The following is a 115,063-nucleotide window of genomic DNA, read 5'->3' as shown; positions in this document are numbered from 1 at the left end:
CGAGACGTCGGGGTTCCAGGACATCGACAGCCGGTTGTCGTCGCCGGAATAGTTGAAGTAGTTGAAACGCCGGACCTTGTACGGGCAGTTGTTGGAGCAGAAGCGGGTGCCGACACAGCGGTTGTAGACCATCACGTTCAGCCCGTCGGCGTCATGCATGGTGGCGGCGACCGGGCAGACCACCTCGCAGGGCGCATTCTCGCAATGCATGCAGGTCATCGGCTGGAAAAGGGTCTGATCCGGAGCCTCCGCCTTGCCCTCATACCAGGTGTCGATGCGGATCCAGTGCATCTGGCGATTCCGCAGCACCTCCTCCTTGCCGACCACCGCGATGTTGTTCTCGCCCTGGCAGGCAGCGGTACAGGCGTTGCAGCCGATGCAGGCATTCAGGTTGATCGCCATGCCCCAGGCGTTCCGCGGATATTCGTAATCCGGATAGAGCGACTGTTCCGGTTCCTTGCACTTGGCGAAACCCGGATCCCGGCGGAACTCGTCCAGCGTGGCGTGGCGAACCACGTCGGGGGAGTCGATCATCTGGTGGTGTTGGGTGGCGGCCAAGCGGAGGCTTTCCCCCGTCTTGCGCAGTTCCACTCCCGGCAACTGCCACGGATTGCCCAGGGTCCGCAGCCGGAAGGCGTCGAATCCGACATCGCGACCGACCCGGCCGACGATCCGGCGCCCGAAGCCGAAGGGCAGGGTGATGCAGTCCGGGGCATGGCCGGGAAGCAGCCAGACCGGCGCCCGAAGCCGACCGTTGGCGGTATTCACTTCCACCACATCCTCGTTCTTGAGGTCCAGCCGCTGCGCGGTCGCCGGTGCGATCAGCAGGGCATTGTCCCAGGTCAGGGTGGTGAAGGGCCGCGGCAGTTCCTGTAGCCAGCCGAGATTGGCGTAGCGCCCGTCGCGCAGCCACGGGTCCGGCCGGAACAGGGCGGTCAGCGTGCCCTTTGGCTGTGCCGGCGCCGGGGGCAGGCGGTCCGCCAAGCCGGGCAACAGCGAAACGGAAGCCGGCGGAGCGGCACTGTCCGGTACCACGCCCATGCGCAGGGCCTCTGCCCACAGACCCTCCGCATTGCCCTTGCTTTGGAAGAGTTCCATCCAGCTCTGCCGGACGATGGCGTAACCGTCGGGCCGCGTCTCTCCGTCGAGGACCGCCAGCAGTTCCTGCGGCGACCAGCCGCCCCACAGCGGCCTGACCTGCGGCTGCTGGATGGTGACCGTGCCGTCGAAGGCCCGTGCATCGCCCCAGCGCTCCAGTTCATGCGCCTCCGGCACATGCCATGTGCAGAGCATGGCTGTCTCGTCCACCGCGGCGCCGAGATGAACGGACAGCGGCACCTTTCCCAACGCGCCGGCAAAGTCGAGGTCGGCGGGCGCGGTGAAAACCGGGTTGGCGTCCAGGATCAGCAGCGTGTCGACCTTGCCGGCCGCCATATCGGCGACTAACCCTCCGACCGATTGGGCATGGTCGACCGGATCGGCTTCCACCGGCTCGATGCGACTGACCGTCTGTCCGGGTGCGCCCACAGCATCGTTGATGGCGTGCACCAGCGCATGGACGGCAGGCGGCTGTGCCGGCCCGGCATGGACCAACGCCGCGCCAATGTTGGCGGACAGGTCGCGGGCGGCGGCAGCCAGCCAGCCGGGAGCACCCTGCCGCCACTCCGCCGGCCCGGCGCCAAGCTCGGCGGCCAGCGCACGCACCACCGCCTCCACCTCGTCCGGACGAACCGCGAAACGGTGGTCGGCGCGGGCACCGGCAAGGGTGGGCGAGCTTTCCACCGCATAGAGGCGGCTCATCTCCTCCGGCTGTCCGTCCTCCGCCGCACGGCGGCGGCGGGCGAAGTCGCGGGCGTAGCGCAGGTGCCCAGGCGCGCTGTCGAGGAAATCACTCTCCACCGCTAGGATCACCTTTGCCCTGTCGAGGTGCAGCACGGTATCCACCGGCCGGCCGTAGGCCAGAACCGCCCCGGCCCGCACCATATCACGCCCGTCGGCCTCCCAACGGTGCCACTGCATCGCCGGAAAACGCTGCTTCAGCGCCCCGATCTGCCGGGCCAGCGTGGGGGAGGTGACGGTGCCGGTCAGCAGACGCAGCCCGCCGCCGCCAAGCGCCGCCAGAGCGGGCAGGCGGTCGACCAGCGCCTTGACCATCCCGTTGGTGCTCGCCGTCCGGCCGGCTTTCAGCACGGTCCGTGAGCGGTCGGGATCGTACAGATCGAGGATGCTGGCCTGAACGATCGGATCGAGAGCGCCCAGACTGGCGGGATGGTCGGGATTGCCCTCCAGCTGGACCGGGCGCCCCATCTGATGGATCGCCAGCACGCCGTCGGCATAGCCGCCACGGGTGACCGCCGTGGCGAAATGGCGGGCGACGCCGGGCACCAGCCCGGCCGGCATCGTCACATAGGGGATTGCCGTCTCCGACGCCTCTCCCGGTCCGCAGCCCGACAGCCCGGCCAGGGCGAAGGAGGCGCCCATCAGTTCCAGCAGCCGGCGGCGACCGACCCGCGCGTCGGCCAAATCCGGCAGGCCGGGAAACTCGGCGCGCAGCATCTCCAGCACGGACGGTTCCCGCGACAGCTCATCCAGGCTGCGCCACAGCGCCCGGCCGCTCTTCCCGGTCAGCCGGTCTTCGATGTGCCGGGCCAGCTCCTCCCGCCCCAATTCCTCCCGAGCCGTCATCGGTGGCACACCGAGCAGTCGGACAGGGTTTCGGGATGGATGTGATAGCGGGCCATCAGCTGTTCGCCGGATGGGGTTGTTGCGGTCCGTTTCCAGTCGGTGTCGAAGACCGCCTCCTTCGGGCGCAGGTTCGGGGCCGGATCGCGATGGCAGTCGAGGCACCAGCTCATCCGCAGGCTCGCTCCCTTCCAGGTCAGGGGCATGCTGTCCACCGGCCCGTGGCAGGTGGTGCAGGCCACACCCTTGGCGACATGGATGCTGTGGTTGAAGAAGACGTAGTCGGGCAGCGCATTGACCCGGTTCCAGCGGATCGGCGTTCCGGTGGCAAGGCTCTGGCGCACGGGGGCCAGCAGCTCCGCATTGGTCCAGATCTGCGAATGGCAGGTCATGCAGGTGTGGGTCGGCGGCAGGCCGGCATTCGCCGATACCTCCACCGACGTATGGCAATAACGGCAGTCCAGTCCCAGCCCGCCGACATGATGTTCGTGGCTGAAGGGCACCGGCTGCGGCTGCACGATGCCGACCCGCGTTGCATAGGTGGTGTTGGGAAAGAACCAAGCGCCGCCGACCAGCGTGACCAGTCCCGCCAGCAGGGTGTAGAGCACCAGTTTGGTCAGGATGTTGGCGGTGGGACTGAAGACACCCGGCACGTCTCAGGACCCCCGTCACGCCGCCGGAGCGGCCGATTGGAGGGGGCGGCGTCGATCCATGACTTGCGTCTCCCTGACTTGTCCGCCCCGGCAGACGCAAAGCTGCACGGGTCGGTCGTCGGCGGGATTCAGGCGGAGCCCGAACCCGGTGCGGCGGACGTTGGTGGGGGTGGCCATCTGCGTGTCACCCCATCGCTACAAGCACCCGTTCACCGTCAGGTTCCATGCCGTGGTCGGGCTAGCCCGACTGCCCCCGCCGTTCCGCACCAATCGGACAGTTTTCCGAAGCGCAGTGGACAGCGCGGATCGACGATCCTTTCGGTAAGGGGGACTGGCCGGAAGATCGGGACATAGGCGCCTTCCGGTGACCGCTGCGCTGTGTCGCAGGTGCCGCCTCTTCCCCCGCGATGCCGTCCGGCGCTAAAGCCATGCTTTCCAGGCTTCGTCCGGCAGACCGGGGGCGGACCGCCTTCTGTTGCGACGGATCGATGACCCGTGTTTCGTGCGACTGCGATGTTCTGGTGGTGGGCGGCGGCAACGCGGCGCTCTGCGCCGCAATCGCGGCCCGCCGGGCCGGTGCATCTGTCCTGCTGCTGGAGGCCGCATCCAAGTCGCTGCGCGGAGGGAACGCCCGCCACTCCCGCAACATGCGGGTCATGCACGGCGCACCGACACCGTGGGTGCGGGGGTGCTATCCGGCCGACGATTACCATGCCGACCTGCAACGGATGGCCGGGGCTGCCGTAAATTCCGTAGATGACGGGCTGGCACGCCTGTTCATCGACGCCAGTGCCGACATCGTCGATTGGCTGGTCGGCAACGGCGTGCGGTTTCACCGCGGCACCGACGAGGTCCTGCCCTATTCCCGCAAGACCGCCTTCTTCCTGGGCGGGGGGAAAGCCCTGATCAATGCGCTCTACGCCACGGCGGAAGCGCTGGGCGTCGTCGTCCGCTACGGCAGCGCCGTGCGCGCCCTGCATCGGCGGGACGGGCCACCGGCCGTCATCGTCGGCGATGCGGGCATCGCCGTCCGGGCAAGAGCGCTCGTCGTCGCCTCCGGCGGGTTCCAGGCCGATCTCGGCTGGCTGCGGCAGCAATGGGGTGGGGCTGCCGGTGAATTCACGATCCGCGGCACCCCGCATGCGACGGGCGTCCCGCTGAAGGCACTGCTGGAGGACGGGGCGGACCCGGTGGGGGCGGCGGACCGCTGCCATATGGTGGCGGTGGATGGCCGCGCTCCGCCGTTCGACGGCGGCATCGTCACGCGGCTGGATGGGCTTCCCCATGGCATCGTCGTGGACCGGGACGGCCGGCGTTTCGCCGACGAAGGTGCGGTCGTCGGGCCATCGCGCTACACGGCCTGGGGCGAACTGGTGGCCCGCTGCCCCGGTGCCGTCGCCTTTTCGGTCTTCGATTCCGCCATTGCCGAGCGGTTCCGGCCCTCCATTTTCCCGGCGATCCAGGCGGACAGCGTCGGCGGGCTGGCCTCGGCTCTGGGCATCGGCCCGCCGGCGCTGGGATCCACGGTGGCGGCCTTCAATGCCGCCCTCAATGCCACGGTCGCCGGTGGCGGCACGACGGCGGGCGTCCATCCGCCGAAAACCCGGCTGGCCGCGCCGATCACGGTTCCGCCCTTCGGCGCCTACCCGGTTCGGGCCGGTGTCACCTCCACCTGCCTTGGGGTGCGGGTCGACGGACGGGCACGTGTGCTGCGGCCGGACGGGACGGCCATCGACGGAGTCCATGCCGCCGGAGTCATCATGGCGCCCAACATCCTGGGAACGGGCTATCTGGCGGGGAGCGCCATGACCATCGGCGCCGTGTTCGGCCGCATCGCCGGTCGGGAGGCCGCAGCTCATGCCCTGCGCTGACGATACGCAGCGGATTGCGGCGGAGGCCCGCCGGGCGCTGGACATCTGCAACGCCTGCCAGTTCTGCGACGGCTACTGCGCCGTCTTCCCTGCGCTCAAATCGCGGCGATTGGTGTCGGCGCAGGATCTGACCTTCCTGTCCAACCTCTGCCACAACTGCCGGTCCTGCTATCATGCCTGCCAATACGCGCCGCCCCACGCCTTCGACCTCAACCTGCCGAAAAGCCTGAGTCTGGTCCGGCAGCAGTCCTACCGCGACCATGTCTGGCCCCCGCTGCTCAGGGGACGATTGCCCCATGTGGGCTGGCCCGCGGTTGCCGTCATGGCTTCCATCGTCCTGTCGGCGGTCGCCCTCGTGGTCGTTCCGGCCCTGCTGTTGGTTCCGCCGGAGATGCTCTTTGGGCGACAGTCGGGCCCCGGCGCCTTCTACCGGCTGGTGCCGTGGCGGGTTATCGCCGGTGTCGCCGGGGTGGTGATGCTGTGGTCGCTGCTCGCCATCGGCTTCAGCGTCGCATCCTTCTGGCGCGGCATGGGACCGGCGCCGGCCGGCGCGCCGCGGTTGCCGGCGCTGCGCGATGCCCTGTCCGACGCCGCCACCTTGCGCAATCTCGGCGGCGGCGGGGTCGGCTGCAACGACCGGGATGAAGGCTTTTCCCAGGCGCGTCGCCGCTTTCATCATGCGCTGTTCTATGGGGTGACGCTTTGCTTCGCCTCGACCTGCGTGGCGACCGTTTATGACCATCTGCTGGGATGGCCGGCGCCTTATCCGCTGACAAGCCTGCCGGTCCTGTTCGGCAGCCTTGGCGGGGTCGGCATGGTGATCGGCACGGCAGGGCTGGCTTCATTAAAGCTGCACGCCGATCCCGCACCCGTGGCGGCGAGCCTGACCGGTGCTGATTGTTCCCTGCTGGCGCTGCTGTTTCTGGTGGCGGTCAGCGGCCTGGGGCTGCTGGCTCTGCGCGAGACGGCGGCGATGGGACCGCTGCTGCTGGTCCATTTGGGCCTCGTCCTCGGCTGGTTCGCGACGCTGCCCTACAGCAAGTCCCTGCACGCGCCCTTCCGCTTCGCCGCCCTGTTGCGCGCCGCGATGGAGCGGCGGGGCAGGGGCTGATTTGCCACTGCCCCCCCGTCCCGACAGACGGTCACTCCTGTCCCAATTCCCCATCGACCCGGCGCCACAGCCCAAGCGGGTTGCCGTCGCGCAGGGCTTCCGGAAGCAGGTCGGCCGGGATGTCCTGGTAGCAGACCGGGCGGAGGAAACGGCGGATCGCCAGCGTGCCGACCGAGGTGCTGCGCGGGTCGGAGGTCGCCGGGAACGGGCCGCCATGCACCATCGCGTGGCAGACCTCCACCCCCGTCGGCCAGCCGTTCGCCAGGATGCGCCCGGCCTTGCGCTCCAGCGTCGGGATCAGCCCGGCCACCGCCGCCTTGTCCGCCCCATCCATCTGCAAGGTCGCCGTCAGCTGGCCTTCCAGCCTTTCCGCCACCGCCGTCATCGCCGCCACGTCCGGGCAGCGGATCAGCAGCGAGGCGGCGCCGAACACCTCCTCCTGCAACTCAGGATCGGCCAGGAAGGCGTCCGCCGTCGTGGTGAAGAAAGCCGCCTGCGCCTGGTTCGGCCCGCTGCACGCCAAGCCACGCGCCAGCGTCGCCACCTCGCCGCTGTCGGCCAGCTTGGCGACACCGCTGTCGAAGGCGGCATGGATGCCCGGCGTCAGCATGGTCGAGGCGGCGCTGCCGCCGAGGGCCTCCACCGCCGCGGCGACGAAGCGGTCGAGGTCCGGCCCGTCCACCGCCAGCAGGATGCCGGGGTTGGTGCAGAACTGCCCGGCCCCCATGGTCAGCGACGCCACAAACGCCTTGCCCAATGCCTCGGCCTTCGATGCTAGCGCCGCCGGCATCAGGAAGACCGGGTTGATGCTGCTCATCTCGGCATAGACCGGGATCGGTTCCGGCCGCCTGGCCGCCACCCCCATCAGTGCCAGCCCGCCGCGGCGCGAGCCGGTGAAGCCCACCGCCTTGATGCGCGGATCGGCGACCAGCGCCGTGCCGATCTCGTTGCCGGTGCCGAACAGCAGGGAGAAGACCCCCTCCGGCAGGCCGCAGGATGCCACCGCCGCCTGGATGGCGCGGCCGACCAGTTCCGAGGTGCCGGGATGGGCGCCGTGGCCCTTGACCACCACCGGGCAGCCGGCGGCGAAGGCGGACGCGGTGTCGCCGCCGGCCACCGAGAAGGCGAGCGGGAAGTTGGAGGCGCCGAACACCGCAACCGGCCCCAGCGCGATGTGGCGCTGGCGGATGTCGGCACGCGGCAGCGGGGTGCGCGCCGGCATGGCCGGGTCGATCCGGGCCTCAACCCAGCTTCCCTCCCGCACCACCTGGGCGAACAGGCGGAGCTGGCCGACGGTGCGGCCACGCTCGCCCTCCAGCCGGGCGCGCGGCAGGCCGCTCTCGGCCATGGCACGGGCGATCAGCGCGTCGCCGATGTCGAGGATGTTCTGGGCGACCGTTTCCAGGAAAGCGGCGCGCTGCTCCAGGCCGGTCTCGCGGAAGGCGTCGAAGGCGGCCCATGCCAGCGCGCAGGCGCGCTCGACCTCGGCGGCACCGCCGCCACCGAAGGCGGGATCCAGCGCCTCGCCGGTGGCGGGGTCGACGGCGCGGAATTCGCCCTGGCCGCCGCGGTGGGCCTTGGCGCCGATCAGCATCTCGCCGGTGATGGTCATCTTGGGGTCTCCTTCAAAGGCGGAACGCCAGGGGAGGGGCGTCCGCCGACAAGAGCGGCCGGACATTTGTTGGAGAGGCGATCTATCATGACATCAGTCATCATACAAGTGGGGTGGTGCTGAGTGGCCCCCAATGTGTCGCCTTCCCACGGGCCGGCAGGCCGGCTTGTCTATTGTCGTATAGGTTTTGTGGGTGTTAACTCTGGACATGGAGTGGTGACGGGCGGTCCGTCCCGGAACCGGGTTTGGGTGAGGATGGTGATGACAGCGCGCAGGCGCCGGGACCCGCTGGCGAAGCAACTGGTGGATGCCCTGGCCGAACGGATCTCCAGCGGACAATTCAAGAGTGGCGACCGGCTGCCGAGCGAACAAGACCTGATCGACGAATTCGGTGTCAGCCGCACCGTGGTGCGCGAGGCGATCGCCAACTTGAAGGCGGTCGGCATGGTTTCCACCCGGCAGGGGTTGGGGGCCTTCGTCCTGCGCGACGCCGCGATCCTGCCCTTCCGCATCGAGGAATCGACGCTGGAGGCGGTGAACGAGGCGATCTCGGTGCTGGAGGTCCGCATCAGCCTGGAATCGGAAGCGGCCTATCTCGCCGCCATCCGCCGCGACGACGCCCAACTGGCCCGCATGCGCGAGGCGCTGGACACGATGACGGCGGCGGTGGAGGCGGGCGAGGATGCCATCGACGCCGATCTGGCCTTTCACAGCGCCATCGCCGCGGCGACCGGAAACAAGCATTTCCTGGCCCTGTTCTCGTATCTCGGATCGCTGCTGATCCCGCGCGCCCGCGTGCGTTACGGCCATCTGGAAGGCGATTCCCGCCGTCAATACCTGCGGCGGATCAACGACGAACACCAGACCATCTATTCCGCCATCGAGCGCCAGGACCCGGAGGGCGCCCGTGCCGCCATCCGCCTGCATCTGAATGGCAGCCGCGACCGGCTGCGCGCCGGCGGCGACTTCAAGGCAACCGCCGCGACGGGCTGAACGTCCGCCCGTTCCGGGTTTGCGGGATCAGGGGACGCTGCCGGACCACCGGCCGCGTCCCTTTTGCTTTGTGGACCGGCTTTCGCCATGTCGGGATTGGTGGGGAGGCGGATTGCCTTTGTCCGCATCAAACCACTTGTATGATGACTGATATGATGGTAATCGTCCTGTCATCCGATGACGACGGTGTCGGACGGATCGCCGCGAACCCGGCCCGGATCCTCTGAACAGGCCATCGTCCAAAAACCATCATGCCCGCAGCTTTTCCTCTGCGGATCGTGTCTCCACCGTTTTCCAAGGATGCTCCCGATGGAACCGCAAGCCCTGAAGGCCGTCGTCAGCGAAGGTCTCCTGTCGTTCCCGCTGACCGATTTTACCGCCGACGGCACCTTCGAGCCGGGTGGCTATGCCCGCCGCCTGGAATGGCTGAAGCCCTACGGCGCGTCGGCCCTGTTCGCCGCCGGCGGCACCGGCGAGCTGTTCTCGCTGACGCCCGACGAGCACAGGAGCATCGTGTCGCTGGCCGTCGAGGTCTGCGGCAAGGAGGTGCCGATCATTGCCGGCGTCGGCTATTCCACCCGCATCGCGGTGGAGATGGCGCAGGCGGCCGAGAAGGCCGGGGCTGCCGGCATCCTGGTGCTGCCGCATTACCTGACGGAAGCCGACCAGGAGGGCGTCGCCGCCCATGTCGAGGCGATCTGCAAGTCGGTCGGCATCGGCGTCATCATCTACAACCGCGCCACCTGCAAGCTGGGCGCCGACCGGTTGGCGACGCTGGCGGAGCGCTGCCCCAACCTGATCGGCTTCAAAGACGGGCTGGGCGACATCGAGCTGATGACGACCATCCGTCGCAAAATGGGCGACCGCTTCAGCTATCTGGGCGGCCTGCCGACCGCTGAGGTCTACGCCGCGGCCTATCGCGCCATCGGCGTTCCGGTCTATTCGTCGGCTGTCTTCAACTTCATCCCGCGCACGGCGATGGAGTTCTATAAGGCGGTCGCCGCCGGCGACACCGCCACCACCGACCGGCTGCTCGACCAGTTCTTCCTGCCCTATCTGGCGATCCGCAACCGCAAGGCCGGCTATGCCGTCAGCATCGTCAAGGCGGGCGCCGCCATCGTTGGCCGTCCCGCCGGCCCGGTGCGCGCGCCGCTGATCGACTGCACCCCCGCCGAGGTCGAGGAACTGCGTGCCCTGATCGAGGCGCTGGGACCCCAGTAAGTCCCGGCCGATAGGCCAGGGCCAATCAAACGACGGCCAATCAAACCACGGCGAAACGCCAAAGCCGGACGGGCAGGCGCCGGGCTTCAGTTCCCGACGCCGGACACAAGGTGCAGCCAGAAAGCCGGATTCGCAGAGCGGGTCCGGCAACGGACTGCCGCGTCTGCCCGCCCTCATGGCTTGAGGGAGGAAATCTCATGACGATCGAGAGCACCGCCGCCACCACCCGTTCCGAACCCGGCGCCTATGCCGCGGCAGCCGCCGTAAATCAAAGCGCCGCCGGCCAGACCGCCAAGCGGACCAACGTCCGCTATCTCATCCTCGCGATGCTGTTCCTCGTCACGGTCATCAATTACGCCGACCGGGCGACCCTCTCCATCACCGGTCCGGTGATCTCGAAGGAGCTGGGAATCAGCGCCGCCGAGATGGGCTTCATCTTCTCCGCCTTCGGCTGGGCCTATGTGCTGGGCCAGCTGCCGGGCGGCTGGCTGCTCGACCGCTACGGGTCGAAGATCGTCTATGCGCTCAGCATCTTCATCTGGTCGGTCTTCACCCTGATGCAGGGCAGCATCGGCTTCCTGGCCGGAGGGACGGCGGTCGCCATGCTGTTCGCGCTGCGCTTCGCCGTCGGTCTGGCGGAGGCGCCGTCCTTCCCCGGCAACAGCCGCGTCGTCGCTGCGTGGTTCCCCGGCCAGGAACGGGCGACCGCGTCGGCCATCTTCAACTCCGCCCAGTATTTCGCGACCGTGATCTTTGCGCCGCTGATGGGCTGGCTGACCCATTCCTTCGGCTGGCACTGGGTGTTCGGTGTGATGGGCGGCCTCGGCATCGTCATGGCCAGCGTGTGGATGAAGACCGTCTACGCGCCGAAGGACCATCCCCGCATCAATCAGGCGGAGCTGGACCACATCGCGGCCGGCGGCGGCCTGATCAACATGGACGACGGCCAGAAGAAAGCGGCTTCGGCCGAGAGCGGAGCGAAGTGGGATTACATCCGCCAGCTCTTCGCCAGCCGCATGATGGTCGGCATCTTCCTCGGCCAGTTCTGCATCAACGCCATCACCTACTTCTTCATCACGTGGTTCCCGGTCTATCTGGTCCAGGCCCGCGGCATGTCGATCCTGAACGCCGGCTTCATCGCCTCGATCCCGGCGATCTGCGGCTTCGTCGGCGGCATCCTGGGCGGCGTGATGTCGGACGCCATGCTGCGCCGGGGCTATTCCCTGACCGCGGCGCGGAAGACGCCGATCGTGCTGGGCATGCTGATGTCGATGGCGATGATCGCCTGCAACTACACCGACCTTCAGTGGGTCGTGGTGTCGCTGATGGCGTTGGCCTTCTTCGGCAAGGGCATCGGCGCTCTCGGCTGGGCCGTGATGTCGGACTGCGCGCCAAAGGAGATCACCGGGCTCAGCGGCGGCGTGTTCAACATGTGCGGCAACCTGTCGTCGATCTCGACGCCGATCGTCATCGGCTACATCATCCAGAGCTCCGGCTCCTTCAACGGCGCCCTGGTCTTCGTCGGCGCCAACGCCCTGATCGCGGCGGTCAGCTATCTCGTCGTCGTCGGCGAGATCAAGCGGATGGAACTGAAGAAGTAACGACCGGCGGGGTGGGGTTCCCGCCCCCTGTCCAATTCCACGTCGAACGGTTCGGCAAAGGGTCTTCCCCCATGTATATCGGCGAACAGCTCATCAACCCCACCGACAAGCGCCTGCGCCTGTCCGCCCAGCTCGGCGCCCGGGGCATCGTCATCGACAGCCGGCCGAACGCGCCGGTGATGGCCGGCGACGACGTCGAGGCCGGGCTGTGGGACGGCCGCAAGGTCGCCGACCAGCGCAAGTGGGTGGAGGGCCATGGCCTGACGCTGGACTGTCTGGCGCTGGACGTCGGCTCCATCCTGCTCGACAGCCTGCGGGAGCCGGAGAAGGCGGCGGCCACCGCGGAGCGGCTGCGCCATAACATCCGCGCCGCCGCCGACGGCGGGGTCGACACGGTGAAATACACGGTCGCCATGGTCGGCATCACCCGCACCGGCGTGGTCGACGGCCGCGGCGGCATGAAGTGCAGCACTTTCCGCGCCGACGAGTACAAGGTGGAGAACGACGCCCGCTTCTCCTACTGGGGCACCGTGCTGCCGGAGGACGAGACGGGGACCAAGCCGTCGCCGCTGGCCGCCCGGGGGACCGCCGAGACCTGCGGGCAGGTGATGGCGAGCGAGGCCGGCGGCGTCAGCGAGGCCGACGGCTGGCGCGCCATCGAATATCTGGTCGAGGCCATCCTGCCGACCGCCGAGAAGGCCGGCGTCAAGCTGGCCTGCCACCCGCACGACCCGGCCTATCCGCCGGGGGGCCTGAACGGCGTCCACCATGTGCTGGGCTCGCTCGACGGGCTTCGCCGCTTCATCAACCTTGCGCCGGAGAGCAAGTCGCTCGGCTTCAACTTCTGCCAGGGCACCATCGCCGAGATGTCGCGCAATCCGACCGAGACGGTGCTGGAGGCGATCCGCGAGTTCGGCCCGCAGAATCGTATCTTCATGGTCCATTTCCGCAACATCAAGGGCGGCTATCTCGACTTCCGCGAGGCGATGCCGGACGAGGGGTCGGTCGACATGGCGGCCTGCATCCGCGCCTACCGCGAGGTCGGGTACCAGGGCATCCTCTGCCCCGACCATGTGCCCTTCTCCGAGGTCGATCCCGACCGCGAGCGCTTCTTCGCCTTCGCGCTCGGCTATACCCAGGCGCTGCTGCAAGCCGCCTGATCCGTCCTTTTCCCGCTTTCGAGACACCGCATCATGGCCACTCAGATGTCGTCGCCCAAAGTCACCGAAATGCTGGTCGTGCCGGTCGCCGGTCAGGACAGCATGCTGCTGAACCTGTCGGGCGCCCATGCGCCCCACTTCACCCGCAACGTGGTGATCCTGAAGGACAGCGCCGGCCATACCGGCGTCGGCGAGGTGCCGGGCGGCGAGCGGATCCGCCAGACGCTGGAGGATGCCCGCGCCCTGGTGGTCGGCCAGCCGGTCGGCGCCTGGAACGCCGTCCTCAACAGCGTGCGCCGTGGCTTCGCCGACCGCGATTCCGGCGGGCGCGGTTTGCAGACCTTCGATCTGCGCATCACCATCCATGCGGTGACGGCGCTGGAGGCTGCGCTGCTCGACCTGCTGGGCCAGTTCCTGGAGGTGCCGGTGGCGGCCTTGCTGGGAGAAGGCCAGCAGCGCGACGCGGTGGAGATGCTGGGTTACCTGTTCTATGTCGGCGACCGCAACAGGACCGATCTGGGCTACCGCGCCGAGCCGGACGCCGGGAATGACTGGTTCCGCCTGCGCAACGAGGTGGCGCTGACCCCCGACGCGGTGGTGCGGCTGGCCGAGGCCGTCCATGACCGCTACGGTTTCAACGACTTCAAGCTGAAGGGCGGCGTGCTGCGCGGCGAGGAGGAGATCGAGGCGGTGACGGCGCTGGCCAAGCGCTTCCCCCAGGCCCGCGTCACGCTCGATCCCAACGGCGCGTGGTCGCTGGAGGAGGCGATCCGGCTGTGCAAGGGGAAGGGCGACGTTCTGGCCTATGCCGAGGACCCCTGCGGCGCCGAGCAGGGCTTCTCCGGGCGCGAGGCGATGGCGGAGTTCCGCCGAGCCACCGGCCTGCCGACCGCCACCAACATGATCGCCACCGACTGGCGCCAGATGGGACACGCCATTCAGCTTCAGTCGGTCGACATCCCGCTGGCCGACCCGCATTTCTGGACCATGCAGGGCAGCGTCCGCGTCGCCCAGATGTGCCACGAGTGGGGGCTGACCTGGGGCTCGCACTCCAACAACCATTTCGACATCTCGCTGGCGATGTTCACCCATGTCGCCGCGGCGGCGCCGGGCCGGATCACCGCCATCGACACCCACTGGATCTGGCAGGACGGCCAGCGCCTGACGAAGGAGCCGTTCCGGATCGAGGGCGGTCTGGTCGCCGTGCCGCAGAAGCCGGGGCTGGGCGTCGAGATCGACATGGACGAGCTGGTGAAGGCGCACGACCTCTACAAGCGGCACGGGCTGGGCGCGCGCGACGACGCCACGGCGATGCAGTACCTGATCCCCGGCTGGACGTTCGACAACAAGCGGCCGTGCCTGGTGCGGTGAAGCTGCTCCGCAACGCCTCAAACCCGACCAAACAGTCAGGGCAAGCCATGACCCAGAAGCCTCTCTACATCCTGGTCCATCCCGAGGACAACGTCGCCATCGTGGTGAATTCCGGCGGGTTGCCGCCGGGGACGGAGTTCGAGTGCGGGCTGGTCCTGACCGACTTCGTGCCGCAGGGGCACAAGGTGGCGCTGGCCGATTTGGAAGAGGGCGGGGCGATCGTCCGCTACGGGCAGGTGATCGGCACCGCTGCCCGACCGGTCCGCCGCGGCGCCTGGATCGAGGAATCGCTGGTCCGCCTGCCGCAGGCGCCGGATCTGGACACGTTGCCGCTGGCGACCGCCGTGCCGCCCGACGCTCCGACGCTGGAGGGCTACACGTTCGAGGGCTACCGTAATCCCGACGGGACGGTCGGCACCAAGAATGTGCTTGGCATCAGCATCAGCGTGCAGTGCGTCGCCGGGGTGATGGATTTCGCCATCGAGCGGATCAAGAAGGAACTGCTGCCGAAATACCCCAACGTCGATGATGTTGTCGCCCTCAACCACACCTACGGCTGCGGCGTGGCGATCAACGCGCCGGGCGCGGCGGTGCCGATCCGCACCCTGCAGAACCTCGCCCGCAACCCCAACCTGGGCGGGGCGGTGATGGTGGTCGGGCTCGGCTGCGAGAAGCTCCAGCCGGAACGGCTGCTGCCGGCCGGGGTCGAGCCGAGCGTCGTCACCTTGCAGGACGAGCGTCACCAGGGGTTCGGCGACATGGTCGCCTCCATCCTGGAGATGGCCGACCGCCGGCTGGCCCAGCTCAACGAGCGGCGGCGCGAGACCTGCCCGGCGTCGGACCTCGTCGTCGGGCTGCAATGCGGCGGCAGCGACGCCTTTTCCGGCGTGACCGCCAACCCGGCGCTGGGCTATGCCGCCGACCTGCTGGTGCGGGCCGGGGCGACGGTCATGTTCTCCGAAGTGACGGAGGTGCGCGACGCCATCCATCTGCTGACGCCGCGCGCCGTCGACGAGGAGACCGGCCGGGCGCTGATCCGCGAGATGCGTTGGTATGACGATTATCTGGAGACCGGTTCGGCCGACCGCAGCGCCAACCCGACCCCCGGCAACAAGAAGGGCGGCCTCGCCAACGTGGTGGAGAAGGCGCTGGGCTCCATTGCCAAATCGGGCACCAGCCCGATTGCCGGCGTGCTGTCGCCGGGCGAGCGGGCGACGCGCAAGGGGCTGCTCTATGCCGCCACGCCGGCCAGCGACTTCATCTGCGGCACGCTGCAACTGGCGTCGGGCTGCAACATCGAGGTGTTCACCACGGGGCGCGGCACCCCCTACGGCCTGGCCATGGCGCCGGTGATCAAGGTGGCGACGCGGACCGAACTGGCCTCGCGCTGGCACGACCTGATCGACGTCGATGCCGGCCGCATCGCCACCGGGGAAGCCACCATCGAGGATGTGGGCTGGGAGCTGTTCCGCCTGATCCTGGAGGTGGCGAGCGGCCGCAAGCAGACCTGGGCCGACCATTGGGGGCTGCGCAACGCACTGACCCTGTTCAACCCGGCGCCGGTGACCTGACCGGCGGCCCAACCCCAAGCCCCCGCCGCGGAGATGACCGGAGCAACCGGCGCCCGCGGTGGGAGGATATATCCACACAAGGGAGGATACCATGGGACGCCGCACCGGCATTGCGCTGGCGATGCTGCTGACTTCCGCTGCCTTTGTCGCAGCCGTACCTGCGCAGGCCGACAGCTTTGCTTATGTGTCGAACGCCGCCAGCAACGACATCAGCGTCTTCCGGCTGGACGGCAACAGCGGTGCCATGACCCCGGTGGGGACGGTGCCCTTTGTCGGGGTGGACAAGCCCGGCTCCTCCACCCCCCTGGCGCTCAGCCCCGACCGGCGCTTCCTCTATGCCGGCGTGCGCTCGCAGCCCTATCAGGTTCAGATCTTCGCCATCGACGCGGCGACCGGCAAGCTGAACCATCTCGGCAGCGGCCCGCTGGCCGACAGCATGGCGAACATCGTCACCGACCGCAGCGGCAAGTACCTGTTCAGCGCGTCCTACGGCGGCGACAAAGTGGCGGTGAACCCGATCGGGCCGGACGGCAAGGTTGGACCGCCGCAGCAGGTGGTGGCGACCGGCAAGAATGCCCATTCCATCCAGCCGTCGCCCGACAACCGATTCGCCTTCGCCACCAACCTGGGATCCGACCGGCTGGTGCAGTTCCGCTTCGACGCGGCCACCGGAAGCCTGAGCGACAACGATCCGCCGTCGGTGGCGTTGCCGGCGAAATCCGGTCCGCGCCACATCGTCTTCCATCCCGACGGCCGTCACCTCTATCTGGTGGACGAGCTGGACGTCGCCGTCGCGGTGTTCGCCTACGACCCCGCGACCGGCAGGCTGACGGAGACGCAGCGCCTGCCGTCCCTGCCGGCCGATTTCAAGGGCGAGCCCTGGGCCGCCGACATCCACACGACGCCGGACGGCCGCTTCATCTACATCTCCGAACGGCGGACCAGCACCATCCGCTCCTTCCGGATCGACCCGGAAAGCGGCCAGCTGACCCCGCTTGCCAGCGTGGCGACGGAGGAGCAGCCGCGCGGTTTCAACATCGATCCGACCGGCCGGTTCCTGGCGGCGGTGGGCGAGAGGTCGGACGGCATGACCGTCTACCGCATCGACGGCGGCAGCGGCGCGCTGACCCCGCTCGCCCGCTATCCGGCCGGCAAGCAGCCGAACTGGGTGGAGTTCGTCGCCGTACCGTAAGACGCCGGCCTTGCGGGCCGGTCAGCCGGCCCGCACCTGCGCCAGGAAGCGGCCGACCTCGCCGCGCAGGCTTTCGGTCCGCATCGACAATTCCCGCACATTCTCCAGCACTTCGTAGGCGACCGTGCCGTTCCGCCCGGCGGCCTCGTTCACGCCGCCGATACTGGACGACACCTCATGGCTGCCCCGGGCCGCCTGCTGGATGTTGCGGCTGATCTCGCGGGTCGCGGCCCCCTGCTGCTCGACCGCCGAGGCGATGGAGGTGGCGACGTCGTTGACCCGGCCGATGACTTGCGCGACGCCCCGGATCTCGCGCACGGCCTGGGCGGTCTCGCCCTGGATGCCGGCGACCTGGGCGGCGATCTCCTCGGTGGCCTGGGCGGTCTGGTTGGCGAGCGCCTTGACCTCGGTCGCCACCACGGCGAAGCCGCGCCCCGCCTCGCCGGCACGGGCCGCCTCGATGGTGGCGTTGAGCGCCAGCAGGTTGGTCTGGCTGGCGATGGAGTTGATCAGACCGACCACAGCGCCGATCCGCTCCACCGCGCCGGTCAGCCCCTCGACCTTGCCGTTGGCCCGCTCGGCGCTCTCGACCGCCTCGCGGGCGATCTCAGCCGACGAGCCGACCTGCCGGCTGATCTCGTTGATCGAGCTGGTCAGCTCCTCCGTCGCCGCGGCGACGGTCTGGACGTTGGCGGAGGTCTGTTCGGTCGCCGCGGTGACGGAGCCGGCCAGCCTGCCGGTCTCGTCGGCGGCGCGCGTCATGTCCTGGGCGCGCCGTTCGATGGCGTCCGCCTCGCCGGCGACGTCGTGGATCAGGTTGCCGACGGTCTGTTCGAAATGGCTGGCGAGCGTCGTCATCGCCTCCCGCTTCTCGGCCGCGGCGCGATCCGCCTGCTCAACCTGGCTGGCTTCCAGGCTTGCCTTGGCCTGGGCATTCTCCTTGAACACCTGAAGCGCCTGCGCCATGCCGCCGATCTCGTTGCGCCGCGCCGCCTCCGGGAAGGTAACGCCCAGGTCGCCGGCGGCGAGCGCCGTCATCTTGTCGCGCAGCCGGTGCAGCGAGCGCACGATGTCGCGGTTGACCAGGAAGGCGATCAGCACCAGCGCGGCGATCAGCGCGGCGGTGGCGGCGCCCGTCCTGGTCAGGAATTCGTGGTAGGCGGCGTCGATGTCGTCGGTGTAGACGCCGGAACCGACGATCAGGCCGAGCGGCTGGTAGCGCTGCACGTAGTTGGTCTTCAGCAGCGGGACGTCGGACCCCAGCTTCGGCCAGACATAATGGATGATGGCGTTGTCCTGCCGGCGCAGCGTGTCGACGATCTCGCGGACGAAATACTTGCCGGCCTTGTCCTGGAGCCCCATGCGGTCGGTGCCGACCGCCTTGTGGTTGGAGGGGTTGGCGACGGCGATGCCGTTGAGATCGTAGGCGAACAGATAGTCGGCGCCGTCATGGTAGGACATCGCATGCACCGCGTTGCGGAAGCGCGCCAGCGCCTGCTCGCGCGGCAGGGTTCCCGCCTCGACCTCGGCATTCAGCCCCTTCGCCATGCCCACCGCCATCTCCACCGCCGAGCGGATGGTATCGATGCGGTCGTCGATCATGCGCTGGTGGGCGAAGCTGCTGCTGATGGCGATCACCACGGCCGGAGCCAGGATGGACAGGGCGACCAGTGCGGTCAGCTTCGCCCGGATCGTCAGATTTTCCAGGAGTCTCATGGGTGCCTTCATGTCGCGCGCGTCAGGGGGCGGCAACTGATATACTACGAAAGAGAAGGGTGGGTGAAATCGGATTGGCTGATTTCAGTAATATACTGACGCTATCCAGTTAAAAAATTATTCCAGCCACGTTACCGCTTCGCGGCGGCCTCCATGTTGGAGAAGTGGGCGAGCGTCGGGCCGGCGACCTCGCGCAGCAGGGCGGCGAAGCGCTCCGCCGCCGGCGACAGGGAGCGGCCGGTCTTGCGGATGAAGCCGATCCGGCGCACCAGCCCGGCGGTGCGGATCGGCTCCACCACGATGCCCTCGCAGGAGGCGGCGTCGACAGCGGATTCCGGCAGGACCGAGACGCCGAGCCCGGCCCGCACCATGCCGACCGCCGTCGACATGTAGTTCGCCTCGCAGGACAGGCTGATCTCCAGCCCTTCCTTCTCCAGCGCCCGCTCGACCAGCGACCGCACGCTGGTGCCGCGCGCCGTCAGGATCATCGGGAAGGCGACGATGTCCTTCAGCAGCAGCGGGCGCCGGCCGTTCAGCGGGTGGTCGGCGGGGAAGAAGGCGCACATGCGGTCGCAGAGGAAATCGATCACCTCGACGTCGCGGTCGGGGCCGACCCGGCTGCCGATGCCGAAATCGACCTCCTCCGCCTTGACCAGCTGGATGATCCGCTCGGCGACGACGTCGCTGACCCGGACGTCGATGTTGGGGTGGTCGGCGGCGAAGCGGCGGATGGCGATGGGCAGCAGCCCGGCGGCGACCGACGGCAGGGTGGCGACCGACACCGAGCCGCGCCGCAGCCCGGCCAGATCGTGGCTGACGCTCATCACCGCATCCAGTTCGGCCAGCACCCGCTGCAAGGCCGGCAGCAGGTCGCGGCCGGCCTGGGTCAGCACGACATGGCGTTTGTTGCGGTCGAACAGGCGCACGCCCAGGCTCTCTTCGAGCTGGCGGATCTGCACGGTCAGCGCCGGCTGCGACAGGTTGACCTCCGCCGCAGCCTTCGTGAAGCTGCCGAGACGGGCCACAGCGACGAAGGCCTTGATATGTCTCACTCCCTGGAGCATGGCGTGCCTCTTATAGAAAAATCAAATTACCGTGATACAACAAATTCATTTCTCTAATCTGATTGTGGGTTCGTACAGTGTCAATCGCGGACGCCGGTCCTGCATGGTGCGGCAAAAGGACTGATCTATAAAAGTCCCGCTGCCAGTCCCTCTGCCGGCTGCCTTCGCAAAAGATGAAGTTTTATCGAAATCCGTTCATGCGGCGTTACTCGGGGATCGAAGCCGGTCGCCCGCAGGACCCGCCGTGATCCTTCGCGCCGAGCGAAGGGGTCGCGCAACAGACGGAAAACAACAATAACAACGGCCATAGAGGAGGTCCCATGCTTGCGTTACTCGGCCTGGCCACCATCGTCGTTCTGCTGGTAGCCATCATGACCAACAGGATGTCGCCCCTCGTCGCGCTGATCGCCGTGCCGATCGTCGCCGCGCTGGCCGGCGGCTTCGGTCTTGAAACCAGCAAGTTCATCATCGCCGGCATCCGCTCCATCGCGCCGACCGCCGGCATGTTCGTCTTCGCCATCATCTTCTTCGGCGTCGTCACCGACGCCGGCATGATGGACCCGATCATCGACCGCATCCTGCGGGTGGTCGGCACCAGGCCGGCGCGCATCACCGTCGGCACCACGCTGCTGGCCCTGCTGATCCATCTCGACGGGTCGGGCGCCGTCTGCTTCCTCATCACCATTCCGGCGATGCTGCCGCTCTACGACCGGCTGGGCATGGACAAGCGCATCCTGGCGCTGTGCGTGTCGATGGCGGCGGGCGTCAATTTCCTGCCCTGGACCGGGCCGATGATCCGCTCCGCCGCCGCGCTGAAGGTGCCGGTGACCGACATCTTCAACCCGCTGATCGCAGTGCAGGGCGTCGGGCTGCTGTTCATCTTCACCGTCGCCTTCCTGCTCGGCAAGCGTGAGGAGCGGCGTCTCGGCCTGTCCTCCCGGCCGCTCGCGGCCGGAGAGGCGCGGTCGGTCGGCGCCATGGGGGTGGATGCCGCCCCGGTCGGGCCGGCGCCGCGCGTGCTGACGCCGGAGCAGATCAGGATCCGCCGTCCCAAGCTGTTCTGGGTCAATCTGGTCCTCACCGCCGTCATCATGGCCGTGATGATCGAGGGAGCGGTCGATCCGGTGGTGATGTTCATGGTCGGCACCGTGCTGGCGCTGATGATCAACTATCCCGACGTCAAGATGCAGAAGGACCGCGTCGACGCCCACGCCAAGGCGGCGCTGATGATGGCGAGCATCCTGCTGGCGGCCGGCGTCTTCACCGGCATCATGACCGGCACCAAGATGCTGACCGCCATGGCGCAGTCCGCCGTTGCCTTCGTCCCGCCGGAGATGGCGCAGCATGTTCCCTTCGCGCTCGGCATCCTGTCGATGCCGCTCAGCCTGCTGTTCGACCCGGACTCCTATTATTTCGGCATGATGCCGGTGATCGCCGAAGTTTATAAGACGCTGGGCGGCGACCCGATCCAGATCGCCCAGGCCTCCGTTCTCGGCCAGATGACGGTCGGCTTCCCGGTCAGCCCGCTCACCCCCGCCACCTTCCTGGTCGTCGGCCTGTGCGGCATCGGGCTGGGCGAGCACCAGAAATTCTCGATCCCCTATCTGTTCGCCGCCTCGGTCGTCATGACCGTCGCCGCGGCGATCCTCGGGGTCATCCCCTTCTGACGCGGCGGAAAACCGGCCGCACACAGGAGTACCATCATGAAGACCATCCGCATCGGATCGGGCGCCGGCTATTCGGGCGACCGCATCGAGCCGGCCGTTGAACTGGCCGAGAAGGGTCACATCCAGTATCTCGTCTTCGAATGCCTGGCGGAGCGCACCATCGCCATCGCCCAGGGCGCCAAGCTGAAGGATCCGACGCAGGGCTACGATCCCCTGCTGGCGGAGCGCATGCTGGCGGTGCTGCGGCCCTGCCATGAGAAGGGCATCCGCATCGTCACCAACATGGGGGCGGCCAACCCGGTCGCCGCCGCCGCAAAGACGCGGGACATCGCCCGGTCGCTCGGCCTGGGGGGGCTGAAGATCGCCGCGGTGTCCGGCGACGACGTGCTGGAGACGCTGAAATCCGGCGACCACCGGATCGAGGAAACCGGTGCGCCGGTCTCCTCGATGGCCGGCAGTCTTGTCTCCGCCAACGCCTATCTCGGCGCCGCCCCCATCGTCGCGGCGCTGAAGGCCGGGGCCGACATCGTCATCACCGGCCGCGTCGCCGACCCGGCCCTCTTCCTCGCCCCGCAGATCTTCGAGTTCGGCTGGTCGATGGAGGATTGGGACCGCCTCGGCAAGGGCACGGTGGTCGGACATCTGCTGGAATGCGCCGGCCAGATCACCGGCGGCTATTTCGCCGATCCCGGCGTGAAGGACGTCGCCGCCCTGGCCCGGCTCGGCTTCCCCATCGCCGAGGTGGCGGAGGACGGCAGCGCCGTCATCACCAAAGTGGCGGGATCCGGCGGCGCGGTGACCACCGCCACCTGCAAGGAGCAGCTGCTCTACGAGATCCACGATCCGGCCGCCTACTACACGCCCGACGTGGTGGCTGATTTCTCGCAGGTGCGATTCACCCAGGAGGGGCCGGACCGGGTGCGGGTGGCCGGCGCCAGCGGGCGCCCGCGGCCGGCCACGCTGAAGGTCTCGGTCGGCTACCTCGACAGCTTCATCGGCGAGGGGCAGATGTCCTACGCCGGTCCCGGCGCGCTGGCACGTGGCCGGCTGGCGCTGGAGATCGTGCGCGAGCGTCTGGCGCTGACCGGCGTCGAGGCGACCGAACTGCGCTTCGACCTGATCGGCGTCGATTCCATCCACGGCAGCGCGCTGTCCACCGCGGGTGGACAGGAGCCCTACGAGGTGCGCGTGCGGGTGGTCGGCCGGACCGGCAGCCTGAAGGAGGCGCAGCGCATCGGCAACGAGGTCGAGACGCTCTACACCAACGGCCCGGCCAGCGGCGGCGGCGCCACCAAGTCGGCCAAGGACGTGGTAGCGATGCTGTCGGCCCTGCTGCCCCGCGAGCTGGCAAAGCCCGTCATCGAGTTTATGGAGGCCTGACATGAAACTCCGCGACATCGCCCATTCCCGCACCGGCGACAAGGGCGACATCTCCAACATCTCCGTCATCGCCTTCGACGAGGCGGACTATCCGCTGATCGAGGCCCATGTCACCGCCGACCGCGTGAAGGAGCTGTTCCACGAGGTCGTCCACGGCGAGGTGGTGCGCTACACGATCCCCAGCGTCGGCGCGCTGAACTTCGTGATGCGGCAGGCGCTCGGCGGCGGGGTGACCCGCTCGCTGGCGCTCGACGCTCATGGCAAGTGCCTGGCGTCGGCGCTGCTCGACCTCGAGATTCCCGACATCGCCCGGCCCATCCAGGCAGCGTGACGGGAGAAGCGCGTTACTCCCGGCCACGCCGGGCTTTGCCCAGCGCGCTGCCGGCCGACGCGAACATGATGCAGGCGATGGCGGCCCATTGCAGCGCGCTCAGCCGCTCGCCCAGCATCAGGAAGCCGATCAGCGCCGCCACGGCGGGGGAGGCGCTGACGGCGAGGCCGAACACATGGCTCGGCAGGCGGCGGAGCGCCATCATCTCCAGCAGATAGGGCACCATGCTCGACAGCACCGCCACCGCGAGACCTGTGAAGAGCACCGCCGGAACCAGCAGCCCGGCGCCGGCATGGGAAATTCCCAGCGGAACAGTGAAACTGGCCGCCACCAGCATGCCCCAGGCCACCGCCTGTCCGCCCGGCAGGGACGAGGCGCGCTTGCCGAACACGATATAGAGCGCCCAGCAGAAGGCCGCCGCCGCTGCATAGGCGACGCCCACCGGGTTCAGCGTGCCGGATGCTTCCCGCAGCGGCAGCAGAAGGACAAGCCCGGCGGCGGCGCAGGCGATCCACAGGAAATCCTTCAGCCGGCGCGATCCGAGCAGCGCCACCGCCAGGGGGCCTGTTACCTCGATGGCGATGGCGATGCCGATGGGGATCAGCTCCATCGCGCGGTAGATCGACAGGTTCATCGCCCCCAGCGTGGCGCCATAGACCAGCAGGTTGCGCAGATCCCCGCGTCCCGGCAGGCTGCGCCACGGGCGCAGGATCGCCATCAGCATCAGCGCCGACAGCCCCACCCGCAAACCGGTCACGCCCTCTGCCCCGACCAGCGGGAACAGCGATTTCGCCGACGCCGCCCCGACATATTGCGACAGCAGCGAGGCAAGCAGGAGCAGCAGCGGCAGCGCCGCCGGTTCGGGCCGGGTGGCGGAGATGGATTCTATGGAGGCGTTCGCCACGCGCGGGCTCCCGGCAGAAGGTTCGGCGGAAGAGGTCTAGCAAAAAGATACTGTGACGATGGGGCAGAGGGCGCTTAAGTTTGGGGCTTCCGACGCACCGTTCTTTCGCCGTAGCCGCCATGCGCTCAACAATCGCTCGCCCACCGGATCAGCTCGATGACCAGGATCGCGCGATCCTGCGCATCCTGCAGTTGGACAACAAGACCTCCCAGCGCGAGATCGGCGAGGCGGTGCATCTCTCCGCCCCGGCCGTACAGCGCCGCATCGCACGGATGGAGGCGGCCGGCATCATCCGCCGCAACGTGGCGGTGGTCGATCCAGTGGCGGCCGGGCAGGAGGTGACGGTGGTGGTGGAGGTCCAGACAATCAACGACCGTTCCCCGACCATCGCCGCCGCCAAGCGCCTGTTCCGGGAGGCGCCGGAGGTTCAGCAATGCTATTTCGTCACCGGGAAGGCGAGCTTCGTCCTGATCCTGCTGGTCCCGGACATGGCGAGTTACGAGGTGCTGTCGCGCCGCCTGTTCGCCGACAACGAGCTGGTGCAGTCCTTCCAGACGATGGTCGTACTCGACCCGGTGAAGGTGACGCTGGAGGTCGATCTGTAGGACGGAGCCGCCATCAGTCCGGCCATTCCTCGTATCCCCAATCCTCGGCATCCGGGTCGGCGGTCCCCAGCGGCGCCACGGTGGCGCCGGCGTCGAGCGCTGCCGCCAGCCAGGGTTCGACGCTGGTGACCGGGGACAGGCGGCACCAGCGCCGCCGCCGGCCATCCCACCGGCAATGGCCCTGCCGCTTCATCTCCTCCCGCAATTCCCAGGACGGGATGGCTGGAAAGCGCAGTTCCAGGCCGCGGTCGCTCTGCACGATCTCCACGCGTTGTCCGTCGGCGGTGGTGTGGGTCAGCCCGTCCTCCAACACCTTGCGCAGGGCGGCGGCGCGATCCTCGCGGACGCGCGCCTCCGCTTCCCGTTGCCGGCGGCGTTCGGCCATGGCTTCGGCGATCCAGTCCGGCGGCTCCTCCAGCACGCGGTAACCGGCGCCACCGCGCGGGCCGGGCGCCTCTTCCAGCAGCCCGTCGCGCAGAAGGTCGGAAAGCAGCGACTTCAGCCGGTCGCGGTCGGCCGGGATGCCGGGCAGGCGGTTCGCCGCGGCATCGGCGACGGTGAAGCGTTTGCCGGCTCCCCAGCCCTCATGGATCGCGGCTGCCAGGGCGTGCAACTCGGCGACCCGGCTTCGCTGGTCGGTCAGGTGGCCGGCGACGATGGGGTTCGGCGGCAGGTCGGCCCGTCCGGTCAGGCCGCAGGTCCGGCACTGCCAGGCGCCGGGATCGGACAGCAGCAGTTGAGGTGCGCAGCGGCGCTTGCGGCAATGCTCCTCGCTGCCCGGTTCCGGCAGGCCGCGCCCGCTGTCCAGCAGGGCGCAGATGGCGTCGAGCGGCGTATCGGCGACATCCCGCAGCCGATCCAGCACGTTGGCGGGCAGCCAGACCTCAGCACCTCCGCTCTCGTCCGCGACGGCGAAGCGGCATTTCAGCGCACGGCGTCTTGCGGGCGTCAGCAGGGCCAGCGCCCGCTCGGCGGTGTAGCTCTCGTCGAAGGTGTCGGCGAGCAAGTCCGCCAGATCGCCGAGCGTTGCCGGGGGCGCCAGCGCGTCTTCGTCCCCGGCGGCAAGGATTCGACGGGCCTCGCCAAGGATTTCCGTGTTTTCGTCCGCCCCCATCGCCATCTACGTCCCGATCCCCGTCCATTCCGCGTAGCAAGCTGGGCATGCCGGAAATGCTAATCAAGCGCCGGCTGGACAGTCGGCAGAGGTCGCCTGGATCCGGAACGGCCCCTTGAGGCGCGATGTTGATCGGGTGCATCGAACGGTGCCAGAGACGGAAAGGCTTTCCAATGTCAGACAGCACGCATTTCGCCCCGCCCGGCCCGCTCGGCTTCGGCGGAGCGCCCCTGGGCAACATGTTCGAGGAGGTGACCGACGAGACGGCAGCGGCAACCCTCGACGCCGCCTGGGACGCAGGCATCCGCTATTTCGATACGGCCCCCGAATATGGTCCCGGCATTTCCGAACACCGGTTCGGCCATGTCCTGCGCAGCCGTCCGCGCGACGAGTTCGTTCTGTCGACCAAGGTCGGTCGGCTGCTGCGCGCCGATGCCAGCAAGGGTGGTCAGCATGGCCCCTTCGTGAAGGGCCTGCCGTTCCGCGTCGATTACGATTACACCGCCGACGGCGTGCGCCGCTCCATCGAGGACAGCCTGCAAAGGTTGGGCATGGCGCGCATCGACATCGCCTATATCCACGACTGCGCCGAGGACGCCCATGGCGACCGCTGGCTGGAGGTGTTCGACACCGCGATGAAGGGTGCGGCCGTCGCCTTGACGCAGTTGCGCGAGGAGGGGGTGATCCGCGGCTGGGGTCTTGGCGTCAACCGGGTAGAACCCTGTGTGATGGCGCTGGAGCGGGCGGATCCCGACGTCTTCCTGCTGGCCGGACGCTACAGCCTGCTGAACCAGCCGGCACTGGACAAGCTTTTTCCCCGCTGTGCCGAGCGCGGCGTCCATGTGGTGGTCGGCGGCCCCTACAACTCCGGCATCATCGCCGGGGGCAAGAATTTCGAATATCAGGAAGCGTCCCCCGACAAGGTGGCGGCGCGCGACCGGCTGGCGGAGATCGCCAGGCGTCATGGTGTCGACCTGCGCGCGGCGGCCCTGCAATTCTGCGCCGCCCATCCGGTCGTCGCCTCGGTCATACCCGGCACCAAGAACCCGGCGCGCGTGCAAGAGAATGTGACGTTGATGGGCCAGCCGATCCCAGCCGACTTCTGGCGGGAGCTGAAGTCTTCCGGCGTCCTGCCGGAACAGGCGCCGACCCCGGCCTGAGCAAGTTCCGGTTCAGGCACTCTGGCGGCGGTGCCGGCGTCTCAGCGCCGCGCCGCCGCCACGGCAAACCGCCCCACCGCGCTCTTCAGGCAGAACCGTGACCGCCGGCGCATGGTCCGTCACGCATGCGGCATGGACCCGACCTTCAGGTTCGGCTCTCCTGTCAGCCATCCACCACCGTCCCCGGGTGTCCCACTTCGAAGCGGGCCGGGTCGATGCCGTGGGTGGCCAGCGCGGTGCGCAGCAGCTGTGGCGGCTCGTCCCGCGCTTCGTCGGTCAGGGCGAAGGTTCCCCAATGGATGCCGACGGCCTTCCTCGCCCCGATGTCCAGCATGATCCGCACCGCCTCGTCCGGGTCGCAGTGCTGGGCGGACATGAACCAGCGCGGGTCATAGGCGCCGATGGGAATCAGCCCCAGATCGCAGGCTCCCAGCCGCTCCCCTATGGCGCGGAAGGCCGCCCCGCTGCCGTAGCCGGTGTCCCCGGCGAAATAGACCGAGCCGGCCGGCGTGCGCAGGACGAAGCCGCCCCACAGCGCCATGCGCCGGTCACGCCCGGTGCGTGACGACCAGTGGTTGGCCGGCACGATGTGGACTTCCGCCTCCGGCGCCAGTTCGAACCGGCTCCACCAGTCGCCCGCCGCGACCCGCACCCCCGGAATATGCTTGCGCAGGATGGTGTCGTTGCCGAGCGGCGTCACCATCAGCGGCGCGTCGCGCCGGTGCAGGCGCTTCAGCGTCGCCACGTCCAGATGGTCGTAATGGTTGTGCGACACCAGAACCGCGTCGATCTTCGGCAGATCGTGGAAGCGGATGCCCGGTGCGGTGACCCGCTTCGGCCCGGCGAAGCGGACCGGGCTGGCGCGGTCGGACCAGACCGGATCGGTCAGGATGTTCAGCCCGGCCGCCTGGACCAGGGTGGTGACATGCCCCACCACCGTCACGCGGAGGCCCGCGACGTGCCGTGCCGGCATCACCGGCGTGACGGCCACCTGCCGCGGCCACTTGACCGCCTTCCGCCCGAATTGCCAGCGAAGCAGCTGGCGCAGGCTGCGGTCGGTTTCCGGTTCGCCCGGATTGAAGAAGCGCAGCCCGTCGAAATTCGACGTCGCCGGACCCTGCCAATAGGGATTGCACATGCGTACCGGATCCTTTGCAACCATGGTTCCGGAGGAGATGGTGTCGCCGCGGCGAAGTTCTATGGACCGGCGATGGGCGGTCGCGCTACTGTGCCGCCTTCATTCATGGTTTGATCCCGGTTCGATCCAATGCAGTCCGATAGCCCGACCGACGAACAGCATCGCGCCATCCAGGCGATCGACGCTTGGTACAAGGACGACGATGCCCAGCAGGTCTTCTGGCTGGCCGGGGAGGCCGGAACCGGCAAGACCAAGACCACCGTCTTCGCGCTGGAGCATCTGCTGGAGCGCCGCCGGCTGACCGACTATGTGGTGGGCGCCCCCACCGGCAAGGCCGCCCAGGTGCTGCGCCACAAGGGCATCGACGGGGCGGCGACCCTGCACTCGCTGCTCTACGCTCCGCGCAAGGACGGCGACAGCGGCGAGCTGATCTTCGCCCGCCGCAATGACGGGCCGGTGGCCGACGCCGACCTGATCGTCTGCGACGAGGGGTCGATGATCGGCGACGATCTGGCGCGCGACCTGATGCGGACCGGCAAGAAGATCCTCGTCATCGCCGACGATTACCAGCTGCCGCCGGTCTCCGGCCAGGGGCTGTTCACAAGCGGGGAACCGGATTTCCGCCTGACCGAGCCGCACCGCACCGCCCGCGAAAGTCCGGTGATCCGGCTGGCCCATCTTCTGCGCCGGCAGGAGATGCCGCGGCGCTTCGGGTCCGTCGGCAAGGTCCATGTCCTGCCGCTGGAGCACCGCACTCAATCGCTGGTGATGCGGCAGTCCTCACAGGCGATCTGCGGCACCCACCGCGTCCGCACCACCTACACCAAGCGCATGCGCACGCTGCTCGGCCACGACTCCACGATGCCGCAGATGGGAGAGCGGGTCATCTGCCGGCGCAACCAAAAGGACGAGGGGCTCTTCAACGGCATGATCGGTTCCCTGACCCGGCCGGCCGCCGAGGCGCAGGGCCGCGACGCCGGCCTGTGGTCGCTCGGCGTGCAGATGGAGGACGAGGTGCGGTCGCGCAGCAAGCTGATCGTCCATCCCTGGATGTTCCAGGCCCACTACACCGAGGGGATGGTCCAGCCGAGGGTGGGCAAGGACATCCAGCTTTACGACTGGGCGTGGCTGATCACCTGCCATGCCTCGCAGGGGTCGGAATTCCCGTCGGTCACCGTGGTGGACGATTCGGCAGCCTTCCGGGAGCATCGCTGGCGCTGGCTTTACACCGCCGTCACCCGCTCGCGCGAGGAGCTGGTTCTGCTGCTGCGCAATGCCGACCTCGGCGGGCCGTGGCAGGTTCCTGAATTCGACGACTGCCTGCCGGCCTGATCCATAAATTCAATTTATCGAACGCATCACATCTTTGTGTTGGATGTGATCGGAAGCGGTCTCCATAATTTTACGTATGGGAACGGTGTTTTTTCCGGTCCCGACCGCTTCCGGAGACCCGTTCCATGATCCTCGACACCGCGGCACCCGCAAAGGCGGTGCCGGGAAAGCCTTTGCTTTTCCATATCCGCGGCCTTCTGCCCGGTATTGCCCTGTGCGTCGGCGTTACCGCACTCGCCTTCGCCGCGGCCAAGGCTGAGACGGCGCTGTTCGGTGAGGCGTGGATCGAGGCGCTGGTGCTGGCGATCCTGATCGGCACCACGCTCCGCACCGCCTGGGCGCCGTCCGCAAGCTGGCAACCGGGCATCGCCTTTTCCGCCAAAATTCTGCTGGAGGTGGCGGTGGTCCTGCTGGGGGCGTCGGTCAGCGCCGCGACCATCCTGTCGGCCGGGCCAGTTCTGTTGCTGGGCATCGCAGGCGTGGTGGCTCTGGCGCTGTTTGCGGGATTCGGGATCGGGCGATTGCTCGGCCTGCCGGTGCGCATGGCAGTGCTGGTGGCCTGCGGCAACGCGATCTGCGGCAACTCGGCCATCGCCGCGGTGGCGCCGGTGATCGATGCGCACAGCGACGATGTCGCCGCCTCCATCGCCTTCACCGCCGTTCTGGGCGTGGCCGTCGTGCTTGGCCTGCCGCTGCTCGGCATCGGGTTGCGGCTGAGCGGGGTGCAGTATGGCGCGCTGGCCGGGTTGACGGTCTATGCCGTGCCGCAGGTGATCGCCGCCGCCGCACCGCTGGGCGCCACCGCCGTGCAGGTCGGCACGCTGGTGAAGCTGGTGCGGGTGCTGATGCTTGGACCGGTCTGCCTGCTGCTGTCGCTGCTGGCACCCCGGCTGGCTGGAGAGGCGGTTGACGCCGATGCCGGCGCGCCGCGTCGAGGCCGGCCTTGTCCGCCCGTCCATCATCTGGTGCCGTGGTTCATCCAGGGCTTCCTGGCGATGATCGCCCTGCGCTCGTTCGGCCTCATCCCGCATGCCGCCCTGCTGGCGATGGAGCACACGGCCACTCTGCTGACGGTGGTGTCGATGTCGGCGCTGGGGCTGGGAGTCGATGTGCGGACGGTGGCGCGGGCCGGCGGGCGGGTGACGGCGGCGGTGGTGCTTTCCCTGCTGGCGCTGGGCACGATCAGCCTGACCCTGATCCGCCTGATCGGCCTGACTTGAAGCTTGGGCTGGAAAACGGGCGGGAGTCTACATCCGGCACCCGAGGGCCGCATTGATGCAGGTTAATGCAGGATTCCGCCGCTGTGCGATCCTGGGATCACCAAGCCCCTTCGCCCGCCCCTCACCGACCGGCCGGCGGATGGGGCGGGCCCCGCGGGGAGGGCGGCCCAGGCGCCGCGCGCCCCGCGCGTAGAACAAGGAGCATGGTCATGCGTCAACCGTTGCAGATCGCCTTCCGCAACATCGACCCCTCTCCCGCCCTGGAGCATTCGATCCGCGAGCATGCCGACAAGCTCGACCGCTATTTCGGAAATATCCTGTCCAAACGCGTGGTCTGCGAAGTTCCCCACCGCCACCAGCATCAGGGCAAGCAGTACACCGTCCAGGTCGCTCTGACCGTTCCTGGAGAGGAACTGGTCGTACGCAGCGACAAATCCGGCGGTCATGGCCACGAGAGCGCCGATGCGGCCATCCGTGACGCCTTCGACGCGGCACGCCGCACATTGGAGCGTTTCGCCGAGCGTCATCGCCACGAGGTGAAGGTCCACGCGTCCGACGCCGCCCTGCCGTAATCGCCTGGACAGCAAGCTGTCCGTTTCCGCTCCGCCCAGCGCCCCGCCTATCCGGCCATCCGGACGGGCGGGGCGTTTTGCTTTGCGGCAGACCTATGGAATTAGACAATTTATCAATGTATAAGATAGCCAGTTCTGCAATAATTCACATTAAGATTTGAATTTTCCTACTTGAAAAGTAGGAAAATATCATGTTCAATCTCCCCGATCCGTCGGGGCGATCTCGTCGCTCCGGTCATTTGTGCCGCAGGAGAACGGAGCCATGACGATCGACACTGCTCAACACTCCGCCCCGCCGTCTCTCGACCATCTGGTCGGGGTGATCGGGGACAATCTGCGCGGTCTCCGCCGGCGGCAGGGGCTGTCGGTGGACGGGCTGGCACAGCTGTCCGGCAGCGACCCTCACATCCTGATGGCGATAGAAGAGGGGCGGCACCGCCCCGACATCGGCACCTTGTGGACGGTCGCCAAGGCACTGGACCTTTCCTTCTCCAGCCTGCTCAGCACCGGAGGCGACGCCGGCACCACGGTGATCCGTCGGGCCGAGCAGCGCAGCCTGACCTCCCGCGACGGCCTTTTCACCTCCCGCGCCCTATTCCCGCTGAAGGGCGAGCGGCAGGTGGAGTTCTACGAACTGCGCCTGTCGCCCGGCGCCGACGAGTCCGCCGACGGCCACTCCCCCGGCACCATCGAAAACATCCTGGTCGGCCGCGGGCAGGTCGACATCGCCACTGCCGACGGCGAGCACCGGCTGGAGGAAGGAGACTCGATCCTGTTCGAGGCGGACGTCCCCCACCGCTACCGCAATTCCGGCGATGGCGAGGCGGTGCTGTACCTCGTCATGTCCTACATCCTCTGACCGTGGGGAGAGTGGCGATGCCGGATACCGTCCTGCCTTTTCAGCGACACCTGCCCGATCCGCAGGTGGTGGAGTTGGGCGCGCTGGCGGCCCGCGCCGGCCTCCTTCCCGCCGACCCGCTGCGCCAGCCACTGGCCGAGGCGCGCGATACGGCGGAGCGCTACCATGTCTTCCTCAACGGCCCGACGCTGCCCGCTGACGTGCGGGAGGTGGTGACGGACGGCCCGGCAGGGCCTTTGCGCCTGCGCCTGATCCGGCCGCCGGGCGCGTCGGAGGATGGCCGGCCCCTGCCGGTGCTGATCTACTTTCACGGCGGCGGCTTCGTGGTCAATTCCATCGATACCCATGACCGGCTGCTGCGCCTGCTCGCCCGGCACAGCGGTGCCGTGGTCTGCGCCGTCGCCTACAGCCTCGCACCGGAGCGGCGCTTTCCCCATCAGCGGGGGGAGGCGCTTGCCGCATTGCGCTGGGTGGTCCGCCATGGGGCCGGCCATGGCCTCGACCCGGAGCGTATCGCTGCCGGCGGCGATTCCGCGGGGGCCAATCTGGCGCTCGGCCTCGCCCTCGATGCGCGGGATGAGCCGGGGCCGCCGCTGTCCTTCGTCCTGCTGCTCTACGGCATGTTCGCCCATGATTTCGACACCGAATCGCACCGGCTGTTCGGCGACGGACGTTTCGGCCTGACAACGGAACGGATGCGCTGGTACTGGCGGCAGTATCTCGGCCATGGCGGGATCACCCGCGACCCTGCGGCGGCTCCGCTGCTCGCCGATCTGCGCGGATTGCCGGCGCTGCACATTGCCGCTGCCGGGCTGGACTGCCTGCGCGACGACAGCCTGCGGCTCGCCCAGCGGCTGGAGCAGGCACGGATCCCGCACCGGCTGGTCCTGCACGAAACTCTTCCCCACTCCTTCGCCAGCCTGACCCGCCATGTCCGCAAGGCTGAAGAGGCGGTGATCCTGGCCGCCGACTCCGTCCGCCGGGCCCTGTGCCCCTGACTGTGCCCAGGAATGTGCCGCTGAACGCCGGTCGTCTGTTTCCGAGCCATTTTCTGCCGCGCCCGTCCGGTTCCTCCGGGCGGGCGCATCATTTTTCGCCTGCCGGGCCGGTCAGGCGGCAATCCTGCTTGCCGGCACGCCGCACACTATGGTTGCATCAGTCATTGCGATTGATCGGGGGCTCGGCATGATCGAAAACGGTTCCTCGATTCTGGAGCGCCACAAGGTCTCCGTGGTCGGATCGGGGGCGGAAACGCTGGTCCTCATTCCCGGCTTCGGCACGGAACAGTCGGCGTGGCGCCACGTCGTGGAGGCGATGCAGGACCGCTATCGCATCGTGCTGTTCGATCTGGCCGGGATCGGTCCCGGCAATCAGATGCATTACGACCATGCCAGCTACGGCACGCTGGACGCCTATGCCCGCGATGTGGTGGCCATCCTCGAAACCCTTTGGATCGAGAAGTGCGTCTGCATCGGCCATTCGGTGGCGGGGATGGTGGCGGTGCTTGCTTCGATCAGGATGCCAAACCTGTTTGCCAAGCTGGTCCTGCTGGGCGGATCGGCCTGCTACCGCAATGTCGGCGACTATCGCGGCGGCTTCGACACCGCCGGCATCGATACCCTGATCGACAACGCAACGCACGATTACATGCGGTGGACGGTCCAATTTGGCCAGCTGGTCGTCTCCCGCCCGGCGGAGGATCCGGTCGTGCGGGAATTCGCCGCTTCGCTGCGGGCGATGCGTCCGGACATGGCGCTGTCGCTGCTGCTGACCGTGCTGCGCAGCGATGTCCGCAGCCGTCTTGCCGAGGTGACGGTGCCCGCCGTCATCCTGCAAGCCCGGGAGGATGCCGCGGTGACCCGTGAAGCGGCGGAGTATCTGCACGACCATCTGGCGGGCAGCGTTCTGGAGATCCTGGACGCATCCGGGCACCTGCCCCACATGTCGGCGCCTGGAACGGTGATCGCGGCGCTCGACCGCCATCTCTCCTGAATTTGCTAATTTAGTGATCGTATAGGGGAAATTCTGCATCGAAGGTCGAGAACCTAAACCAAGGTCTAGGGTCGCTCGACCTAAACACTGCCGGGGTTAATCTGCGTCTAGTGGTGTGCGGCACATGGTCGCGTTTACCCTGTGTGGGCAAGTCGGGCGGCGGTTCCTCTCCGTGGAAAGCCGCGCGCCAGCCAACGGAGACGCCCCATGGCCTCGGCCCACCAGTCCAATCTGCGGATGCGTTACGTTCCGACGCCGGATGAGCCGGAGGTGCTGATCCTCGGCTCGGGCAGCGGCACGGTGGGGGTCGCGCGGATCCGGTGCATGGCGGGCGGCGTCGGCCATTTCAGCCCGGCGTCGGAGGATGCCTTTCTGGTCAGCCATCACCTGTCCAATTTCCATTCCGACGTCTGGGTCGACGGCCGGCTGGTGGAGAAGCCCGCCAACATCGCCGGGCTGACCTCGATCCACGACTACCGCCGCAAGATCGATTGCCACATGCACACGGCGTTCGACACGCTGACCTTCCATCTGCCCCGCACGGCGCTGGAAAGCGCCTGCCCCGACGTCCATGGCGGCCGGCTGGAGGATCTGTCGATTGCGCCCAGCAGTCCGGTCAACGATCCGACCGTGCGGGCGCTGGCGTCGGCCATCCTGCCGACGCTGGAGTTTCCGGAGCGGATCAGCCTGCTGTATCTCGACCATGTCTGTTCGGCGCTGGCGACCCACGTCGTGACCGCCTATGGCCGGGTGAGCGCCGCCAGGACCGGGGGCATGCTGGCCCCCTGGCAGGAGAGGCGGGTGAAGGAGATGATCGCTGCCAATCTCGACGGTGAGATCCGGCTTGCCGATCTTGCCGCCGAATGCCGGCTGTCGGTCGGGCATTTCGTCCGCGCCTTCCGCCGTACCGCCAACACCACTCCCTACCAGTGGCTGCTGCACCGGCGGATCGACCATGCGAAGACGCTGATGCGCGACGGATCCCAGACGCTGGCCGATGTGGCGCTGGCCTGCGGTTTCGCCGACCAGAGCCATTTCACCCGCACCTTCAGCCGTCTGGTCGGCATTTCGCCGCGCAGCTGGCGGCGGCGCAATGCCGGTGTCGATACCGTCCTGCCGGCGGGCCTCCCGTCCCATGCGCCTGCCGAAATCCCCTGTGCCTGATCGCCCTGCCGGCGCATCGCGGCAATTTCCCCAACTGCGGCGGAATGCCGCTATCCTGCCGAAGCTGCGCTGGGTAAGGGCCGTTTCATGGAGTCCAGTCTAGACCATCTGACGGAGACGGGCTCCGGCACCCACGCGCTTGGCGGCGATGGGGAAACCCGGCTGCTGCGGGTGACGCGGCCGGGCCAGCCCTTTCCGATCCTGGCGCGCATGGCGGAACCGGGTGTGCCCACCGATGCCGTGCTCGCCCGCCTGCGGCAGGAGCATGACCTGTCGCCGCTGCTCGACCCCGCCTGGGCGGTGAAGCCGCTCGAACTGTTGCGCCATGGCGCCGTGCCGGTGCTGACCCTGGCCGATCCGGGCGGGCAGCCGCTGCCGGCGCTGTCGCTGTCCACGCCTGCCGTATCCGCCGGGGCATTCCGCCAGCGGCTGTCCCTGGCGATCCGCATCGCCGCCGCGGTGGCGCGGCTGCACCGCCGCGGGATCCTGCATGGCGATCTGCGGCCCTTCAACCTGCTGGTCGGGGAGGATGGCGCGGTGCGGCTGACCGGCTTCGGCCGCGCCGCCGACCTGTCTGCCCCACGGCGGCAGGAGGTGGAGTGGCCGGCGGCGCTGCTGCCCTACATGGCGCCCGAGCAGTCGGGGCGGATGAACCGTCCGGTCGACCGGCGCAGCGACCTCTATGCGCTGGGTGTAACGCTCTACGAGCTGTTCACGGGAGAACTGCCCTTCGCCGCCCGCGATGCGATGGAATGGGTCCACAGCCATCTCGCCCGCGCGCCGATCCCGCCGGCCACCCATGCTCCCGACCTGCCGCCGGGGATTTCCGGCATCCTGCTGCGGCTGCTCGCCAAGATGGCGGAGGACCGTTACCAGACCGCCGACGGCCTGATCCGCGACCTCACCCACGCCCTCCAGCTTTGGGATGGACAGGGCAGCATTCCGGCTTTCCCGCCCGGCGGCCGCGACCTGCCGGAGGGGCTGGAGCCGCCGTCCTCGCTCTATGGCCGGGAGGAGCCGGTGGCCGTGCTCCAGGCCGCCTTCGATCGTGTCGCCGGCCGGGGCCGGATGGGTATCGTGCTGGTTTCCGGCCGGTCCGGCGTGGGGAAGTCGGCGGTCGTCCATGCGCTGGAGGAACAGCTGGTGCCGCCGCGCGGCCTGTTCGCCGCCGGCAAGTTCGACCAGGGCCGCCGCGACCTCCCCTATGCCAGCCTGGCGGAGGCCTTCCGCGGCCTGATCGCGCGCCTCCTCGCCCTGCCGGTCCCGCACCGCGACCAGTGGAGCCGCGGTCTCGGCGACGCGGTCGGCGACGGCGGCGCGCTAATGACCGCGCTGATCCCCAACCTCGCCCTGCTGATCGGCGAACAGCCGCCGGTGCCGCCGCTGCCGCCGCAGGAGGCGCAGAACCGCTTCGACCTGCTGTTCCGCCGCGTGCTCCAGCTTTTTGCCCGCGCCGACCACCCGCTGGTGCTGTTCCTCGACGATCTGCAGTGGCTGGACCGTGCGACGCTGGATCTGCTGAACCGGCTGGTCGCCGACGGCGGTATCGGCCATCTGCTGCTGATTGGCGCCTACCGCAGCGACGAGGTCGGGCCGGACCATCCGCTCGCTGCCCTGATGGAGCGGATCAGGCGTTCCGCGGCAGAGCCTGCCGAAGCGGAAATCGATTGCTGCGAGATCGCGCTGGGACCGCTGTCGTCCGACGACCTGCGCCGGATGGTTTCCGACAGCCTGGACCGCAAGCCCGACGAGGTGGCGGCGCTGGCCGCCCTGCTGGAGGAGCGGACCGGCGGCAACGCCTTCTTCGCCGTGCAGCTTCTGACCGCGCTGGAGCGCTCCGGCCGGCTGTGGTTCGACCGCGAGGCGAAGCGCTGGGACTGGGATATGGCGGCGGTGGAAACGGCCCGGTCGGGCGCCAGCATCGCCACGTTGATGACCGAACGGCTCGGGCGTTTCCCGGCGCGGGCGCGCGATCTGCTGGCCCGGCTTGCCGCGCTGGGCGCCAGCGCTGCCCTCGCCACCCTGGCGCTTGCCGCCGGCCTGACGGAGGCGGAAACCGGGCGCGATCTGGAGCCGGTTCTGGCCGAAGGGCTGATTCTGCGCAGCGATGGCGGCTACCGCTTCCTCCATGACCGGGTGCAGGAAGGAGCCTATGCGCTGGTTCCGGCCGAGGGGCGCAGCAGGCTCCATCTCGACATCGCCCGCGCCCTGCACCGCGGATTTGCCGCCGATCTTTCGGGAGGACGGCTGTTTGCGCTGGTCGGGCAGTATGACCGCTGTCTCTCCCTGATCCAGGACGGGCGCGAGCGGGAGGAGGTGGCAACTCTGCACCTTGCCGCCGGTCATCAGGCCAAGGCCGCCAGCGCCCACGGCTCCGCACTCGCCTATGCGCTGGCCGGCCTCCGCCTGCTTGAAGGGGGCCAGTGGGAGCGGCGGCACCGTCTGGCCTTCGCGCTGGAACATCTCCAGGCCGAATGCGAGTTCCTCAGCGGCGATCTGCAGCGGGCGGAACTGCGGCTTCTCGGGCTGGTCGGGCGGAGCGGATGTCCGGCCGACCGCGCCGCCATAACCGCCCTGCTGGTGACCGTCTACACCGCCATCGACCGCAGCGACCGCGCCATCGACGCCTGCCTCGCCTACCTGCGCGGCGCCGGCATCGACTGGCCGGCCCACCCGCCGGCCGCCCTTGCCCATGAGGAATATGCGCGGCTGCGCGCGGCTATCGGCGGCCGGCCGATCAGTTCGCTGGCGGCGCTGTCGGCGGTGAACGATCCCGACAGCCGGGCGACGCTGGACGTGCTGGCGGCGGCCCTGCCGCCCGCCTTCTTCAGCGACCGCAACCTCGTCTGCCTGATCCTCTGCCGGATGGCGAACCTGACTCTCCAGCATGGACGCAGCGACGCCTCCGCCCTGGGCTTTGCCTATCTCGGCATGATGGCCGGCCCCTATTTCGGCGATTATGACGCCGGCTACGCGTTCGGCCGGCTCGGCTACGATCTGGCGGAGCGGCACGGGCGGACGCGCTACCGGGCGCGGGTACTGATGACGTTCGCCTATCATGTCGTGCCCTGGACCCGCGACATCCGCAGCGAGCGGCCTTTGCTCCTGCGCGCCTTCGAGGAGGCGCGGGAGGCCGGCGACGTCACCTATGGCGGCTTCACCAGCGTGACGCTGGTCACCAGCATGCTGGCGTCGGGCGATCCGCTGGCGACGGTGCAGCGCACGGCGGAGGCGCGGCTCGCCTATGTGCGGCAGGTGAAGTTCGGGCTGTGCGCCGACATCCTGACCACCCAGTTGCAGCTTGTGCGCGCCTTGCGCGGGCGGACCGACGAACTCGGCTCCTTCGACGGGCGCGGCTTCGACAATGCCGCCTTTGAGGCGCGGCTGCTGGCCAACCCCAGCCTGGACATCGCCACCTGCTGGCATTGGATCCGCACGCTCCAGCTCCGCTGCATCGCCGGCGATATGGCGGCGGCGGTCGAGGCGGCCGAGCGGGCCGAGGGGCTTTTGTGGACCACCTCGGGCCATTGGGAAATGGCGGAGTTCCATTTCCACGCCGCCCTGGCCAGGGCAGGGTCGATGGATGGGGTAGAGCCGGAGGAGCGTGCCCGGCATGCCGTGGCCCTGTCCCGCCATCTCAACCAGTTGCGCGAATGGGCCGGCCACAGCCCCGACAGCTTCGACGCGCGCTTCGCCCTGGCGGAGGCGGAGGCGGCACGCACGCAGGGGCGGATCGAGGATGCGATGCGCGGCTACGACCGCGCCGTTCTGGCCGCCCGCCGCAACGCCCTGCCGCATGTGGAGGCGCTGGCCCATGAATGCGCCGCCGGCCTCTACCGCCGGATGGGGGTTCCCACGCTGGAGCTGGCCTGCATCCGCGAGGCGGCCGACCGCTATGGCCGTTGGGGGGCGACGGCCAAGGTCCGGCAGCTCGCCCGCCGCCATCCCTCCCTGACCCTTGAGTCGGGCGAGGCGGTGATGCCGGAGGCCCCGCGTGGGTTCGATGGGGTCGATCTGGCCTCTCTCCTTGAGACGCTGCGCACCGTTTCCGATCAGGCGGGCGTGGAACAGCTGACCACCACCCTGCTGACCCTGGTGCTGGAACATGCCGGCGCCAGCCGCGGACTGCTGATCCTCGCCCGCGGCGAACGGCTGCGGGTGGAGGCGGAGGCGACCATCGGCCTCTATGGCGTGTCGGTCCGGCTTGTGCAGGAGGATGCCGACCGCTTCCCGCTGCCCCACACCATCATCCATGGCGCCGTCCGCGACCAGGAGGCGGTGATCGTCGACGACACCCGCGCCGCCGGCCCGCTGTCCGCCGATCCCTATTTCCAGGAGACGGAGGCGCGCTCCATCCTGTGCCTGCCGCTGGTCCGCCGCCGCCGTGTCGTCGGGCTGCTGCATCTGGAGAATGCGCTGGCGACCTACGCCTTCACTCCGCAGCGAGTCAATGTGCTGACCCTGCTCGGCGCCCAGGCGGCGGCCTCGCTGGAAACGGCGACGCTGGAGGAGAAGGACGCGCTGCTGAAGGAAATCCACCACCGGGTGAAGAACAACCTCCAGCTCGTCACCAGCCTGCTCAACCTTCAATCCCGTCGCATCGAGGACAAGGCGGTGGCAGCATTGTTCGCCGACAGCCGCGACCGCGTGCGCTCGATGGCGCTGGTGCACGAAAGCCTCTACCGCCTGGGCAACTTCGCCTGGGTGCCGATGCGCGAGCATCTGGAATCGGTCTGCGCCCATCTGCTGCGCGCCTATTCCCGGAATGCCGGGGCTGTGCGGCTGGAAACCGAGCTCGACGACCTGAAGCTGGACCTCGACCGTGCGGTGCCCTGCGGGCTGATCGTCAACGAACTGGTCTCCAACGCGCTGAAGCATGCCTTTCCGGGCGGGCAGGGCGGGGTTCTGCGGATCGCCCTGACCACCGACGGGCAGGATTGCCGCCTGTCCGTCCGGGACGACGGCGTGGGCTTGCCCGAAGGATGCGATCCCGATAGGATGGAGTCCGTAGGCTTTCAACTTGTTTCGGACTTGACCAGTCAGTTGCACGGTGCATTGAAGTACAGGTCGGGTGCAGGTTCAGAATTCATCGTTACCTTTCCTTTGAAGGGGCGCAATCGGGGAAGTCAATGATCGCGGCACGCATTCTGATCGTCGAAGACGACCGCATCGTTGCGCGCGATATTCAGCATCAACTGTCCCGCATGGGCCATGTGGTGGTCGGCATGTCTGCCAGCGGCGAGGATGCCGTCCGGATGGCGTGCAGCCAGCAGCCCGATCTCGTCCTGATGGACATCCGCCTGGAAGGGGAGATGGACGGGATCGAGGCGGCGCGCCGGATCCGCGACGCCCACCGCATCCCCATCGTCTTCCTGACCGCCTATGCCAACGACGAGATCGTGCATCGCGCCAGCCTGACGGAGCCCTTCGGCTATCTGCTGAAGCCCTTCGAAGAGCCGCAGATGCGCACCGTGATCCAGATGGCGCTGTACAAGCATGCCAGCGACACCAGGCTGCGCCTCAGCGAGCGGCGCTATGCCGCGACGCTGGCCAGCATCCGCGACGGCGTCATCCTGTGCAACCGCGACGGCCGGGTCGATTTCATGAACCGCGCGGCGGAGACGATGAGCGGCTGGACCGCCGCGGACGCCGCCGGCCAGCCGCTGTCCGCCGTCTTCGTCGTGGTCGACGAGGAAACGCAGCAGCCGTTGGAGGATTTCTCCGCCGTCGTCCTGCGCAGCGGCGACTTCGCCCCGCCGGAACGGCAATCCCGCCTGCTGCCGCGCGGCGGGGATGCGGGCGCTTTGCCGGCTGGGATCGTCGTCGAGGAGCGTTGCTCCGCCATCATCGACGACCGTGGGGATCTCGTCGGATCGATCCTGGTTTTCCGCGATCTGACCCAGCGCCGCCGGATCGCAGAGGCCCTGCGCACGGCCCAGGCCGATCTCGCCCATATCGGCCGGCTGACCATGATGGGAGAGCTGGCCGCCGCCGTCGCGCATGAGGTGAACCAGCCGCTGATGGCGATTGTCACCAATGCCGGAACCTGCCTCCAGCACCTGTCGCAGCCTCAGCCCGACCTCGACAAGACCCGCATGGTGGTGGAGCGGATCGTGCGCGACGCCCAGCGGGCCGGCGACGTGGTGCGCAGCATCCGCGCGCTGGCCCGCCGGACTCCGGTCGATCCCGGCTGGGTCGACATCAGCGCGCTGACGGCCGACACGCTGGAACTGGTGCGGGCGGAACTGCGCCGCGCCCGCATCACGGTGGAAACCGATCTGCAGGCCGGTCCGCCCTGGGTTCATGGCGACCGGGTGCAGTTGCAGCAGCTCGTCCTGAATCTGGTGATGAACGCCATCGAGGCGATGTCCGCCGACGATCTGCCCGAACGGCGCCTGCGCATCGTCACCGGCAGCGATGACGGCTGGCTCCGCGTCCGGGTCGAGGACAGCGGGCCGGGCATCGTCGAAACCGACATCGACGCCATCTTCCGCGCACTCTACACCACCAAGCCCGACGGGCTGGGCATGGGCCTGTCGATCAGCCGGTCGATTGTCGAACTGCATGGCGGACGGCTGACCGCGACGCCCGGCACGTCGGGCGGGAGCGTGTTCGAATTCGTGCTGCCCGTATCGCCCGGAGGAAAGTGATGGTGAGGAAGGCGGAGGCCGTGGCGGCGCCCGAAACCGTCGTCATCATCGACGACGACGAAGCCGTCCGCGAGGCGTTGGAAGGGCTGCTCGATTCCGTCGGCCTGCAGGTCAGGAGTTACGGCTCGGTCCAGCAGTATGTCGACCAGCGGCCGGCCATCGACGTCGGCTGCATGGTGCTGGACGTGCGTTTGCCGGGGCGCAGCGGCCTGGATTTCCAAGCGGAACTCGCGCGTTCCGGCAACAGCCTGCCGGTGATCTTCATCAGCGGCCATGCCGACGTGCCGATGTCGGTGCGTGCCATGAAGGCCGGAGCCTTCGAGTTCCTGACCAAGCCCGTGCATCACCAGGAGCTTCTGGACGCCATCCATGCCGCCATCGCCGCCCATGGCGAGCGCCGTTGCCAGGAACGCAGCCTGACCACCCAGCGCACCCGCTTCGACACGCTGACCCCGCGCGAACGCGAGATCACGTTGATGGTGGTCTCCGGCCTGCGCAACAAGCAGATCGCCGACGATCTCGGGCTCAGCGAGGCGACGGTGAAGCTGCACCGCGGTCAGGCCATGCGCAAGATGGAGGCCCGCTCCGTCGTGGAACTGGTCCGCATCGTCGACAGCCTGACCGCGACCGGCCGGACCCAATAGAGGGCAACTGTCAGCCTTCGCCTGTGAACCTCCATGGCGTGTCGGATTTGGTCATATGACTATTTCCATAGATCCGTCGTCACGGACTGTCACGGCGATGGCCGGCGACGGAATCCTCCCCATCAACCGCCTCGGCCGGCAACGATGGCGCAGCGGTAGCCAATTCGTTGAACGAAGCTTTCGAAGTGATCGTTGCCCTTCGATCAATCCGTATGACTGAGACAATTGCCCGAAGCAAAAACAGGAATTTATTCTAACTATTTCTTAAGCATTCTCCCGTTTTTCCTGCCTGACATGGGTGCCGGAAAGGGCATGCGCCGCAAAAGAAGAACAAGGCGCCGTTGGCGGAATTAAATCGGGGGTTGGGTATGACGATCAGGGCATTGTCCCTTGCGGGCAAGACTGTGATGCTCTGTGGCGGCGGGCTGCTGTTGCTTGCGTTCTCTACATTCGGTGTAAATGAATTTCTGCTGACCAGCTATGCCGACCGGGTGGCGATGGAGCGGCAGGAAACCAACATGCGCGTCGCCTGGGACGTGCTGAACCAGTATGGGCAGGCGTTCGATGCGCATGACGGCAAGCTGCTTGCCGGCGAGCGCGCCCTGAACGACTTCTTTGAGCCGGTTGATCGGGTCAAGCGTCTGGTCGGCGGCACCGCAACCCTGTTCATGGGCGACCGCCGCGTCGCCACCAACGTGCTGAAGCCGGACGGCGGCCGCGCGGTCGGCACGACGCTGGCGAAGGGGCCGGTCTACGACGCGGTGTTGGGGCGCGGGGTGCCCTATCGCGGGCAGGCCGACATCCTGGGCACGCCCTTCTACACCGCCTACGACCCGATCAAGGCGCCGGACGGCCGTGTCGTCGGCATCCTCTATGTCGGCATTCCGAAGGCGGAATTCTTCGCGGCGATCCGCGATACCCAGGCGATGATCGCGGTCATCAGCGCCATCGTGACCCTGCTGGTCGCCGCCGGCTGCCTGCTGCTGGCGCGGCGCATGTTCCGGCCGCTGTCCGGCATCCGCGTCGCGATGGAGGAGTTGGCGCGCGGCAACCTGTCGGTCGCCATCCCGGCGCTGGACCGCAAGGACGAGATCGGCGGCATGGCCAGGGCGCTCGGCGTGTTCAAGGACAACGCGCTGGAGGTCGCCCAGTTGCATGAGGCCCAGGCGGCGGAGCGCGCGCGGTCGGTTCAGGAACGCCGTGCGGCGATGGAGGAGGTGGCGCAGTCTTTCGAAGGCTCGCTTCTGGGCGTCGTCGGCGTGCTGAGCGCCACCACGACGCAGTTGCAGGCCAACGCCCAGCGCCTGCACGACATCGCCGAGACCGGCAGCGTCCGCGCCCACACCGTCAGCACCGCGGCGGGCGAGGCCAGCGACGACGTGCGCACCGTCGCCGGCGCCGCGGAGGAGATGAGCAGCTCCATCGGCGAGGTCGGCCGGCAGGTGGAGGAGTCCGCCCGCATGGTCCGCAGCGCGGTGGAGGAGGTGACCCGCACCAACCACACAATGGACGGGCTGGCCGCCGCCGCCGGCAAGATCGGCGAGGTGGTGACCCTGATCCAGGACATCGCCGCCCAGACCAACCTGCTGGCGCTGAACGCCACCATCGAAGCGGCGCGGGCGGGGGAGGCCGGCAAGGGCTTCGCCGTCGTCGCCGGCGAGGTGAAGACGCTCGCCAACCAGACCGCGCGCGCCACCGACGACATCGCCCGCCAAGTGGCGGAAATCCAGGCGGTGACCGGTCATGCGGTGGAGGCCATCGAAGGGATCGGCCGCACCGTGCTGTCGGTCAGCGACCTTGTCGGCCGCATCGCCGTCTCCGCCGACCACCAGAGCGCCACCACCGCCGACATCGCCCAGTCTGTCCAGCGCGCCGCCGACCGCACGACCGAGGTCACCCACAACATCGAGGAGGTCTCGCAGTCCGCGCACGAGACCGGCGTGATGGCCTCCGAAGTCCGTGCCGCCGCCGCCGACCTCGGCCGGCGGGCGCTGTCCCTGCGCGATCAGGCGGAGGAATTCCTCCGCCATGTTCGGGCGGCATGACGACGCGATCAAGCGCCGCGATCAGGTGCTGAAGATCACCGAGCAGTCGATGTCCGGCAGGGTCGGCCGCCCGGTGAGCGCCATGGCGACCTCCAGCTCGGTTTGCAGCAGGGTCAGCATGTGGGCGACGCCGGCCATGCCGCCGACGGCCAGCGCATGCAGCACCGGCTGGCCCACCAGCACCGCGTCGGCACCCAGCGCCAGCGCCTTCAGGATGTCGGTGCCGCGGCGGATGCCGCCGTCCATCAGGACCGGTAGACGGCGAGCCGCCCGTTCCGCCACCGCCGGCAGAGCGTCGATGCTGGCGGGCAGGGTATCCAGCGTCCGGCCGCCATGGTTGGAGACGATCAGGCCGCCGGCCCCGGCGGCGATGGCGGGCTCCACATCCTCGGGATTGAGGATGCCCTTCAGCAGGACGGGCAGGCCCGTTTCGCTGCACAGCCACGCCACCATGTCCCAGGTCGGAGCGGCGTGCAGCATGCCCTGGAAGACCGGGCTGCCGGGGCGGGGCGGGCGGAAATCTTCGGGAGCGAGGCCGGCGAGATTCACCGGGGCGATGGTCGGCGGCAGGCGGAAGCCGGCACGCTGTTCCATGTTGCGCATCCCGTTCACCGGCGCGTCCACCGTCAGAACCAGCGCCTTGCAGCCGGCATCCTCCGCCCGCCGCACCAGGGTCAGCGTGTCCTCCCGCCGCGGCTGGCTGTAGAGCTGGAACCACAGGGGCGCCGTCGCCCGTCGGGCGATCTCGTCCACCCGGACGCTGGCCTGGGTGCTGACGGTCATCCAGCTGCGGGTCAGGCCGGCGGCCTCCACCGTCGCCAGTTCGCCGTCGGGATGGACCAACCTGTGATGGGCCATCGGCGCCAGGATGATGGGATAATCCAGCACTTCCCCGAACAGTTCGGACCGGGCGGTGGCGCCGGACAGGTCGCGCAGGACGCGCGGCATCAGGCGCAGGCAGTCGAAGGCCTCGCGGTTGGCGCGCTGGGTGATGCCGTCGGCCCCGGCCCCGGCGATGTAGGCGCGGGTCGCCGGATCGATCCGGCCGTTGAAATGCCGCTCATAGTCGGACAGCGACACGGTGTCGGGCGGGACGATCATCGGCAATCCTCCTTCCGGCTTTCGGCCAACCTCAGGGCCTCGGCGGCCAGCGCCTGGATCTGCGGATCGGGATGCGGGGCAAGGGCCGCCGCCATGCTGCGGTAGAAGTCGGGAAAGCCGCTGTCGAGCGCGAAGCGGAACCAGCGCAGCGCCTCCTCCCTCGCCCCGTCCCCGATCAGCAGGCGGGCATGGTTGAAGCGGCCCCAGCAATCGCCGCCCTCCGCGGCCGCCTTGAACAGGGCGCGCGCCGCGGCCTCGTCGGCCGGCACCGCGCGCCCGCTCTCGTGGAACAGACCCAGCATGTTCAACGCCTTGGCATTGCCCTTGGCGGCGGAGGCGGCATAGAGCCGATAGGCGGCCTCGTCATCCCCGGCGACGCCGATCCCGCGGCAATGGAGGTCGGCCAGATTGAACATCGCCCAGCCGTCGCCGAGATCGGCCGCCTTGCGGTAATGGGCCGCCGCCTCGATGGGATCGGCGGGAACGCCCCAGCCATGTTCATGGCAGCGGCCGAGCAGGTTGATGGCACGGGCGTCGCCGCCGCGGGCGGCGCTGCGGAACCAGGCGAAGGCCTGCCCGCCCTCGCCGCGGTCGAGGCAGGACTGGCCGAGCGCCAGCAGGGTATCCGCCGGGCTGATGCCGCGGGAGGTGGAGCGCATCGGAACCGTCCTCACACCTCCGCCCAGCGGCGCAGCAGGTTGTGGTAATGGTTGACCAGCGACAGGACGGCGTGGTGGCCGTCGCCCAGTTCCTGCCGCAGTTCGATGATCGCCATGTCGAGGTCGTAGAGCATGGTGCGCAGCCCGTCGTCGCGCACCATCGACTGGGTGAAGAAGAAGGAGGCCCAGCGCGATCCGCGCGTCACCGGGCTGACCTGATGCAGGCTGCTGGACGGATAGACCACCGCGTGCCCCGCCGGCAGCTTGACCGACCGGGTACCGTAGGTGTCCTCGACGATCAGCTCGCCGCCCTCGTACTCCTCGGGATCGCTGAGGAAGATGGTGGTCGACACGTCGGCCCGCATGCGCATGCCGCCGGTTCCGGGGATCGTGCGGATGCTGTTGTCGACGTGATAGCCGTAGGTCATGGCGTGGTCGTAGCGGTTGAACATCGGCGGCAGCACGCGCAGCGGCAAGGCGGCGGAATTGAAGGCCGGGCTGCGGGCCAGCGCGCGCAGGATGACGGTGCCAAGCTCCCGCGCGGTGTCGCTCTCCTCCGGGATTTGCAGATTGCGCTTGGCGCCTGCCGCCTGGTCGCCCGCGGTGACCCGCCCGTCGACCCAGGGCGATCCCTCCAGCACCGTGCGGCACTGCGCGATCTCATCCGCGGTGAGGATGTCGGGGATCTGCAGGAGCATGGGGTGGTTCCTCTTACAAGAGAAGCCGGACCGCCCGTGACGGGAGCGGTCCGGCCGGTTTTTCAAGCGATGCGGTGACCGGTCAGAATGTCAGCCCGGCGGTCAGCATGACCGTGCGGCCCGAGGCGGGCACGGCGCGGCTGGCGTTGAAGGCGGAGGTGTAATTGCGGTGGTCGGTCAGGTTGTAGCCGTTCAGCGCCACCGAGACGTTGCGGAACTCGTAGGACACCAGCGCATCCGCCGAGAAGGTGTAGGGCAGGCGGCCGGTGTTCGCGCTGTCCGTCCAGTATTCCGACGCCACCTGCATGCCGCCGCCAACCGTGAACTTGCCGACGCTGCCGGCATCGAACTCGTAGGTCGTCCACAGGCTGCCATTGTGCTTCGGCACGTTGGGGGCGGCATGGCCGACCAGCGCCGCGTTGGTGCGCGACTCCGTCACCTTGCCGGTGAGATAGGCGTAGTTGGTGTAGACGCTCCAGCCTTCCGTCAGCTTGCCGCTGATGCTGGCCTCGAAACCGCGGATGCGGACACCCAGCCCGGCTTCGGAGAAGCCGTCGGTGACGGTGCCGGTGGCCGGATCGACCGAATAGGTGTTGGTCTTTTCCGCCTGGAAGATGGCACCGCTGACGCCCAGCCGGCCGTTCAGGAAGTCGGCCTTGCCGCCGATCTCGTACAGGTCGGTCTGTTCCGGATCGAAGCTGCGGGCGCCGTTCGGCGTCTCCGCCGTGCCGTTGGTGACCGCGGCGGCGATGTCGGTGCCGATGGGCTTGTAGGAGCGCGAGTAGGAGGCGTAGACCGACGACTCCTTGGTCGGTTCATAGATCAGGCTGACCGACGGGCTCCAGGTGCGGTCGGAAGCCTGCCCGCCGGCAATGGTCGGAGAGGCGGAGCCGAAGCTGGTGCGGAAATAGTCCCAGCGCAGGCCGCCCTGGACCGACAGCGTGTCGAACAGCCACATGCGGTCGGTCACGAACAGGCCGGCGTTGGTCACGCTGGCCTCGCGGCCGCCGCTTTCCGGATAGATGATGGCGGTGTTGGCGGAGTAGTTGCGCGTCGGGTTGCGGACCGTCTGGTTGTTGACCCGGTTGACCCAGGTGCCGGTCTCGCGCTTGTCGCGCTGATAACTGACGTCGAGGCCGCCGTTCAGGGAATGGCGCAGCCCGAACAGATCGCCGTCGACCTTGGCGCCGGTGACGTTCTGAACGCCGAAACCCTGCTGCTTGAACGCCATGCCGCCGCCGGCGCCATAGCTCAGCGCCACATCGCGGCCGGCCAGGAACTGGGTCGCCGCGGCGCCGCTGAGGGGCGACGGGGTGGTGGCGGCGATGTTGCGCTCGTAATGGCTGAAGCGGGAGTCATTGTAGACCGACAGCGCCTTGTTCACCTCATGCGCGAAGGACGAGGTCAGGATGTGGTTTTCGGTGTCGTCGCGGTCGAGGGTGCGGACATAGGAGGTCGAACGGCTGAGGCCGTACTCCGCCGCCGGACGGAAGATGCCGTCGCGCCCCTGCACCATCGGCTGCCCCATGTCGGGCGTCTTCTCGCCCTTCAGGAAGGCATAGTTCAGATGCCAGGTGGTCGGCGTGCCGAGGCCGAGGCCCAGGTCGGCGGCGATGCCGCGGCGGTCGGCATCCACATCGTCGCGGCCGGGAACGTTCTGGGTGTGGTAGAGGCCATTCACCCGCAGCGCCGCGGTGTCGCTCAGCGGCTGGTTCACGTCGACCGTGGTGCGATAGGTCGGGCCGCTGCCCACCGACTGCTCCACCTTGGCCTTCTGCACCAGCGACGCCTTCTTGGTGCCCTGGTTGATGACGCCGCCGGAATTGCCGACGCCGAAGCCGTTGCCCGACGGGCCCTTGAAGACCTGCACCGTCTCGGTGTTGAAGACGTCGTGGGTGTAGACGCCGAAATCCTTCAGCCCGTCGGTGTAGATGTCGCCGCGCGCGGTCAGGCCGCGGATGCGGAACTGGTCGCCGTTCTGGCCGCCGTTGCCCTCGCCGGTCGAAATGGTGATTCCCGGCACGTTGCGCAGCGCCTGCTCCAGCGATGTGGCGCGCTGCTGCTCGATGATCTCCTGCGGCACGACGTTGACGACGCGGGGCGTGTCCTTGACCGTGTCGGGCAGGCGGGACACGCCGGTCGGGGCGGTGTTGACGTTGCCGGTCTGCGGTGCTGCGGCATCGACCTTGATCGAATCGAGCTGCAAGGCGTCGCCGGAGGACCGTTGCGGCGTCGGACCGGTCCCCGGAGTTCCCGATCCCGTGCCGGTGGCCTGCGCATCGGCCGTCGCCGGCAAAGCGAAGGTCATGGCAAGGCTGGCGGTGGCGGCGGCACCTGCCAGAAGGGGTCTCAGTCCATGGGGGGACGTGGTCTGTCGCATCAAGCTCTCCCGAAATGCGCCAAGGTGGATTGGACGATCGCTGGAGCGCCTTCTACCAATGGGATAGGCCTGCCTTGCAACAGCTGAGATTGAGAGGCATTCTGAGTTGGAGGGCGGGCCAACAGCCGCCGCGGGCGAACGGAAAGGCTTTCACGCCGAATGCGCGTGGTTGGCCGTCCGGGTCGCGACGGCGGCAGGCTGCGCCGCGTTATGAGATTTATGTTTAATTATCAATAAGATGACGCGTGCTTGCGGTGGCGGGTCGATGTCGGCGGAAAGGGGCGTCTCGGGGTGGAAATCGGCAATGTTGCCGAAAAGTCACTATGATAATAAGAATGATTTTCATTCGCGCAGGACTTGGTGAGGTAGCCCTTTCGGGTGCGGAAACCGGTGTCACTTGAACGCCAGCAGAATCACCCCGGCGGCGATCAGCACGACCCCCAGCCAGTTCGGCGCCGACAGTTTTTCACCCAGGAACAGCACGCCGAAAACCGCCACCAGCACGACGCTGAGCTTGTCGACCGGCGCCACCTGCGAGGCAGGCCCCAGTTTCAGCGCGCGGAAATAGCACAGCCAGGAGGCCCCGGTGGCGAGACCGGACAGGACGAGGAACAGCCACGTCCTGCCCGACACCGCCGACGGCGACAGCGACTGGCCCGACGAGACGACGATCCCGATCAGCATCGCGAAGATGACGGCGGTGCGGATCAGCGTCGCCATGTCGGACCCGACGCCTTCGATGCCGATCTTGGCGAAGACGGCGGTCAACGCCGCGAAGCAGGCCGACAGCAGCGCCCACAGCATCCAGGACGGAAACAGGTCACCGGTCATTCTCTTGGTTTCCTTCGGATCGCTTCCGTCCGGTCAGTTGTCCCAGGGTTTCGGGTCGGGCCGGGTGTCGGGCGGCAGCAGGTCATTGGTGTCCCAGCTCAGCATCAACAGCAGCACCCACTCCGCCCGGTTGGAGAAGCCGTATTGAGGACCGCTGGAAGATACCAGAGTACCGGAAGTCCTGTCATAGGCGGTGGCGGCGATCTTGGCGACGCCCTGGGTCAACTCCTTCTTGAACAGCGAAATCTCCGGCGTGGAGGAGTTGCCGCCGACCGGCATCGGAATGTCGATGCTGGGAATGCCGAGCAGCGAGCTTTCGCTGTCCACCGACAGGGCGCCGACCCGCAACTCGACGATGGTGGCCGCCTTGTCGCGGTTCTCGGCCATGGCGGCGCCATGGCGCAGCAGCGCGTCGCGCACGGCGGAAACGGCGTATTTGGTGTCGTAGCCTTCGACACCGGCGGAATCGACATAGATGCTTCCCTGCACCGCCAGCCTGCCGGCCAGGCGTTCCGCCGCCTGATCGGCCGCGGTGGAGATCAGCAACTGTTCGGTGGCGGAGCGGGCAGGGGTGGTGACGTGGGAGGTCGAGCAGCCGGCCAGTCCAAATCCGACGATGCTCAATAGAAGCGGCAGCCCGATCCGGTAAAGCCGGCGCCATGCGCCGTCATGGGTCGGTTCTGCATTGTGAGAATATTTGGTTTGCCCACCGAACATCAGTCCTTTTCCTGGCATCTTCCCGGCGATCAGCCGCGTTGGGCGGCCTATCCAGACCGACGGCGGGCGTCCGGTCAACGGCGCAGATGTCCAGGTCCGCCACGAAGGGCGGTACTACCCACCCCCATCGCACGGATCAGGGGACGGTCAGTCGGTCGACCTGCTTGGGGTTGGGGGTGCCGTTCGCCCGCAGCAGCACCGCCTCGCCCGAAGCCGGGAAGATGCCGGTCAGGGCGGTGACGGTGACCTGATGGGTGACCAGCACGACCGGCTTGCCGTCGCGCGGCAGGTCGGCCAGGAACTGGCGGAGTTGAGTGATCCTCTCCTTCTCCTCGTCCTGCTGGCCGAAGAAGGAGTTGAGGACCGGCAATTCCTTCACCGGGCCGAGATCCAGCAGGCGGGCGGTGTCCAGGCAGCGGCACCATTGGCTGGACAGCACGCGCGCCTCATCGATGCCGAGTTGCCGCAGCCGCCCGCCGATCCGCGCCGCCTGGGTGCGGCCATCCTCGCTGAGGTTGCGCTGGGTTGCGCAGTCGTCCAGTCTGAATCCGGCCGGATCGCCGGTGCCGGGTGCTTTCGCATGGCGCATCAGCACGATGAGCCCGGCCGTGTCCTGTGCCACGGCGGGAAACGCGCCGGCCAGGGCGGCGAGCAGTGTGGCAGTGGACAGGGCGATCAGGCTGCGGCGGCATGGGGTGGGCATCCGCGTCTCCCTCGGTGGTGCGGCCGCTGATCGGAGCTTGGCACGGCTTACCCCGGTGCGGCTTCCGCTTCCTCCTGCTCAACGCCCGATCCGGGGTGCTTGTTGCCGACAGAATTCTTTGCGACGGGAGAGGGGCCGCCGGAGAGTGCAGGACGGCCCCTGTCTGCATGTCCCGGCTCAGTAGGTGTAGAACATCTTCTGGATGGCCTTGCTGTCGGTCGTCCTGGTCAGCGCCAGCATCAGCAGGATGCGTGCCTTCTGCGGGTTGAGGGTGTCGCTGGCGACAAAATCCAGCTCGTCGTCGTTGGCCTCGCCGTTGCGCGCGACGATGCCGTTGCCGACGCGGGACGAGCGGACAATCGCCACCCCCTGCTTGCGGGCGTCGATCAGGCCGGGCTTCATTGCATTGGACAGGCTGCCGTCACCGACACCGGCATGGACGATGCCCTTGGCCCCCGCCTTCACCAGGGCGTCGAGCGCCGTGCGGTTGTTGTTGGCATAGCCATAGACGATGTCGACCTGCGGCAGGCTGTCCAGATTGGAGATGTCGAACTCCGCCTCGGCGGTGTGCTTGCGCACGACCTGCCGGTAGAAATGCGCCTTGTTGTCCTGCATGTAGCCGAGGAAGCCGAGTTCCGGCGTGCGGAAGGTATCGGCGGTCGAGGTGTTGGTCTTGGTCACGTCGCGGCCGGCGTTGATCTGGTCGTTCAGCGAAACCAGCACGCCCTTGCCGACGGCATCCTTGGAGCCGGCCAGCGTCACCGCGTTGTAGAGGTTGACCGGACCGTCGGCGCTGATGGCGGTGGACGGCCGCATGGCGCCGACGATCACCACCGGCTTGGTGCTCTTGACCGTCAGGTTCAGGAAATAGGCGGTTTCCTCGATGGTGTCGGTGCCGTGGGTGATGACGATGCCGTCGACGTCCTTCTGTGCCAGCAACTCGTTGACCCGCTTGGCCAACTTCAGCCAATGGTCGTTGGTCATGTTCTCGCTGGCGATCTGGAAGACCTGCTCGCCCTTGACATTGGCGACCTTCTTCAACTCCGGCACCGCTTCGATCAGCTTCTCGACGCCGACCTTGGCGGCGGTGTAGCCGACGGTCGTGGTGCTGGTGGCGCCGGTGCCGGCGATGGTGCCGCCGGTCGCCAGGATGGTGACGTTGGGCAGCCCATCATCGGCGAAGGCGGCATGGGTCGCGGTTCCGCTCAGCAGCAGCGCGGCCAGTCCGGCGGCGGCCACTTTGCGGCTCATGCTGCGGCCCATGGAGCGTGTGGTGGTCTTGAACACGGCGTTCCTCTCCCAGTGCGATTTTATTGGCCGGCCCGTGCCAGCCTGCGGGAGGGCGCAGTCTCGGCAATTCGATTGAATGCCCTTAGTCAGCGTCATGAACGGTTTGCGGAACAAATGTGAATGCCCGTTCGAGAGTCGGTGCCGGGGGCGGGAGAGTTTGCCGGAAACTTCCCGCCCGTTGGCCCGCCCGTTGGTCCGTCCCGCGCCTCAGCCCCGGTCGGCGAAGTCGGTGCTGCGGGTCACCGCTTCCCAGGCGTTGATTTCCGCGATCACGGTGTCGAGCCTGGACCGGGCGCGGTTGAGGGCATCAGAGCCCAGCAGCAGGTGGAGCGGAGGGGTATCGGAACGGACGGCGGCCAGGATGGCCTGCGCCCCGCGATCCGGATCGCCGAGCTGGTGCCCTGCCATGCTGTCGAAGGCGGACGACATGCGCCCGACGCTGTCGGCATAGGCCGCGTCTTCATGGGTGCTTTTGCGGATCGAATGGCTGGACAGGAAGTCGGTGCGGAAGGCGCCGGGAGCCACCGCCGTCACTTTGATGCCCAGCGGGCCGACCTCCTGCGCGAGACTGGAGGACAATCCTTCCAGGGCGTGTTTGGCCGCCGCGTAAAGACCGGAACCGGCGCCGGGTGCGCGTCCGGCGATGGAGGTGATGTTGACGATATGCCCTGCCCCCTGGGCGCGCAGGCGGGGCAGGGCGGCGCGGATGATGCGGAAGGGCGCGAACACGTCGACCGCGAACAGACGGGCGACCTCGTCGTCGCTGGCCTGCTCGACCGCCCCCAGCAGGCCGTAGCCCGCATTGTTGACGATCACGTCGATGCGGCCGGCGAGAGCGAAGGCCTGCTCGACCGCCGCCTCGGCCGCATCGCCGTCGGCGAGATCGACGGTGAGGACATGCAGGGTGCCGCGTCCCACGGGGAGGTCCGGCCTGCCGGTGCGGACGGTGCCGATGACGGTGTCGCCCTCCGCAAGGGCCGCCTTGGCGAGTGCCAGCCCGAGGCCCCGCGAGATGCCGGTGATGAACCATGTGGTCATGGGAGGTCTCCTTTCGCGGTCAGAGATACGTCCCGTTGCCGGATCACAGAATACCCGGATTTCTGATGAGACTTGTAAGCGTGGCTGAAGAATGTTTTCTTCGGCCCATGGATCCCTTGCTCTCCGGCAGTGACTACAACCAGCTTCGCGCGTTCCTCGCCGTCGGCGAGACGCTGAGTTTCAGCCGTGCGGCGGAGCGTCTGGGTGTTTCCCCGTCGGCGCTCAGCCAGTTGGTGCGCGGGTTCGAGGAGCGGGTCGGAGTGCGGCTGCTCAACCGGACCACGCGCAGCGTCGCGCTGACAGATGCCGGTGAGAATCTGTTTCGGCGCGTACAGCCGGCCGTCTCGGAACTCGGCGACGCCATCGGGCAGGTGCGCCAGTATCGCGAACGCCCCTCCGGCATCGTGCGCGTCCACAGCTTCCGCGCGGCGGCGGAACGCTACATCGAACCGATGCTGGCGGACTTCGCACGGGATTTTCCGGATGTGGTGCTGGACATTACGCTGGACGATGCGGTGGTGGATCTGGTGGCCGGCGGCTTCGATGCGGCCATCCGGATCGGCGAGGTGATCGACCGCGACATGGTCGCCGTGCGTCTCGGCCCGGACCTGCGGCAGGTCGCCGTGGCGTCGCCGGACTATCTGGATCGTCATGGCCGTCCGGCGCATCCGCGCGATCTGGTCGACCATCGTTGCATCCGCTGGCGCTGGCCGGGCCATGTCATGCCCTATGCCTGGGAATTCTTCGGAAACGGGTCCTGGTTCGAGGTCGCGGTCGACGGGCCGGTGATCTTCAACGACAAGGACATGGCCTTGCGTGCGACCCTCCGGGGCATCGGGGTCGGCTTTTGTGTCGAGGACGCGGTGGCCGGTCATATCGCGGCGGGAGAACTGGTACCGCTGCTGGAAGACTGGACCGCCGGCTTTCCCGGCCGGTTCCTGTGCTATCCGCGCCAGAGGCAGATGGCCCCGGCCTTGCGGGCTTTCATCGACGCGGTTCGCACGGCCGCGTCCATGGCTGACGCCTTGCAGGAGCAGGAGGATGGTCGCCGACCTTGAAACCCGCGCCGTTGCCTGGGCAGAGTGCCGGAACTGCTTTCGATCCGAAGGAAACCGGCTTTGAAGATCCTGGGACGCACCGTCGCGCTCGCCCTGTCGCTTTTCGTCTGGGTGGCGGCCTCGGGTGAGGCCGCGGCGGAACGGCGGGTGGCGCTGGTGCTCGGCAACAGCGACTACCGCTTTGCGCCGCGGCTGCCCAACCCGACAAACGACGCCAAGGCGATGGCGGAGTCCCTGCGCGCGGCCGGCTTCGAACTGATCGGCGGGGCGCCGCAGCTCGATCTGGACCGGGCGGCAACGGAACGGGCGATCCGCAACTTCGGCGCCAAGCTGGTCGGGGCCGATGTCGGGCTGTTCTTCTATGCCGGACACGGCATGCAGGCGCGGGGCACCAATTACCTGCTGCCGGTTTCCGCCAATCTGGAGAAGGAGGCGGATGTCCGATACGAACTGATCGACGTCGCCATGGTGCTGGACGAGATGGCGCTGGCGGAAAGCCGGCTGAACATCGTCATCTTGGACGCCTGCCGCAACAACCCCTTCGGCGGGCGCGGCATGCGTGCGGCGTTGCCGGGCCTGGCGCAGATGCAGGCCCCCGCCGGAACCATCATCGCCTATGCGACCCAGCCGGGCGCCGTGGCGGCCGATGGCTCAGGCTCCAACAGCCCCTATACCGAGGTGCTGTCGAAGGCGATGCTGAAGCCGGGCGAGGCGGTGTTCGATGTCTTCAACGATGTCGGCATCGCGGTGAAGCGCAACTCCGGCGGGGTGCAGCAGCCCTGGGTTTCCGCCTCTCCCATCGAAGGGCGTTTCTATTTCCTGGGGCCGACCACGGTGGTGACGGCAGCTCCCGCCGACGCAGCGCCCCCGGCATCGACGGCCCCCGCGGCGAACGCCGACAAGGAGACGCTGTTCTGGGACAGCATCAAGGGCAGTTCCAACCGCGGGCTGTTCGAAGCCTATCTGAAGCAGTTCCCGCAAGGTACCTTCGCCCCCATCGCCGAGGCGCGCGTCGTCGAACTGGGTGGGGCGGTTCCCGCGGAGCGGGCCCAGCTTTCGGTTGCGGCACTCGCCGCCCCGCCGGTTCCCACTCCAATTCCTGGCCCAATTCCCGGCCCAGCTCCTGTCCCGGCGCCGATCCCGGCCCCTTCGGCAATCCCTGCTCCGGTGGCACCATTGGCCCGGCCGCTGGATGTGGCGTCGATCCCCTATCTCAACGCCAAATCGCGGCAAACGCTGGCGATGTATAGCGGATTGCCCTCGCCCAAGGCGCTGGCGATCTCGACCAAGGGCAATTACGCCTATTTCTCCAACAAGTCGAACAGCCGGACCGAGGACGACGTCAAGCGCAGCGCCCTGCAATATTGCCAGTACCGTGCGGAGGAGCCCTGCACGCTTTATGCGGTCGACGACGCGGTGGTGATGGATGCCAAGGGCTTCACGCCGATGCCGGTCGAAATTCTCGGGGCCGGCCGTTTCGATCCAGCGCGCGTGCCCTTCGTCAGCGACCACACCCGCAAGGTCGGCATGGTGAACTACCAGCGCAATCCTGGCTACAAGGCGCTGGCGGTGACACTGTCCGGCCGCTGGGCCACCGTCTGGGATCGCGACAGCGAGGAGGAGGCGAAGGACGCGGCGCTGGAGCGGTGTGAACAGTCCGGCGGCAACCATGAGTGCATGCTCTACGCGGTAGGCGACAGGATCGTCTTCGAAGAGGTTCCGGAAGAGGAGGAAGACGAGGAAGAGGAGTGACCGGCAACGCCGGAACCGCGGGTTGCCGAAGCTCTGTTATCGCAAACGGTTACCACCGGCGAGGGCCGCATTCGCGCCATCTGCCCTGACCTTTTGTGCGCGATCATCGCCCAATGACGACGGCGCGTGTCTTTGTGGCGGGTGTATGTATTTCGATCATTGGAAATTTTCGTTCCGCCGCTGATCTGTTGTGCAATGCGACAGGGGCAGTGGTTGCAACGACTCCGGGATGATTGAAGCATGACCCCAAGCGAACGCCTGAAAACGGGGCGCCCAAGCGTATTCCACACCAGTCGCCGCCGGTTTCTCGCCACCACCGCCATGGGGCTGGTGGCGCTGTCGGCCTCCGGCGCCCGCGCGAGAGTCCTGTTCGGCACCGGGCTGCCCTGGGATTCCGGCGCCATCGAGCCGCCCCGGCAGGTGCTGCCCGGCCCCTGGATTTTCTTCACCGCGCGCGAGGCGGAGCTGGTGGAGGCCATTGCCGAGCGGCTGATCCCCGCCGACGATCTCAGCATCAGCGGTAAGGATGCCGGCTGCGCCGTGTTCATCGACCGGCAACTGTCCGGCCACTACGGCAGCTCCGAACGGCTCTACATGAAGGGTCCGTTCCAGCCCGGCCTGCCGACCCAGGGCGACCAGAGCGGTCTGACCCCGGCGGTGAGATACCGCCAGGGGTTGAAGGCGCTGGACGCCCACTGCCGCCAGACCATGGGGGGCAAGAGCTTCACCGACCTGTCGCCGGAACAGAAGGACCAGCTTCTGACGGCGATGGAAAAGGACGAGGTGAAGTTCGACGGCCCGGTCAGCGCCGTCAGCTTCTTCGGCCAGATCCTGCAGAACACCATGGAGGGGTTCTTCGCCGATCCCGTCTATGGCGGCAACCGCGACATGGTCAGCTGGAAGATGATCGGCTTTCCCGGCACCCGCTATGACTATCGGGATCATGTGCTGAAGCACAATCAGAACTATACGCTGCCGCCGGTGTCGATCGGCGGGCGCAGCGACTGGGCCAGGAAGGGCTGAGGAATGGCGCGCAAACTTCCCCGCAAGGATGTGGTGGTCATCGGGCTCGGCTGGACCGGCTCGATCATCGCGAACGAGCTGTGCGACGAGGGGCTGGACGTCGTGGCGTTGGAGCGTGGCCCGTGGCGCGACACCGCCACCGACTTCAACATCGGCTATGCCCCGGACGAACTGCGCTACAATGTCCGGCAGGAGTTGATGCTGCGCCCGGCGCAGGAGACGGTCACCGCCCGCAACAACGCCGACCAGACGGCGCTGCCGATGCGGCATTTCGGCTCCTTCCATCCCGGCAACGGCGTCGGCGGCGCCGGCGTGCATTGGGCCGGCATCACCTGGCGCTTCTCACCAGCCGACTTCCGGCTGCGGTCTCATTATACCGAGCGTTATGGCGCCCAAAGCATACCGGAGGACATGACCATCCAGGACTGGGGCCTGACCTATGAGGACATGGAGCCCTATTACGACAGGTTCGAGTATCTGGCCGGCGTGTCGGGCAAGGCCGGGAACCTGAACGGCCAGATGCAGGAGGGCGGCAATCCCTTCGAGGGCGCGCGCCAGCGCGAATACCCCAACCCGCCGATGATGCAGACCTACGGCCCCACCCTGTTCGCCGAGACGGCGGCCAAGATGGGCTACAAGCCCTTTCCGATCCCGTCCTCGCTGCTGTCGCGCACCTACACCAACCCGCTGGGCGTGACGATGGGGCAATGCACCTTCTGCGGCTTCTGCACCAATTACGGCTGCGCCAACTATTCGAAGGCGAGCGCGCAGACCACGGTGCTGCCGGTGCTGATGCGCAAATCCAACTTCGAACTCCGCACCCTGTGCGAGGTGTTGAAGGTCAACCTCGATTCCAGCGGCAAGAAGGCGACCGGCGTCACCTACATCGACACCTCCGGCAACGAGTACGAACAGCCGGCCGATCTGGTGATCCTCTGCGCCTTTATGCTGGACAATGTACGGCTGATGCTGCTCTCCGGCATCGGCACGCCCTACGACCACCGGGCCGGCACGGGCACGCTGGGGCGGAATTTCTGCTATCAGATGGCAAATCAGGTCGTCGGTTTCTTCGATCCCGCCAAATACAACTTCAACAACTTCATTGGCGGCGGCGCCACCGGCATGGCGATCGACGAATTCAACAACGACAATTTCGACCATGGGCCGCTGGGCTTCCTCGGCGGCGGCAGCACGCGCTGCGCCCCCATCGGGGCGGAGCCGATCAGCAGGCGGCCGACGCCGCCGGGCAGCCCGACCTGGGGATCGGGTTGGAAGAAGGCGGTGCGCGACAGCTATCTCAGCAATCTCAGCGTCGGCTGCGAGGCCAGCAGCTATGCCAACCGCGGCAATTTCCTGGACCTCGACCCGACCTACACCGACCGGCTCGGCCGCCCGCTGATGCGCATCACCTTCGACTTCCCCGAGAACGACCTGAAGATGTCGGACTACGTCACTAGGAAGGTGGCGGAGATCGTCCGCGCCATGGGCGCGCAGCAGATCGACGAGAACCCGCGCACCGGCCACTGGTCGGTGGTGCCCTACCAGTCGACCCATGTGGTGGGCGGCACGGCGATGGGGATGGACCCCTCCACCAGCGTGGTCAATCCGTATCTGCAGAGCTGGGACGTGCCGAACGTCTTCACCGTCGGAGCCAACGTCTTCCCGCAGAATTCCGGCTACAACCCGACCGGAACGGTGGGGGCGCTGGCCTTCCGCGCGGCGGACGCGATCCGCAGCCGCTATCTGAAATCCCCCGGCCCGCTGGTGCACGCATGACCCGGAACCGTCTCGCCATCGCCGCGGCCGCCGCCCTGCTGGTCTCGGCGGCGGTGCCCGCCATCCTCGCCGTGCCGGCGCGCGCCGACGACCAGGACTTCGGTCTGATCGAGCGCGGGCGCTATGTCGCCACCGCCGCCGACTGCGTCGCCTGCCACAGCGTGCCGGGCGGCAAGCCCTATGCCGGCGGAACGGCGCTGCAAACCCCCTTCGGCACGCTGGTCGCCCCCAACATCACGCCGGACCGCGAGACCGGGATCGGCAACTGGACCGAGGAGGATTTGCGCAGCACCCTGCGGGAGGGCATCGGCCGCGGCGGCAAGCGGCTCTATCCCGCCATGCCCTATCCGGCCTACACGCGGATGACCGACGACGACATCCATGCGCTGTGGAGCTATCTGCGCACGCTGCCGCCGGTGAGCAACGCGGTCGAAGCCAACCAGTTGCCGTTCCCCTTCAACATCCGGCTGCTGATGGCGGGCTGGAACCTGCTGAACTTCGAACCCTCGAGCTTCAAGCCCGACCCGCAGAAGTCGGGGGAGTGGAACCGCGGCGCCTATCTGGTCCAGGCGCTGGGCCATTGCGGCACCTGTCACACACCGAAGAGCGCGCTGGGTGCCGACGACAACGACCGGGCCTTGCAGGGGGCCAACCTTCAGGCTTGGTATGCACCGTCGATCACCGCGGACAAGCGGCAGGGCATCGGCAACTGGTCGGTCGACCAGCTGACCGCTTATTTGAAGACCGGGGCGAACCACCAGTCGCTCGCCTCCGGCCCGATGGCGGAGGAGATCCAGAACTCCAGCTCAAAGATGACGGATGCCGATCTGAAGGCCATCGCGACCTATCTGCTCGACCAGACGCCGTCCGCAGGCAAGGCGCCGGGGCCGCTGGCGGCGGATGACGCACGGATGAGGACGGGCGGGGCGGTCTACACCGACACCTGCATGGCCTGCCACGGCGGCGACGGCAAGGGCCAGACCTTCCTGTTCCCGACCTTGGCCGGCAGCGGTCTGGTGCAGGCCGACGATCCGGCGACGCTGATCCGGCTGGTGCTGGACGGCTCCCGCGCGGTGGCGACCGACGACCGTCCGACCGGCCCGGCGATGCCGCCGCTCGGCTGGCGGCTGACCGATGCCGACGTGGCGGCGGTCGTTACCTACATCCGCAACAGCTGGAGCAATGCCGCCCCGCCGGTCAGCGCCGGGGATGTGGCGAAGGTGCGCAAGACGCTGGCCCAGGCGAACTGACAGGGGCGGCCCATCGCCGGGCAGGGGCGCGGACCCGACCGGCCTTCGGAATTGTTGAGTCCCATCGGATGGCTGCGGCGGCCGACCTGCTGCCTCAGCCATCCGTCCTCAAAAAGATGGGAACGCGACGATGGCGATGGAGCGCGGAGCCGGGATTGCCGATGGGGCTGTGAGTGCCCCTCCGGATCGGGATCTGTCAACGGCCAGCCGGTTGAGGTCAATCTTCGGCGGGTCGGTCGGCAATCTGGTCGAATGGTACGACTGGTACGTTTATTCGGCCTTCTCGCTCTACTTTGCCCATGCCTTCTTTCCCGGCGAGGATTTGACCGCACAGCTGCTCAGCACCGCGGCGATCTTCGCGGTGGGTTTCCTGATGCGGCCGATCGGCGGCTGGCTGATGGGGTGGTATGCCGACCGCCATGGCCGCAAGTCGGCGCTGACCCTGTCGGTCACCATGATGTGCCTTGGGTCGCTGATGATAGCACTGACGCCGACCTACCAGACCATCGGCCTGATGTCGCCGGTTATCCTGGTCGCCGCTCGTCTGTTGCAGGGGCTCAGTGTCGGCGGCGAATACGGCACCAGCGCCACCTATCTCAGCGAAATGGCGGCGCGGGAAAGCCGCGGCTTCTATTCCAGCTTCCAGTATGTGACGCTGATCATGGGCCAGCTGCTGGCCCTTCTGGTGCTGGTCCTGCTGCAGCGGGTCTTCCTGACAGAACAGCAGCTTCACGACTGGGGCTGGCGCATTCCGTTCGTCATCGGTGCGCTGTGCGCGGTCACCGCGATGTATCTGCGCCGACGGATCGAGGAGACGCAGTCCTTCACCCGCCATCGGAGCGCCCAGCCGCGTGGCAGCCTGCTGCGGCAACTGGCCCGTCATCCGCGCGCGGTCGCGATCGTCGTCGGGCTGACGCTCGGCGGAACCGTGGCCTTCTACACCTACTCCACATACATGCAGAAATTCCTGGTCAACACGGTGGGGTTGACGAAGGACGACGCGACGCTGATCTCCGCCGGGTCGCTGGTTCTGTTCATGCTGCTCCAGCCGCTGGTCGGTGCGCTGTCCGACCGCATCGGTCGGCGGCCGCTGCTGATCGGCTTCGGCGTTTTGGGCACGCTGCTGACGGTACCGATCCTGACTGCGCTGAGCGAGACCAAGAGCGGCTGGGTTGCCTTTGGGCTGATCTGCGCGGCGCTGGTGATCGTCAGCGGCTACACCTCCATCAACGCGGTGGTGAAGGCGGAGCTGTTCCCGGCCTCCATCCGCGCTCTCGGGGTGGGGCTGCCCTATGCGCTGACGGTGTCGATCTTCGGCGGCACGGCAGAGTATTTCGCCCTGTGGTTCAAGGAGGCCGGTCATGAAGGCTGGTTCTACTGGTACGTCACCGGCTGCATCGCACTGTCGCTGGTGATTTACGTCGTCATGCCCGACACTAAGCACCAGTCGGAGATGGACCGGGACTGATGGAATGAGCGGGTGGCGGAGCGTGCCGGCGTCGTGGGTGACACGGAACCGGTCCAAGCTGGTGCATGCCTTGCGGATGACCGCCTCCTCCCTCGCAACCTTCGCGCTGGCGGAGATGCTGGGCCTGCCGCAGGGCTACTGGGCCGTCATCACCGCGCTCATCGTGACCCAAAGCAATGTCGGCGGCTCGCTGAAGGCAGCGCTGGACCGCTTCGCCGGATCGCTGGTCGGGGTGGCCTATGGCGGGGCGATCGCCATGCTGATCCCACACACGGACGGGCTGGCGCGTGCCGCGGCGCTGCTGGCGGCGGTGGCGCCGCTGTCCTACCTCGCCGCCAAGTCGGCCGGCTTCCGCATCGCGCCGATCACCGCGATCATCGTGCTGCTGGGCAGTGCCGGGGCCAGCCTCGGCCCGCTCAGCTTCGCCACCGACCGCATGCTGGAGGTCGGGCTCGGCTGCATCGTCGGCATTCTGGTGTCGCTGCTGGTGGTGCCGGCCCGCGCCTCGCGCTCCGTGCTGGATACGGCGGCGGAGGTGACGCGGCTGATGGCCGAGCAACTGGAGGCGTTGGCGGTCACCGACGACGCGTCCCAGGCCGTCATGAACCGGCTGGCGGTGCGGACCCGGCAGGCCCTGACCCGGCTGGAAACCCTGGTGGGCGAGGCTGCGAGGGAGCGGCGGAGCCGGCTGGCCGATATGCCCGACCCCGATCCGCTGCTGCGCACGCTGATGCGGTTGCGGCACGACGTGGTGATGCTGCGCCGCGCTGTGGGGGAGCCCCGGCAGGATATCGCCGACCGCGACGTCTGCCCCGACTGGACACCGGTCGCGGCGGCTGGGGCGTCAATCCTGCGCGGTCTGGCCGATGCCCTCGCCACCGGCCAGCCGCCCGACCGCTCGACGGCACTTGCCGACGCGCTGACAGGCTACCGGGCCGGCATCGACCGCACGCGGGCGGAAAGGCGGACGCGCGATATGCCGACCGACTGGCTGTGGCGGATGTTCGGCACCGGCTTCGCGCTGGAGCAGTTCCGCCGCAACCTGGAAGACCTCGTCGAACGGACGGCGGACTTCGCCGCCCATCGGTAGGCCGCTGCCGCCGGACGGCGAAAGGGTCGGCACCGCGAGGATGCCGGCCCTGGCCGTTTCAAGAAGTCCGGGCTTGCCCGTTCAGCGGTCACCCAGATCGTGTTCGATCTCGGTCACCAGCCGTTCGGCGCAGTGCAGCGCCCGCTGGCGGTCGTCTTCGCTCATCCCCTGCATGGGGTCGGACTGGGCCGGAAAGGACTCCGACCGGCAGAGCCGGCGGCCTGAGGCGCAGACCATCACTTCGTAGTGGCGGCTGTCCTCGTTGAACAGGCACTCGGACTCGAAGCCCTTGGCGTCGGTTTCGGCCCACATGATCGTCTTGCTCATCGTCCGGCTCCTTTTGGTCTGGGTCGGGCTGGTGTTATTTGGCGTTCGCCATGGCGACGGCGGTGTCAGCCATCCGGTTGGAGAAGCCCCACTCGTTATCGTACCATGCCATGACGCGGACGAAATTGCCGTCGATGACCTTGGTCTCGTTCAGCGCGAAGGTCGAGCTGTGCGGGTCGTGGTTGAAATCCGACGACACCAGTTCCTCGTCATAGGCGCCCAGCACGCCCTTCAGCGGGCCGTTAGTGGCCTCGACGATCGCCTTGGTGATCTCTTCGACCGAGGTGGCGCGCTTGGCGGTGAACTTGAAGTCGACGACCGACACGTTCGGCGTGGGCACGCGCATGGCGGTGCCGTCCAGCTTGCCCTTCAGCTCCGGCAGAACCTTGCCGACCGCCTTGGCCGCACCGGTCGAGGTCGGGATCATGTTCAGGGCCGCGGCGCGGGCGCGGTGCAGGTCCTTGTGGTTGGTGTCGACGATCCGCTGGTCACCCGTGTAGGAGTGGATCGTCGTCATGAAGCCCTTCTCGATGCCCACCAGGTTGTGGAGGACATGGGCGACCGGCGCCAGGCAGTTGGTGGTGCAGGAGGCGTTGGAGACGATTCGGTGCTCGGCGGTCAGCTTGTCGTGGTTGACGCCGTAGACGACGGTGATGTCCTCGTCGGTGGCCGGGGCCGAGATCAGCACCTTCTGAGCGCCGGCTTCCAGATGCTTGGCGGCATCGGCGCGCTTGGTGAAGATGCCCGAGCATTCCATGGCGATCTCGATGCCGAGATCCTTCCACGGCAGCTTGGCCGGGTCACGCTCCTGCACGACCTTGATGGAGTGGCCGTTGACGATCAGGACGCCATTTCCGTTTTCATCGGCGCCGGTCTCGATGGTGCCGGGGAAGCGGCCGTGGACGCTGTCGTACTTCAGCAGGTGCGCATTGGCCTTCAGATCGGCGAGGTCGTTGATCGCCACGACCTCCACGTCCTTGCGGCCGCTCTCGTAGATGGCGCGCAGAACCAGACGGCCGATGCGGCCGAACCCATTGATCGCTACCCGTACAGCCATGATGTGCTCCAGTCGTTCATAAGGCGGGTTTCGACCCGCAGGAATTTCGATATCGGCGCGCAAGTCCGCGGTCAGGCGGGGACGGCGCGCGGGGTGGCGGCATCGAGCCAGTCCGGCAGGGCGTCGCGGCTGGTCAGTTCGCTGAAGCGGTTCTCCACCCCCGCCGCGGTCAGCGCGGCGATGGTGTCGTCGCCGGCCGCCACCGAGCGCAGGCCGGCGTCGCGGGTGCGCCGGGCGATGAACCACGCCAGCGCGTCGGTGCCGCCGTCGAAGGGGGCGATCTCATAGACGCCGAGCGGCCCCGTCCACACCACGGTACGGGCGGCCTCGACGCAGGCGGTCAGCCGCGCGATTGTCGCCGGCCCTATATCGAGCACCATGTCCTCCGGCCCGATGGCGGCGCAGGGGACGACGCGGTCCTCCACCCCGTTTTTCGCTTCGGTCGCTATAACCACATCGACCGGCAGCAGCAGCTCGCAACCGCAGGCCTTCGCCCGGTCCAGCAGCCTGCGCGCGTCGTCGAGACGGTCGTAATCGCACAGCGAGGCGCCCATGTCGGTGCCGGTCGCCGCCAGGACGCTGTTGGCGATGCCGCCGCCCAGCGCCAGAACATCGACCCGCGTCGCCAGCCGGACCAGCAGGTCCAGCTTGGCGGACAGGTTTGCACCGCCGACGATGGCGCAGACCGCGAGATCGGATCGTCCCGCCTTGCGGGCGGGGGTGAACAGGGTTGGCCGCGCCGACCCGTCCGCATCACGACCACCCGTGATCAGATGCAGCCGGCCGGCCGGTCGGGGGGCCGGATTGCCTCGGACATCGGTCGTAAGCATGATGCTTGTCCTTTCCTTCGAACCAGTCTTGTTCTTCGTGCTTTGCCGGTCAGGCGGTCCGGATCGGCCCGGAGCCCGGCGGTGTCGTGCAAACTTTCGATGGGGACGCCGCGGCGCGGCGGGTTTCGCGGTAGAGGATCAGCAGCCCGCTGCCGATCACCACGGTGGCGCCGACGATCACATGCGGAGCCGGCACGTCGCCCCAGACCAGCCAGCCGAGGATCGTCGCGTAGATCAGGCTGGCGTAGCTGAAGGGTCCGACCACCACCGCCCGGGCCAGCGAATAGGCCCGCGTGCTGAAATACTGTGCCCCGCCGCCGGCGATCCCCATTCCCGCCATCAGCGCCAGCGCATGGCCGTCCGGCGTCGTCCAGGCGAACGGCAGGGCCAGCGCGCTGAGCAGGGTCGAGACCACGGTGAAATAGAAGACCGTCGTCACCGGCTTTTCCGTGCGGCCCAACTGGCGCATGGCGATCATCGCCAGCGCGTAGCAGACGGCAGCGGTCAGCGCCACCAGCGACCCGCGGTCGAGCATGCCGGCGCCGGGCTGCACCATGATCAGCACCCCGGCAAAGCCGACCGCCACCGCGCCCCAGCGGAAGGCGCCGACCCTCTCCCCCAGCAGCGGCACCGAGAGGGCGGTGAGGAACAGCGGGGCGGAGTAGGAGATTGCCACCGCATTGGCCAGCGGCATCAGGTGATAGGCCCAGAACAGCAACACCATCGATGCCAGCCCGACGATGGCCCGCCACAGATGCCCCTGCCAATGGTCGGTGTGCAGGCAGCTCCGCCCGCCTGCCGCGGCGACCATGGCGACCGCCGGCAGCAGGGCGAACAGGTTGCGGAAGAAGGTGACCTCGCCCAGCGGATAGCTCTCCGCCAGGATCTTGGCGAGCGCGTTCATGATGGTCATCAAGGCCATCGCCAGCAGCATCGACAGGATGCCGAGCCGGACGTTTTCCGGCGGTTTGGCGGCGTCCGGTTTGGCGGTGGGGCTTGTGGGGAGCTGTTCCATGATGATGTTTCCGTCTCCGGGAAGATCCCCCTCTCCCCCCCGGGGAGAGGGTCGGGGTGAGGGGATGCACCGCGTGACTTCCCGAGAATCCTCGCAACGCGCCCCCCTCACCCTAACCCTCTCCCCGGGGGGGAGAGGGGATTCTCCGGGCGGGAGAGGGCGCTCAGGCCGCCCGTTCCAACTGCTCTGTGGCGATGACGCCCAGCGTGTGGCGGGCGATCATCCGTTCCTCGTCGGTCGGGATGATGAAGACCGGCACGCGGCTCTCCTGGGCGGAGATGCGGGTTGCCTTGGCCCGGTTGGCCGCCGGGTCGATGGCGACGCCGAGCCAGGACAGCTTCTCCGCCACCCGCGACCGCACCAGCGTGGAGTTCTCGCCGACGCCGGCGGTGAACACCACCGCGTCCAGCCCGCCCATCGAGCCGGCCAGCGCCGCCACCTGCTTGGCGACGTTGTGGCAGAACAGCTCCACCGCCTCGGCCGCCGCCGGCAGGTCCGAATTCTCCAGGTCGCGCATGTCGTTGGAGAGGCCCGAGACGCCCAGCATGCCCGATTTGTGGTAGAGCAGCTTCTCCAGCTCGTCGGCGCCGTAGCCCTTCTCGCGCATCAGATAGATCAGCACGCCGGGATCGATGGCGCCCGGCCGGGTGCCCATCGGCACGCCGTCGAGAGCGGTGAATCCCATCGTGGTGTCGACGCTGTGCCCGCCGCGCATGGCGCACAGGCTGGCGCCGCTGCCGAGATGGCAGACCACCACATGAGCGTTGGCCAGTTCCGGCGCCACCTGGGGCAGGCGGTGGGCGATGTACTCGTAGCTCAGCCCATGGAAGCCGTAGCGGCGGATGCCCTCCGCCGTCAGTTCGCGCGGGATGGCGAAGGTCTGCGACTGCCAGGGCTGGGTCTGGTGGAAGGCGGTGTCGAAGCAGGCGATCTGCGGCAGCGACGGATAGACCTGGGCCAGCGCCCGCATGGCGGCGATGTTGTGCGGCTCATGCAGGGGAGCGAGCGGGATCAGTTCCTCCAGCTGGTCGAGCACCGCCGGGGTGACGCGCACGGGTGCCGAGAAGCGGGTGCCGCCATGGACGACGCGATGGCCGGCGGCCACCAGCGTGGCGCTCTTCAGCGTGTCGCCGATCCAGTCGAGCAGATGGTGGAGCAGCTCCGGACGGCCCGGATTCTCACCGTCGGCCCAGCTGTGGTCGGCGATCTTGTGGCGGGCGGCGTCCTTCGCCTCGAAGCGGGGGGCGGTGCCGATGCCGGAGATCTGGCCGGTGACGACCGGCTCGATCTCGGTGGCGCTGCCACCCTGGAAGACGCAGAATTTCAGGCTGGAGGAACCTGCATTGATGACGAGGCAGGCGTCCTCGCTGGAGTTTGACAGTGCGACCATGACGGGGATGTCCTATTCGGCGGCCAGCGCGAGCTTCGGCTGGCGTTTGGCGGCGGCGACCAGCGAGGCGACGGCGCAGGAAGCGAGCCGGGCCCGCACATTGTCGGCGCGGCTGGTGAGGATGACCGGCACCTTGGCGCCCAGCACGATGCCGGCGAGGTCGGCATTCGCCAGGAAGGACAGCTGCTTGACCAGCATGTTGCCGGCCTCCAGATCGGGGGCGAGCAGGATGTCCGGCTGGCCGGCGACCGGGGAGGTGATGCCCTTGGTGCGGGCGGCTTCGGCGGAGATGGCGTTGTCGAAGGCGAGCGGGCCGTCGAGGATGCCGCCGGTGATCTGGCCGCGGTCGGCCATCTTGCAGAGTGCCGCCGCTTCCAGCGTGGTGTTGATCTTCGGGTTGATCGTCTCGACCGCCGACAGGATGGCGACGCGCGGGGTGGCGACGCCCAGCACCTTGGCGAGGTCGATGGCGTTCTGGACGATGTGGACCTTGTCTTCCAGCGTCGGATAGATGTTGATCGCCGCGTCGGTGATCAGCAGCGTCTTGGAGTAGGTCGGCACATTCATCAGGAAGACGTGGCTGATCCGGCTGGCGGTGCGCAGGCCGGTTTCCTTCTTCACCACCTCGCCCATCAGCTCGTCGGTGTGCAGGCTGCCCTTCATCACCGCTTCGGCCTCGCCGGTGCGGGCCAGCGCCACGGCAGCAGCCGCGGCGGCGCGGCTGTGGGCGGCATCGACGATGCGGTAGCGGGCGATGTCGAGCCCGCCGGCTGCGGCGACCTTGCGGATGAGGGCTTCGGGGCCGACCAGGATCGGCTCGATCAGCCCGGCCTCGGCCGCTTCGACGGCGCCCTGGAGCGAGCTGGCGTCGCAGGGATAGGCCACGGCGGTGACGACCGGCGGCAGCTCGTCGCACTTGGCGAGCAGGGCGTCGTGCTTGTCGTGGCGGATCATCTGGATCTGCGGCAGTTCATGCGCCGGGCGGACGACCTTCTGGGTCGGAGCAACCACCTCGGCGGTGCCGAGCACGACGATCTCGCCATCCTGGTTGGTGCAGACGCAGTCGAAGACGACGACGTTCTTGGCCGGGCGCTTCTCGATCACGGTGACGGTGGCGGTGACGATGTCGCCCAGGCCGACCGGGCGGCGGAACTGCAGGCTCTGGCCGGCATAGAGCGAGCCGGCGCCCGGCAGGTAGGTGCCCAGCACGCCCGAGATCAGCGAGCCCGACCACATGCCGGGACCGATCACCTTCTGGAACCGGCTGTCGGCGGCGAATTTCGGGTCGAGATGGGCCGGGTTGATGTTGCCCGACACGGTGGCGAACAGCTCCACATCCATCAGGGTGAGCTGGCGCGACAGGCTGGCCGACTGGCCGATCTGGATTTCGTCGAAGGTCACATTCTCGACGACGGCGCAGGCGCCGTTGCCGGAAGCTTCACCACTGGCACGCATTTTTGAACACTCCGGTTGACCGGGTCGAGCGAGCGGCCCGTTTTCTACGGTCCGAAGGGGCGGCGTCGGGAGGGGACGGAAACGGTGACCGTCCAATGTTTCATCCGGGATCGTCGCCCGTTTTGCGCCAGCGTTCTGCGCCGCGCCGGGAACCTTAGATATATTAATATATTAACTGTGCATCGCAACATGGAACCATCGAGAAGCCCGGCCCTTGACACTATGCCGCAGGTGGCTCGAGGCCGATTTCTGCGGGATGGCCGGGCGGGGCTTCCCCCTCCTCCCGGGGAGAGACGGGAGGAGGGGGCACAACGGCGGGACGTCTCAGCGATCAGGGCGCCCGCCGCCCGTCCTTGAAGTCCCTTCAGGGGCAGTCCCTGCCGTCGTGATCGCCTCTCCGGGGGCAGGAGAGGGGGGCGGAGGATTGCCGGGCAGGGGACTTCAGGAAGCTCGTGGAACTCAGGCCTTCAGGATGCCGCGGCCGGCGAAGCGGGCTGCGACGCCGAGTTGCTCCTCGATGCGGATCAGCTGGTTGTACTTGGCCAGACGGTCCGAACGGCTCAGCGAGCCGGTCTTGATCTGGCCGCAGTTGGTGGCGACCGCCAAGTCGGCGATGGTGCTGTCCTCGGTCTCGCCCGAACGGTGCGACAGGACGGCGGTGTAGCCGGCCTTGTGCGCCATATCGACCGCTTCCAGCGTCTCCGACAGCGTGCCGATCTGGTTGACCTTCACCAGGATCGAGTTGGCGACGCCTTGGCGGATGCCCTGGGCCAGACGCTTGGGGTTGGTGACGAACAGGTCGTCGCCGACCAGCTGCACCTTGCTGCCGATGGCGTCGGTCAGCGCCTTCCAGCCTTCCCAATCGTCTTCCGCCATGCCGTCCTCGATCGAGATGATCGGGAAGCGGCCGGCCAGATCGGCCCAGTAGGCGACCATCTGTTCCGACGACAGCGACTTGCCTTCGCCGGCCAGCTCATACTTGCCGTTCTTGAAGAACTCGGTCGAGGCGGCGTCGAGCGCCAGCATGACGTCGTCGCCCGGCTTGTAGCCGGCGGCCTCGATGGCCTTCATGACGAAGCCGAGCGCCTCGTCGGTCGAGCCGATGTTGGGGGCGAAGCCGCCCTCGTCGCCGACATTGGTGTTGTGGCCGGCGTCCTTCAGCTTCTTCTTCAGCGACTGGAAGATCTCGGAGCCCATGCGGATGGCGTCGGCGCCGGTCTCGGCGCCCACCGGCATGATCATGAACTCCTGGATGTCGATGGGGTTGTCGGCATGGGCGCCGCCGTTGATGATGTTCATCATCGGCACCGGCAGCAGCGAGGCGAAGGCGCCGCCGACATAGCGGTAGAGCGGCAGGCCGGCATCCTCGGCGGCGGCGCGGGCGACCGCCAGCGACACGCCCAGGATGGCGTTGGCGCCGAGACGGCTCTTGTTCTCGGTGCCGTCCAGGTCGATCATCGCAAGGTCGATGCCGCGCTGGTCGTCGGCGTCCATGCCGGCGAGCGCGTCATAGATCTCACCGTTGACGGATTCGACCGCCTTCAGCACGCCCTTGCCGCCGAAGCGGGACTTGTCGCCGTCGCGCAGCTCGACCGCCTCATGGGCGCCGGTGGAAGCGCCCGACGGCACCGCGGCGCGACCGAAGGCACCGGTCTCAAGGCTGACGTCGACTTCGACGGTCGGGTTGCCGCGGCTGTCGAGGATTTCGCGGGCGCGGATTTCGGTGATGGCGCTCATGGGAAGGGATGTCCCGTTTCTTGAGGGAATGACAGTTCGCAGACGTGTCGGGAGAGGTTTTGAAGGGCCTGCGCTCAGCGCAGCTTGGGGCGCCGGTAGATGAACCAGTAGACGGCACCCACCATCACCGCTCCGCCTATCCAGTTGCCGAGGGTGACCGCAGCCAGGTTGACCAGATAATGGCCGACAGGGATGGACGGGGCGGCACGGCCGAGGTCGTGCCAGAAGCTGTCCGGCGCGCCCCATTCGATCAGCAGGCCGAGCGGGACGAAATACATGTTGGCGACGCAGTGCTCGAAGCCGGCGGCGACGAAAGCGGCGACCGGGAAGGTGATCGCCAGGATCTTGTCGCCGACGCTGCGCGCGCCCAGCGCCAGCCAGACGGCGAGGCAGACCAGCACGTTGCAGAGGATGCCGAGGAAGAAGGCCTGGGTGGTCGGCAGCGAGCTTTTCGCCACCGCGAAATACAGCGCCGAGGCGCCGACCGCACCATGGCCGAAGGTGTATTGTCCGGACAGGAAGACCAGCAGGGCGGTGCCGGCGGCGCCGACGAAATTGCCGATCCATACCGTGGTCCACACCCGCATCATCTCGCGGGCATGCAACCGGCCGCTGGCCCAGGCCATCACCATCAGCGCGTCGCCGGTGAACAGCTGCGCGCCGCCAACGATCACCAGGATCAGCCCCATGGAAAAGACCAGACCGCCCAGCAGCCGGGTCACTCCATAGGGCATCATGCCTTCGGCGCCCGACATGGCGACGGTGGCGAACAGGCCGCCCATGGCGATGAAGGCACCGGCGAGAACCGCCAGGGCGAACAGGGTGGGGGTGTCGTAATGTGCCTTCTTGACGCCGAGATTTTCGGCGGCGAGCGCGATGGCGTCGGGCATCAGTGCGTCGAGAGTTTGCGGGGTGGGCTGGCTCCAGCCTCCCACATCCTTGCTGTCCATGTTCATCGGTCGATGTCCTCGCTGCCGCGCATCGGTGCAGGCCCGTCGGCGGGTTTCGCTCCCGTCATGTAGCTTTACTACATACTCCTGTCGGGATGAGGCTGGCAAGCGCATCGCCTGAGCAATTCGGTCGCAGGGGAGGGGCGAGAAATCCCAGGAAGGTCACAGGAAAACAAAGAATTTGAAGGGAGAAGGCAGCGGCTCCCGCGTTGCGTGCGCTTCTGTAGTGTTGCTACATCATGGCCCTGCCGACGGCTCAGCGAGGGTGTCCGCAGACGATGAATCGGCCCCGGCCGGCATGCTTGGCCCGGTAGAGCGCGCCGTCGGCGGCCTTCAACAGATCCTGGGCGTTGTCCGCATCCCGCGGATACAGCGCGATGCCGATGCTGGCGCCCACCGTCAGGGCGTTGCGGCCGATTTCGATCTCCGCCGAAACCGCCTGGATCAGCTTGCCGGCGACGCGCTCGACATCATGGAGCGACCCGGTGCCTTCCAGCAGCACGGTGAATTCGTCCCCGCCGATGCGCGCCACGAGGTCGGAAGTGCGCAGGCATGCCGTCAGACGTTCCGCCGTCACCCGCAGCACCTGATCGCCGGCATCGTGACCCATCCGGTCGTTCACCGGCTTGAAGCCGTCGAGGTCGATGAACAGCAAGGCAAGCGGCTGGCCGATGCGCTGGGCGTGGGCGAGCGCCGAGTCCGTGCGGGCGAAGAACAGCCGGCGGTTAGGCAGGCCGGTCAGCGGATCATGATTGGCGAGATGGTCCTTTTCCGCTTCGCTGCGGCGAAGCATCTCCTCCATCTCCCGCCGGTCGGTGATGTCGCGGGAGATGCCGACGACGCCCAGGATGTTGCCCCGCGGGTCGCGGCAGGCGGTCTTGAGCGTTTCCATCAGCCGGCGCCGGCCGTCGGGATAGACGAACCACTCCTCGCCGCGGGTCATCCCCTCCCGCATGGCACGCAGGTCGGTCTGCCGGCGACGCTCCGCCGCGTCGCCATCGACCATGTCGATGTCGCGCAAGCGGCGATTCGAATTGAGGTGCCAGCCGACATAATCGAGGAAGGCACGGTTGTAGTTCAGGAAGACGCCGTCGCGATCCTTGAAGAAGACGATGTCGGGCATCGAGTCGATCAAACTTTGCAGGACGGCACGTTCCTGATGCAAGGCCTCCAGTGTGGCGCGCTGGTCGGTCACGTCCTCCATCAGCCACACCTCTCCGCCATGGGTGAGATAGGCGAAGAAACGGATCCAGCGCCGGACGCCGTCCTTGCGGGTGACATGCAATTCGGTCAGCACCGAGGCTTTCGCCAGCCGTGCGGCATCGTAGCGTTGACGAATTTCCTGGTCATGGCCGGGGTAGGCCGACTTGAACCATGCCTCCATCGTCGGCAACTCGTCCTGCCGGAAGCCGATCAGCCGTTCCGCCGCGCGGTTGACGAAAATCCGCTCGCCCTCGACATAGGCGGCGGCCATCGGCAGATTCTCGACCATCCGCGACAGGTGCAGCTTCGGCGCAGGCGTCGGCTCCATCTCCGCGAGCGGCCTTGCATGGACGAGCATCGCCAGACGTCCGTCCGTCAGGCGGAGCCCCGAACAGTCGCAGGCCAGCACGGTCTCGGCACTCCGGTCCTTTTCCCGGTCGTCTCCCCTGGTGTCGACCGTCCAGCGCTCGCCGAACCGCTCGCCGTCCGACAGGCGCCGGGCATAATCGGGCAGGCGCTGCCGGACCGTTTCGGGCAAGCCGCCGACAGCGGCCGGTTCCCGGACCGACCGGACACCCCAAAGGTCGCACGCCGCCTGATTGGCCCACAAGGCATCGCCCGTCTGCAGATCGATGACCCAAACCGGATCGGAGATCAGGCAAAAGGCCGACAAATCATTCGTAGACCAATGATGATCCGACAGATGGCTGGTGCAGGCTGCGGCGCCCATGGCAAAGGAAGCTCAAGGTGGAGATCGTCAACAGCATACGGGCGTAAACGTTAAATTCATGCGAATGCACTGTTGCAGGCCGGCCCGGATAAAGACCGCATAGCGGCAGCGCACCGGGACGCCTGAAATACTCGCCTGTGCCTGGAGGCGGAAGGTTTCCGCCGATGCGCCCTGACGTCCGGTCAGGAAAGCTCCAGTTCCTGGATATAGCGGGTCAGCGCGCAGCTGGCGTTGAGCATATGGGCGCGCATGCAGCGGGCCGCCTCGTCCCCATCGCCGCGCGCCATGGCGGCCAGGATGGTTCCATGCTCGGCATGGGAGGTCGCCAGCCGGTCGCCATGACGAAGCTGGGTGCGGCGGAAGGCGGCGAGGCGGGCGCGGACGCCGACCGCCTGTTCGGCCATGAACTGGTTGTGGGTGGCGTGATAGATCGCCTCGTGGAAGCGGCGGTTGAAGTCGTCATAGGCGTCGAGATCGCCACCCCGCACCATCTCAGCCGCCGATTCATGCATGGTCTGCAGCCGGCTGCGCTCGACCGGAGTGATGCGGTAGGTGGCGAGGCGGACGCACATCGCCTCCATCTCCGCCGTCATCTCGAACATGTCCATGATGCGCTCGGCCGTCATGGTGGCGACGACCACGCCGCGGCGCGGCCGGACCTCCACCATGCCGGTGGTGGCGAGCTGGCGCAGCGCCTCGCGCACCGGGGTTCGCGAAGCGCCGAACCGCTGGCCGATCTGCTGTTCGTCGAGCGGGGTGCCCGGCTTCAGCCGCCCGGTGGCGATCTCGTCGGCCAGCGCCAGCCGGATGACATCGGACAGCAGGCTTTTGCCGTCCTCCGCGATGTCGCGTTCCGACTGTCCGTCCGGCAGAATGGCATCCATTGCGTACATAACCGCCTGTTGTTTCCGGTCTGCGTATGCGCAGGTGTCGGCTCATCCGCAGACGAGTATACAAAAAGCGCCTCTGCGGTCAAAATTATGTTTGCGGGCCTGATCGTCCATGATATGTATGCACCACAGTAGCGGTGGTCGACAAAAAAATACCTTAAGCCCATTATTCTGGGGCTTCGCATACATGAATGGTGTGCGTCCCTTTTGGGCAAACCATCGGCCGCCGTCGTGACTTCGTGCCCGGCCCTCTCCGGACGGCATGTCCGGTTCTCTGCCCCGTGATTGGGCAGCCGGGCCGCATGAAACGACGAAATGGGGAAACGCACATGATGGGACGACACGGAACTTTCATTCCAATTGCCATGCCAACAGCCGCTGCGGCCTCCGCCAAGAGGGAGGGCGCGCCATGGTGATCTTCGGCACCGCCCTTCTGGCGGGCTGCTATCTGCTGGGCGTGCTGCTCGGCGATATCCTGGGGGCACTGATCGGGGTCAAGGCCAATGTCGGCGGCGTCGGCATCGCCATGATGCTGCTGATGGCCGCCCAGTACCACATGCGCAAGCGCGGGCTGATGCGGCCGGAAACCGAGAAGGGCGTCACCTTCTGGGCGATGATGTATATCCCGGTGGTGGTCGCCATGGCCGCCACCCAGAACGTCATCGTCGCCGTCAAGGGCGGCCCCATCGCCCTGCTGGCCGCCTTCGGCTCGGTCGCGCTCTGCGCCTGCGTCATCTCCCTGATCAACCGCGCGATCCGCCGGACCGGTGCCGCTGCCGCCTGGCAGGCCGGCGCGCCCGCCGCCGAACTCGAATAGGGGAAGGCTGCCATGCTCGACAAATTCATGCATGAGATTGCGGAAAACCAGCTGGTCGCCGCCTTCGCCGTCGTCGGGATCATCGTCTGGGTCTCCAACCTGCTGGCCCGCCATCTGACGGGCGGCCGGGTTCACGGCTCCGCCATCGCCGTGCTGGCCGGGCTCGCGCTCGCCTATTGGGGCGGGCTGGTCACCGGCAAGACCAAGGGGATGGCCGACCTGACCATGTTCGGCGGTCTGGCCCTGATGGGCGGGGCAATGATGCGCGACTTCTGCATCGTCGCCACCGCCAGCGAGGTGCAGATCGATGAGGCGCGCAAAGCCGGCTGGCTCGGCTTCATCGGGTTGTTCCTCGGCACCGTGCTGCCCTTCATCGTCGGCGTCGCCGTCGCCATGGCCTTCGGCTACACCGACCCGGTGGCGCTGACCACCATCGGCGCCGGGGCCATCACCTACATCGTCGGCCCGGTGACCGGTGCCGCCATCGGCGCCAGTTCCGACGTCATGGCGCTGAGCATCGCAACCGGAGTGGTCAAGGCGATCCTGGTCATGGTCTTCACCCCTGTCCTGGCCGGCTTCATGCGGCTGGACAACCCGCAGGCCGCGATGGTCTTCGGCGGGCTGGCCGGCACCGTCAGCGGCGTCAGCGCCGGGCTGGCGGCGACCGACCGGCGGCTGGTGCCTTACGGCGCCCTGGTTGCCACCTTCCACACGGGCCTGGGCTGCCTGATGGGGCCGTCCGTCCTCTTCCTGGCGATCAAGGCGATTGCCGGCTGATTTCGAACCCTCCCGGTTCGAACCCGTTCATGTCCAACCCAGCGATGAAGGAAGCTGACACCATGCGCGACTGGAACCTGCAGGGGCGCAACCGCGACGCCCGGCTGGCCCGCGCCGCCGCCCTGACCGAAGGCAAGCGCGTCGCCACCGCCGACGCCCGCGCCCTGCTGGAAGCGGTGCTGGAACCGGGCGACCGCGTCTGCCTGGAGGGCAACAACCAGAAGCAGGCCGATTTCCTGGCCCGCACGCTGGCCTCGGTCGATCCGGCCCGGGTGAACGGCCTGCACATGGTGCAGTCGGTGCTGGCCCTGCCGGAGCATCTGGACGTCTTCGAACGCGGCATCGCCGCGAAGCTGGACTTCTCCTTCTCCGGCCCGCAGGGGGCGCGGCTCGCGCGCATGGTGGCGGACGGGCGGATTTCGGTCGGCGCCATCCACACCTATCTGGAGCTGTTCGGCCGCTATTTCGTCGATCTGACGCCACGGGTCAGCCTCGTCGCCGCCCAGGCGGCCGATGCCGCCGGCAACCTCTACACCGGCCCCAACACCGAGGACACGCCGGTCATCGTCGAGGCCACAGCCTTCAAGCGCGGCATCGTCATCGCCCAGGTGAACGAACTGGTCGACAGCGTGCCGCGCGTCGACCTCCCCGGCGGCTGGGTCGATTTCGTCATCCAGAGCCCGACGCCGCACTACATCGAACCGCTGTTCACCCGCGATCCGGCCCAGATCTCGGAAATCCAGGTGCTGATGGCGATGATGGCCATCAAAGGCATCTATGCCGAATACGGCATCCAGCGGCTGAACCACGGCATCGGCTTCGACACCGCTGCCATCGAGCTTCTGCTGCCGACCTACGCGGAGTCGCTGGGGCTGAAGGGCAAGATCTGCCGGCACTGGGCCCTGAATCCGCACCCGGCGCTGATCCCCGCCATCGAGGCCGGCTTCGTCGAGAGTGTCCATTCCTTCGGCTCGGAATTGGGGATGGAGGCCTATATCCGCGAGCGGCCGGACGTGTTCTTCACCGGCGCCGACGGCAACATGCGGTCCAACCGGGCTTTGTCGCAGGCCGCCGGCCATTACGCCTGCGACCTGTTCATCGGCTCGACCCTGCAGATCGACCTCGACGGCAACAGCTCCACCGCCACGCTGGGGCGGATCGCCGGCTTCGGCGGCGCGCCCAACATGGGGGCGGATGCCCGCGGACGGCGCCATGCCAGCCCGGCATGGCTCAAGGCCGGGCGGGAGGCGCGCGGCGACAGCGGGCAGATGCCGCGCGGCCGGAAGCTGGTTGTCCAGATGGTGGAAACCTTCCGCGAGCATATGCAGCCGGCCTTCGTCGAGCGGCTCGACGCCTGGGAACTGGCGGAGAGCGCCGGCATGGAACTGCCGCCGGTGATGATCTACGGCGACGACGTGACCCACATCCTGACGGAGGAGGGCATCGCCAATCTGCTGCTCTGCCGGACGGCGGAGGAACGGGAACAGGCGATCCGCGGCGTCGCCGGCTACACGCCCGTGGGCCGCGGGCGCGACCTCCGGATGGTGGAGAACCTCCGTGACCGCGGCGTCATCCGCCGGCCGGAGGATTTGGGCATCGACAAGCGGATGGCGACCCGCGACCTGCTGGCCGCGCGGTCGATCAAGGACCTCGTGCGTGCATCGGGCGGCCTGTACGACCCGCCCAAGCGCTTCCGCAACTGGTGAGCCTTATCCCATGGAAACCCTGAGTTTCGAATATCGCGGCGGCCGTTCCGTGGCGTCCCCGCCGCCGTCCGTCCTGGTGGGCGTCGTCGGCTCCGGCAATCTGGAGGTGCTGGTGGAACCGGCGCCGCTCGGCGGCATCTGCCGGGTCGAGATCCAGACCGCGGCGGTCGGCTTCGGCACGACATGGCAGGCCGTACTGGACGACGTCTTCGCCCGCCATCCGCTGGCCGATGTCCGCATCTCCATCAACGATGTCGGTGCCACGCCGGCCGTTGTCAGCCTGCGGCTCGACCAGGCCTTGGACGCTTTCGCCGGAGGATTCCAGCCATGAGCAGCTATTACGAGGACAGCGCCCGCGGCAGGCTGGACGGGCTGCTCGACCCCGGCAGCCTCATCGAGATCGTGCCGCCGACCGAGCGAATGGTCAGCCCGCATCTGCGCCAGCTCGACACGCCGGCCGCCTTCGACGACGGCATCGTCGTCGGTGAAGGCCGTCTGGCAGGCCGCCGCGTGCTGGTCGCCGCCCAGGAAGGCGGGTTCATGGGCGGGGCGGTCGGCGAGGTGCATGGCGCCAAGCTGACCGGCCTCTTGGAACGCGCGCTCGACACCCGTCCCGACGGCGTGCTGCTGCTGGTCGAATCCGGTGGTGTCAGGCTGCACGAGGCCAATGCCGGGTTGATCGCGGTGTCGGAGGTGATGCGCGCCGTGCTGGCCGTGCGCGCTGCCGGCATCCCGGTGATCGTGCTGGACGGCGGCACCTTCGGCTGCTTCGGTGGCATGGGCATCGTGTCCCGCCTGTGCGACGCGGTGGTGATGAGCGAAGAGGGACGGCTCGGCCTGTCCGGCCCTGAGGTGATCGAAACCACCATGGGGGTGGAGGAGTTCGACAGCCGCGACCGCGCGCTGGTCTGGCGCACCGTCGGCGGCAAGCACCGTTACCTGCTGGGCGAGGCGGCGACCCTGGTCGAGGACGACGTTGCCGCCTTCCGCGCTGCGGCTCTCGCCTTGCTCGACCAACTGTCGGACCGTGGCCCCGACCTGTCGCTGGCCGCTCTGGAGGCGGAGCATGCCGTGTTGGGCAGCCGGCTGGAGCGTTTCGGCGGCTGCCGCGACGCGCTCGACATCTGGGAAAAGCTGGGGGTGGAGGAGCCGGAGAAGCTGCCGATCCTCGATACCGCCAGCTTCCTCGCAACCGTCCGCGATCGGAGGGTCTGAGCCATGGACGTGACCACTCTTCTGGACCGGCTGTTCCCGGACGGGCACGACATCGCCGCAGACGGCGTCTATTTCGACGGCATCGGCCGGGTCTTCGGCACCGAGGTGGCGGTGATCGGTACCGTCGACAACACGCCCATCGGCATCGAGTTGGCCTTCCGCATGGCCGGCGCGGTGCTGGAGGTGGTGCGCCGCCACCCCGGCCGGCCGATCCTGCTGCTGGTCGATACCCAGGGCCAGCGGCTGAGTCATCGCGACGAGTTGCTGGGCATCAACGGCTACATGGCGCATCTGGCGAAATGCATCGATCTCGCCCGGCGCAACGGGCACCGGGTGCTCGGGCTGGTCTATGGGCAGGCGGTCAGCGGCGGCTTCCTCGCCACCAGCCTGTTGGCCGACCGCTGCTATGCCCTGCCGGACGCCGAGATCCGGGTGATGAACCTGCCGGCGATGGCCCGCGTCACCAAGATTCCGCTGGAGCGGCTGACGGAGCTGAGCGCGTCTTCGCCGGTTTTCGCTCCGGGGGTGGAGAATTACCGCCGCATGGGCGCCATCGCCGCCCTGTGGCAGGGCGACCTTGCCGCCTGCCTTGCCGAAGCGCTGGCAGCCCCCACCGACGGCGATTCCCGTCGGGCGTTGGGCGAGGAGCGCGGCGGCCGGCAGCTTGCCCGCAAGGTGGCCGACCGGGTGCGGCACGATGCGGCCTGAACTCTTCCATTGGCCGCGCCACGGCTGGGTCCGGCTGGGGGATGGCTGGGTGGGGCACCTGCGCTCACCCCTCGCCTCGGCCGAGCGGGCGGAGGTCGCGGACTGGTGCGCCGCTGGCCGGCCGCTGGTGATCGCGCGCCGCCGTTCGGAGGATGAGGTCGGGGAGCTGCGGCTGGGACTTGCCACGCCGGACAAGCGGCGGATCGGCCTGCATGTGGCGGTGGAGGCCGTGACCGGCCGGCTGCCGCCGCTGCCGCTGGCCGAAGCGGTGGACGCGGCACCGGCGCTTTGGCGCCCGATGCTGACGGATCTGGCGCGTCGGGCGGAGGAGTTGGGGACGGCTGCCGCGGTCTATGGCTCGCTGGCTTGGCAGCAGCGCACCGGCCTGCCTTATGTCCGACCGGAGTCCGATGTCGATCTGCTGTTCGCCCCGTGCGACCGCTGGCAACTCGACCGGCTGCTTGAGCTGCTGGCGGAATTGGGCGACGGCAATCCGCGCCTGGACGGGGAGATCCTGCTGCCGGACGGTGCGACGGTCGCGTGGCGGGAACTGGCCGGCCGGCCGGCCCGCCTGCTGGTGAAGGGGACGGCGGAGGTAGGCTTGCGCGACCTTGCATCCGTGCTGGCGCTGTTCGACCGGGAGGAGGCCGCATGATCCGCAGCAATGCCGCACCCACCCCGGTTTCGTCCCACAATGCGTGTCCGCTCGCCGCGATGATCGGGCGGACGGCGGTGCGCGCGCTCTATGCCGAACTGGCGCTGCATCCGAAGCCGGGACTGGTCAGCCCGCTCGACAGCGGCAGCCATGACGACATGGACATGAGCACATTCCTGCGCAGCCTGTTCGCCCTGCGCGGCTATTTCCGCTCCATTGCCGCTGCCGGTGCCGAAGGGGCCGGCTTCACCACCCTGCGCGATCTTGGCATCGCCGCCGAACGCCGGATGCTGGCGGCCACTGGCGGCATCAACACCCACCGCGGCGCGGTGTTCGGCATCGGCTTTCTCGCCGCGGCGGCAGGCTGGCGGCTGCGGCGGGGCCGGACGCTTCGCGGCGCGGCGCTCGGCGGAACCGTCGCCGACCTGTGGGGCACCGACATACTGGGGGCAGCGCCGCAGGCCCCCGACAGCCATGGCGGGCTTGCGGTTCAGCGTTACGGAGTCCGTGGCGCCCGGCAGGAGGCGGCGGAAGGGTTTCCCACCCTGTTCACCCTGGCGTTGCCCGCCCTGGACCGCGCGCTGGCGGACGGCGCCGATCCGGAGCGGGCGCTGGTGCACACCCTGTTCACGCTGATGGCGGAGCTGGAGGACACCAACCTGCTGCATCGCGGCGGTCCCGCCGGGCTGGCCTTCGTCCAGGGCGAGGCGCGCCGCTTCCTCGACCGTGGCGGGGTGTTCCGGGCTGGCTGGCGGGCCGAGGCGCTGGCCCTGCACCGCGCCTGTGTCGCCCGCCGCCTGTCCCCCGGCGGCAGCGCCGACATGCTGGCGGCGGCGCATTTCGTCCACGCCCTGCGCGAGGGCTGGGCATGAGTTTGGGTATTCTCTGTTCCGGCCAAGGCGGGCAGGGGCCGGGCATGCTCGACCTGCTGCGGCGGGAACCGGCGGCGCAGGCGGTTATGGATCGGGCCACCGCAATCATGGGCAAGGATCCGCGCGCCCTTGTCGCCGGGCCTGAGGCCGAGATGCAGCGCAACGCCGTCGCCCAGCCGCTGCTCTGCGCCGTCCAGGCGGCGACCTGGGTGGCGCTGCATCCGCTTCTGCCGCCGGTACGGGCGGTGGCCGGCTACAGCCTGGGCGAACTGTCGGCCTATCAGGTCGCCGGCGCGCTCGACGTGGATGAGCTGATATGGCTGGCGAACGGCCGGGCGGAGGCGATGGACCGCGCCGACCCGGCGCCGGGCGGGCTGCTGGCCGTGCGCGGTCTCGACCGGTCCCGGCTCGAAGCGGTCTGCCGCGATTGCGGCGCCGACATCGCCATCGAGAATGGCGCGGACCGGTTCGTGGTCGGTGGACGCAGGACGGTGCTGGCCTTAGCGGAGCGGGCGGTCCTGGCGCTGGGCGCTGCGGTCACGCCCCTGCCGGTCACCGTCGCCTCGCACACCCGCCTGATGGCGCCTGCGGCGGCGGAGTTCGGCCCAGTCCTGGCGGCGAGCGGCTTGCGAGCACCGCCGCTGCCGGTGCTGGCCGGCATCGACGGCACCCCGGTTTACACGCGCGAGCGGGCGGTCTCGTCGCTGACCCGCCAGATGACGGAGGCGGTCGCCTGGGCCGCCTGCCTGGATGGGTTGAACGAGATGGGCTGCACCGTCCTGCTGGAAACCGGCCCCGGCAACGCGCTGGCGCGGATGGCCGCCGAGAGGCATCCGGACCTGCCCGTCCGCTCCGTATCCGATTTCCGCAGCCTGTCCGCTGCCGCCGCCTGGGTGGAGCGGCAACTCGGCTGAGAGTACCGTCAGCGCCCGGCCGGCTTCGGTCCCAGCACGCAGGCGACGGCGGCGAGGATCAGCACCAGCGCCGCCGCCAGCCGCGGCGTCACCGGGTCGCCCAGCAGCAGCACGGCGCCGCCGACCCCGACGACAGGGATCAGCAGGGTGCTGACCGCCGCCTCTCCCACCGTCAGGCGGCGGACGGTGACGTACCACAGCGCCTGCGCCACGCAGATCGAGCAGACGATGTGCCAGGCGAAGCCGGCCCAGACCGCCGGATGAAGCTCGGCCAGCGTGGGCCGCACTTCCGTTGCCGCCAACCCGATCATCGGCAGGGCGCAGAGCACATATTGCCATCCGGTGATGACCATCGGGTGGGTGCGCCAGACCCGCCGCTTCATCACGATGGTGCCGAGCGCCCAGGCCACCGCCGACACCAGCATCACCGCCGGCCCGGCCAGTTGCGACGGCGGCGCCGACAGCGCCTCCGGCCCCAGCAGCACCAGCAGACCCGAGAGCCCGCAGGCCAGCCCGACGATCTGGCGCGGCCCCGGCCGCTCGCCCAGCAGCGGGATCGCCAGCAGGGTCGCCCACACCGGCATGGTGAAGGCGACGATGGCCGCCTGCGAGGTCGCCATCAGGCTCTGGCCAAGCGCCGTGCACAGGTTGAAGACCAGCACGTTGCACAGCCCCGCCGCCGCCAGCGCCGGCCATTCCCCCCGCTCCACCCGCAGCCGGTGCCCGGCCAGACGCGCTGCCCCCAGCAGCAGAACCGCCCCGGCGGTGAAGCCGATGGCACGCAGGCTGAAGATCGGCATCTGCGTCAGGATCGTCTTCACCGCCGGCCAGTTCAGACCCCAGAACAGGCTGATGACGGCGATCAGCAGGTATTTGACGGGATCGCGGCCGGCACCGCTGGCGGCGACGGCGGTCATGCGACGGTCTTGCCCTCAAACCCATCCAGGAAGCTCGACAGGTTGGCGGACAGGTCGTCGATGGCGTAACCGCCCTCCTGCACCAGAACCGTCGGCAGGCCGGTGGCGGCGAGCAGCGCGCCCATGCGGGCGAAGCCCGGCGTGGTGACGCCGAAGGCGGCAAGCGGGTCGTTGATGAAAGTGTCGAAGCCCAGCGAGATGAACAGCATCTCCGGCGCGAACCGCTGGATCGCATCCAGCCCCTTGCCGATGGTCGCCAGCACCGTCGCCTCGTCGCTGCCGATGGGCAGCGGCAGGTTCAGGTTGTAGCCCTCGCCGCGGCCGATGCCGCGTTCCTGCGCGTAGCCGGCCATGTGCGGATAGAACTCTGCCGGGTCGCCGTGGACCGAGACGAAGAACACGTCGTCGCGCTCGTAGAAGATGTCCTGCGTGCCGTTGCCATGGTGAACGTCGACGTCGATGATCGCCACACGCGCCGGGCGGCCCTGGGCGCGCAGCATCGGCAGCACCGATTCCGCGGCGATGGCGACATGGTTCAGGTAGCAGAAGCCGCCCGCCATATCGCGGGTGGCATGGTGCCCCGGCGGCCGGCACAGGGCATAGGCCGCACTGTCCGCCCCGGTGGCGACCAGCTTCGCCGCGTGGATGGCGGCATTCGACGCGGCGGAGGTGGCGGCCCAGGTGCCCTCGCCGATCGGGCAGGCGGTGTCGAACATGTGCCAGCCGGCCTGACCGACGATGCCGGTGGGGTAGTTGGGGGCCGCCTGCATCCGGTGGACGTTGGGCAGCACCACGTCGCCCATGTCGCCCTCCGCCACCCAGCGGGCATGCGCCGTTTCCAGGAAGGCAAGATAGGCCGGGGTGTGCACGGCAGCGCGCGGGGCGGAGCCGTAATCGTCGGGCAGGATCAGCGTCTCGCCGCGCTTCTCGATCAGCGAGGCCAGCGCGCCGACCCGTTCCGGCTTCTCCGGCAGGGCGCGCAGCAGGCCCTTGTTGAAATAAGTGGCGGGACGGTGCAGGGCGGCGTCGGGGTGATGGACGAACTTCATGGGGGGCCTCTCCGGAGAGCGTACAGGCTCAGGGCTTTCCAGCCGTGGCGACCAGCGTTTCGAACAGCACGGCGGCGCCGCGGGCACCGTCGGCGGGGGAGATGTTCTCGACCTCGTTGTGGCTGATGCCATCCTCGCAGGGGATGAAGATCATCGCCGTCGGCACCTTGCCCGCCACATAGACCGCGTCATGGCCGGCGCCCGACACGATGTCGCGGTGGCTGAAGCCGAAGCCGGCCGCCGCCTCGCGCACCCGGTCGACCAGCGGCTTGGCGAAGGGCGTCGGCGGGAAGTGCCAGAAATCGGCGATCTCGGCGCCCACCCCGTTCTGCTCGGCAATCGCCGCGACGGCGGCACGGAAGCGGCGGTCCATGTCGGCCAGCGTGTCGGCGTTCGGGTGGCGCAGATCGACGGTGAAGAAGACGCGGCCGGGGATGACGTTGCGCGAATGCGGGTGGACGTCGAGGATGCCGACGGTGGCGCAGGGATCGCCCGCCGTCTCCAGCCCGACCCGCTGCACCGCCTGCACCATCGCCGATGCTGCGACCAGCGCGTCGCGGCGCAGGCGCATCGGCGTCGGGCCGGCATGGGCCTCGACACCCGTCACCGTCACCTCGTACCAGCGCTGGCCCTGCGCGCCGGTGACGACGCCGATTTCCTTGCCCTCGACCTCCAGCACCGGCCCCTGTTCGATGTGGGCCTCCAGATAGGCGTGCATCGGATGATCGACCGGAGCCTCGCCGGCGTAGCCGGTACGGACCAGCTCGTCGCCCAGCCGTGCGCCGTCCTGCGCCACCTTGTCGAGAATCTCGTCCAGCGTAAAGACGCCGGTGACGACGCCCGATCCCATCATCGGCGGCGAGAAGCGCGAGCCCTCCTCGTTGGTCCACACCGCGACCTCGACCGGGTGCAGGGTGTCCACCCCGCGGTCGTTCAGCGAGCGCACCACCTCCAGCGCCGCCAGCACGCCGAACACGCCGTCGAAGCGTCCGCCGGTCGGCTGGGTGTCGAGATGGCTGCCCATCACCACCGGGGGCAGGCTGTCGTCGAGGCCCTTGCGGCGGGCGAAGATGTTGCCGATGCGGTCGACGGTCACGGTGCAGCCGGCGGCTTCGCACCAGGAGACGAACAGGTCGCGGCCGGCCTTGTCCTCGTCCGACAAAGCGAGGCGGCAGTTGCCGCCCTTCGCGGTGGCGCCGATCTTCGCCATGTCGGCGAGGCTGTCCCACAGGCGCTGGCCATCGATGGGCAGATTGGAGGGGAGGGACATGGAAACTCCACGCAGAATTTTTCGTTGAAGGCAGGGAGGCGGGGAGCGGTCAGGCCGCCTCGCGCCTTTCCCGTGCCCGTAGGTCGACCATCGCCAGCACGGCGCGCAGCATCGGCACGTCCACGCCGGTGCGGTCCGCCAGCTCGATCACCGATCCCAGGATGGCGTCCAGCTCCAGCCGACGGCCGGCTTCATAGTCCTGGAGCATGGAGGTCTTGAAGTCGCCGACACCGGCGGCCATGGCGATGCGTTCGTCCACGCTGGTAGTGAAGACCACGCCCAGCTTTTCCGCGACCGCCTTGGCCTCCAGCATCATGGCGCGGCCGGTTTCCCGCGTGCCGGGGTCGTTGCACAGCCGGCCCAGCGTCGATCCGGTCAGCACGCTCAAGGGGTTGAAGGCGAGGTTGCCCCACAGCTTCACCCAGATCGCCTGCCGGATGTCGGCGGTCTTCGCCGGCTGGAATCCCGCCTGCCCGAACAGCGTCACGATGTGGTCGACCGCGGGATTGTCCCGGTCTCCGGCATCTCCGAACACGAAGCGCTGGTCGCTGACATGGCGGATGCGGCAGGGACCGTCGCCCTCCACCGCGACGAAGCTGGTCGCCCCGACAACCCGGTCGGGGTCGATGGTGCGCCACAGCAGCCCGTCGGGATCGACGCTGGCGAGCGGCCGGTCGGCCAAAGGGTCCGGCTGGCGGTGCGGATACCACCAGGGAATGCCGTTGACCATCGGCACGATGGCGGTCTCCGGACCCAGCAGCGGCGTCAGCGTGTCGATGGTGCCGCGCAGCGCATGGGCCTTGACGCAGAGGAACACCAGATCCTGCGGCCCCAGCGACAGGCTGTCGTCGGTGACGCGGGGGGTGAGCCGGGCGACGCGGTTCAGCGGCGTCACCATGGTCAGGCCGTTGCGGCGGATGGCGGATGCGGCGTTCGGCCGGGCGACCAGCGTCACCTCGGCTTCGGTGGCGCCCAGCCGGGCGGCCAGCAGCCCGCCGACGGCGCCGGCTCCGATGATGGCGACCTTCATTCAGTGCGCTCCCGCCGGGATTTTTTGCAGGTCGTCCGGGATGTGCCAGGCCTTGCCGGGAATGGCGTCGAGCAGGCTGCGGGTGTAGGCATCGCGCGGATGGGTGAACACGTCGCGCGCGGTGCCCATCTCCACGATCCTGCCGCGGCGCATCACCGCGATGGTGTCGCAGACCTGGGCCGCCACCCGCAGATCGTGGGTGATGAACAGCATGGCGAGGTTCAGTCGCCTGCGGATGTCGTCCAGCAGGTCCAGCACCTGTCCCTGCACCGACACGTCGAGCGCCGACACCGGCTCGTCCGCCACCAGCAGCTTCGGCTCCATGGCGAGCGCACGGGCGATGCCGATGCGCTGGCGCTGGCCGCCGGAGAACTCGTGCGGGAAGCGGTCGGCGGCCGAACCGTCGAGCCCGACCATCGCCAGCAGCTCCCGCGCGCGGGCCAACGCCCTGCCGTGGTCCTCGCCGAAGGCCACCGGGCCTTGCGCCACGATGTCGCCGACGCGGTGGCGCGGGTTCAGCGAGGCGTAGGGGTCCTGGAACACCATCTGCACCGTCCGGCGGTAGGGCCGGAAGCCCTTGCGGTCGAGCGCCAGCAGGTCGGTACCCTCGAACAGGATGCGGCCCGAATCCGGCTTGATCAGCCCGACGATGGAGCGGCCGAGCGTCGATTTGCCCGATCCGGATTCTCCGACCAGACCGACGGTTTCGCCGGGATGGATGGTCAGCGACAGGTCGTCGCCGGCCACCACCGGCTTGGACTTCTTGAACAGCCCGCCGCCGACGTTGAACACCTTGCGCACCTTGTCGGCGACCAGCAGCGGCGCACCCGTCTTGGCATGGTCGTCGCGATGCTCGATGTAGTGCGGGACCGAGGCGATCAGCTGCCGGGTGTAGGGATGCTGCGGGCGGTTCAGAACGTCCGACGCCGCGCCATATTCGACCAGCTTGCCGTGGCGCATCACCGCCACCCGGTGCGCGATCTCCGCCACCACGCCGAAATCATGGGTGATGAACATCATGCCCATGTGGCGCTCGGCCTGGATCGAGCGGATCAGGTCGAGGATCTGCTTCTGGGTGGTGACGTCCAGCGCCGTGGTCGGCTCGTCGGCGATCAGGATGTCGGGCTGGCAGGCCAGCGCCATGGCGATCATCACGCGCTGGCGCTGGCCGCCCGACAGGCGGAAGGGATAGGCCTCGGCCAGTTCGGCCGGGTTGGGCAGCCCGACCTGGGCCAGCAGCTCCCCCACGCGGGCGCGGCGGGCGGGGGCAGGCAGGTCGGTGTGCTCGCGCAGGCTCTCGCCGATCTGGCGGCCGACCCGCATCAGCGGGTTCAGCGCCGTCATCGGCTCCTGGAACACCATGGCGATGCGGCCGCCGCGAAGGCTGCGCTGCTCCGCCTCCGGCATGGCCAGCACGTCCTTGCCCTTGAACAGCAGGCTGCCGCCGGATACCCGGACATGGGGGGCGGGCAGCAGGCCCATCATGGCGTGCGCGGTCATCGACTTGCCGGAGCCGGACTCGCCGACCACGCAGAGAATCTCGTCGGGGTTCAGGGTGAAGGTCAGGTTGTCCACCGCCAGCGGGCGGTCGGCGCCCGGCGGCAGCGCGATGCTGAGGCCGCGCACATCGAGAAGAGGCGTGGTCATGGCTGCGGTCTCCGTCGGGGTGCGAAGCAGGTCGAACTGGCTCATCGGATCACCCCCGCGACCGGGCGAGCTTCGGGTTCAGGGCGTCGTTCAGCCCCTCGCCGACGAGGTTCAGCGCCAGCACGGTCAGCACGATGGCGAGGCCGGGGAAGACGCTCATCCACCAGGCCTGACGGATCACCGTGCGGGCGGCACCGATCATGTAGCCCCAGCTCATCGCGTTGGGATCGCCGAGGCCGAGGAAGCTGAGCGAGCTTTCCAGCAGGATGGCGGTCGCCACCATCAGCGAGGCCGACACGATGATCGGCGACAGGCTGTTCGGCAGGATCTGGCGCAGGATGATGGTGCTGTTGCTCTGGCCGGTGGTGATGGCGGCTTGGACGAATTCGCGCGAGCGCAGGCTGAGGAATTCGGCGCGGGCCAGACGGGCCAACGGCGGCCAGCTGACGATGGCGATGGCGAGCACGATGGTGGTCAGGCTGGGGGTGAAGATGGCGACCAGCACCACGGCCAGAACGAAGTTCGGAATGGTCTGGAACAGCTCGGTGAAGCGCATGATGGCGTCGTCCACCTTGCCGCCATGGAAGCCGGCCAGCGCCCCCAGCGTGACGCCGATGGCGAGCGCCGCGGCGGTGGAGGTCAGGCCGATCAGCAGCGACACCCGCGCTCCGTGTGCGATGCCGGATGCGATGTCGCGGCCCAGCATATCGGAGCCCAGCATCGCATCCTCCGACAGCGGCGGCTGGAAGGGCGCCGTCGCCATCTCCCACGGGTCGCCGGGGAACAGGACGGAGGCGAAGGCGGCCAGCACGACGATGGCGATCAGGATCGCCAGCCCCAGGACCGCGCCCTTGTTGCGGGCGAAGGCCCGCCAGAAATCGGAGTTCATCATTGCGACACCTGGATGCGCGGATCGACGAGGCCGTAGAGGATGTCGGTCAGGATGTTGAAGAGGATCACCATCACCGACGTGACCAGGAAGATGCCCAGCAGCACCTGATAGTCGCGCTGAAGCACCGCCTCGAAGGCCAGCCGGCCGATGCCGGGCCAGGCGAACACTGTCTCGATCAGGATGGAGCCGCCGACCAGCTGTCCGGCCTGGATGCCGGCGACGGTGATGACCGGCAGGATGGCGTTGCGCAGGACGTGGCGGGTGACGATGCGGCCCTGCGTCAGTCCCTTGGCCTTCGCCGTCTTGACGAAGTCGAGGCTGCGCACCTCCAGCATCGAGGCGCGGGTCAGGCGCGCATAGCCCGCCATGTAGAACAGCGCCAGAGTGATGACCGGCAGGATCAGGTGGACCGCCACGTCCGCCACATGCGCCAGTCCGGTGTAGCCGGCGCCGATGGTCTCGTAGCCGAAGGCCGGCAGCCAGCCGAGCTGGATGGAGAACAGGAGGCTCAGCATCAGCCCGATCCAGTAGATCGGTGTGGCGTAGGCGAGGAGTGCCACGACGGTGATGGCGCTGTCGGCCCAGGTGCCGACGGTGACCGCCGCCAGCGTGCCGAGCGCCACGCCGGCGGCGAGCGCCAGGATGAAGGCGGTCAGCGTCAGCACAAGCGTCGCCGGCAGCCGCTCCGCCAGGATGTCCCAGACGGGCCGCTGCTGGCGGTAGGAGAAGCCGAGATCGCCCTGCACGACCTTGCCGATGTAGGTGCCGAGCTGTTCGTAGAGCGGCCGGTCGAGCCCGAACTGCTCGCGCAGCTGCGTCACGAACTTTTCGTCGGCGGCCCCCGCCTCGCCCGCCATCACCGTGGCCGGGTCACCGGGGGCGGCATGGACGAGGAAGAAGTTCATCACCACGATGGCGATCAGGATCGCGGCGGCCTTGACGAGGCGGCTCGCGAAAAGTTGGGCGAATCCCAGCATGGGCAGGTTCCTAATTCTGGCCCTCTCCTGCCCCGGAAGAGGGCGTGGAGCCGACGGCCGTAGGCCGGACGAGCACCGAAGGTGATCGTAGGCGGAGCGCGGTCGCGAGACTTGCGAGCGGCCTTGGACCCGCCGAAGGCGGGGAGGGTGAGGGGTGATCCAAAAATTCCGAAGCGCACGGTTCCTTGCGCTACCCCTCACCCTTCCCATGCTTCGCATGGGCCCCTTCCCTCTCCCGGGGCGGGAGAGGGAGGTCTCGTTACTTCGCCAGCCAGACGCTTTCATAGGTGTCGTTGACACCGATGGCCGTCGTGTTGGCGTTCTTCACCCGCTTGTCGAGGAAGGTCGGGAATTCCATCTCCAGCAGCCAGACCACCGGCAGGTCGTCGGACAGGATGCGCTGGACCTCGCTGTACTGCTCCTGGCGCTTGGCCGGATCGTTCTCGCGCGAGGCCTGGTCGAACAGCTCGTCCACCTTCGGGTTGGAATAGCCCATGGTGTTGGTGAACAGAACGCCCTTGCGGATGTTCGACGAGATGTAGGTGCGGGCGACACCCAGCGCCGGGTCGCCGTACTGGTAGAGGAAGTTGGTGGTGATCTCGTAATCCCAGTTGGCGACGCGCTGCGCCCAGCCGGCGGCGTCGGTGCTTTCCAGGACCACGGAAACGCCGACCTTGCCCAGCGCCTGCTTCAGATACTCGCCCAGGCGGGTCCAGGTCTCGCCATAGGGCATCGGCATCAGCTTGACGGTGGCGCGCACGCCCTTGCCGTCGGGCTTCAGTCCCATCTCGTCGAGCAGGGCCTTGGCCTTGTCGAGGTTGGGCTCGTAGGTCGTGACCTTGGGGTCGTAGAACTTGACCACCGAGTTGATCGGGCCGGTCGGCACGCGGCCAAGGCCGAACCAGATCTTGTCGCGGATGAACTTGCGGTCGATGGCGTAGGCGATGGCCTTGCGGAAGCGCTTGTCGTCCAGCGGCTTGACGCGGTGGTTGATCTCCAGCCACGCCATCGGCGCCACGAACTCGTAGCCGGCGGTGGTCAGGGTCACGTTCGGCAGCGTCTTCATGCGCGGAACCTCGAAGGGCTCCAGGTCGCTGTACTGGGTCTGCTGCACCTGACCGCTTTCCAGCGCCAGCGAGCGGCTGGCGGCGTCCGGGATCACGCGGAAGGTGATGCCGTCGAGGTAGGGCAGGTCCTTCTTGTAATAATCCTCGTTGCGGACGAGCTGGATGTAGCTGCCCTTCACCCATTCCTTCAGCTTGAACGGGCCGGTGCCGATGGGGGTGTTGTTGGCCGGGTTGGCACGGTAATCGCTGCCCTCATAGATGTGGGCCGGCACGATGGGGGCCGACGACACCTCGAAGGCCTGGATGAAGGCCGGGAACGGCTCCTTCAACTTGAACTCGACGGTGTGGTCGTCCAGCGCCTTGATCGACTCGCAGCGGCTGAACGCGGCGCGGGCGCGCGGGTGGACTTCCATCAGGAACTTGGAGGTGGAGAACACCACGTCGTTGGCGCTGAACGGCTTGCCGTCGTGCCACTTGACGTTCTGGAACAGCTTGAAGGTGTAGGTCAGGCCGTCCGGCGACACGGTCCAGCTCTCGGCCAGCGACGGCAGCGGGTTGAGCTTGCGGTCGTAGGTCAGCAGGCCCTGGTAGATCTTGCCGGCGACGGTCTGGGTCGGACCCTGCTGGTTCAGGCCCAGCATCAGGGTCGGCGGCTCCGGCTGGACGATGGAGTTGAGGACACCGCCGCGGACCGGCGTCTCTTGCGCCATGGCAGGGGCGGCGATCAGGGCGGCCGTGCCGGGGATGGCGAGTGCCGCGGCCAGCAGGCCGGCGGCGGCGGCGCGGTGGACGTTGCGGCGGAAGCCGCGCTGGATGCTGGCGGGGAAACCGGAAAGGCGTCGTGTCATACGGGTGTCCTCGTCTCCAGATGGTGTCGTTGTCGAATGCGACCCTGTCGTCTTCGTTCTTCTTTTTGCAAAGTCGGGCGGATCAGCGCGGCCCGGTCGGGCCGGTGGTGCTGTCCAGCCAGCGCAGCAGCGAGTCCCATTCCAGGACCCCGGCGCGCGGATAGGCACGCTCATACTGCTGGGCGGTGTGCTCGCAGACCTCCGGCGACGGATAGACCAGCGGACGGCCGCCAGCCATCGCCATGATCTGCTGCTTGCAGGCCTGCTCCAGGTAGTACATCAGCACCGCCGCCTCGGCGACGTCCTGGCCAACGGTCAGCAGGCCATGGTTGCGCAGGATCATGCTGTGATGGTTGCCCAGATCGGCGACCAGCCGTTCCCGCTCCGCCAGATCCAGCGCGATGCCTTCGTAGGTGTGGTAGGCGATGCGGTTGTACCAGCGCAGCGAATGCTGGGTGATCGGCAGCAGCCCGTCGGCCTGGGCGCTGACCGCCATGCCGGCGTCGGTGTGCAGATGGATGACCGCGCCGACGTCCGGGCGGGCGTGGTGCACCGCGCTGTGGATGGTGAAGCCGGCCGGGTTGATCTCGTCGCCGTCGCGCCCGTCAACCAGATTGCCGTCGATGTCGACCTTCACGAGGTTGTCGGGCGTCACCTCGTGAAACATCAGGCCATAGGGGTTGATCAGGAAATGGTCGGGCGTGTCCGGAATCCGGGCCGACATGTGGGTGTAGATCAGGTCGGTCATGCCCAACCGGTCGAACAGCTTGTAGGCTGCGGCCAGATCGGTGCGCGCCTTCCACTCAACGTCGGAATAGGTGCCGCTGGCGCGGGGGGCATGGGCGGCGGTTGCGGTCAGCGTCTTGGCGATCATCTTGCGGGTCTCGTCAGGCAAAGGGATCAAACAGGTTCCAGGCCGCACCAGCCGGCGATGAACAGCGCCAGCACGCGCGTCACGTCGCGCAGGCTGTCCAGCGACACCGATTCGTCGATGCCGTGGATGCGCGTCGCCTCCGGCCCGTAGCAGGTCGCAGGCGTGTCGCCATAGAGCTGGAAGAAGCGGGCGTCGGTGGTGCAGGTCAGCGCCACCAGCTCCGGATCGCCGCCGCGCACGGCGCGATGGCTGTCGGCCAGCATGGTCACCAGCGGGTGGGCCGGGTCGATCTCGCAGCCGGCGGCCTGGAAGCCGTTCCACTGCAGCTCGATGCCGACGCCGGACAGGGCCGGGTCGGTGGAGCGCGCCTGCTCCACCGCCCGGGTCACCTCGGCGCGGACCGCCTCCGGCTCCTGCCCGGGGAAGAAGCCGAGCCGGAGGTCGAGCGCGCAGCGCGTCGGGACTGACGACGGCCACTCACCGCCCTCGATCCGGCCGAGATTGATGTTGACGGGATGGGCATGGCCGCAGAAGGCGGGGTGGCGGCAGGCCGGCTCGTTCCACCGCACCTCCAGCGCCTTCAGATGCGCCGCCAGCGCATAGGCCGCCTCGATGGCGTTCACACCGGCCGAGGTGTCCAGCACATGGGCCGGCGTGCCGGTCAGCACCAGCCGCACCCACATCACGCCGACCTGGGCGATGGAGATGGAGTGGTTGAACGGCTCCGGGATCACGGCGGCGTCGGCGCGATAGCCGCGATGCAGGCAGGCGAGAGCGCCGTTGCCGGTGCATTCCTCCTCGATCACCGACTGCAGATAGACCGGGGCGGCCGGCTGGTAGCCCAGCGTGCGCAATGCTGAGAAGGCGGCGGTGTAGGCGGCGATGCCGGCCTTCATGTCGCCGGCCCCGCGGCCATAGAGCCGTCCGTCGGCGATCCGCGGTTCGAAGGGCGGGGTGGTCCACAGCTCCGCCGGGCCGGTCGGCACCACGTCGATATGGCCGTTCAGGATCAGCGAGCGGCCTTTCGCGTCACGCGGCCTGTGCACGCCGACGACATTCTCGCGGCCGGCATAGGCGCCGGGAAGAACCGGCGGCGAGAAGCCCGGCATGCGGGAAATCGCCTGCTCGTCGATGTCGAAACGGTCGACCTCCAGACCAAGTGCGGCGAAGCGGTCGGCCATCAGCGCCTGCGCCCCGGACTCGTCCCCCAGCAGCGACGGCTGGCGGACGAGGTCGGACAGGTGCGACACGCAATCGCCCTGCGCCGCGTCGGCGGCGTCGAGGATCGCGGCGCGCAGGCCGGGGTCCGGCAACACATGGTCGAGACGGTCTGCCGTATCTCGTGTCATTCTAAATCCTTTGCCCGAATCCATTTCGCTGCTGCGGCAGGGATGCACGGACGGGTGGAAAAAGACGAAGCTGTTGCGGTGCGGCCTATCCATAATGGATATGGCCGCCATAGCGGTGCATTATGCGGTATCCGGCATGGCGATGCTTGAAGGCCGCCATGTGTCGATTAGGAAGGCATCCAATCGATCAGGCAAATAAGCATTTTTCATTTCGCCCATGAATCTGATTTATGCCGCAGTTGCTCACAACGCACTCATGTGCGTAGAATTTGGGCGGCAGCAGCGATGCACCGAAATCGGGCAGCGATCGAGGGGGTGGGACGGTGAACGAAACCGAGGCGGAACGGCAGGCCCTGGCCCGGCTGGGCCAGCAGATGGACTGGAACCTGCTGCGCACCTTCATGGTGATCGTGCAGGAGGGCAGCATCACCAGGGCCGCCGTCCGCCTGTTTTTGACGCAGCCGGCGGTCAGCCTCGCCCTGAAGCGCTTGGAGGAGCAGCTTGGCCGCGCCCTGATCGACCGCGGCCCCGGCCGCTTCGCCGTCACCGCCGCCGGCGAACAGGTCTATGACGAGGCGGTGTCGATCCACGCCACCGTGTCCCGCCTGGGCGCCCTGGTGCGCGACGCCAAGGACGAGATCAGCGGCCATGTCCACATCCTGATGACCAGCCGCATCCAGACCCCGCTGCTCGACCGCTCGCTGCGGGAATTCCACCGCATGTACCCGCTGGTGACCTTCCGCATCGACGTCATGGCGTCGGCCGACGCGCACATCGCGTTGCAGCAGCGGGTCGGCGCCATGGCGATCTGCCTGCTGCGCGAGCCGATCCCCGGACTGTCCAGCCAGATCTTCCTGCGCCAGACCTACCGTCTCTATTGCGGTCCGGATTTCCGCCTGTTCGGCCAAAGTGACATCGACATCGCCGAACTGCGCCACGAGAGTTTCGTCTCCTTCACCTCCGACCAGATCGACGGTGCCCTGTCCCCCCTGACCCTGTTCCGTGCGCGGGAGGGCTTCGCCGGCCGTGTCGTCGCCTCGTCGGCCAATCTGGAGGAGGTGCGGCGGATGATCGTCTGCGGCCTGGGCATCGGCCCGTTGCCCGAACACATCGCCGCCCGCGACGTGGCCGACGGCCTGCTGTGGGAACTGCCGCCCTATGAGGGCATCGCGCCGGTCAACGTCCACCTGATCTGGAACGAGCAGGCCAAGCTGAACCGCGCCGAACGGGCCTTCCTCGATTATCTGCAGACGGCGCTTGCCACCGCGCCGGCCCGGGAGCTTGCCGGGGTGGCCGAGGGGAATTCCGACAGCGACCTTCTTCGGGGCTGACGATTGGATAGCTAGGCCATTGGCCGGTTGGCGTGTGATAACGGAATTGTTTCGACGCTGGATTTTTTCGACCGCTTTGATGAACGCCCAAGGTCTTCCGTTCCCCGCCGGTTTTGGACGATGCCGGTGAGCCAGTCACCCGCCGCGGTGTCTCCGCCTGCCTTTCCGACCGGGGCGGGGGATGTGGCATCTCTCATGCGCGGCCACGACTGGACGGCGACGCCGCTCGGTCCGCCGGAGGGGTGGCCGCAGGAGCTTCGGGCCATGGTCGGCCTGATGATGCGGTCGCGGCAGGCGATGTTCATCGGCTGGGGCCCCGACGTCACCTTCCTCTACAACGACGCCTATCTGGACATTCTGGGGTCCCGCCACCCGGCGGCGCTGGGCCGGCCGATGAGCGAGGTCTGGCCGGACGCGTGGCCGCAGGGCCGTGATTTCGTACGCCGCGCCTATGAGGGCGAGTCCCTGCTGCACGAGGATCTGCTGGTCCCGCTGGAGCGGCGCGGACTGGGCGAGGACTGTTATTTCACCTTTTCCTACACGCCGATCGCCGGCGAAGCGGGCCACGTCGGCGGCTTCCTCTGCATCGTGGCGGAGACCACGCTTGCCGTGCGGGGCCGGCGGCGCATGGCCTTCCACGCCGAACTGGAGCGCCGGCTCCGCGAACTGACCGACCCGCTCAGTGTGGTGACCGTGGCGGCGGAGGCGCTGGGACGGCACCTTGGCGCCAGCCGGGTCGGCTACGGTGTGATGGACGAGAGTGAGCGCTTCTTCACCACGGAGCGCAACTGGACGGATGGCACCGTCGCCCCCCACATCGGTACCCACGATCTTCTGGCCTTCGGCGAGCCGGTGCTGGCGACCCTGCGCAGGGGACAGGCGCTGGTCGTCGACGATGCGGCCACCGATCCGCGCACGGCAACGCCGGAGCTGCTGGCGGCCTTCGCTGCGCTCGGCTTCGCCTCTGTCGTCACCGCCAGTCTGGTGAAGCAGGGCCGGATGGTCGCGGCACTCTACGTCCATGACCGCCGCCCCAGGCATTGGCGCGAGGACGAGATCGATCTGATCGAGGAGGTTGCGGAACGCACCTGGTCGGCGGTGGAGCGGGTGCAGGCGGAAGAGGAAGTGCGGCGGGCCAACGAACGGCTGCGGGCGGAGGGGGAGCGGCTGCGCGCCCTGTTCCGGCAGGCACCGGGCTTCGTGTATGTCTGGCGCGGACCGGACCATGTCTACGAAATGGCAAACGACGCCTATTTCGAACTGATCGGCCGGCGGGACATCATCGGCAAGCCGGCGCGGGAGGCGTTGCCGGAGATCGTCGGGCAAGGCTTCTTCGAACTGGCTGACCGGGTTTATCAAACGGGCGAGTCTTTCGTCGGCGAATGCATGCCGGCGCGGATCGCCCGGCGCCCAGGCGCGCCGCTGGAGGAGCGTTTCGTAACCTTCGTCTTCCAGCCGATCCGTGACGACCAGGGGCAAGTGATGGGCCTGTTCGTCCAGGGCAGCGACGTCACCGGCATGAAGCGGACGGAGGAGGCGCTGCGCGGGAGCGAGCAGCGGCTGCACATCGCCCAGGATGCCGGCGGAGTCGGCACCTTCGAACTGCGCGCCGACGGCCTGCTGGCGGTATCGCCGCAATTCTGCCGCCTGTGGGGCATCGCGGAGCGTCCTCTGGTCCGACTGGAGGAACTCGTCGCCCTGATCCATCCGGACGACCGGCCCTCCCTGAACACGCTCCAGCCGGGGCAGGTGCCGACGGACGGTCTGGGCTATGTCGAATACCGCATCCTGCGGCCCGACAACGGCGTTGTGCGCTGGATCGCCCGGCGTGCCCAGGCGTTCAAGCGCGACGAGGACGGGGATGGAGGGGGCGTGCGGGTTCTCGGCGCCTGTTACGACATCACCGACCGCCGCTGTGCCGAGGACGCCCTGCGCACGCTCAACGCGACGCTGGAACAGCGTGTGGCGGAGCGGACGGCCGACCGCGACCGCATGTGGCGCCTGTCGACCGACATCATGCTGGTGGCGCGGTTCGACGGGACGATCGGCGCGGTCAACCCGGCCTGGACCGCGCTTCTCGGCTGGCGGGAAGCGGACCTGCAGGGGGCGGTCTTCCTCGATTTCGTCCATCCCGACGACCTCGACGCGACGGTGGCGGAGGTCGGCCGGCTGCAATCGGGCCTGACAACCCTGCGGTTCGAGAACCGTTACCGTCACAAGGACGGGTCCTATCGCTGGATCTCCTGGGCCGCGGTGCCGGACGACCGCTTCATCCATGCGGTGGGGCGCGACGTGACGGCGCGCAAGGAGGCCGCTGCCGCCCTGCGTCGGGCCGAGGACCAGTTGCGCCAGGCACAGAAGATGGAGGCGGTCGGTCAGCTGACCGGCGGCGTGGCCCACGACTTCAACAATCTGCTCCAGGCGCTCAGCAGCTGCCTGACCATGATCGGCCGCCGCAGCGCGGAGCCGCGGCTGGCGCCACTGCTGGAGGCCGGCATGCAGGCGGTCGACCGCGGCGCCAAGCTGGTGCAGCAGCTGATGGGCTTTGCCCGCCGCGACAGCCTGCGTCCGGAGCCGATCGACGTGCGCGACCGCGTCCTCGGCATGGCCGGCCTGCTGGAGCGCGCCCTGCGCGCCGACATCCGGCTGGAAACCCGCTTCGCTCCCGGCCTGCATCCCATCGAGGTCGATCCGACCCAGTTCGAACTGGCGCTGATCAACATGGCGGTCAACGCGCGCGACGCGATGCCCGGCGGCGGTACCCTGACCATCGAGGCGGAGAACCGGACGCTCGGCCCCGGCGAAGCAACCGGTCTGGATGGGGCGGGGCTGGAGGGCGAATTTTTGCTGCTGGCGGTCGCCGACACCGGAACCGGCATGCCGCCGGAGGTGGTGGCGAGAGCCTTCGATCCCTTCTTCACCACCAAGGAGGTCGGCAAGGGCTCCGGCCTTGGCCTTGCCCAGGTCTATGGGCTGGCGCGGCAGGCCGGCGGCACCGTCTGGATCGAAAGCCGGCCGGGGGAGGGGACCCGCATCGTCCTGCTGCTGCGCGCCGGCACCGGCATTCCGAGAGCGCCGGCGGCTCCCATCCAGGCCGCGGCCAGCCTCGTCCAGGGCGCGCGGGTACTGATGGTGGAGGACGATCCGGTCGTCGGCTCCTCCGTCGCGGCGGCGCTTGAGGAAAGCGGCTGGACTGTGCTGCGCGCCGTCTCGGCCGACGAGGCGCTGCCGCTGCTGGCAGGGGACGAGCGGATCGACCTGCTGTTCTCCGATGTGGTGATGCCCGGCCGGCTGAGCGGCATCGACCTCGGCCGGGAGGCCACGTTCCTGCGCCCGGGTCTGCCGGTGGTGCTGACGACCGGCTATAGCGAGGACGTGGCGCGCACCGAGGGCATCGCGGTGCTGTCGAAGCCCTATCGCATCGATACCCTGCTCCAGACGCTGAGCGAGGCGCTGGCGAAGAAGCCCTCTCCCCAGCGGTGAAGGGCTTATGGAGGGGGAGTGTTCGCCATGGCCCGCTCCAGAACGCCGTAGATGCGTGGATCGCTCATCTGGGCGACATTGAAGCGCAGAAATCCCGATGCGGAGTGGGAAACGCTGAACACGTCGCCGGGGGCGAGCACGACATCCTCGCGCAAGGCCGTGCGGGCGACGTCGGCGGCGTTCCGTCCATCGGGCAGGCTGCACCAGAGGTAGAAGCCGCCGCGCGGCATCAGCCATGGTGTCAGGCCAATGGCTTCCAGCCGGGCAGCCGTCTCGCGACGCACCCGTGCCAGACGCCGGCGCAGCCCGTCGAGATGCTTGCGGTAATTGCCGTCGTTCAGGGTGGCGAGGATGAGCTCGGCCGCGGCCGGGCTGGGACCGCCGAAGTTCGTCGCCACCTGCAGATCGACCAGTGCCTCCACCCAGTCCGGCCGAGCCGCGATATAGCCGCAACGGATCGAGGCGGAGAGCGTCTTGGAAAAGCTGCCGATCCGGATCACGCGGGCCAGACCGTCCAGCGCGGCGAGGCGGGGTGACGGCTCGGGCTCGAAGCCGGCGAAGATGTCGTCCTCGACGATGGTCAGGTCCTGCGCGGCCGGGTCGTGGGCGGCGGCGGCACAGAGCAGGCGGTGGGCGGTCTGCGGCGTCATGGTGGCGCCGGTCGGGTTGTGAAGGGCGGAGTTGGTGATGTAGAGGCGCGGCCGGTGCGCCGCCAGCGCCTGGGCGAACAGCTCCGCATCCGGCCCGTTGCGCGTATAGGGCACCCCGACGATCCGCGCCCGATGGGCGCGCAGCAGCGCCTGGAAATTGAAATAGCAGGGGTCGTCGATCAGCACCGTGTCGCCCGGCCGCAGCAGCAGGCGGCAGATCAGGTCGATGGCCTGCGTGCCGGAGGCGGTCAGCAGGATCTGGTCGGCACCGGCGGCGATGCCTTCGTCCGCGAACTGGCGGGCCAGCAGCCGGCGCAGCGGCAGCGATCCGCGCGTGCCGCCATAATCCGCCAGCAGTCCGTCATCCGCCCGCGCGAGCTGGCGGATCGCCCGGCGGATCGCCGCATTCGGCATCCAGTCGGCCGGCAGCCAGCCGCATCCCGGCTTCAACATCTCCGCCCCGGCATCGAGCGATTGCCGCGACACCCAGAAGGGATCGATGGCGCGGTCGCGCTGCGGTTCCGCCTCGGCCAATGCCAGCGGCGGCATGGTGCCGGACATGTAGAAGCCCGATCCCGGCCGCGACTGGATCACGCCGTCCGCCGCCAGCCGGTCATAAGCCTCCACCACGGTCGAGGGCGACACGCCCATGGTGGCGGCGAAGCTGCGGATCGACGGCAGCTTTTCCCCCGGGGACAGTTGGCGGTTCGCCATCCTGCGGCGGATCGCCTCCATCACCTCGCCGGTGCGCGTGCCGGTCCTGCCCATGATGCCTCGCCGCTAGAAGTGTATTGCCCTGTAAGGCAGTACAGTTTGGCTGAATTGTATGGGACTGTCCCTGTTTCCGCCAGAGGCCATCGCGCTAGGATCGTGCGGCGAATTCTGGGAAGCGGAAGGAAAAGGGATGCGGACGTCGACGGCGGGATGGGGCAGCGGGCTGCTCGGCGTGATCATTTTCAGCGGTTCGCTGCCGGCGACGCGCGTCGCGGTCGGCGGCTTCTCGCCGCTGTTCCTGACCGCGGCGCGGGCAGTCATCGCGGCGGCGCTGGCGGCGGCGCTGCTGGCGCTGCTGCGGCAGAATTGGCCGGCGCGGCGCGACCTTCCCTCGCTCGCCGTCGTGGCGGTCGGCGTGGTCGCCGGCTTTCCCCTGCTGACGGCGCTGGCGCTCCAGCACATCACCTCCGCCCAATCCATCGTCTTCATCGGCCTGCTGCCGCTCGCCACCGCCCTGTTCGGCGTGCTGCGGGGGAGGGAACGGCCTCGGCCGGCCTTCTGGCTGTTCTCGACGGCGGGGGGCCTCACCGTCGCCGGCTTCGCCCTGTGGCAGGGCGGCGGGGCGTCGCTGACCGGCGACCTGCTGATGATCCTGGCGATCCTGCTCTGCGGGCTCGGCTATGCCGAGGGGGCGACCCTGTCGCGCCGGCTGGGCGGCTGGCAGGTGATCTCCTGGGCGCTGGTGCTGGCGCTTCCCCTGATGGCGGGCGCTGCGGTTGCGACCATGCCGGACGACTGGACCGGCGTCGCCATGCCGGCCTGGATCGGGCTCGGCTATGTGTCGGTGTTCAGCATGCTGGTCGGCTTCGTCTTCTGGTATCGCGGGCTGGCGCTGGGCGGGATTGCCGGCGTCGGGCAGTTGCAACTGCTCCAGCCCGCCTTCGGCCTGATCCTGGCGGGACTGCTGCTGCGCGAGCCGGTCGCCTGGACGATGATCGCCGCGACCGGGCTGGTCGTGCTTTGCGTTGCCGGAGCGAAGCGGTTCGCCTGATTGCCTAAACCAGCCCGCCTGCCTTAAATCCGGTCATCGCGACGATGACGGCCAGCAGGGCGAGGATGGTCGCCAGCCCGATCGGCAGGGCACGGCGGTAGATCGCCCCCTCCGACCGTTCCAGCCCGACCAGACCGGCGGCGAGCACGATGCGGCCGGGGGTCAGCATGGTGCAGATGCTGCCGGCGACGGTCTGGACCGCCGCGATCAGGATGGAGGGCAGGCCGCTCTCGGCGGCAAGGCTCAGCTGGATGTGCATCATCAGGGCGTTCGATGCCGTGTTGGAGCCGGTCAGCATGCCGGCCGCAGCACCGAAGACCGGGCTTGCCAGCACGGCGAAACGTCCGGCCACCTCGCGCCAGGCGTTGCCGAACATCGCCGCACCGCCGGAGGCCGCCATGAAGGTGGCGAACTCGACGAAAACCAGCGTCGCCGCCATCGGCACCAGGGCGGCGCGAAGGGCGCCGCGCACCACTTTCCCGGCCTCGGCGCCCGGCAGGCGGGCCAGCAGGATGCCGGCGATCAGCACCAGCCAGGTCGCCGGATGCCGCAGCAGAGCCAGCGGGGCAAGGCCGCCGAACGGGTCGAGCACCAGCCATTGCCCGGTCCAGTCCGACAGCGGCGGCAGCAGGCGGGTCGCCATCAGCCCGGCGATCAGCAGCCCATAGGGCCAGAGCCGCTCGGCCAGTTGGCGGACACCGGTGCCGCTGCGCAGCAGGCGCGGCCCTTCCACGACCAGCAACAGGACTGCGGTCGCCAGCCCGCCGCCAAGTTCCGGGGCGACGAACAGATTGGTCAGCCAGATCAGCCCGGCCAGACAGAGGAGAAGGGCGACATCGGTCGCCCGCTCCCGCAGGCTGGAGCGCAGCCCCGACGACTGGATCAGCCCCCAGAACACCGGCAGGAGGCAGGGCAGCACGACCGCCATCAGCAGAGCGCTGGCGGTTCCAAGCTCGGTGAAGGATACGCCGATCAGTTCGGCCCCGACCCGGCTGCCGACGCCCATCGCGCCCCAGGCGGCCAGCACCTGACTGAACAGGCCAAGCGCCGCCGACTGCACCGGCGGCAGCCCCAGGCTGCGCAGCATGGCAAGCGCCACCACCAGACCGACGCCGAACCCCGTCACCGATTCCGCGAAGGGACCGATTAGGAAGCAGGCGACGAAGACGGCACGCCGCCGGTTCTCCTGTGCGACCGCGGCCGTCCGCGTGCCGCGCGCCTCGAAGGCACGGTGGAACAGCAGGCCGGCGGCGATGATCGACATCGCGTGCCATGCCAACCATGCCCCTTCCCCCGCCTTGACGGCAGCCAGACCCAGCACAGGACCGGCCAACGGCTGCGCCATAAGCATTGGAGCGACCATCGTGACGAGCGCCAGCGCCATTCCGGCGATCCCGGCGGACAGCAGGCTGACCCGGCGGGAGGCAAGCAGCAGGATCGTGCCGACGAGCGGCATCATATGGAAGGCAAGAGTCATGATCGGCCAGACGCGTTCCGGAGGGTGAGTGCCGGCGCGAATCCTGGCCGGGGCCATTGGATACTAGTATATCTGCGGTGGCGCAATCATTCGGCGCCTGCAACGGCGACGAATGATTGCGCAGGATGGTCGCGGATGCGTCAGGCCGGCGTGTCGCGGTGGATCTTGAACGGCGCCCAGGACTGGCTCACCGGCATGATCTCGACGCTGTTGATGTTGACGTGCGGCGGCAGCGAGACGACCCAGCGCACCGTCTCGGCGATGTCCTCCGGCTGGAGCGGGTTGGCCCCGGCATAGAGCGCGTCGTAGGCATCCTTGTTGCCGCCGGTGCGCACCAGGGTGAATTCGCTTTCCGCCAGACCCGGTTCGATGGAGGTCACGCGCACGCCCTGCGCCGACAGGTCGCTGCGCAGGCCGAGCGAAAACTGCCGCACGAAGGCCTTGGTGCCGCCATAGACGTTGCCGCCGGGATAGGGCCAGTTGGACGCGACCGACGCCAAGTTGACGATCAGCCCGCGCTGGGCGATCAGCCGGGCCAGCAGCAGCCGGGTGATCGTCACCAGGCCGGTGACGTTGGTGTCGATCATGGTGCGCCACTGCTCCAGGTCGCAGTCCTGCGCCGCCCCGGTGCCGAGCGCCAGCCCGGCATTGTTGACCAGGACCGAGATGTCGGCGAAGGCGTCGGGCAGCGTGGCCAGCGCAGCGCGCGTCGCCGCCTCGTCGCGGATGTCGAAGCACAGCGGATGGACGACATCCGGCCCGCCCAGCGCCTCGACCAGGGCGTCCAGCCGGTCCTGGCGCCGGCCGGTGGCGACGATCCGCCAGCCCTCCGCGACCAGCCGCCGGGCGATGGCGTCGCCGAATCCGGAGGTGGCGCCGGTGACGATTGCCGTTTTCGGGGCGGTCGTTTTCGGGGCGGTGTTCGACATAGCGTGATCTTTCCTCGTGACGGATTGGCGGTCAGGTCCGGAGCAACGGCACCCACCATAAGCGAGGCTTGGCGCTTCGACCACGCCGAAGAGAGGCCTTTGACAGGGCTGGTATGGTGGTGCAACCATTCCTATCGACACCTGTCGATGTCGCTGTCAAACCTCTGTCGCTCTAAAGGATCGGGAAGCTCCCCAATGATGTTCCGTCTGTTTTCGGGTGCCGGCCTTCTCCTGCTCTCCGCGGCGATCCCCGCCATGGCGGCGACGGAGGCTCCGTCGAAGCCCCCGGCAAAGCCGATGGAGGTGAGCTGCACCGTCCTGCTGCCGCCTGCACCGGTGCCGGGCCTGCCGGGAACGATGCGCATGGTGGAGAAGCTGACAGTCCCGGCCGGGTCGGACGCCCACCGTCACAAGCACGACATCGACGAGATGATGGAGGTGGTGAGCGGAAGCGGCCGGCTGTCGGTCGATGGCAAGCCGGATGTGGAGCTGAAGCCCGGAGTGGTGGTGGAAATTCCGCCGGGCACGCTTCACCAGCAGCACAATGAAAGCGACGCCGAGCCGCTGGTCTACACTGCCACCTTCATCGGCAAGGCCGGCGCGCACATGCTGACCCGCTACAACGGGGAGAAGGACCGCAGCGCCGGCTGCCCGCATACCTTGCCGAAGAAATAACGCGGTTCACCTGAGTTCGTCTAAAGCGACGCTCCGCCGCAGACGAGGATCTGCTGCCCGGTGATGGCCGCCGCCGCGTCGGACAGCAGGAAGGCGGTCAGCGCCGCCACCTCCTCCGGCTTGATGAAGCGGCCGATGGGCGGAAGCTTCGGCGGCACGCCGGTGCGGCTCGGGTCCTTCAGCATCGGCGTGTCGGTCGCTCCCGGCGCCACCACATTCACCGTGACGCCGCGCGGCGCCAGCTCCAGCGCCCAGGAGCGGGCAAGCCCGACCATCGCCGCCTTGGTCGCCGCATACTGGCTGCGGCCTGCCGCCCCCTGCGCGGTGCGGCTGCCGATCAGGACGATCCGGCCACCGCCGTCCGGCAGGTACGGGACGACATGCTCGACCAACTGCGTCGCGGCCTCCACATGCAGCCGCCACATCGCCTTCGCATCGTCCCCGGCCAGTTCGCCCAGCCTGCCGACCCGCATGACCCCGGCGGCATGGACCAGCGCATCGACGGGCGGCAATCCGGCCAGCGCCTTCGCCACGGGGGCCGGCGCCATCAGGTCGGCCGGGGTGAAGCGCAGGTGCGGGTGGTCGATGGCGGGGGCCGACCGGCTCATCCCCTCGACAAGCCAGCCATCCTGCAACAGCCTCTCGGCGATGGCGGCGCCAATCCCTGAACTGACGCCGGTGACGAGGGCGCGGCGAGGATTTCCCGTGTTCATTCCGGCACTCTCCCTCATGCCACGGCCAGCGCGATGCGGCCGAGACCGGGGAAGTCGGCGAGGGCGCAGCTGCCGGGCTTGATGAAGATCGTTCCGGTGCAGGACCCGGTGGTCACCGTGTCGCCGGCACGCAGGCCGCCGAACGGCCGGGCGCCGATATTGGCGAGCCAGGCCAGCAGGCGGATCGGGTCGCCGGCCTTGTTGCCGCCGACCACCTCGACCTTGCGCTCGCCGTCGATGTCCAGCGTCAGCGGCTGGTTCACCGGATCGATGCGGCGCCAGTCCGCGGTGGCCGGCCCGACGATCAGCGCGCCGTGGTTGGCCTGATCGGCCAGCGAGGCGAGAGGGCCTTGCGATCCATAGGCGGCGAAGCGGGTGTCGCAGATCTCGAAGGCCGGATGGATGGAGCCGACGGCGTCCAGCACCTCGTCCCGCGTCCAGGGCTCGTCGCGGGCGGGCAGGTCGCTCTTCAGGCGATAGACGATCTCCGCCTCGATGCCGATGACGCGGAACATGCTGGCGGGCAGCGTTTCGGTGTCGAAGAACAGCGTGTCGGCATGGATGGGCGCGCTCGACGGCTCGGCGTCAGGGGCGGAGGCACCGACCTTCCAGGCGGTTACCGGACCGATGCCGCGGGCGACCTCGGTCTGGATGGCGTAGGCGCCGGCCTTGTCGGCGGGCATCGCCGCCGGCGGCAGCGATTCGAGCGGGCGGTTGTCGCGGCGCGCGGCGAGGAGCGCGCCGGCGGCCTCGAGAACGGCCTCGGTGGTCATGGTCATGGGACAAGTCCCCGGAAAAAGGAAGCGGGCGGGAGCGCACCAGAGAGCTTTGCGGGCGACGCTCCCATTGCCGATCAGCGGTTGCCCACCCAGTCGGGCGAGACGCGGCTGTATTTGATGGCCTGCCGGAAATAGGTGAAGGCGACATGCAGGTCGCCCTCCGCTGTCTGCGTGACCGACGGGTAGGAGAATTCCCGGTTCAGGCTGTCCTTGGAATTGTTGGTCATGCAGTAGCCGTCGCCGATCTCCAGGTTCCGGCGCAGCGGCCAGGTCAGCCCGCCATCCTCCGACAGGGCCAGCGTCAGCGGCGCGCGCGGTGCGCCCCAGAAGGCCTTGCGGGCGGGTGCCTGGGCCGGCTTTGCGGCGACGGCGGTGGCAGCGGCGCCACCGGCCGGGACGTCGTCCTCGATTTCGTCATAGAGCGAGGCACGGCGCTCGGTCGCGTTCTCCGCACTGGACTCGTTGAAGACGATGGCGAGGCGGCCGTCAGCCAGCGCCGTCACCTGGATGGAGGAATTGTTGTTGGGCAGCTCGGTCGGAACCGGCGCGCTCCAGCTCCGGCCATTGTCGGTGGAGACGCTGCGGTAGACATGGTCGGCCCAGCGGCTGCGGTAGAAGGCGGCCAGCGTGCCGTCGCGCAAAGGCACGACGCTCATATGGACGCAGCCGACGCTGTCCGGCACCGGATGCTCGGTCCAGCTTTCGCCGTGGTCGGAGGAGATGCGCACGGCGCTGGTGTCGTTGTCACCCACCCACTTCTCGCCCGGCGTGCCGTGGCAGAGGAAGGTCGGCAGCAGCCAGTCGCCGTTCGGCAGCACCACCACCGGTTGGCGGATGAAGATGCCGTCGCTGCCGTTGCCTTCGAACAGGGTACGGATCGGCCCCCAGCTCTGCCCATGGTCGGCGGAGCTGCGGCAGCGCACGATGGCGGTGTCCTGGTTGCCGGAGATTTGCGCGGTGTAGAACAGCCACAGCGTGCCGTCCGGCGCCGGGAACAGCACCGGGTTCTGTTCCGAGCGGGTCGGGTCGTCCGACAGCTTGACCGGATCGGTCCAGCGCTCGGAGCCCCGGGGCAGCCGCGAGAAATAGATCGAGATGTCGGGGATGCCTTCCTGGGTGCCGCCGAACCAGACGCAGCCGAGATCGCCGTTGCCGAGCACAACGATGTTGGCGGCATGGTTCTGGACGCAGGGCGACGGCAGATAGGCGTCGCGGCGCCCGGAGTCCCCGTCCACGGGCGCAACGCGCCCGCGGTCGGTGGTGGAGGGCAGGGTCGAGGGTGTGGTCATGTCGGTCACATGCAAACTGGGGAAGGGGTAAACTCAGAAAAGGGGCGCCGGTCAGCCTATGGCCGTCATCGTGCGTCGGCTTGCGGCGGGGCGGCGACCATCGCCGGGGCGCTGCGGCCGCGGACCAGGCGTTCCACCGCCATCACGACCATCGGCGTCAGCAGGGCGATGTACATGTTGTCGATGCCGTAGGGGTTGCCCATCACGTACCAGACGGTGGTGCTGACGGTGGCGCCGAGCAGGCCCAGCGTGGCGCCCAGGTTGCTGGCGAACAGCGGCAGGAAGAAGCCGATCATCGCGACCACCGTGATCGACAGGCGCAGCGCCCGGGTGAAGAAGGACAGCTTCAGGATTTCCGGCACGAAGAAGACGAAGATCAGCGGCAGGAAACCGATGATGAGAGACAGGATGCGGGTGGTGCGGAACTCCTGCTCCGGCGTCGGCTTCTTCCACGGCACGTAGAAGTCACGCACCGCCAGCGAGGCGATGGCGAGCGCCACCGTGCTGACACTGACGAAGACCGAGGCGACGAGCGAGGTGGTGACGATGGCGGCCATCAGCGGGTGCATGGCGTCGAGGAACACCGGCAGCGCGTACAGGCTCTTCATGTCGGGATGGAGGTAATGCGCGGTCACGCCGATCAGCGCCAGCATGATGCCGAGCGGCAGGCAGAAGATGGCGGCATAGAAGGCGGAGCGCTGGGCCTCGCCGGCGCTGCGGTTGGACGAGATCGCCTGGATGACGAACTGGGTGGAGAAGATGGCGCCGACGGTGCCGATGACCCAGGCGAAGATCGTCGGCATGCCGATGGTGCCGTCGATGGTGAAATAATGGGCCGGCAGCTTTTCCACCATCGGGCCGATGCCGCCGCTGAGCGACAGCGCGGTGCCCAGCAGCAGGGCGATGCCCAGCAGCTTCAGCGCGCTGTGCAGGATGGTGACATAGGCGATGCCCTTCAGCCCGCCGAACACGTAGTAGAAGGTGCTGACCACCGCGATGATGACCATCGCCCAGGTCAGATTGAGGTTCATGACGGTGGACAGGGCGGCGGCACCGCTGACGTAGTTGCCGACATTCACCAGCAGCAGCGCATACATCATGATGATCGACACCGTCCGCATGGTGGAGGTGCCGTAATATTTCGCGATGGCGGCGGAGATGGTGTATTCGCCCGATCCGTAGATGCGCTTGGCGAAGAACAGGCCGAACAGCAGGAAGCCGATGGAGGCGCCCAGCACCGACCAGGCCGACGCCATGCCGGAGCTGAAGGCTTCCTGCGCCGTGCCGATGGTGGATTTGGCGCCGATGAACTCGGACATCAGCAGGACGCCGACGACGGCTGCCGGCATCGACCGCGCGGCGTTCATGAACTCGCCGTTGTTGCGGCTGCGCAACCGCACCGTCAGCCAGGAGGTGAAGAGGATGTAGAGGACGACGATCCCCAGGATGAGCGCACTTTCTCCACTGGTGAAATGGTTCATGGACGGGTCTCCCTAACGGGCGGATGGATCCGCCTTCGGTGTTGTTCGGGGATTTGGCGCCGCCTCTGTTATTCGCGGCGCCATGCGGCGTGGAACAGCGTCACACCGCTTCGGCGTAGCGTGCCGCGATTGCCTTGATCCGGCTGTCCACCTCGTCGGCGATCAGCACCGGGGCGCGGCTGAAGCCGACCTCGGGCATGGCGCTGCGAAGAGCGCTCTTGACCATCGCCGGCGGGAAGCCCAGCGCGTACAACTCCTTGCGGAGCGTGCTGAAATGGGTCTGGTGCCTGTCGGCCGCAGCATCGTCGCCGGCCACGAAGGCGGCGTGGATGCCGTTGAGCGTCACCGGCGCGATGTTGCCGAGGCCGGAGATGCAGCCGGCCGCACCGTTGCGCAGTCCGTGCAGCACCAGCGAGTCCGGGCCGACCAGCACGTCGAAATCGTCACGCTCGCGCGCGATGGCGAGGAAGCCGTCCAGGCTCTCCTGCGAGCCGGCGCTGTCCTTGATGCCGATGATGTTGGGGTGGTCGGCCAGGATGCGGGCGGTCTCCGGCTCCAGCGTGTTCCCGGTGCGGGCCGGGATGTTGTAGAGATAGACCGGTACCGTCAGCGCGTCGGCGACGCGGCGGTAATGCTCCACCAGCTCGGCCTGCGAGCAGGCGATGAAGGACGGGGTGATGGCGGAGACCGCCTTGACGCCCAGCCGTTCGACCGCCTTGCCCAGCGCGATGGTCTGGTTGGTGGAGATCTCGCCGATATGGGCCAGCACCGGCACCTTGCCGTCGGCGGCCTCGACGCAGGTCTCCGCCACCGCCAGCTTCTCGTCGAAGGACAGGGCATAGAATTCGCCGTTGGTGCCGGCGCAGAAGACCCCGTTTCCGGCGGATGCCTGCCGCTTCACCTGCCGTCGCAGCGCTGCGAATTCGACGCGTTCGTCGCCGTCGAAGGGGGTGACGATCGCGACGAAGGGTCCGCCGATCTTGCCGCTGGTCTTGCTCATGGGATTAGCCTTTTCACGAACGGGATGAGGGCTTGGCGCCGCGCCGTCAGGCGGCGGCGCGGTACATGCCCAGGATGTCCTCGCGGCTGAGATCGCGCGGGTTGTTGTCGAGCAGCCGGCGGATGGCATGCGCCTCCTCGGCCATGCGCGGCAGATCGGCCTCCGGCACGCCGAACGCCGACAGCCGCATTGTGCAGCCTAGTTCCACGCACCAATCATGCGCGGCCTTGAACACCGCGGCCGGATCGGTGACCGCCGGAAGACCCAGCGCTTCCAGAACGGCGGCGGTCTTGGCCGGGACGGCCGGCGCGTTGAAGGCCAGCACATGCGGGAAGATCAATGCGTTGGCGGCGCCATGCGGGATGTGGTGGCGGGTGCCCAGCGGATAGGCGACGGCATGGCCGGCGGCGGTGTTGACCGGACCCAGGCAGATGCCGCCATAGAAGGACGCCAGCGACAGGCCGGCCCGCGCCTCGCGGTCGCTGCCGTCGGCGATGGCGCGTGGCAGGAAGCGGCCGACCAGCCGGATGCCTTCCAGGGCATAGAGGTCGATCAGCGGATGGGCCTTGCGGTTGGTGTAGGCCTCGACGCAATGGGCCAGCGCATCGACGCCGGTGGCGGCGGTCACCGCGGCCGGCACGCTCAGCGTCAGGTCGGGATCGACCACCGCCACGTCGGCCAGCATATGGACGCTCTGCACCGCCAGCTTGCTCATCGTCGCCGGGTCGGTGACCAGCGCGCGGGTGCCGACTTCGCTGCCGGTGCCGGCGGTGGTCGGGACCTGGACCAGCGTGGCGCGCTTGCCCGCGACCTTCTCCGGCCCGACCACGTCGCGGATCGTCTGGCCGCTGCCCGGCAGCACGGCGGCCAGCTTCGCCAGATCCATGGCGCTGCCGCCGCCGAAGCCGATCACCGCCTGCGGCTCGACCCGTTCGGCGACCGCGAGCAGCGCCTCAAGATTGGGAACGTCGGGCTCGGGCTTGATGTCGGCGAAGATCGTGACGACGCCCTCCAGCCCCAGCCGCTCCACGCGGGTGGCGTTGAAGGCGTCGGCGACCACCAGGATGCGGGTCAGGCCGCGCTCGCGCACCCAGCGGCCGGTCTCGGCCGCGGTGCCGGCGCCGAAGACGACGTGGGGCGGGCGGAGCAGGTCGATGGGCGTGGTCAGGTCGATGGTGCTCATTTTCAAGGTTCCTCAGGCGGCGACGCGCACGCGGGCGGCGGCCAGCTTCTCGGCGTAGTCGATGGCCTCGATCAGGCTCAGCTCGTTGGCGATGCCCTTGCCGGCGATGTCGAAGGCGGTGCCGTGGTCGACGGAGGTGCGGATGATCGGCAGGCCGAGCGTGATGTTGACGCCGCTCAGCGCGTCCCAGGTGCCGGTTTCGGGGTTGACGTTGAAGCCCAGCAGCTTGACCGGGATGTGGCCCTGGTCGTGGTACATGGCGACCACCGCGTCATACTGGCCGGCGCGCAGCTTGACGAAGATGGTGTCGCCGGGCACCGGCCCGACGACATCCAGCCCGTCGGCGACGCATTGGCGGATCACCGGCTCGGTCACCTCGATATCCTGGCGGCCAAACAGCCCGCCTTCGCCGGCATGCGGGTTCAGCGCGGCGATGGCGATGCGGCAGCGCGGCAGGCCGAGCCCGGCCAAAGTCTCGGCAGTGCGGTCGATGACGTAGCGCAGCCGTTCCGGCGTCAGCTTCTTCGGCACGTCCTCCAGCGCGATGTGGGTGGTGACGTGGCTGACCCGCATGTTGCCGTGGGCCAGCATCATCACCGAGCCGCGGGCGCCGGTCAGTTCGGCCAGCAGGTCGGTGTGGCCGGCGAAGTGATAGCCGGCCTTGTTCATCGCCTCCTTGTTCAGGGGCGCCGTCACGATGCCGTGGATGCGGCCGGCTTCGGCCAGCCGCACCGCGCGCTCCACCGCCAGATAGGCGAAGCGGCCGCCGTCGACCGACAGCACGCCGGGACGGATCGGCTCGCCCTCCGGCCCGGCCTGGAGGCAGGCCAGCGCCGGCCACTCGCCGTCGATGTCGGTCACCTCGGGGAAGTCGAGGTCGCTGCCGAGCGCATCGCGCGCCGCATGGAGGGCTGGGTTGCTGCCGATGACCAGCAGGCGCAGCGACCCGTCGGCCAGCCGGTCCTTCAGACGCGCGCAGGCCTTCACGATGATCTCCGGCCCGACGCCGGCCGGATCGCCCATGGTGATGGCCAGATGCGGTGTCATGCTTGTTCTCCCTGATGAAGCGGCGCAGCCAGCGCAAGCAGCCGGCGCAGCAGTGCCGGATCGCCGAACGCGCCCGATTTTGAAATGACGCGGACCCCGTCGAAGCGTCCGCCGCGCAGGATGGAGCAGGGCACCCCCGGCCAGACCTGTCCGTCCAGATCCAGCCGGTCGGCGTCAAGGGCGAGGCAGAGGCCGCGCAGGGTCTCGCCGCCGGCCACCAGCAGCGTGCCGGGCGGGTCGAGCCGGCGGACCAGCCGGGCGAACTCCCCTTCGATCCGCTGCGCCGCGTCGCTCCGCGCCAACCCCTTGGGCAGGGCGAGGGTGGCAAGCGCGATGCCGTCGCGGTCCAACCGCTGCGCCACCACCGTGGCCGAGGTGGAGCCACCGTCGGGCAGCGCCAGCACATGCTCCGGACAGGCGTCGATCTGCGCCGTCATCGCCGGATGGTTGGTGCCGAACAGGCCGAGGATCGGCCGTGGCAGTCGCAGGGCGACGGGGTCGCAGGCGGCGGTGCCCATCTGCCGGGCCAGCGCACCGGCCAGCCCGCTGCTGCCGCACCACAGCACGCGACCGTTCAGTAAGGGGCCGTTCAGCGCGAGGCCGGCGGCGGCGATGACGTCGAGATCGGCATCGGTTTCGGCATCCCACAGGCTGACGCCCGCCGGCACCGCCGCGCCGGGGCAGCAGGGCTGGACCGTAAAGCCTTCCCGCTCCAGATCGCCGCGCAGGTCGCTGGCCGCGGCTGTCCAATTGCGGGGGTCATCGCCGCGGGCGAGCTGGATGCCGCCGCGCGTGATGCGGCCCTGATAGGGGAAGGCGGGGGCGACGATGACATGATCGGGGGCCGTGGCGGCTATCCAGGCGGCGATCTCCGCTCCGGCATGGCCGCGCAGCAGGCTGTCGAGCTTGGCGTAATGGAGCGAGCCGGGGCTGCGCGGCAGGCCGGCGGCGATGGCGGCCACCCGGCGGCGGGCCTCCTCCCGCGTCGCCTCGCGCGTGCCGCTGTCGAAAGCGAGCGCATTCGGCAATGCTGGATAGGGCAGGCTCTGCCAGTAGACGGGGATCGGACCGGCGATGGCGGCGAACTGTGCGGCGGTGTCGAGCGCCCCGGTCAGGTCGTCGGCGATCAGGCACGGATGCGGCGTTGCCGATGGTCCGGCGGTCGCCTGGATGCCGTGCGGCGATCCGTCCTGTGGAACCATGCTGTCCATGGGTGGTCCCCATCCTTGTGAGCGGCGGCCCTCGCATTGCGATGGTCAGCTGCCGGGCGCTCCCGCCGCCCTCGACGATGACCCACTCCATCATAGCGCTGCGGAGATGTCAATATGTTGTAATGTTGTCGAGGGAAAAAAATGGGGATATGGTGGGGTTATTGGGCGCAACATGTTTACATGTTGCGCCAAGAAGCCATGGGCGCACCGATCCGCGCGCGCCAGCGACGGCCGGGCGGTGCGGTTCTGCCGGAAAAGCAATTGCAGGTCAGCGATTTACAGCGAGAGGTCCAGCGCCCGGCCTTCGAACACGCGGTCGCGCGACCCTTCCAGATGCGTGCGCATCCGCTGGCGTGCGGTTTCGCCGTCCCGGTGGCGGATGGCGTCGAAGATGCCGCGGTGTTCGTCATACACGCCGGTCAGGCCGGAACTCGGGCCCATCAGCGACACGCCATGGAACTTCATGCCGACGGAGATGTGATCCTTCAGCGCCTGCATCGACGACATGTAATAATGGTTGTTCGTCGCTTCGGCGATGGCGGTGTGGAAGGCGTAGTCGGCATCTTCGCGATGGCGGTGGGCGCGGGTCGCATCGTCCATCAGGCTCAGAGCCGCGGCGATGCGGTCCAGAGCGGCGTCGTTCCAGCGCAATGCGGCGTGATAGGCATGGTCCGGCTCGATGGTCAGCCGGAACTCGTAACAGCGCTGGATGTCGGCAATCGTTTCCACCGGCGCATAGCCCAGCACCGGCTGGCTTTCCTCCACCGCCACCCGGACGAAGCTGCCGGCGCCCTGGCGGGAATAAATAAGCCCGTCGTTGCGCAGCCGCTTCAACGCCTCGCGTACCACCGGGCGCGACACCTGGAAGCGGGCGGCAAGGTCGTTCTCGCCGGGCAGGCGCTCGTCGGGCTTGAAATCGCCGGCGCTGATCTGGGCCAGCAGCAGCTGGTAGATCCGCGTGACCAGCGGCGTCTGGCGGGTGCGGAGCAGCGGCGTGCCCTCTCCGCCACCCGACACCGCAGCGGTCATCGCGCCGTGTTCACTCGACTCCATCCTGTCGCTCCCGCTCCACTGGTTGCCGTCCCTCGGCTGTCAGGTATTTGTAAACATGTAAGGGCCAACTTGCCAGCCTTTAGGGAGCGGTTCGGGAATCAGCCCTGCGGTTCGGCCAGGAACATCCGGTAGGCCGGGTTGCCGGTCTCGTCCCAACAGGGATAGCCAAGCTCGTCCAGGCAACGCCGGAACCGTGTCCGGTCCTTCTCCGGCACCTGGATGCCGGCCAGCACGCGGCCATAGTCGGCGCCATGGTTGCGGTAATGGAACAGGGAGATGTTCCACTCCTGCGCCAGCCCATTCAGGAACTTCAGCAGGGCGCCCGGCCGTTCCGGGAACTGGAAGCGGTAGAGCAGCTCGTCCTTCAACCCGCGCACCCGGCCGCCGACCATGTAGCGGA

At 68.3% G+C, this 115,063-nt stretch carries 95 protein-coding genes (2 of these 95 running past the window's edge); 45 read left to right on the top strand and 50 right to left on the bottom strand.

What is annotated here, in order from left to right; genetic code table 11:
• Both GBZ48_RS02670 and GBZ48_RS02665 read right to left on the bottom strand, forming a co-directional pair.
• A protein-coding gene (locus GBZ48_RS02670; RefSeq protein WP_174469589.1) for a TAT-variant-translocated molybdopterin oxidoreductase crosses the window boundary here: on the bottom strand, positions 1-2,685 show its 5' portion. Its footprint begins 300 nt before the window's first position; 2,685 of the gene's 2,985 nt are visible here — the first part of the coding sequence; it begins with the start codon at positions 2,683-2,685; its stop codon lies off the left edge, out of view.
• Complete coding sequence (locus tag GBZ48_RS02665; protein WP_174469588.1) at positions 2,682-3,335, bottom strand: cytochrome c3 family protein; 654 nt, start codon at positions 3,333-3,335, stop codon at positions 2,682-2,684. The genes GBZ48_RS02670 and GBZ48_RS02665 overlap by 4 nt, the downstream gene beginning before the upstream one ends.
• Positions 3,336-3,823: 488 nt before the next feature.
• Between GBZ48_RS02665 and tcuA the strand changes: the two genes are divergently transcribed.
• Together tcuA and tcuB are read left to right on the top strand one after the other, a co-directional pair.
• The gene (gene tcuA, locus GBZ48_RS02660) at positions 3,824-5,206 is read left to right on the top strand and encodes an FAD-dependent tricarballylate dehydrogenase TcuA (protein WP_174469587.1); all 1,383 of its coding nucleotides are present in this window, start codon (positions 3,824-3,826) and stop codon (positions 5,204-5,206) included.
• Positions 5,193-6,317 carry a tricarballylate utilization 4Fe-4S protein TcuB gene (gene tcuB / locus GBZ48_RS02655; RefSeq protein ID WP_174469586.1) on the top strand — a complete coding sequence of 375 codons (1,125 nt, stop codon included), beginning with the start codon at positions 5,193-5,195 and terminating at the stop codon, positions 6,315-6,317. The genes tcuA and tcuB overlap by 14 nt, the downstream gene beginning before the upstream one ends.
• Positions 6,318-6,348: 31 nt before the next feature.
• Here tcuB and GBZ48_RS02650 read toward each other — a convergent pair whose 3' ends face one another.
• Complete coding sequence (locus GBZ48_RS02650) at positions 6,349-7,929, bottom strand: aldehyde dehydrogenase (NADP(+)) (RefSeq protein WP_174469585.1); 1,581 nt, start codon at positions 7,927-7,929, stop codon at positions 6,349-6,351.
• A 261-nt stretch (positions 7,930-8,190) separates the two neighbouring features.
• Here GBZ48_RS02650 and GBZ48_RS02645 point away from each other — a divergent pair, with 261 nt between their 5' ends.
• The 7 genes from GBZ48_RS02645 to GBZ48_RS02615 all read left to right on the top strand — a co-directional run bounded on the left by GBZ48_RS02645 (position 8,191) and on the right by GBZ48_RS02615 (position 17,038).
• Positions 8,191-8,922 (top strand): FadR/GntR family transcriptional regulator, encoded by a 732-nt coding sequence (locus tag GBZ48_RS02645; RefSeq protein ID WP_174469584.1) that lies wholly within the window; start codon positions 8,191-8,193, stop codon positions 8,920-8,922.
• A 309-nt stretch (positions 8,923-9,231) separates the two neighbouring features.
• Positions 9,232-10,143: a 5-dehydro-4-deoxyglucarate dehydratase gene (kdgD, locus tag GBZ48_RS02640; protein ID WP_174469583.1), complete on the top strand. Its 912-nt coding sequence runs from the start codon at positions 9,232-9,234 to the stop codon at positions 10,141-10,143.
• Between the two features lie 197 nt (positions 10,144-10,340).
• Complete coding sequence (locus tag GBZ48_RS02635; RefSeq protein WP_211105600.1) at positions 10,341-11,744, top strand: MFS transporter; 1,404 nt, start codon at positions 10,341-10,343, stop codon at positions 11,742-11,744.
• Positions 11,745-11,815: 71 nt separating this feature from the next.
• A complete protein-coding gene (locus tag GBZ48_RS02630) occupies positions 11,816-12,904 on the top strand; it encodes a mannonate dehydratase (protein ID WP_174469582.1) in 1,089 nt (362 codons plus the stop codon).
• A 33-nt stretch (positions 12,905-12,937) separates the two neighbouring features.
• Complete coding sequence (gene gudD / locus GBZ48_RS02625; RefSeq protein WP_174469581.1) at positions 12,938-14,275, top strand: glucarate dehydratase; 1,338 nt, start codon at positions 12,938-12,940, stop codon at positions 14,273-14,275.
• 47 nt (positions 14,276-14,322) lie between these two features.
• The gene (garD, locus tag GBZ48_RS02620; RefSeq protein ID WP_174469580.1) at positions 14,323-15,846 is read left to right on the top strand and encodes a galactarate dehydratase; all 1,524 of its coding nucleotides are present in this window, start codon (positions 14,323-14,325) and stop codon (positions 15,844-15,846) included.
• Between the two features lie 91 nt (positions 15,847-15,937).
• A complete protein-coding gene (locus tag GBZ48_RS02615) occupies positions 15,938-17,038 on the top strand; it encodes a lactonase family protein (RefSeq protein ID WP_174469579.1) in 1,101 nt (366 codons plus the stop codon).
• A 21-nt stretch (positions 17,039-17,059) separates the two neighbouring features.
• Here GBZ48_RS02615 and GBZ48_RS02610 read toward each other — a convergent pair whose 3' ends face one another.
• On the bottom strand, positions 17,060-18,754 hold the full coding sequence (locus GBZ48_RS02610) for a methyl-accepting chemotaxis protein (RefSeq protein ID WP_174469578.1): 1,695 nt from the start codon (positions 18,752-18,754) through the stop codon (positions 17,060-17,062).
• A gap of 131 nt (positions 18,755-18,885) precedes the next feature.
• Complete coding sequence (locus tag GBZ48_RS02605) at positions 18,886-19,818, bottom strand: LysR family transcriptional regulator (protein WP_174469577.1); 933 nt, start codon at positions 19,816-19,818, stop codon at positions 18,886-18,888.
• A gap of 320 nt (positions 19,819-20,138) precedes the next feature.
• On the opposite strand from GBZ48_RS02605, the gene GBZ48_RS02600 reads away from it, so the two are divergent.
• Genes GBZ48_RS02600 through GBZ48_RS02590 form a run of 3 tightly spaced genes read left to right on the top strand, consistent with a single transcriptional unit; the run spans position 20,139 to position 23,196 of the window.
• Complete coding sequence (locus GBZ48_RS02600; RefSeq protein WP_174469576.1) at positions 20,139-21,485, top strand: CitMHS family transporter; 1,347 nt, start codon at positions 20,139-20,141, stop codon at positions 21,483-21,485.
• A 36-nt stretch (positions 21,486-21,521) separates the two neighbouring features.
• Entirely contained in the window at positions 21,522-22,865 is a 1,344-nt protein-coding gene (locus tag GBZ48_RS02595) for an acyclic terpene utilization AtuA family protein (protein ID WP_174469575.1), read from the top strand.
• A gap of 1 nt (position 22,866) precedes the next feature.
• Positions 22,867-23,196 carry an AtuA-related protein gene (locus GBZ48_RS02590; RefSeq protein ID WP_174469574.1) on the top strand — a complete coding sequence of 110 codons (330 nt, stop codon included), beginning with the start codon at positions 22,867-22,869 and terminating at the stop codon, positions 23,194-23,196.
• A 13-nt stretch (positions 23,197-23,209) separates the two neighbouring features.
• Here GBZ48_RS02590 and GBZ48_RS02585 read toward each other — a convergent pair whose 3' ends face one another.
• A complete protein-coding gene (locus GBZ48_RS02585) occupies positions 23,210-24,100 on the bottom strand; it encodes an EamA family transporter (protein ID WP_209798249.1) in 891 nt (296 codons plus the stop codon).
• A 119-nt stretch (positions 24,101-24,219) separates the two neighbouring features.
• On the opposite strand from GBZ48_RS02585, the gene GBZ48_RS02580 reads away from it, so the two are divergent.
• Positions 24,220-24,705 (top strand): Lrp/AsnC family transcriptional regulator, encoded by a 486-nt coding sequence (locus GBZ48_RS02580; protein ID WP_174469573.1) that lies wholly within the window; start codon positions 24,220-24,222, stop codon positions 24,703-24,705.
• A 13-nt stretch (positions 24,706-24,718) separates the two neighbouring features.
• Here GBZ48_RS02580 and GBZ48_RS02575 read toward each other — a convergent pair whose 3' ends face one another.
• Complete coding sequence (locus tag GBZ48_RS02575; protein ID WP_174469572.1) at positions 24,719-25,819, bottom strand: hypothetical protein; 1,101 nt, start codon at positions 25,817-25,819, stop codon at positions 24,719-24,721.
• A 173-nt stretch (positions 25,820-25,992) separates the two neighbouring features.
• On the opposite strand from GBZ48_RS02575, the gene GBZ48_RS02570 reads away from it, so the two are divergent.
• A complete protein-coding gene (locus tag GBZ48_RS02570) occupies positions 25,993-26,979 on the top strand; it encodes an aldo/keto reductase (protein WP_174469571.1) in 987 nt (328 codons plus the stop codon).
• A gap of 163 nt (positions 26,980-27,142) precedes the next feature.
• Here GBZ48_RS02570 and GBZ48_RS02565 read toward each other — a convergent pair whose 3' ends face one another.
• Positions 27,143-28,117 (bottom strand): MBL fold metallo-hydrolase, encoded by a 975-nt coding sequence (locus GBZ48_RS02565; RefSeq protein ID WP_174469570.1) that lies wholly within the window; start codon positions 28,115-28,117, stop codon positions 27,143-27,145.
• 129 nt (positions 28,118-28,246) lie between these two features.
• Between GBZ48_RS02565 and GBZ48_RS02560 the strand changes: the two genes are divergently transcribed.
• From GBZ48_RS02560 to GBZ48_RS02510, 11 genes are all read left to right on the top strand, one after another.
• Positions 28,247-29,449 carry an ATP-dependent DNA helicase gene (locus tag GBZ48_RS02560; protein ID WP_174469569.1) on the top strand — a complete coding sequence of 401 codons (1,203 nt, stop codon included), beginning with the start codon at positions 28,247-28,249 and terminating at the stop codon, positions 29,447-29,449.
• A gap of 125 nt (positions 29,450-29,574) precedes the next feature.
• Positions 29,575-30,669 carry a YeiH family protein gene (locus GBZ48_RS02555; RefSeq protein ID WP_174469568.1) on the top strand — a complete coding sequence of 365 codons (1,095 nt, stop codon included), beginning with the start codon at positions 29,575-29,577 and terminating at the stop codon, positions 30,667-30,669.
• A gap of 209 nt (positions 30,670-30,878) precedes the next feature.
• Entirely contained in the window at positions 30,879-31,241 is a 363-nt protein-coding gene (locus tag GBZ48_RS02550) for an HPF/RaiA family ribosome-associated protein (RefSeq protein ID WP_174469567.1), read from the top strand.
• 262 nt (positions 31,242-31,503) lie between these two features.
• Entirely contained in the window at positions 31,504-32,100 is a 597-nt protein-coding gene (locus GBZ48_RS02545; RefSeq protein WP_174469566.1) for a helix-turn-helix domain-containing protein, read from the top strand.
• Positions 32,101-32,117: 17 nt separating this feature from the next.
• Entirely contained in the window at positions 32,118-33,098 is a 981-nt protein-coding gene (locus tag GBZ48_RS02540) for an alpha/beta hydrolase (protein ID WP_174469565.1), read from the top strand.
• A gap of 187 nt (positions 33,099-33,285) precedes the next feature.
• Entirely contained in the window at positions 33,286-34,092 is an 807-nt protein-coding gene (locus GBZ48_RS02535) for an alpha/beta fold hydrolase (RefSeq protein WP_174469564.1), read from the top strand.
• A 207-nt stretch (positions 34,093-34,299) separates the two neighbouring features.
• Entirely contained in the window at positions 34,300-35,256 is a 957-nt protein-coding gene (locus tag GBZ48_RS02530) for a helix-turn-helix transcriptional regulator (RefSeq protein ID WP_174469563.1), read from the top strand.
• 87 nt (positions 35,257-35,343) lie between these two features.
• Entirely contained in the window at positions 35,344-40,389 is a 5,046-nt protein-coding gene (locus GBZ48_RS02525; RefSeq protein WP_174469562.1) for an AAA family ATPase, read from the top strand.
• Positions 40,386-41,906 carry a response regulator gene (locus tag GBZ48_RS02520; protein ID WP_174469561.1) on the top strand — a complete coding sequence of 507 codons (1,521 nt, stop codon included), beginning with the start codon at positions 40,386-40,388 and terminating at the stop codon, positions 41,904-41,906. Before GBZ48_RS02525 ends, GBZ48_RS02520 begins: the two co-directional genes overlap by 4 nt.
• Positions 41,906-42,550, top strand: a complete 645-nt coding sequence (locus tag GBZ48_RS02515; protein ID WP_174469560.1) for a response regulator transcription factor — start codon at positions 41,906-41,908, stop codon at positions 42,548-42,550. The genes GBZ48_RS02520 and GBZ48_RS02515 overlap by 1 nt, the downstream gene beginning before the upstream one ends.
• Before the next feature lie 431 nt (positions 42,551-42,981).
• Complete coding sequence (locus GBZ48_RS02510; protein ID WP_246306939.1) at positions 42,982-44,595, top strand: methyl-accepting chemotaxis protein; 1,614 nt, start codon at positions 42,982-42,984, stop codon at positions 44,593-44,595.
• A 21-nt stretch (positions 44,596-44,616) separates the two neighbouring features.
• Here GBZ48_RS02510 and GBZ48_RS02505 read toward each other — a convergent pair whose 3' ends face one another.
• The 9 genes from GBZ48_RS02505 to GBZ48_RS02465 all read right to left on the bottom strand — a co-directional run bounded on the left by GBZ48_RS02505 (position 44,617) and on the right by GBZ48_RS02465 (position 54,012).
• Complete coding sequence (locus GBZ48_RS02505) at positions 44,617-45,696, bottom strand: alpha-hydroxy acid oxidase (protein WP_174469559.1); 1,080 nt, start codon at positions 45,694-45,696, stop codon at positions 44,617-44,619.
• The gene (locus GBZ48_RS02500) at positions 45,693-46,355 is read right to left on the bottom strand and encodes a tetratricopeptide repeat protein (protein WP_174469558.1); all 663 of its coding nucleotides are present in this window, start codon (positions 46,353-46,355) and stop codon (positions 45,693-45,695) included. Before GBZ48_RS02500 ends, GBZ48_RS02505 begins: the two co-directional genes overlap by 4 nt.
• Positions 46,356-46,366: 11 nt before the next feature.
• Positions 46,367-47,053: a Fe2+-dependent dioxygenase gene (locus GBZ48_RS02495; RefSeq protein WP_174469557.1), complete on the bottom strand. Its 687-nt coding sequence runs from the start codon at positions 47,051-47,053 to the stop codon at positions 46,367-46,369.
• 82 nt (positions 47,054-47,135) lie between these two features.
• Positions 47,136-49,433: a TonB-dependent receptor gene (locus GBZ48_RS02490; protein ID WP_174469556.1), complete on the bottom strand. Its 2,298-nt coding sequence runs from the start codon at positions 49,431-49,433 to the stop codon at positions 47,136-47,138.
• Positions 49,434-49,826: 393 nt separating this feature from the next.
• Positions 49,827-50,264, bottom strand: coding sequence for an EamA family transporter (locus tag GBZ48_RS02485; protein WP_174469555.1), 438 nt, complete (start codon positions 50,262-50,264; stop codon positions 49,827-49,829).
• A 33-nt stretch (positions 50,265-50,297) separates the two neighbouring features.
• Positions 50,298-50,981 (bottom strand): DUF6655 family protein, encoded by a 684-nt coding sequence (locus GBZ48_RS02480; protein WP_174469554.1) that lies wholly within the window; start codon positions 50,979-50,981, stop codon positions 50,298-50,300.
• Positions 50,982-51,117: 136 nt separating this feature from the next.
• A complete protein-coding gene (locus tag GBZ48_RS02475; RefSeq protein ID WP_174469553.1) occupies positions 51,118-51,684 on the bottom strand; it encodes a histidine phosphatase family protein in 567 nt (188 codons plus the stop codon).
• Positions 51,685-51,861: 177 nt separating this feature from the next.
• Entirely contained in the window at positions 51,862-52,971 is a 1,110-nt protein-coding gene (locus tag GBZ48_RS02470; RefSeq protein ID WP_343049143.1) for a type II asparaginase, read from the bottom strand.
• Positions 52,972-53,181: 210 nt separating this feature from the next.
• On the bottom strand, positions 53,182-54,012 hold the full coding sequence (locus tag GBZ48_RS02465; RefSeq protein ID WP_174469552.1) for an SDR family NAD(P)-dependent oxidoreductase: 831 nt from the start codon (positions 54,010-54,012) through the stop codon (positions 53,182-53,184).
• Between the two features lie 107 nt (positions 54,013-54,119).
• Between GBZ48_RS02465 and GBZ48_RS02460 the strand changes: the two genes are divergently transcribed.
• From GBZ48_RS02460 to GBZ48_RS02430, 7 genes are all read left to right on the top strand, one after another.
• The gene (locus GBZ48_RS02460; RefSeq protein ID WP_174469551.1) at positions 54,120-55,070 is read left to right on the top strand and encodes a LysR family transcriptional regulator; all 951 of its coding nucleotides are present in this window, start codon (positions 54,120-54,122) and stop codon (positions 55,068-55,070) included.
• 60 nt (positions 55,071-55,130) lie between these two features.
• The gene (locus GBZ48_RS02455; protein ID WP_246306938.1) at positions 55,131-56,822 is read left to right on the top strand and encodes a caspase family protein; all 1,692 of its coding nucleotides are present in this window, start codon (positions 55,131-55,133) and stop codon (positions 56,820-56,822) included.
• A 240-nt stretch (positions 56,823-57,062) separates the two neighbouring features.
• Positions 57,063-57,845 (top strand): gluconate 2-dehydrogenase subunit 3 family protein, encoded by a 783-nt coding sequence (locus tag GBZ48_RS02450; protein WP_209798250.1) that lies wholly within the window; start codon positions 57,063-57,065, stop codon positions 57,843-57,845.
• 3 nt (positions 57,846-57,848) lie between these two features.
• Positions 57,849-59,621 (top strand): GMC family oxidoreductase, encoded by a 1,773-nt coding sequence (locus GBZ48_RS02445; protein WP_174469549.1) that lies wholly within the window; start codon positions 57,849-57,851, stop codon positions 59,619-59,621.
• Positions 59,618-60,871, top strand: coding sequence for a cytochrome c (locus GBZ48_RS02440; RefSeq protein WP_174469548.1), 1,254 nt, complete (start codon positions 59,618-59,620; stop codon positions 60,869-60,871). Before GBZ48_RS02445 ends, GBZ48_RS02440 begins: the two co-directional genes overlap by 4 nt.
• A 211-nt stretch (positions 60,872-61,082) precedes the next feature.
• Complete coding sequence (locus GBZ48_RS02435; protein WP_425485967.1) at positions 61,083-62,339, top strand: MFS transporter; 1,257 nt, start codon at positions 61,083-61,085, stop codon at positions 62,337-62,339.
• Positions 62,340-62,343: 4 nt separating this feature from the next.
• A complete protein-coding gene (locus tag GBZ48_RS02430; protein WP_174469547.1) occupies positions 62,344-63,429 on the top strand; it encodes an FUSC family protein in 1,086 nt (361 codons plus the stop codon).
• An 81-nt stretch (positions 63,430-63,510) separates the two neighbouring features.
• Here the strand turns inward: GBZ48_RS02430 and GBZ48_RS02425 are convergent, their stop codons facing one another.
• From GBZ48_RS02425 to GBZ48_RS02380, 10 genes are all read right to left on the bottom strand, one after another.
• On the bottom strand, positions 63,511-63,756 hold the full coding sequence (locus tag GBZ48_RS02425; RefSeq protein ID WP_174469546.1) for a hypothetical protein: 246 nt from the start codon (positions 63,754-63,756) through the stop codon (positions 63,511-63,513).
• A gap of 34 nt (positions 63,757-63,790) precedes the next feature.
• The gene (gap, locus tag GBZ48_RS02420; RefSeq protein ID WP_174469545.1) at positions 63,791-64,813 is read right to left on the bottom strand and encodes a type I glyceraldehyde-3-phosphate dehydrogenase; all 1,023 of its coding nucleotides are present in this window, start codon (positions 64,811-64,813) and stop codon (positions 63,791-63,793) included.
• A gap of 71 nt (positions 64,814-64,884) precedes the next feature.
• Positions 64,885-65,643 (bottom strand): phosphoglycerate kinase, encoded by a 759-nt coding sequence (gene pgk / locus GBZ48_RS02415; protein WP_174469544.1) that lies wholly within the window; start codon positions 65,641-65,643, stop codon positions 64,885-64,887.
• 49 nt (positions 65,644-65,692) lie between these two features.
• Positions 65,693-66,658 (bottom strand): DMT family transporter, encoded by a 966-nt coding sequence (locus GBZ48_RS02410; protein ID WP_174469543.1) that lies wholly within the window; start codon positions 66,656-66,658, stop codon positions 65,693-65,695.
• Positions 66,659-66,821: 163 nt separating this feature from the next.
• Complete coding sequence (locus GBZ48_RS02405) at positions 66,822-68,048, bottom strand: acetate/propionate family kinase (protein WP_174469542.1); 1,227 nt, start codon at positions 68,046-68,048, stop codon at positions 66,822-66,824.
• 12 nt (positions 68,049-68,060) lie between these two features.
• Entirely contained in the window at positions 68,061-69,503 is a 1,443-nt protein-coding gene (locus GBZ48_RS02400) for a bifunctional enoyl-CoA hydratase/phosphate acetyltransferase (RefSeq protein WP_109050100.1), read from the bottom strand.
• Between the two features lie 459 nt (positions 69,504-69,962).
• Positions 69,963-71,240 carry a phosphopyruvate hydratase gene (gene eno / locus GBZ48_RS02395; RefSeq protein ID WP_174469541.1) on the bottom strand — a complete coding sequence of 426 codons (1,278 nt, stop codon included), beginning with the start codon at positions 71,238-71,240 and terminating at the stop codon, positions 69,963-69,965.
• Between the two features lie 74 nt (positions 71,241-71,314).
• Complete coding sequence (locus GBZ48_RS02390; protein ID WP_174469540.1) at positions 71,315-72,196, bottom strand: formate/nitrite transporter family protein; 882 nt, start codon at positions 72,194-72,196, stop codon at positions 71,315-71,317.
• Between the two features lie 250 nt (positions 72,197-72,446).
• Positions 72,447-74,123 carry a diguanylate cyclase domain-containing protein gene (locus GBZ48_RS02385; protein WP_174469539.1) on the bottom strand — a complete coding sequence of 559 codons (1,677 nt, stop codon included), beginning with the start codon at positions 74,121-74,123 and terminating at the stop codon, positions 72,447-72,449.
• A 182-nt stretch (positions 74,124-74,305) separates the two neighbouring features.
• Positions 74,306-75,007 (bottom strand): GntR family transcriptional regulator, encoded by a 702-nt coding sequence (locus tag GBZ48_RS02380; RefSeq protein WP_174469538.1) that lies wholly within the window; start codon positions 75,005-75,007, stop codon positions 74,306-74,308.
• Positions 75,008-75,422: 415 nt separating this feature from the next.
• On the opposite strand from GBZ48_RS02380, the gene madL reads away from it, so the two are divergent.
• From madL to GBZ48_RS02335, 9 genes are all read left to right on the top strand, one after another.
• Positions 75,423-75,830, top strand: coding sequence for a malonate transporter subunit MadL (gene madL / locus GBZ48_RS02375; RefSeq protein WP_174469537.1), 408 nt, complete (start codon positions 75,423-75,425; stop codon positions 75,828-75,830).
• Positions 75,831-75,842: 12 nt separating this feature from the next.
• The gene (gene madM, locus GBZ48_RS02370; protein ID WP_109048925.1) at positions 75,843-76,607 is read left to right on the top strand and encodes a malonate transporter subunit MadM; all 765 of its coding nucleotides are present in this window, start codon (positions 75,843-75,845) and stop codon (positions 76,605-76,607) included.
• A 62-nt stretch (positions 76,608-76,669) separates the two neighbouring features.
• A complete protein-coding gene (gene mdcA, locus GBZ48_RS02365) occupies positions 76,670-78,313 on the top strand; it encodes a malonate decarboxylase subunit alpha (protein ID WP_174469536.1) in 1,644 nt (547 codons plus the stop codon).
• Positions 78,314-78,323: 10 nt separating this feature from the next.
• On the top strand, positions 78,324-78,644 hold the full coding sequence (gene mdcC, locus GBZ48_RS02360) for a malonate decarboxylase acyl carrier protein (RefSeq protein ID WP_174469535.1): 321 nt from the start codon (positions 78,324-78,326) through the stop codon (positions 78,642-78,644).
• The gene (locus tag GBZ48_RS02355; RefSeq protein ID WP_174469534.1) at positions 78,641-79,528 is read left to right on the top strand and encodes a biotin-independent malonate decarboxylase subunit beta; all 888 of its coding nucleotides are present in this window, start codon (positions 78,641-78,643) and stop codon (positions 79,526-79,528) included. Before mdcC ends, GBZ48_RS02355 begins: the two co-directional genes overlap by 4 nt.
• Before the next feature lie 3 nt (positions 79,529-79,531).
• The gene (gene mdcE / locus GBZ48_RS02350; protein ID WP_174469533.1) at positions 79,532-80,236 is read left to right on the top strand and encodes a biotin-independent malonate decarboxylase subunit gamma; all 705 of its coding nucleotides are present in this window, start codon (positions 79,532-79,534) and stop codon (positions 80,234-80,236) included.
• Entirely contained in the window at positions 80,226-80,891 is a 666-nt protein-coding gene (gene mdcG / locus GBZ48_RS02345) for a malonate decarboxylase holo-[acyl-carrier-protein] synthase (protein ID WP_174469532.1), read from the top strand. The genes mdcE and mdcG overlap by 11 nt, the downstream gene beginning before the upstream one ends.
• Complete coding sequence (mdcB, locus tag GBZ48_RS02340; RefSeq protein ID WP_174469531.1) at positions 80,888-81,763, top strand: triphosphoribosyl-dephospho-CoA synthase MdcB; 876 nt, start codon at positions 80,888-80,890, stop codon at positions 81,761-81,763. Before mdcG ends, mdcB begins: the two co-directional genes overlap by 4 nt.
• Entirely contained in the window at positions 81,760-82,677 is a 918-nt protein-coding gene (locus GBZ48_RS02335; RefSeq protein ID WP_174469530.1) for an ACP S-malonyltransferase, read from the top strand. Before mdcB ends, GBZ48_RS02335 begins: the two co-directional genes overlap by 4 nt.
• An 8-nt stretch (positions 82,678-82,685) precedes the next feature.
• Here the strand turns inward: GBZ48_RS02335 and GBZ48_RS02330 are convergent, their stop codons facing one another.
• The 10 genes from GBZ48_RS02330 to GBZ48_RS02285 all read right to left on the bottom strand — a co-directional run bounded on the left by GBZ48_RS02330 (position 82,686) and on the right by GBZ48_RS02285 (position 94,597).
• Positions 82,686-83,594 carry a DMT family transporter gene (locus GBZ48_RS02330; RefSeq protein ID WP_174469529.1) on the bottom strand — a complete coding sequence of 303 codons (909 nt, stop codon included), beginning with the start codon at positions 83,592-83,594 and terminating at the stop codon, positions 82,686-82,688.
• On the bottom strand, positions 83,591-84,643 hold the full coding sequence (locus tag GBZ48_RS02325) for a histone deacetylase family protein (RefSeq protein ID WP_174469528.1): 1,053 nt from the start codon (positions 84,641-84,643) through the stop codon (positions 83,591-83,593). The genes GBZ48_RS02330 and GBZ48_RS02325 overlap by 4 nt, the downstream gene beginning before the upstream one ends.
• A 28-nt stretch (positions 84,644-84,671) precedes the next feature.
• Positions 84,672-85,913 carry a Zn-dependent hydrolase gene (locus tag GBZ48_RS02320; RefSeq protein WP_174469527.1) on the bottom strand — a complete coding sequence of 414 codons (1,242 nt, stop codon included), beginning with the start codon at positions 85,911-85,913 and terminating at the stop codon, positions 84,672-84,674.
• A gap of 49 nt (positions 85,914-85,962) precedes the next feature.
• Positions 85,963-86,943, bottom strand: coding sequence for a ketopantoate reductase family protein (locus GBZ48_RS02315; RefSeq protein WP_174469526.1), 981 nt, complete (start codon positions 86,941-86,943; stop codon positions 85,963-85,965).
• A complete protein-coding gene (locus GBZ48_RS02310; RefSeq protein ID WP_174469525.1) occupies positions 86,944-88,590 on the bottom strand; it encodes an ABC transporter ATP-binding protein in 1,647 nt (548 codons plus the stop codon).
• 49 nt (positions 88,591-88,639) lie between these two features.
• A complete protein-coding gene (locus GBZ48_RS02305) occupies positions 88,640-89,482 on the bottom strand; it encodes an ABC transporter permease (RefSeq protein ID WP_174469524.1) in 843 nt (280 codons plus the stop codon).
• A complete protein-coding gene (locus GBZ48_RS02300; protein WP_174469523.1) occupies positions 89,479-90,459 on the bottom strand; it encodes an ABC transporter permease in 981 nt (326 codons plus the stop codon). Before GBZ48_RS02300 ends, GBZ48_RS02305 begins: the two co-directional genes overlap by 4 nt.
• A gap of 259 nt (positions 90,460-90,718) precedes the next feature.
• Positions 90,719-92,374, bottom strand: a complete 1,656-nt coding sequence (locus GBZ48_RS02295; protein ID WP_174469522.1) for an ABC transporter substrate-binding protein — start codon at positions 92,372-92,374, stop codon at positions 90,719-90,721.
• Between the two features lie 82 nt (positions 92,375-92,456).
• Entirely contained in the window at positions 92,457-93,248 is a 792-nt protein-coding gene (locus GBZ48_RS02290) for a class II aldolase/adducin family protein (RefSeq protein WP_174469521.1), read from the bottom strand.
• A 26-nt stretch (positions 93,249-93,274) separates the two neighbouring features.
• Positions 93,275-94,597 carry a M20 family metallopeptidase gene (locus GBZ48_RS02285; RefSeq protein ID WP_174469520.1) on the bottom strand — a complete coding sequence of 441 codons (1,323 nt, stop codon included), beginning with the start codon at positions 94,595-94,597 and terminating at the stop codon, positions 93,275-93,277.
• A gap of 323 nt (positions 94,598-94,920) precedes the next feature.
• Between GBZ48_RS02285 and GBZ48_RS02280 the strand changes: the two genes are divergently transcribed.
• Positions 94,921-95,928: a LysR family transcriptional regulator gene (locus tag GBZ48_RS02280; protein WP_343049130.1), complete on the top strand. Its 1,008-nt coding sequence runs from the start codon at positions 94,921-94,923 to the stop codon at positions 95,926-95,928.
• 195 nt (positions 95,929-96,123) lie between these two features.
• A complete protein-coding gene (locus GBZ48_RS36655; RefSeq protein WP_209798252.1) occupies positions 96,124-99,411 on the top strand; it encodes a PAS domain S-box protein in 3,288 nt (1,095 codons plus the stop codon).
• Positions 99,412-99,416: 5 nt separating this feature from the next.
• On the opposite strand, the gene GBZ48_RS02265 is transcribed toward GBZ48_RS36655, so the two are convergent.
• The gene (locus GBZ48_RS02265) at positions 99,417-100,829 is read right to left on the bottom strand and encodes an aminotransferase-like domain-containing protein (RefSeq protein ID WP_209798253.1); all 1,413 of its coding nucleotides are present in this window, start codon (positions 100,827-100,829) and stop codon (positions 99,417-99,419) included.
• A gap of 136 nt (positions 100,830-100,965) precedes the next feature.
• Here GBZ48_RS02265 and GBZ48_RS02260 point away from each other — a divergent pair, with 136 nt between their 5' ends.
• The gene (locus GBZ48_RS02260) at positions 100,966-101,826 is read left to right on the top strand and encodes a DMT family transporter (RefSeq protein ID WP_174469519.1); all 861 of its coding nucleotides are present in this window, start codon (positions 100,966-100,968) and stop codon (positions 101,824-101,826) included.
• Between the two features lie 4 nt (positions 101,827-101,830).
• Here GBZ48_RS02260 and GBZ48_RS02255 read toward each other — a convergent pair whose 3' ends face one another.
• Positions 101,831-103,303, bottom strand: coding sequence for an L-lactate permease (locus GBZ48_RS02255; protein ID WP_174469518.1), 1,473 nt, complete (start codon positions 103,301-103,303; stop codon positions 101,831-101,833).
• A gap of 140 nt (positions 103,304-103,443) precedes the next feature.
• Positions 103,444-104,232 (bottom strand): SDR family NAD(P)-dependent oxidoreductase, encoded by a 789-nt coding sequence (locus tag GBZ48_RS02250; RefSeq protein ID WP_174469517.1) that lies wholly within the window; start codon positions 104,230-104,232, stop codon positions 103,444-103,446.
• Positions 104,233-104,427: 195 nt separating this feature from the next.
• On the opposite strand from GBZ48_RS02250, the gene GBZ48_RS02245 reads away from it, so the two are divergent.
• Complete coding sequence (locus tag GBZ48_RS02245; RefSeq protein WP_174469516.1) at positions 104,428-104,907, top strand: cupin domain-containing protein; 480 nt, start codon at positions 104,428-104,430, stop codon at positions 104,905-104,907.
• 20 nt (positions 104,908-104,927) lie between these two features.
• Here GBZ48_RS02245 and GBZ48_RS02240 read toward each other — a convergent pair whose 3' ends face one another.
• The 10 genes from GBZ48_RS02240 to ilvA all read right to left on the bottom strand — a co-directional run.
• Positions 104,928-105,620 carry an SDR family NAD(P)-dependent oxidoreductase gene (locus GBZ48_RS02240; RefSeq protein ID WP_209798254.1) on the bottom strand — a complete coding sequence of 231 codons (693 nt, stop codon included), beginning with the start codon at positions 105,618-105,620 and terminating at the stop codon, positions 104,928-104,930.
• A 14-nt stretch (positions 105,621-105,634) separates the two neighbouring features.
• Entirely contained in the window at positions 105,635-106,399 is a 765-nt protein-coding gene (locus tag GBZ48_RS02235) for a 2-keto-4-pentenoate hydratase (RefSeq protein WP_174469514.1), read from the bottom strand.
• A 74-nt stretch (positions 106,400-106,473) separates the two neighbouring features.
• Positions 106,474-107,688, bottom strand: coding sequence for a sialidase family protein (locus GBZ48_RS02230; protein WP_174469513.1), 1,215 nt, complete (start codon positions 107,686-107,688; stop codon positions 106,474-106,476).
• A gap of 65 nt (positions 107,689-107,753) precedes the next feature.
• Complete coding sequence (locus tag GBZ48_RS02225; RefSeq protein WP_174469512.1) at positions 107,754-109,169, bottom strand: sodium:solute symporter family protein; 1,416 nt, start codon at positions 109,167-109,169, stop codon at positions 107,754-107,756.
• A 100-nt stretch (positions 109,170-109,269) separates the two neighbouring features.
• Positions 109,270-110,169, bottom strand: a complete 900-nt coding sequence (locus GBZ48_RS02220; RefSeq protein ID WP_174469511.1) for a dihydrodipicolinate synthase family protein — start codon at positions 110,167-110,169, stop codon at positions 109,270-109,272.
• A gap of 46 nt (positions 110,170-110,215) precedes the next feature.
• On the bottom strand, positions 110,216-111,352 hold the full coding sequence (locus tag GBZ48_RS02215) for an iron-containing alcohol dehydrogenase (protein ID WP_174469510.1): 1,137 nt from the start codon (positions 111,350-111,352) through the stop codon (positions 110,216-110,218).
• Positions 111,353-111,364: 12 nt separating this feature from the next.
• Positions 111,365-112,399 carry a 4-hydroxythreonine-4-phosphate dehydrogenase PdxA gene (pdxA, locus tag GBZ48_RS02210; RefSeq protein WP_174469509.1) on the bottom strand — a complete coding sequence of 345 codons (1,035 nt, stop codon included), beginning with the start codon at positions 112,397-112,399 and terminating at the stop codon, positions 111,365-111,367.
• Entirely contained in the window at positions 112,396-113,610 is a 1,215-nt protein-coding gene (locus GBZ48_RS02205) for a four-carbon acid sugar kinase family protein (protein ID WP_246306937.1), read from the bottom strand. Before GBZ48_RS02205 ends, pdxA begins: the two co-directional genes overlap by 4 nt.
• A gap of 276 nt (positions 113,611-113,886) precedes the next feature.
• Positions 113,887-114,663 (bottom strand): FadR/GntR family transcriptional regulator, encoded by a 777-nt coding sequence (locus GBZ48_RS02200; RefSeq protein ID WP_174469508.1) that lies wholly within the window; start codon positions 114,661-114,663, stop codon positions 113,887-113,889.
• Between the two features lie 98 nt (positions 114,664-114,761).
• Positions 114,762-115,063, bottom strand: the 3' portion of a protein-coding gene (gene ilvA, locus GBZ48_RS02195; RefSeq protein ID WP_174469507.1) for a threonine ammonia-lyase, biosynthetic. The gene runs 1,258 nt beyond the window's last position; only the last 302 of its 1,560 coding nucleotides appear in the window; the start codon falls outside the window, past its right edge; the stop codon is at positions 114,762-114,764.

Source organism: Azospirillum melinis, from assembly GCF_013340935.1.
Lineage (GTDB): Bacteria > Pseudomonadota > Alphaproteobacteria > Azospirillales > Azospirillaceae > Azospirillum > Azospirillum melinis.
The sequence above is the reverse complement of the archived record's forward strand: the minus strand, read 5'-3'. Positions and strand labels throughout refer to the sequence as shown.

Coding starts and splice junctions, on each gene's coding strand:
- GBZ48_RS02325 (WP_174469528.1), bottom strand. CDS start 84,643: ATGAAGTTCGTCCATCACCCCGACGCCGCCCTGCACCGTCCCGCCACT.
- GBZ48_RS02255 (WP_174469518.1), bottom strand. CDS start 103,303: ATGACTCTTGCCTTCCATATGATGCCGCTCGTCGGCACGATCCTGCTG.
- GBZ48_RS02355 (WP_174469534.1), top strand. CDS start 78,641: ATGAGCAGCTATTACGAGGACAGCGCCCGCGGCAGGCTGGACGGGCTG.
- GBZ48_RS02545 (WP_174469566.1), top strand. CDS start 31,504: ATGACGATCGACACTGCTCAACACTCCGCCCCGCCGTCTCTCGACCAT.
- GBZ48_RS02450 (WP_209798250.1), top strand. CDS start 57,063: ATGACCCCAAGCGAACGCCTGAAAACGGGGCGCCCAAGCGTATTCCAC.
- GBZ48_RS02305 (WP_174469524.1), bottom strand. CDS start 89,482: ATGATGAACTCCGATTTCTGGCGGGCCTTCGCCCGCAACAAGGGCGCG.
- GBZ48_RS02535 (WP_174469564.1), top strand. CDS start 33,286: ATGATCGAAAACGGTTCCTCGATTCTGGAGCGCCACAAGGTCTCCGTG.
- GBZ48_RS02610 (WP_174469578.1), bottom strand. CDS start 18,754: ATGAGACTCCTGGAAAATCTGACGATCCGGGCGAAGCTGACCGCACTG.
- kdgD (WP_174469583.1), top strand. CDS start 9,232: ATGGAACCGCAAGCCCTGAAGGCCGTCGTCAGCGAAGGTCTCCTGTCG.
- GBZ48_RS02570 (WP_174469571.1), top strand. CDS start 25,993: ATGTCAGACAGCACGCATTTCGCCCCGCCCGGCCCGCTCGGCTTCGGC.
- GBZ48_RS02295 (WP_174469522.1), bottom strand. CDS start 92,374: ATGACACGACGCCTTTCCGGTTTCCCCGCCAGCATCCAGCGCGGCTTC.
- GBZ48_RS02380 (WP_174469538.1), bottom strand. CDS start 75,007: ATGGATGCCATTCTGCCGGACGGACAGTCGGAACGCGACATCGCGGAG.
- tcuB (WP_174469586.1), top strand. CDS start 5,193: ATGCCCTGCGCTGACGATACGCAGCGGATTGCGGCGGAGGCCCGCCGG.
- madM (WP_109048925.1), top strand. CDS start 75,843: ATGCTCGACAAATTCATGCATGAGATTGCGGAAAACCAGCTGGTCGCC.
- GBZ48_RS02495 (WP_174469557.1), bottom strand. CDS start 47,053: ATGCTCCTGCAGATCCCCGACATCCTCACCGCGGATGAGATCGCGCAG.
- tcuA (WP_174469587.1), top strand. CDS start 3,824: ATGACCCGTGTTTCGTGCGACTGCGATGTTCTGGTGGTGGGCGGCGGC.
- GBZ48_RS02250 (WP_174469517.1), bottom strand. CDS start 104,232: ATGTCGAACACCGCCCCGAAAACGACCGCCCCGAAAACGGCAATCGTC.
- GBZ48_RS02590 (WP_174469574.1), top strand. CDS start 22,867: ATGAAACTCCGCGACATCGCCCATTCCCGCACCGGCGACAAGGGCGAC.
- pgk (WP_174469544.1), bottom strand. CDS start 65,643: ATGCTTACGACCGATGTCCGAGGCAATCCGGCCCCCCGACCGGCCGGC.
- GBZ48_RS02540 (WP_174469565.1), top strand. CDS start 32,118: ATGCCGGATACCGTCCTGCCTTTTCAGCGACACCTGCCCGATCCGCAG.
- mdcE (WP_174469533.1), top strand. CDS start 79,532: ATGGACGTGACCACTCTTCTGGACCGGCTGTTCCCGGACGGGCACGAC.
- GBZ48_RS36655 (WP_209798252.1), top strand. CDS start 96,124: ATGCGCGGCCACGACTGGACGGCGACGCCGCTCGGTCCGCCGGAGGGG.
- GBZ48_RS02485 (WP_174469555.1), bottom strand. CDS start 50,264: ATGACCGGTGACCTGTTTCCGTCCTGGATGCTGTGGGCGCTGCTGTCG.
- garD (WP_174469580.1), top strand. CDS start 14,323: ATGACCCAGAAGCCTCTCTACATCCTGGTCCATCCCGAGGACAACGTC.
- GBZ48_RS02490 (WP_174469556.1), bottom strand. CDS start 49,433: ATGCGACAGACCACGTCCCCCCATGGACTGAGACCCCTTCTGGCAGGT.
- GBZ48_RS02265 (WP_209798253.1), bottom strand. CDS start 100,829: ATGGGCAGGACCGGCACGCGCACCGGCGAGGTGATGGAGGCGATCCGC.
- GBZ48_RS02390 (WP_174469540.1), bottom strand. CDS start 72,196: ATGAACATGGACAGCAAGGATGTGGGAGGCTGGAGCCAGCCCACCCCG.
- GBZ48_RS02300 (WP_174469523.1), bottom strand. CDS start 90,459: ATGCTGGGATTCGCCCAACTTTTCGCGAGCCGCCTCGTCAAGGCCGCC.
- GBZ48_RS02290 (WP_174469521.1), bottom strand. CDS start 93,248: ATGATCGCCAAGACGCTGACCGCAACCGCCGCCCATGCCCCCCGCGCC.
- GBZ48_RS02200 (WP_174469508.1), bottom strand. CDS start 114,663: ATGGAGTCGAGTGAACACGGCGCGATGACCGCTGCGGTGTCGGGTGGC.
- GBZ48_RS02505 (WP_174469559.1), bottom strand. CDS start 45,696: ATGATCGTCCCGCCCGACACCGTGTCGCTGTCCGACTATGAGCGGCAT.
- GBZ48_RS02575 (WP_174469572.1), bottom strand. CDS start 25,819: ATGGGGGCGGACGAAAACACGGAAATCCTTGGCGAGGCCCGTCGAATC.
- GBZ48_RS02430 (WP_174469547.1), top strand. CDS start 62,344: ATGAGCGGGTGGCGGAGCGTGCCGGCGTCGTGGGTGACACGGAACCGG.
- GBZ48_RS02475 (WP_174469553.1), bottom strand. CDS start 51,684: ATGCCCACCCCATGCCGCCGCAGCCTGATCGCCCTGTCCACTGCCACA.
- GBZ48_RS02335 (WP_174469530.1), top strand. CDS start 81,760: ATGAGTTTGGGTATTCTCTGTTCCGGCCAAGGCGGGCAGGGGCCGGGC.
- GBZ48_RS02445 (WP_174469549.1), top strand. CDS start 57,849: ATGGCGCGCAAACTTCCCCGCAAGGATGTGGTGGTCATCGGGCTCGGC.
- mdcA (WP_174469536.1), top strand. CDS start 76,670: ATGCGCGACTGGAACCTGCAGGGGCGCAACCGCGACGCCCGGCTGGCC.
- GBZ48_RS02385 (WP_174469539.1), bottom strand. CDS start 74,123: ATGGGCGCCGCAGCCTGCACCAGCCATCTGTCGGATCATCATTGGTCT.
- mdcC (WP_174469535.1), top strand. CDS start 78,324: ATGGAAACCCTGAGTTTCGAATATCGCGGCGGCCGTTCCGTGGCGTCC.
- GBZ48_RS02555 (WP_174469568.1), top strand. CDS start 29,575: ATGATCCTCGACACCGCGGCACCCGCAAAGGCGGTGCCGGGAAAGCCT.
- GBZ48_RS02600 (WP_174469576.1), top strand. CDS start 20,139: ATGCTTGCGTTACTCGGCCTGGCCACCATCGTCGTTCTGCTGGTAGCC.
- GBZ48_RS02320 (WP_174469527.1), bottom strand. CDS start 85,913: ATGTCCCTCCCCTCCAATCTGCCCATCGATGGCCAGCGCCTGTGGGAC.
- GBZ48_RS02235 (WP_174469514.1), bottom strand. CDS start 106,399: ATGACCATGACCACCGAGGCCGTTCTCGAGGCCGCCGGCGCGCTCCTC.
- mdcG (WP_174469532.1), top strand. CDS start 80,226: ATGCGGCCTGAACTCTTCCATTGGCCGCGCCACGGCTGGGTCCGGCTG.
- GBZ48_RS02635 (WP_211105600.1), top strand. CDS start 10,341: ATGACGATCGAGAGCACCGCCGCCACCACCCGTTCCGAACCCGGCGCC.
- GBZ48_RS02550 (WP_174469567.1), top strand. CDS start 30,879: ATGCGTCAACCGTTGCAGATCGCCTTCCGCAACATCGACCCCTCTCCC.
- GBZ48_RS02240 (WP_209798254.1), bottom strand. CDS start 105,620: ATGAACACGGGAAATCCTCGCCGCGCCCTCGTCACCGGCGTCAGTTCA.
- GBZ48_RS02460 (WP_174469551.1), top strand. CDS start 54,120: ATGGATCCCTTGCTCTCCGGCAGTGACTACAACCAGCTTCGCGCGTTC.
- GBZ48_RS02525 (WP_174469562.1), top strand. CDS start 35,344: ATGGAGTCCAGTCTAGACCATCTGACGGAGACGGGCTCCGGCACCCAC.
- GBZ48_RS02465 (WP_174469552.1), bottom strand. CDS start 54,012: ATGACCACATGGTTCATCACCGGCATCTCGCGGGGCCTCGGGCTGGCA.
- GBZ48_RS02560 (WP_174469569.1), top strand. CDS start 28,247: ATGCAGTCCGATAGCCCGACCGACGAACAGCATCGCGCCATCCAGGCG.
- GBZ48_RS02220 (WP_174469511.1), bottom strand. CDS start 110,169: ATGAGCAAGACCAGCGGCAAGATCGGCGGACCCTTCGTCGCGATCGTC.
- gap (WP_174469545.1), bottom strand. CDS start 64,813: ATGGCTGTACGGGTAGCGATCAATGGGTTCGGCCGCATCGGCCGTCTG.
- GBZ48_RS02315 (WP_174469526.1), bottom strand. CDS start 86,943: ATGAAGGTCGCCATCATCGGAGCCGGCGCCGTCGGCGGGCTGCTGGCC.
- GBZ48_RS02230 (WP_174469513.1), bottom strand. CDS start 107,688: ATGACCACACCCTCGACCCTGCCCTCCACCACCGACCGCGGGCGCGTT.
- GBZ48_RS02285 (WP_174469520.1), bottom strand. CDS start 94,597: ATGACACGAGATACGGCAGACCGTCTCGACCATGTGTTGCCGGACCCC.
- eno (WP_174469541.1), bottom strand. CDS start 71,240: ATGAGCGCCATCACCGAAATCCGCGCCCGCGAAATCCTCGACAGCCGC.
- GBZ48_RS02400 (WP_109050100.1), bottom strand. CDS start 69,503: ATGCGTGCCAGTGGTGAAGCTTCCGGCAACGGCGCCTGCGCCGTCGTC.
- pdxA (WP_174469509.1), bottom strand. CDS start 112,399: ATGACACCGCATCTGGCCATCACCATGGGCGATCCGGCCGGCGTCGGG.
- GBZ48_RS02225 (WP_174469512.1), bottom strand. CDS start 109,169: ATGAACCATTTCACCAGTGGAGAAAGTGCGCTCATCCTGGGGATCGTC.
- GBZ48_RS02440 (WP_174469548.1), top strand. CDS start 59,618: ATGACCCGGAACCGTCTCGCCATCGCCGCGGCCGCCGCCCTGCTGGTC.
- GBZ48_RS02480 (WP_174469554.1), bottom strand. CDS start 50,981: ATGTTCGGTGGGCAAACCAAATATTCTCACAATGCAGAACCGACCCAT.
- GBZ48_RS02410 (WP_174469543.1), bottom strand. CDS start 66,658: ATGGAACAGCTCCCCACAAGCCCCACCGCCAAACCGGACGCCGCCAAA.
- GBZ48_RS02310 (WP_174469525.1), bottom strand. CDS start 88,590: ATGACCACGCCTCTTCTCGATGTGCGCGGCCTCAGCATCGCGCTGCCG.
- GBZ48_RS02565 (WP_174469570.1), bottom strand. CDS start 28,117: ATGTGCAATCCCTATTGGCAGGGTCCGGCGACGTCGAATTTCGACGGG.
- GBZ48_RS02425 (WP_174469546.1), bottom strand. CDS start 63,756: ATGAGCAAGACGATCATGTGGGCCGAAACCGACGCCAAGGGCTTCGAG.
- GBZ48_RS02595 (WP_174469575.1), top strand. CDS start 21,522: ATGAAGACCATCCGCATCGGATCGGGCGCCGGCTATTCGGGCGACCGC.
- GBZ48_RS02500 (WP_174469558.1), bottom strand. CDS start 46,355: ATGCGCTCCACCTCCCGCGGCATCAGCCCGGCGGATACCCTGCTGGCG.
- GBZ48_RS02205 (WP_246306937.1), bottom strand. CDS start 113,610: ATGGACAGCATGGTTCCACAGGACGGATCGCCGCACGGCATCCAGGCG.
- GBZ48_RS02405 (WP_174469542.1), bottom strand. CDS start 68,048: ATGGTCGCACTGTCAAACTCCAGCGAGGACGCCTGCCTCGTCATCAAT.
- GBZ48_RS02615 (WP_174469579.1), top strand. CDS start 15,938: ATGGGACGCCGCACCGGCATTGCGCTGGCGATGCTGCTGACTTCCGCT.
- GBZ48_RS02330 (WP_174469529.1), bottom strand. CDS start 83,594: ATGACCGCCGTCGCCGCCAGCGGTGCCGGCCGCGATCCCGTCAAATAC.
- GBZ48_RS02650 (WP_174469585.1), bottom strand. CDS start 7,929: ATGACCATCACCGGCGAGATGCTGATCGGCGCCAAGGCCCACCGCGGC.
- madL (WP_174469537.1), top strand. CDS start 75,423: ATGGTGATCTTCGGCACCGCCCTTCTGGCGGGCTGCTATCTGCTGGGC.
- GBZ48_RS02260 (WP_174469519.1), top strand. CDS start 100,966: ATGCGGACGTCGACGGCGGGATGGGGCAGCGGGCTGCTCGGCGTGATC.
- GBZ48_RS02515 (WP_174469560.1), top strand. CDS start 41,906: ATGGTGAGGAAGGCGGAGGCCGTGGCGGCGCCCGAAACCGTCGTCATC.
- GBZ48_RS02520 (WP_174469561.1), top strand. CDS start 40,386: ATGATCGCGGCACGCATTCTGATCGTCGAAGACGACCGCATCGTTGCG.
- GBZ48_RS02245 (WP_174469516.1), top strand. CDS start 104,428: ATGATGTTCCGTCTGTTTTCGGGTGCCGGCCTTCTCCTGCTCTCCGCG.
- GBZ48_RS02605 (WP_174469577.1), bottom strand. CDS start 19,818: ATGCTCCAGGGAGTGAGACATATCAAGGCCTTCGTCGCTGTGGCCCGT.
- GBZ48_RS02530 (WP_174469563.1), top strand. CDS start 34,300: ATGGCCTCGGCCCACCAGTCCAATCTGCGGATGCGTTACGTTCCGACG.
- GBZ48_RS02645 (WP_174469584.1), top strand. CDS start 8,191: ATGACAGCGCGCAGGCGCCGGGACCCGCTGGCGAAGCAACTGGTGGAT.
- GBZ48_RS02215 (WP_174469510.1), bottom strand. CDS start 111,352: ATGAGCACCATCGACCTGACCACGCCCATCGACCTGCTCCGCCCGCCC.
- GBZ48_RS02580 (WP_174469573.1), top strand. CDS start 24,220: ATGCGCTCAACAATCGCTCGCCCACCGGATCAGCTCGATGACCAGGAT.
- GBZ48_RS02630 (WP_174469582.1), top strand. CDS start 11,816: ATGTATATCGGCGAACAGCTCATCAACCCCACCGACAAGCGCCTGCGC.
- gudD (WP_174469581.1), top strand. CDS start 12,938: ATGGCCACTCAGATGTCGTCGCCCAAAGTCACCGAAATGCTGGTCGTG.
- mdcB (WP_174469531.1), top strand. CDS start 80,888: ATGATCCGCAGCAATGCCGCACCCACCCCGGTTTCGTCCCACAATGCG.